The following is a 113515-nucleotide window of genomic DNA, read 5'->3' as shown; positions in this document are numbered from 1 at the left end:
TCCGAGTTGGTCGGCAGCGGTCCGCTGGAACCGCTGCTCGCCGATCCATCCGTGACCGACGTGCTGGTGTCCGCTCCGGACCGGGTCTGGGTGGACCGGGGCGGCGGACTGGAACTGACCTCCGTGGCCTTTCCGGACGCGGCGGCCGTACGTCGGCTCGCGCAGCGCCTGGCCGCGGTGGCCGGACGCCGACTCGACGACGCACGGCCGTGGGTGGACGCGCGGTTGCCCGACGGGACGCGTCTGCACGCGGTGCTGCCGCCGGTGGCCGTCGGCTGCACCTGCCTGGCCCTGCGGGTCGTACGGCCCCGGGCCTTCACGCTCGACGAACTGGTCGAGGCGGGCACGGTGCCGCCGGGCGGGGACCGGGTGTTGCGGGCGCTGCTTGGGGCACGGCTGTCGTTCCTGATCAGCGGGGGCACTGGCACCGGCAAGACAACCCTGCTGAGCGCGCTTTTGGGGCTGGTCGGACCAGGCGAGCGGATCGTGCTCGCGGAGGACTCGGCGGAGTTGAGGCCGAACCATCCGCACGTCGTCCGTCTGGAGGCCAGACCCGCCAACCAGGAGGGCGCGGGCCTCGTCACCCTCCAGGACCTGGTCCGCCAGGCGCTGCGGATGCGGCCCGACCGGCTGGTCGTGGGTGAGGTGCGCGGATCCGAAGTGGTGGATCTCCTGGCCGCGTTGAACACCGGCCACGAGGGCGGGTGCCTGGTCTAAGCGTACATGCAGAGACAGGGCTCAGCCAGAGACAGCCGAAGCGAGCAACGCCCCAGGTCACAGCCCAAGTTGGCGCACGCGACGAAGCCCCGCCCAGTACGCCGGGGGAGACGCATGGACGAGGCCACTCAACCTCTCTGCCGGGGTGCTGTGCCGACAGCGAGGGACCTAGGCGGACACTGCACGGGTCATGCGGATTGCTCGGCGGTCTGTGGTTCCTTCACCCCGTCCTGGTGACCGAATTCGCGGTGTACCTGCATCGCTGAGAGCGTGGCCACAGTCAACAACGGGTCTTCCGTACGGGCGGCTGCCCTGACTTGTCCGCGAAGCGACGCACACACAATGCATGTCTTGGGGTCAACCGGTCCGCGCCGGGGCTCTCTCAGCCAGTGGTCAACATCCCTCAACGCTGCCTCCCTTTGGCACGGCAGGTGGAACACGGGAACGGGCAGGCGGGAAGCTGAGCGGTAGGCGGGAAGTAGACAACCCCGGAAGCCGAGTCGAGTGCTCCCCCGGGTTCCGTCCACCAGCCGTCAGGAGAGTTTGCGTACGGCCCTGACGGGTCACCTATGAGGCTGACTAGCTCCGGCTCCGGTAAGGCGCTCAGGCGGACGCTGGCGCGTTTCGCGGGGGCAGTCATGCCGGGCACTCGTGGTGTTCGTATCGGTCAGCGGAAGATCCCCCGGACGCTCGTTCGTTGGCCACCCGGCGGCATGTCTCCAGCGACTTGAACGGCTTACGGCACTTCCGGCACTTCTCACCAGGGGGCGCGTAGGTCGTGTACTCATGCTGTCGCGCGTCTGTGGCGTTCGTCTTCGTCGTCTGACTGGCCATGTCCGCTGTCCCCTCGCGTGGTCCGAGGCAACCACGCTAGGAACTCCGACACCCCAACTCACAGCCGATTGCACGAGATTGCACGCCAATCACCCAAGCGAGGCGACAGCCGCCCGGATCAGAGCATGGGCCTTCGCGCCGTACACAGCAACGTCGGCCAATGCGGCGAACGTGTCAGCGTACGTGGCCACTTCTCGCGGCTGAGTGATCGTCAGGTACCCGGAGACCAACTCGACATTCACCTGTGCCGTGTCGAATATCCAGAAGCCCTCTACCGGCATTCGTGCCCGGCCAATCTTCGTGCGCACCACCCCCAAACTGACGTTGGGCAGCGCTGAGACCGTGAGCAAATGCTCTAGTTGCTCAACCTGTGTATCCGGCTCACCGAGTGCGTTCCTTAGAACTGACTCTTCTATCAGGAACGCGAAACGGCGCTGACCCTCAAACAGCACCCGCTGACGCTCCATACGTGCGGACACGGCATCGGCCACATCGTCAACCTCAACACGGCGACGCTGTACGGCGCGCAATACGTCTTCGGTGTAGCCGTACGTCTGGATCAATCCGGGAACAAGGCCCGGCGAGTAGCAGCGGAACCAACGCGTTCGTTCGTACAGCGGCAAACGCGCTTCCTGCGCCTGTCGGAGCCCTGCCCGCTCCATCCGTCGCCACTCCACCCACATGCCCTCTACGGCGCGCAGAGAAGCAATCAGGTCCTCTGTCTGGTCTTCTGCGCCGCAAGCGCGACACCATGCGCGGATGTCCTCAGCGGAAGGCGATGTTTTCGCGGACGAGATCCGAGAGACCTTGGCAGGATGCCACCCGCACGCCTCAGCGAGCCGCTTACCGTCCAACCCGGCGTCCTTGCACATTTCCCGAAGGCGATCGGCAAGGACTTTCCGGGCGGCTTGAACACTTGATGATCCTGATGCGGGCATGGCGCGGGGCCGGTCAAACCGGCTTGTACTCCTCATGAGACGTGGCCCGTTCCCAGACCGTTTCGAATGCTGTACTTACCAGCGCCACCACGGCCGGTTCACTGCACCATTCGCGGTCAACTACCTCCCCGATTCCGGAGAAGTAGGTGAACAGAACTGAGGATTTGTCGAACATCCAAAGGTCTGTTCCGGGCAAGGGGATGTCGGCTGCCTTACGCCGGGGCAACCAGCGGATCAGCTCACCTGCCGCAACGTTTGGAAACGTCACGTCGTACTCGTACTTGATGTAGTCCGTCACTGGTTCCGAGACGATCCGGGCACGCCGCATTACGACTCCGCGCGCTGTTGTCTCGGCAACCACGTCGAGAAACGGACGCCACCACGCCGACCGGTCAGCGGCAGGGTCAAGGCGCTTCCCGTTCTGCCACGCGATGAACTCAGGGTCATTCTGCTGGTATGCGTCGCGCATTTCCAAGTGAATGGCTGAGTGACGCGCCTTCGCCAGACCCTCAAGTATGGGGTTCGTCATTGTTGCTACTCGCTGTCGGGGTGGGGAATGTACTGGAGCATGACTTTGGGAAGCCTGATGATCGTCTCGTGATCCGGTACGTCTGTGGAGTGACCCGGAATTGAGCCGATCTCCTGGCACGCCTTCACCTCTTCCTCTGTCGCCTTGTACGACTGGATCAGTAGGTCCCCCGTCCCTTCATCCAGCCAGATGGTTGGGGAGTCTGTGTCAGGCGAGTTCGGGATGATCCCCAGGAACCGTAGCGGCATGTCGTGTCCTTCCGTCGATGCGATTGCGCCCGATTGCACGACCATCACCCGCCTGACGGATCACGTCAAGAGGGCATGCTTACGGGCCACTTGCTGGCAGCAGAGGCAGCCATCTGACGCTCCGTCAGTTTTCTGAACTGAGAGAAGCCCCGTACCGGCCACCAGTACGGCAGCGGGTACGGGGCCATTGGACGCGGAAAGACTAGGTCACACTGCCTTCTGTAACTCGTTTACGTTTTAGCCTCTTGCTGGTAAATCGGCGCATTGTTCCGTCATCGTCTAGTGACGCGCTGGCGGCTGTACTGAATTGATCGGCGCTTTTGATCAATGTTTGTGCGGCTTCGTATAGATGATCTACCGAAGCGCTGTACTTCTCTAGCTCCTCTTCAAGTGTGTCGTCCTCCTCGTCCATGTAACTAACCCGCTCTTGCAAGTGACGAGTAATCGCCATCAATTCAACAACTCCTAGAGCGTCGTCGCGGAGTCCCGAAGCAGCAGAAATGACGGGTTGAGGACCTAATAGGCTCACGTCAATCCAGCTTTCATGCACTGCCTTGATTAACGCTTCTTCCTCGCTGAAAGTTGTATCCTCGTATCCGTCGTAAGCAACTCGCTCCTTGACAAGGAGGACTTTCTGAATGAAGACCCGATAGGTGTCATGGCGTGGCTGCCGCCTTTCCCTTCGGTGATCAGCTCTTGCGGAGATACGCGCGGTTTCGTGCTGCGCAAAGGCTGCCGCAACGCTGCCCATTGAGGCCGCTATAGCTCCGAGTACCGCCGCCAAACCAGCATCCATGCCCCGAGTGTCCGCATCTCTGGGGCGTATGTCTAGTGTCCATGGCCGCGCAAACGCTGACAGTTGCGGCGCTAGCTTTTTCCCTCCCTGCCGCGCTTCTGTAAGGTCCGGAGGGGGTCACCCCCCACGAGGCAGGATCAGAACGGCGGCTCTTCGCTCTCGGCTTCGCGCTTCTCTGTCCAGTGCTGCCATTCACGCTGAGCCTGTGACTGCCTTCGCCTCTCAGCGACTACACCACCAGCCTGGTTACGGCCGGTCTCACCGTTGTGGCAGCGCACACAAAGGGCTCTCAGGTGCTCATGCGCGTTCGGATCAGTAACGCCGCGCTTAAGTAGATTCTTGCGGCTCACCGGAAAGTGATCAGCAACCTTGGAAGGCTGACCACACAACACGCACCACGCATTCATGTAAAGGAATGACTCACGCTTACGCGGCCAATCCTTGCCGTATGCGCTGGTCCCCTTCTCGGCACGTCGTGCAGTCAGCATGTGCACATGATCGGGGCAGGCCCGTTCCCTACCGCTGATGGAGTTAGGGCAGTTGGGTGCGACAGGGCAGGGACGCCGGGGGCGACTTGGCATGGGAGGGGTCCATTCAGGGAGGCCGGGCACCTACGAAATTTCGGAGGTGGGGGTGTCGGTAATGGCGCTGAATAGCTCCGTGTCGCTGAGCCCGTGGATTGCCGCCACGGCATCTATCTCCTCTTGTACGTCGTCCAGTGGGTCTAGTTCATCTTCCGCCGAACACAGCATGTTCCGAATGGCTTGCACCAGGCGTGCAGCTCCTTCCGGGTCAGCGTTGCCGTCAGCGAGCATGAGCCGCAATTCATCGGCGTAGCCGTGTGCATACCTGAGCGATTGGGCCAGCGCCTCAGCGTGTGAGGGTGCGCAGTCATCAGCGAGCATGGGCGTTCTCCTTCACGCCAGCACACACGCCAGCGAAGTTGCAGCGCATCAAAGGCGCAGGTCAGAAAAGGTGGGTATTTCAGCCGGCTTCGGGTGCTTGGTTGCGGCAGCACACCCCGGGGAGGCACCCCCTTGCCGACACAGGAAGGCGCGGCAGGGAGGGAAAACCCTGGCATGGCTAATTGAAGAGTTTGTGCGGAGCTTCTGTGCTCTTGACCCGCCGCAATGTTCGCCGCGAACATGACGCCATGGATGCAGGATTGGCGGCAGTGCTGGGCGCGTTGGCAGGCTCAGTGGCAACGATCGGCGCGGCGTTTGCCACGGGCTGGGCATAAAGGGAAGGGGCGCGCATCACTGCACGTTCCGAACATCGAAGGCAAAGGCGAGAGCCGCGCTACGCGGCTTATCGCGAATTTATCGCTGCCGGATCAGTGATGCGCGGCCACATTGCCCTCCGTGGTTTAGACGAGGCCACCCTATTGAACGAATTGGGCGAGGAATATAGAAGCCGGGTACTGGAAGATGTCCAGGATCTCAAGGAGAAGGCAATCAATGTGGCCTTGGCTGGACCGACAAAGGTTACCGGTGTTGCCATGAATATTGATCGCCTGAGTTGGGAGCTTGCCGTCATCCTTACGGGTGTCCATGAGCTAAATACCCCAGAAAGGCAAGCCTTGCGACAGCAAGTGGAAAGGCATGCCGCGAGAGTGGCGTCGGACCTGGTGGAGCATCTTGACAAGTTCGTGCTATCGGCCCAAGCGGCCCTAGATGACGACGGTAGCCGCCGCAGATAGAAGCTCGGGTGAGCTGCCTTGTGTCCGGCCCACACAAGGCAGCTATCGTCTCCGCCGCTTCCATGCCCGGTAGCAGGCGAGGCACATTGACTTCCGATACCCAGAGGAATCCGGCCGGGAAACGCCCCGGGCAATGAGCTGAGCACGCGTCAGCGGATGGTAGACAACAATGTCCGTCGCTACACCTAGACCGTCTTCCGTGCACAGCTCACAGAACGGGCTTTCAGCCATAGTGGTCCGTCCACATCTGCCGCAGCACGCCTAGCGGAATGGTCGGGGGCACCAGAGGATTGCCCGTAGCGTCATAGTGCGTGAGATCAACCAGGATGCCCCGCTGACGAACCGTGCCCCGGATTACCAGCGCTGCACCAGGCTGAGGGAAGACCACATCAGCGGCAGTGTGCGTGTCGGCAAAGCACGGGGCTCCATTCGCGTCCCGGGGCCAGATCAGGTAAGCACGCTGGCCGTTGTAGTCCGGCCCCGGGTCAAGTAGGTCATGTGCCATTACTCGACAACCCACTCAGCCTGTAGCTTCTCGGCAAGGTCAGCACCGTGCCGCATGGCAGCCTTGTAAATCGCCTCTTCTAGGCGGTCGGCAATGCGCATGTCTCGCTCAGGAAGTGCCCGTGCGAACGTGTCGTCAGGGTGCTGCCCGTGCAGCCGGTAGTAAGCGCTCTGCGCATGGGACCGAATCGCATTCCGCTTCGCACGCTCCACCCAGAAGTGAGCCACAGCGGCAATTGGGTCAGTGCCCTCATAGATGGCATCAGCGGCAGACTTCGAGCCGACTTCCTGTAGCTCAGCGTCAAGCACCTCCCACTGAGCAAGAAACTCAGCGTCCTTCTCTCGCTGCGCTTCAACGCGCTCAGCGGCCTTCTCAGCCTGCCGGGTAGCTTCAGCTGCCTCAGCCTCAGCCAACTTCGCGGTAGCCGCCTCAGCGGCCTTACGCACCTTCTCAATGTCAATGGCGGTCATGGTGTCAGGTGCCCTTTCAGTTGCTGGTGCCGTAGCCGCGTGCAATGCGCTGCTCAGGGGTTAGGTCAGCGTCACCCGCGCTGGTCTGTCGCTGCGGAGCGTCGCCTAGCTGAGCGGCAGCCTTTCGGGCAACCGTGGCGTAGCCCATGGCCATTCGCGTAGAAGGGTCAATCTCAACTCCGCGCGCCTCAGCGGCCTTTAGGTGCGCAACCATGGCGTCACCCTCAGCGCTGGCCGAAGAGGCAATGGACTCAAGGTGCTTGCGCTTGCGCTCAGGGTCGTTGGTGTCGAGTGCACCCGGGTCAACGGTGCGCATGTACCAAGGGGTTTCAGTCATTGGGAAGTTTCCTTTCAGGGGAGGGTTGGCACTTCCGAAATTTCGGAGGTGGTTAGCGCCGGTACCAGACCCGGTCATGCAAAGCCGGGTTCTTGGGGCGAAGTCCTATGTAGCGCTTGCCGTAACGCCGGTCAGTGCGCTTGTAGCCCGTGGCGCGTAGCAGGCGGTCAAAGGTGCCTATCGGAATGAAGCTGGGGCCGCTGACTTCCTTGCACGCATCGAAAAGGAGTTGTGTGCTTGAGTCCGCATTCGGGCACTCTTCGAGAGCTTCACCCACAATGCGCACGAACTTGTCAACGTACAGCCGGTCAGTGTCAGTTAGATTCGTCATGGTCACCACCCAGTGCAACGATGCGAAGCACGGCAAGGGCGGCGAAAAGCTCAGTACGTGCGTGCTCATCTTTCGGCACGATTGCATGTGTTTCGAGAATGTCTACGGCCTGTGATGCGCCGATGGCGTCCATTGGAATTACTCCGAATTTCGTTGGGGTAAGGGGGTCAGCCGGCTCGGATTTCATGGGATTTCCGAGCACGGCTCAAGAAAAGGGAGGGCAGGGGGCTGCCCCATGGCTATTCCAGCCCCCTGCCCTGGTCTCAGATAGCGCCTGCTCTTTGGGGGCTGTGGCGCTCACCAGAAGTCTCGGCAAGAGCGGCGCATTGTTCGGGGCTGATGTTGCCGAGTGCCGTTTCCCGCACGCGCCACCTGTGGAAGGTGGAAGCCTTCACGGCCTCCCTGAGCTCTTCGTCGTAGCGCTGCTGTCCGGCTTCCGTCAGCGCGTCAGCAACAGCGGCAAGGACCGCCTTACCGTGCTGCCGGAATGCGCGGTCATAGGCACGGTGGTCACGCTTGCAGAGTGGCATGTAATAGGCCGTGCTCTCAGACCATAGGTATCCGTCCCGGTAAACCTCAGCCGGGTCCTGGTGGTTGTACGACCACTCAGCGGCGAAGGTCCCGCAGAACTGACAGGGCTTGTGGCTGGCCGGTCCCTTGACCTCAACAACGCGCTTGTGCGCTGCCTTGTACTCATACTCTGCCGTAGGCATGGTGGAAGTCCTTTGGTGTGGTAGCCCGCGTATCAGCGCGCGGAAACGAGAAAAGCCCCCAGACACGGGGAGTGATCCAAGGGGCTACCACGCGCCTTCGATCTCTCAACCCGTGCCCGGGGGCCGGTTTGATGGCTATGGGTATTCCCCCATAGCTGGGATGCTGCGTCACGGGCCTGGTGTGGTAGCCGCCCGCGCTGGGGGTTAACTCCCCCTTCACCCTGGTACTAGGGAGTGGAGTGCCTACCGTCGGACGGCTAATAGCCCGCTGATCTGCGCTTATGCGGAAACGCTCCAATTTAAATGTGGCGCACGTCACGCAAAAATGTGAAATTGATCGATTCTCGGTGTGTAGAAATGTAGGTTCGGGGTGGGGTTGCCGTATTGCTTAGGAACTCCTAGAGCTAAACCTGAGAGATATGCATTTCTACACTTCTACATTCATGCAGGTCAGATAGGGTGTTCTGACGGAGCGTCAGAAGCCTTTCTACATCAGGGCGATTTTCGCTCCGTTTCCCGCTGTCCCCTTCAAGGCGCTGAGCGGACCCCTGAGCCCCCGTCCGCCCGTGTCGCCGGTAGCGGGGCAGTCCAGAGCCCTGAAAGCCCCTCAGCGAGGCTCACAGGGCAGCAGAAAGCCCCGCCGGGCATTGCTGCCTGACGGGGCCTGGTGGTGCTACGCGGCAAGAGCCTCCGGGAAGCCCATGAGCGCTTGTTGCAGCGCCTCAAGCCGCCCTATCCGTTCCCGCGTTCGAGCGCTGACGTCCCCGGCCCTCACAGCGCCGTACAGAGCTTCCAGGGTGCGGGCAATGCGCTTCCACTCCACTTCACGGTAGAACGCTGCCTCTTCGACTTCCTGCGCCGCTTCCCAGTCTTCGCGTGACATTATGGTGCCTTCCCTTTGAGAGGGAAGCCGGTCAGGTCTCTTCCGCCAAGTCGTGGCCTGACCGGCCCCGTTCGTTTCCGTCAGATCAGACGGCAAATTGGTCGGACAACTCCTCTTCCCTGGCAATGTCGACTAGCGCCGCTTCCGCCGGGTTGAGGTCTTGCCACCAGGAGGGGCCTGAATAGGTCAGCGTCGCTCGCTCCGGGTCGAACCTCTTCGGTGCTCCGGGTGTAGCCGGGCGAATTACCAGCCGTGCCCCTAGGTCAGCGAGCAAGCCGCGCCGCCCCTCTTCGTCCCGCTGTTCCCATTCCGTGGCAATCGTGTTGTCGGTGCTCACCCAGCGACCTTCGGCGTGGTCGGCTTCCGCCGCTAGTTCAGCCTGTCGCTTTTCCAGCGATGTGAGCTGACCGATTACCACCCTTGCCGCAGTTCCGTTCGGGTCCAGTTGGGCAAGGTTCCCGGCAAGGCGCTCGATCTGGCCTGTCACTTCGGAGAGTTGCAGTACTGCGCTACCGTCAGGCTCAGCCCAGCGCATAAGCGCGAAGCTGCCAAACCGCTTGAGGTAATCGGCAGTCACCAACTCCTCAAGATGCCGGGCAATGATGACGTTGGGCTTGTGGATTCCTCGCTTGCCCACGCCGTTACGGCATACGTATGTGCTGTAGTCCTTACCGTTCACGGCACGGCGCTGCCGGTACATCGGACCGTTGCATTCTGAACAGAGCGCTACGTGAAGGAGTAGCGCCTTACCGGTTCGCTCGCTGCCACGCCCCTTCGACTTGCCGTCAATGATCGCGCGGACTGCTGACCAGGTTTCGGCGCTGAGGATCTCCGGTCCGCCCGATACGGGCTTTCCCTCAGCATCTAGCACAGGCTGATTTGTGAGTGCGCCGCGCTTCTCTCCGGGGACGGCCTGAACCTGCCAGCCACGAAGGGCGGGGGTGTAGAGCACATCCCGCAGAGTGGTGGAGTGCCAGCGCTGGTTACGCAACTTCCGCCCGTCCCGCTGACGTGCATGGTCCGCCGGGGGTAGAACTCCGCGCTCATTCAGTTCCCGGGCAAGTCCCGTCAGAGAGCCACCGTGGTTGATGAGCTTGTCAGCGCAGTCACGCAACACGCTGGCCGCTGACTCGTCAATGACCCATCGCTTGTTGTTGATCGGTCCGCTGACTGCATAGCCGTACGGAGCCAGTCCGCCAAGGTGATTCCCCCGCGAACGAAAATGCTTCTTGCTGTCTGTGATGCGGGATTTGATCATGTCCCGCTCGTACTCGGCGAACGCGGCAAGGACGTTGATAATGATGCTGGCGTTCTCTGGGCTAACAACTCCGTCAGCCGTGATGATCGTTGTTTTAGTCGATTTGGCCGCGTCAAGGAGCCGCTGAAACTCCAGCACGCTTCGTGCGTACCGGTCGAGCTTCGCGGCAACGACGAAGTCAACACGTGGAAGCCACGAAAGAACTTCCCGCATCCCCGGGCGGTCTTCGAGCTTGCTTGCTCCGCTGACGTTCGTGTCAGTGGCGACGTGCACCACCTTCCATCCGCGCTGTTCGGCATATGCCTTGCAGGCGGCAATGCGGTGGTCGGGGGCTTCCTCAGCGAAGAGGCGCGACAGTCGGTCGTAGATGACGCAGGTTGGTTGGCTCACGGTCGATCCCTAGGGAGTCGAAGGCCATGCAGTGCTAGGCCAGGCACCCGGGCGGCTGCGGCACCGTCCACGCCAACGCGGCCGCGGACGTGCCGGCTCGGTTGGAGGCACTCGGCGCGGCGGCCGGGCTCGATCGGGCGGCCCTGCACAGCCAGTTGGCGGCTGCGCTGGCGGTGGTCCTGCATCTCGTGCGCGATCGGACCGGGCGGCGGCGGATCGCTGAGGTGCATGTGCTGGAGAGGGATCCGTCCGGGTTGGTGCGGACGGTTCCGGCGCTGCGGTGGGGTGAGGCGGCGTTCGTGTACGAGCGGGGGTGGGAGCGGCTGCGGGGGTTGTTGGAGGGCGGGTTTTTCGATGGGGGGCGGGGTGGATGAGGCGGGGTTCGCGTGTGGGCCGGGGAAGCGGCTGCGGCGGGGCTGTTGGGCGGCGGGTCGTCCGATGAGGGACGGGATGCGTGAGGCGGCGTTTGCGTACGGGCCGGGTGAGAGCGGCTGCGGGGCTGCTGGGCGGCGAGTTCTGGGATGAGGGACGGGATGCAGGAGAGGGCGTTCGGTTGCAGGGGGAGGCGGGAGCGGCTGTGGGGGCTGCTGGACAGCGAGTTCGTCGAAGGAGGACGTGATGGGTGAGACGGCGAGGGCGGCAATGGCGGAGGCGGGGATGGGGGAGATCGGTATGGCGGAGATCGGTATGGCGGAGACGGGGTTGGGCGCGGCCGTGGTGTGTGTCGGTGCGGTGGTGTGGCTGCTGGGCGGGCGGCAGTCCGGGGCGCGGCGGGCGCAGTTGCTGCTCGCGGGTGGCGGGGCGGTGGGGAGTGGGCCGCCGTTCTGGCGAGAGGCGGTGGGGGAGTTGCGGCGGGTTCGGGGGCGGCTGCGTGCGGAGTGGTGGGCGCCGGTTGCCGGGCTGGTGTTGGCCGTGCTGGGTGGTTCGGTGTTGCCGGTCGTCGCGGGGGCGGCCGGGGTGCCGTTGCTGCGCCGGGTGCGGTTGGCGGGCGAGGCTCGGCGGGCCAGGGAGCGCCGGGCGGATGCGGTGATCACGCTGTGCGGGTCGGTCGCCGGGGAGGTGCGGGCGGGGCGGCAGCCGGGCGAGGCGTTGTTGCATGCCGCGCGTGACTCCGGCGGGCTCGGGGAGGGGCAGGCCGCGGTGTTGGCGGCGGCGCGGTTCGGGGGTGACGTCCCCGGGGCGCTCGCGGCGGCGGCCCGGCAACCGGGTGCGGAGGGCCTGCTGGGCCTGGCTGCGTGCTGGCGGGTGGCGGTCGGGCAGGGGGCGGGCCTCGCCGCCGGACTCGACCGGCTCGAAGGGGCGTTGCGCGCGGAACGGGACCAACGTGCCGACCTGCGAGCTCAGTTGGCCGGCGCCCGGTCGACGGCTGTGATGCTCGCCGGCCTGCCGGTCTTGGGCCTCCTACTAGGCACGGCCTTGGGCGCCGACCCACTGCATGTCCTGCTGCACACCGGTGCGGGGTTGGGGTGCCTGGTGGCTGGGGGCGTGTTGGAGGGGGCCGGGATGTGGTGGGCAATGCGGATCGTGCGGGGGGCCGAGGCGGTGTGAGGGCGTGGGTGGGATTGGCCGCGGTGGGCCGGGACGGAGAAGGCGGGTGGCGTGGGGCTTGAGGGCGGGCGTGGGTGTGGGCGGGAGGGGATGTCTGGGCGGGCGTGGTCGTGCGGCAGGGAGTGAGCACGGTCGGGTAGCGGGGTGCGTGCGTGAGTGGGTGCCGTCGGGACGAGGCGCGCGAGTGGGAGGCGATGTACGGGCGGACGGTGGCGTGTGGTCGGAGGTGGGGTGCGTGGTCAGGAGCGGGTGTGACCAGGAGTTGGTGTGACGGCAGAGCGAGGCGTGACCAGGAGTTGGCGTGACGGCGGCGCGGGGCGTGAGCGCGAGGTGGTGAGAGGGCGGGCGTGGGCGTGGTCGGGAGGCGGTGGCGTGATGTCGGGCGTGGATCGGGAGTTCGGAAGGGGTTGGGCGGTGTGAGTGCGGAAGTTGTCCACAGGCTGGGGGTGACCTTGGGGGTGTTGTGCGTCCTGGGGTGGCTGCTGCGGTGGGCCGAGGGGGTTCGGCGTGAGCGGCGGGTTCGGCGGCGGGTGGCGGAGTTGCTGGCCGCTGCGGAACTGACGTCCGGGCGTCCGTGGGGCGAGGTGCGGGCGGGTGCGTGGCGGCAACTGCCCTTGGTGGCGGTGGGGTGCGCCGGGTGGGTGCTGGTCGGGGGCGTTGCCGGTGTCGTCGTGGGGCTGGTTGTCGCGGCCGGGCTGTGGTGGTGGCGTGAGCGGCAGTCGGCGGCGGGTGGTGTCCGGGCGTACGACGAGGGCGAGGCGGCACGTCAACTACCTCTCGCATCCGACCTGTTGGCCGCCTGTATCGCCGCGGGCGCCGGTCCGGTGGTTGCTGCGCAGGCGGTGGGCGAGGCCCTGGGCGGCCCGGTCGGGGAGGCGCTCGCGCGGGGTGCCGCGGAGGCGCGGCTCGGCGGAGAACCGGCCGAGGCCTGGCGGAGGTTGGCCGCGCTGCCGGGCGCCGGGGCTCTGGCTCGGCTACTGGAACGCGCCGATGTGTCCGGGCTCCCCGCTGCGGGGCCGGTGGCCCGGCTGGCAGCGGAGGCCCGCGCCGACTGGACGCGCTCGGCGACGGCACGGGCCAGACGGGCGGCGGTGATGGTCACCGTGCCGGTGGGGCTGTGCTTCCTGCCCGCGTTCATCGCGGTCGGCGTACTGCCCGTGGTGATCGGGCTGGCGGGTGGGGTGTTGGGAGGGGGCGGTGGGTGACGGGGCGGGGCGAGTAGCCGTTGCCGGCGGGCGAGATCGGTAGGTAGGAGAGCCGGCACCAAGAGGTGCGGCAGCGACAAACGCGGCAGCGGGATGTGCGGCGCCGAGAAGCGCGGCATGAGAGACGCGGCACCAAGAGCTGCGGCAGTGAGAAATGCGGCGCCAAGTAGCGCGGCATCGAAAACAGATCGTCAACGGGACTGATTCCTTACGGGGGTTGAGATGTACAAGGTGGTGCGGGCGCGGCTGCGTGCCCTGGTGTGCGGGGTGTGGGCGGCGCGACGGGACTCGGGGATGGTGACCTCGGAGTACGCGATGGGGATCGTGGCCGCGGTCGCCTTCGCGGTGGTCCTCTACAAGGTGGTGACGAGCGGGCAGGTCAGCGCGGAACTGCAGGCCATCGTGAAGCGGGCGCTCGATGCGCGGATGTGAGAGCGGACTCGGGAGCGGCTGCCGCAGGGGCGCGGATCGCGGGTTCGTGACGGCGGAGTCGGCCGTGGTGCTGCCCGTGCTGGTGTTGTTCGCGATGGCGTTGGTCTGGGGGCTGTTGGTGGTGGCCGCGCAGATCCAGTGCGTGGACGCGGCGCGGACGGGAGCGCGGGCGGCTGCCCGTCAGGATCCGGCCGACGCGGTCGTCGAGGTGGCCCGCGGGGCGGCACCGAGCGGCGCGAAGGTCACGGTCAGCCGGGAGGGGGACCGGGTCCGTGTGGTCGTGGTGGCCAAGCCGCCGGCACTGAGCGGTCTGCCCTTCGAGGTGCGGGAGGAGGCCGTGGCCGCCGCGGAGGAGACGGTGGGGGCCGGGGGATGAGAAGCGGAACCGGGAGGTCGGGGATCTCTGTGATCTTGGGCACCTCTGGCACCTCTGGCACCTCGGAGACCTCGGAGACCTCGGAGACCGAGGTGTGTGCGGAGACCAAGTTGCCCGAGGCGGACGCCGATCGTGGTTCCGCCACCATCTGGAGCGTCGGTGCCATCGCCGTGCTGTGCGTGGTGTTCGGGATCGTGCTCGCGATGGGGCACGCCGTCGTGACCCGGCATCGCGCGGCCGGCGGGGCCGATCTCGCGGCGCTCGCGGCGGCGGACAACTGGGCGCAGGGTGCTGCGGCCTGCGCCCGGGCGGACCAGGTGGCCCGCGCTCAGGGCACCCGGCTCGTGCGGTGCGCCATCGTCGGCGACACCTCGGACGTGACGGCGGCGTCGGGACAGGGGCCGTTCGCGGCGGAGGTCAGGGCACGGGCGGGGCCTGCGGGTCCGGATCCGGCGTCGGCTCCTCCGCAGGGACGGGGAGGTCTCGCGGGCCTGGTTCCGGCGCCGCCCCCTCTGGGGGCTGCTCCCCCGGCCATTCCCCAGCCGCAGTCCCGCCTTCCTCCCCACTCTTCTCCTCCGGCGCCCCCCGCAACAGCACCGTAAGCAGCCGCAGAGCCCCCCGCTTGTGCAGCGGATCGTTGCCGTTGCCGCACTTGGGGGACTGGATGCAGGACGGGCAGCCGGCGTCGCACTCGCAGGAGGCGATGGCCTGGCGGGTGGCGGTCAGCCAGGCGCGGGCGGTGTGGAAGGCGCGCTCCGCGAAGCCCGCGCCGCCCGGGTGGCCGTCGTAGACGAAGACCGTGGGCAGCAACGTGTCGGGGTGCAGCGGGACGGACACTCCGCCGATGTCCCAACGGTCGCAGGTCGCGAAGAGGGGGAGCATGCCGATCGAGGCGTGTTCGGCGGCGTGGAGGGCGCCGCCGAGGATCTCGGGGTTGATCCGGGCCTCGTCGAGCTGGTCCTCGGTGACGGTCCACCACACGGCGCGGGTGCGCAACGTACGAGGAGGGAGGTCGAGTTTGGTCTCGCCCAGTACCTCACCGGTGATGAGACGTCGGCGGAGGAAGGAGACGACCTGGTTGGTGACCTCGACGGAGCCGTAACAAAGGCGGCCGTCGCCCCAGGGGATCTCGGTGTCCGTGGACAGGACGGAGATGGAGGTGGTGTCGCGGGCGACCGTCGAGTACGAGGGGTTGGCCTGCTCCACCAGGGCCACCGAGTCCTCCAGGTCCAGGGAGCGCACGAGATACGTGAGCCCCTGGTGGAGGTGGACCGCGCCTTCGTGGACGCTCGTGTGCGCGGAGCCCGCGTCGACCGTGCCCATGAGGCGGCCCGTGCCGGCTTCCACTATCTGGACCGGGCGACCGCCCTCGCCACGGATGTCGGCCAGGTCGGCGGCCCGTTCCCGGCGCGTCCAGTGCCAGGCCTTCGTCCGGCGGCGCAGCAGCTTCGCGGCCTCCAGTTGGGGGAGGAGTTCCTCGCAGGCGGGGCCGAAGAGGGGCAAGTCGTCGTCGGTGAGCGGGAGTTCCGCGGCTGCCGCGCACAGGTGCGGGGCGAGGACGTACGGGTTGTCGGGGTCGAGGACCGTGGATTCGACGGGTTGGTCGAAGAGGGCCTCTGGGTGGTGGACGAGGTAGGTGTCCAGGGGGTCGTCGCGGGCGACCAGGATGGCCAGCGCGCCCTGTCCGGAGCGGCCCGCGCGGCCTGCCTGCTGCCACAGGGAGGCGCGGGTGCCCGGGTAGCCGGCGATCACGACGGCGTCCAACCCCGAGACGTCGATGCCGAGTTCGAGGGCGGTGGTGGCGGCGAGGCCGAGGAGTTCGCCGGAGTGGAGGGCCTGTTCGAGGGCGCGGCGTTCCTCGGGGAGGTAGCCGCCGCGGTAGGCCGCGACACGCCGGGCCAGGGAGCGGTCGATCTCGGCGAGGCGTTCCTGGGCGATCACCGCGATCAGTTCGGCGCCGCGTCGGGAGCGCACGAAGGCGACCGAGCGCACGCCCTGCAGGGTGAGGTCGGTCAGCAGGTCGGCCGTCTCGGCGGTGGCCGTACGGCGGACCGGGGCGCCCCTCTCGCCGTGCAGCTCGGTGAGGGGGGGTTCCCACAGGGCGAACACCAGTTCACCGCGTGGTGAGGCGTCGTCGGCGACCTCGACCACCGGGAGGCCGGTCAGGCGGCCGGCGGCGACCGAGGGCTCGGCGGCGGTCGCGGAGGCCAGCAGGAAGACGGGGGAGGAGCCGTAGCGGGCACACAGGCGGCGCAGCCGGCGCAGTATCTGGGCGACGTGCGAGCCGAAGACGCCGCGATAGGTGTGGCACTCGTCGATGACGACGTACTTCAGCGACTTGAGGAAGGAGGCCCAGCGGGGGTGGGACGGGAGGATGCCGCGGTGGAGCATGTCCGGGTTGGTCAGGACATAGTTCGCGTACTGGCGGATCCACTCGCGTTCCTCGAACGGGGTGTCACCGTCGTACACCGCGGGGCGTACCGCATTTCCCAGAGGTTGTGAAAGTTCCTTCACGGATCGCCGCTGGTCTGCCGCGAGCGCCTTGGTGGGGGCCAGGTAGAGGGAGGTGGCGCCGCGGCCGTTCGGGGCCTCGGAGCCGTCCAGGAGGGTCGAAAGAACCGGGACCAGGTACGCCAGTGACTTGCCGGAAGCAGTCCCTGTGGCGACGATCACGGATTCGCCGTCCAGGGCGTGCTCGGCGGCTCGTGCCTGGTGGGCCCAGGGGTGTTCGATACCGGCCGACTGCACGGCGGCGATGACTTCCGAACGAATCCGGTCAGGCCAGACGGCATGACGGCCCTCACGCGGGGGCAAGTGCTCCGTATGAGTGATGCGCGAAGCCCGGCTCGGCCCGGAGGCGAGTCGGCCCAGGACCGTGCCCGGTGCGAGCCGGGAAACGGGGTCCGTCGGGGATCTGTCGGATCGATGATTCTTGGCCATCGGCACCGAGTGTGTCACTGGCGTGACGGACAATGGGACCAAGGCGTCGTGCACGCCTGCCGGTAAGTGATTGAATGCCATCGCGGCTGGCGATCCGTTCCGGGGGCTCTGCCGAGGTGTCCCGAGGGGCGACCGCTCGATAGCAAGGTGCTGGAGGATCCGTGGACCTGTCCCTGTCGACCCGTACCGTCGGCGATCGTACGGTCGTCGAGGTCGGTGGAGAAATCGACGTATATACCGCGCCCAAGCTGCGCGAGCAGTTGGTCGAGCTTGTGAACGACGGGAGTTTCCACCTCGTCGTCGACATGGAGGGAGTCGACTTCCTCGACTCCACCGGGCTCGGCGTACTGGTCGGCGGCCTGAAGCGGGTGCGTGCCCATGAGGGCTCGCTGCGCCTGGTCTGCAACCAGGAGCGCATTCTCAAGATCTTCCGCATCACCGGCCTCACCAAGGTGTTCCCGATCCACACCTCGGTCGAGGAAGCGGTGGCGGCCACCGACTGACCACCGTCCCACCTGAGCGGGAAAGGACCGCTCCTGGGACGGACGTAGTACCAACAGGGGGTCCGGGCTTTCGGCGGCCCGGTCCCCCGACAGCACGCCCGAAGTTCTTAGGGGGATGCATGGCCACCGTTGAACTCCGCTTCAGCGCGCTGCCCGAGCACGTCAGGACCGCCCGACTGGTGGCGGCAGCGGTGGCGCGCAGGGCCGGAGTGGACGAGGCCGTCCTCGACGAGGTCAGACTCGCGGTCGGCGAGGCCTGTACCCGTGCCGTCGGGCTGCACCAGAGCGGTGGCATCACCGCCCCCGTGAAGGTGCTGCTGATCGAGGAGGAGAAGCAGTTCTCCATCGAGGTCGGCGACGAGGCGCCCCATTCGGCGCCCGGCGGGAGTGCTTCGGGGTCGGCGGGCGACGATGTGGACATCGAGGAGGACGAGATGGGTCTCGCGGTCATCAGCGGGCTCGTCGACGATGTCGAGGTGACCGCAGGAGAGCACGGCGGACTGATCCGCATGACCTGGCCGACTACGCCGCCGGCCGCGGTCCTCTCCTGAGCTCACCCCAGTTCAGCCACTGAACTAACTCTCGTACGATCTTCAAGGGCCCTGCTGAGCAGGGCCCTTGGTGTTTTTCAGTCGCACCCCGGGAATTCGTGAATCAATTCACGATCAATGGCCCGATAATTCGATCAAGCGCTGCTGCAGGCGTGAATGCCCTCGGGGCGTTACTCCATTCGGGTTCCGTGGCGTGTTGTCGATCATTTGCTGTAGGGCATGTGAAGGCTAATTCCGTTTACCGCGCTCTGTTTTGATCAGGTGCGGGTACCTAGAATCCGTCCACATCTTGAGCTCAGCACAGGCGTCAAGGAGGACGAATGGCGGGGCTTTCTACCCCTCAGCAGTTGGACCACCCCACAACCCTCGCAGCCGCGGTACTGACCGACGACAACCGGATCATCGTGATCGTGATCGCGGTGGTCGCCCTGGCCGCGCTCGTGGTCGCGGGCGTCCTGGTACGCCAGGTGCTCGCGGCGGGCGAGGGCACCGACAAGATGAAGGAGATCGCGGCGGCGGTCCAGGAAGGCGCCAACGCCTATCTGGCCCGGCAGATGCGCACACTGGGCGTATTCGCCGTCGTGGTCTTCTTCCTGCTCATGCTGCTGCCCGCGGACGACTGGAATCAGCGCGCCGGACGATCGGTGTTCTTCTTGATCGGCGCGGGGTTCTCGGCGGCCACCGGCTATATCGGCATGTGGCTGGCCGTGCGCAGTAATGTGCGGGTCGCCGCGGCGGCCCGGGAAGCGACCCCGGCGGAGGGGGAACCCGAAAAGGATCTCATCACCGTCTCGCACAAAGCCATGAAGATCGCTTTCCGCACGGGCGGCGTCGTCGGCATGTTCACGGTGGGGCTCGGTCTGCTGGGCGCCTCGTGTGTGGTGCTGGTGTACGCGGCCGACGCGCCGAAGGTGCTCGAAGGCTTCGGCCTCGGGGCCGCCCTCATCGCGATGTTCATGCGTGTCGGCGGCGGCATCTTCACCAAGGCCGCCGACGTCGGCGCCGACCTGGTCGGCAAGGTCGAGAAGGGCATTCCGGAGGACGACCCGCGCAATGCCGCGACCATCGCCGACAACGTGGGCGACAACGTCGGCGACTGCGCGGGCATGGCGGCCGACCTCTTCGAGTCGTACGCCGTGACCCTGGTGGCCGCGCTGATCCTCGGCAAGGCCGCCTTCGGCGACTCCGGACTCGCCTTCCCGCTGATCGTGCCCGCGATCGGCGTCCTCACCGCCATGATCGGCATCTTCGCGGTCGCCCCGCGCAGGTCCGACCGCAGCGGCATGTCCGCGATCAACCGCGGCTTCTTCATCTCCGCGGTGATCTCGCTCGTACTGGTCGCGGTGGCCGTCTTCGTCTATCTGCCCGCGAAGTACTCCGACCTGGACGGCGTCACCGACGCGGCCATCAGGGCCAAGGACGGCGATCCGCGGATCCTCGCGGTCATCGCGGTGGCGATCGGCATCCTGCTGGCGGCCGTCATCCAGCAGCTGACCGGCTACTTCACCGAGACCACCCGCCGCCCGGTGCGCGACATCGGCAAGACCTCGCTCACGGGGCCCGCCACCGTCGTCCTCGCCGGTATCTCGCTGGGCCTGGAATCGGCCGTCTACACCGCCTTGTTGATCGGTCTGGGCGTCTACGGCGCCTTCCTGCTCGGCGGTACGTCGATCATGCTCGCGCTGTTCGCGGTCGCGCTGGCCGGCACCGGCCTGCTCACCACGGTCGGCGTGATCGTCGCCATGGACACCTTCGGGCCGGTCTCCGACAACGCGCAGGGCATCGCGGAGATGTCCGGCGACGTCGAGGGCGCGGGCGCGCAGGTGCTCACCAACCTGGACGCGGTCGGCAACACCACCAAGGCCATCACCAAGGGCATCGCCATCGCCACCGCCGTCCTGGCGGCGTCGGCGCTCTTCGGGTCGTACCGGGACGCGATCACCACGAATGTGGCGGACGTGGGCGAGAAGCTGACCGGTGCGGGTGCGCCGCTGACCCTCTCCATGGACATCTCGCAGCCCAACAACCTCGTCGGCCTCATCGCCGGCGCCGCGGTCGTCTTCCTCTTCTCGGGGCTGGCGATCAGCGCGGTGTCGCGGTCGGCGGGCGCGGTGGTCTACGAGGTGCGGCGGCAGTTCCGCGAGCACCCCGGGATCATGGACTACACCGAGAAGCCGGAGTACGGGCGAGTCGTCGACATCTGTACCAAGGATGCTCTGCGGGAGTTGGCCACTCCGGGTCTGCTCGCCGTGATGGCGCCCATCTTCATCGGGTTCACGCTCGGTGTCGGCGCGCTCGGCTCGTACCTCGCGGGCGCGATCGGGGCGGGCACGCTGATGGCGGTGTTCCTCGCCAACTCCGGTGGCGCGTGGGACAACGCCAAGAAACTCGTCGAGGACGGCAACTACGGCGGCAAGGGCAGTGAGGCCCACGCCGCCACCGTGATCGGCGACACGGTCGGTGACCCCTTCAAGGACACCGCGGGGCCCGCGATCAACCCGCTGCTGAAGGTGATGAACCTGGTGTCGCTGCTCATCGCGCCCGCGGTCATCAAGTTCAGCTACGGCGCCGACAAGAACCTCGGCGTCCGGATCACGATCGCGGTCCTGTCGTTCCTGGTCATCGTCGTGTCCGTCTACATCTCCAAGCGGCGCGGGATCACCATGGGCGACGACGAGGAGGACGGAGAGCAGACGGCCAAGTCGCCGGACCCCGCGGTGGTTTCGTAGGCGGTCCCACGACACGGTTCGACCGGGCTCGGCCCAAGGGGCGGGCGGGAGGCGCGCGTTGGCGCGTCGACCGCCCGTCCTCGTGTGTGTGCGCCCTTTTCGTGAGCCTTCTCTCGCCTGGTGCAAATGGCTTCAAAAGTGTTCCTGTCGGACGTTCGGAATGCGGCTGACGTCTGCGCGGCGTGTATGTTCCGGGGCCGAGAGCCATGGAAGGGACCAATCCGGTGAACAAGAAGCTCACGGCCGCGCTGTCCGGCGGTGCGGTACTGGTACTGGCGCTGTCGGGATGCAGCAGCGACGACAGCAACGAGAAGCTGGATGCCTGGGCCAAGCAGGTCTGCGACGCGGTCCAGCCGCAGGCCAAGAAGATCGAGGCCGCCAACGCCGCGATCCAGCAGCAGACCTCGGACAACAGCACTCCGGCGGACGTCCAGAAGACCGACGCGCAGGCTTTCCAGGACATGTCCGACGCCTACAAGGCGATCGGCGACGCCGTGGAGAAGGCCGGGGCGCCGGATGTCGACGACGGTGCGAAGAAGCAGACGGACGCGGTCAAGGAGCTCGACGGGATCGCCACGTCGTACGCCTCTTTGAAGACGCAGGTCGACAAGCTCGACACCAAGGACCAGGCGAAGTTCGCCGACGGCCTCAAGGACATCGCGACCTCGCTGGACAAGCTGGGGCAGAGCGGGAACGACGCGCTGAAGACCCTGGAGGAGGGCGACGTCGGCAAGGCGATGGCCAAGCAGGCCAGCTGCAAGAGCGCGTCCGCTTCTTCGGCGGCGACGGCGAGCTGACGTGTAGCGGGTGCGGGTAGGAGCGCTCGGCGTGGGGGCTGGGCGTGTCGAGCCGGGCCCGGCGGTGCCGGCTGTGCCCACCCTCCCCCAGTCTCGGCTCCGCTCGACCGGGCCCCATCGCCCTGCGGAACGATTGCCCACAGCGGGAGCGGCGGGTGCCCGCAGCGGTGGTGGCGGGTGCCCATAGGGGTAGTCGGAGGCAAGATCTGGGCGGTGCTGCGCGGGGAGTCGGTGGCGCGGACACAATGGGGGTGTGAGTAACTCAGGCCTGCCCGCCCTGCCCGCTTCCGACCGCCATGACGTCGCCGCCCGGCTGCGGGACGCCCTGCTCGCGGCGTCCTTCACCGCCGACGGGCTGCTCGATCTGCTCGGTGCCCCCGCGTACGCGGCGCTGGCCCGTAGTGAGACCGTGCCCGCGCTCAGGGCGACCAGAGGGGACACCCCGCTCGCGGTGCTCGTACGCCTGTTCCTCTTGCAGCAACCCGTGCCGCACGCACGCGTGGAGGGCGTTCTGCCCGTCGCCGCGTGCCTGGAGGCCGGCTGGCTCGCCGCCGTCGGCGCGGACGAGGTCGCCGCGACCGTGGACGTGCGGCCGTACGGCGGGCCCGGCGGCGAGGACTGGTTCATCGTGTCCGACCTGGGCTGCGCCGTCGGTGGGGCCGGCGGGGTCGGCAGCCGCGAGGAAGGCGTCGTCCTGGGCGTCGGCGGCGCGTCCACCACCCTCGCGGGCATCACCGTGCGTACGCCCGTCCCGGCCGCCCTCGACCTCGGCACCGGCTCCGGCATCCAGGCGCTGCACGCCACCCGGCACGCCACGCGCGTGACGGCGACCGACGTCAATCCGCGCGCGTTGCACATCACCGCCCTCACGCTGGCGCTCTCCGGCGCGCAGGCCGCCGAGCTGCGCGAGGGCTCGCTGTTCGAGCCGGTCAAGGACGGCGAGACGTACGACCTGATCGTGTCGAACCCGCCGTTCGTGATCTCGCCGGGCGCGCGGCTGACGTACCGCGACGGCGGGATGGGCGGGGACGATCTGTGCCGCACGCTCGTTCAGCAGGCGGGGGAGCGGCTCGGCGAGGGCGGGTTCGCGCAGTTCCTCGCCAACTGGCAGCACGTGGAGGGGGAGGACTGGCAGGACCGGCTCCGGTCGTGGGTGCCGCGCGGCTGCGACGCCTGGATCGTGCAGCGCGAGGTGCAGGACGTCACGCAGTACGCCGAACTGTGGCTGCGGGACGCCGGCGACCACCGCGAGGATCCGGCCGAGTACCAGGCGCGGTACGACGCGTGGCTGGACGAGTTCGAGGCGCGCAAGGTGAAGGCCGTGGGCTTCGGCTGGATCACCCTGCGCCGGACGGACGCCGCCGAGCCCTCGATCGTCGCGGAGGAGTGGCCGCACCCGGTCGAACAGCCGCTCGGGGACACCGTACGAGCGCACTTCGACCGCATCGACTACCTGCGGGCGCACGACGACGCGGCCCTGCTCGAAGAGCACTTCAGGCTGGCCGTCGAGGTCATCCAGGAGCAGGTCGGGCTGCCCGGCGCCGAGGACCCCGAGCACGTGGTGCTGCGCCAGCACCGCGGGATGCGCCGGGCCACCAAGGTGGACACGGTCGGCGCGGGGTTCGCGGGCGTGTGCGACGGCTCGCTGAGCGCCGGTCGCATCCTGGACGCGATCGCCCAACTGGTCGGCGAGGACCCGGTCCTGCTGCGCGACCGCACACCTGCCCAGATCCGACTCCTGGTGGAGCAGGGCTTCCTCGAACCGGCCTGATCCCGGCCGGAACCGGGCCTGCACGCGACGGGCGCGCGTCACTGGTGGGGCGCGCCCGCACCCCTGATACCCCTGTGCCCGACCTGATGGGATTGGCCCCGAAAAGGGCTGCTGTCAGTGGCGGGTGCGAAGCTATCTTCGAGAGACAGGCCACACGCGTTCTCGGGGGAGGCGCGCTGTCTCGGGGGAGGCGCGATGGCGGGGGAGACGCCGGATCAGGGCGAAGACAGGATCATCAACGGCCGGTACCGGCTGACGCGGACGCTCGGCGCGGGCGGCATGGGCCGCGTCTGGCTCGCGTACGACGAGGAGTTGGCCTGCGAGGTCGCGATCAAGGAGATCGCGCTCGCGGACGTCCCGATGGACCCGAGCGCGCCGTCACAGCGCATCGCGCGCGCCCGCAGCGAGGCCAGGCACGCGGCCCGCCTGCGCGGCCACCCGCACGTGGCCACGGTGCACGACGTGGTGATGCACGAGGGGCTGCCCTGGATCGTCATGGAGTACGTGCCGGACGCGGTCGACCTCCAGGCGGTCGTACGGCGGACGGGGCCGCTGTCGCCCGTCCAGACGGCCCGGATCGGGCTCGCCGTCCTCGACGCGCTGACCGCCGGGCACCGTATCGGCATCCTCCACAGGGACGTGAAACCGGCCAACATCCTTCTGGCGTCGGACGCTTCGGGCGACCTCTACGCACGCGTGCTGCTCACCGACTACGGCATCGCGCTCCAGCCCGAGTCCCGCGAGCCCCGCCTGACCGCCACCGCCGGCATCCTCGGCACGCCCGGCTATCTCGCCCCGGAACGCGCGCGGGGCGAGCCGCCGACCCCTGCCGCCGACCTGTTCTCCCTGGGCGCCACGCTGTACGCGGCCGTGGAGGGCCGCGGCCCCTTCGACGGCCACGGCGACTACGCCACCCTGACGGCCCTCCTCGGCGAGGAACCGACCTCACCGGTCCGGGCCGGTGAACTGACGCCGGTGCTCCAGGGGTTGCTCGTCAAGGATCCCGTCCGCAGGTCGTCGCCCGAGACGGTCGCGCGGGGGCTGGAGCGGGTGCTTCGCGGGGCGCAGGAAGGGGCTCCGCAAGGGGCGGACGGTGGAGGGTTCGGGCCGCCCATCGGGTACGTCCAGAGTGCGCCGCCTGGGTACGTCGGTGGCTCGGCGCAGGGGTACGTCAGCAGGCCGGAGCCTGGGTACGCCGGCAGTCAGCCGCCGGAGTACGCCGGTGGGTGGAGCGGTGGCCCCATGGCGGGGGCTCCGCAGACGCCGGGTGCGCCCCAGGCGCCGAACTCCCCGCAGACACCGCACACTCCGGCGGGCGGTCCTGACACTCCGGGAGGTCGTGGGGGCGGGGTGGGGCACCCTGCGGGTCCGGCCACGCCTGGTGGGATGCCCGGTGCCGCACCAGGGTCGCCACCTGCGGCTTCTGCCTACGACATGTGGACTCCGCCCACCCAACGGCGCGCGGTGGATCCGGCCAACCCGTATGCGCAGCCCTCGCCCGGGGGCGCGGGTGGGACGCCGTACACCGGGAGCAACACCCCGGTGTCCGCTCCGGGGAGCGGGAGTGGCGGAGGTGCCGTTCCGCCGGCGTACCCGCAGAGCGGCGCGACACCGGCCTACGCCAGCGGTGGCCCCGGCAGTTACTGGAGCGCGGCCGCCCCCACGGCTCACGGGACCGGTGGTCCGATCGGGCCCGGTGTCGGCCAGGCGCCGGTGCCGCCTGGCTCGGCCGGGAAGCGGCGGATGGCGGTTGTCGCGCTCGTCGTGGGGGTCGTTCTCGTGATCGTCGGTGGTGCGTGGGGGGTTGCCTCCCTGGCCGGGGGTGACGGTGACGGGGGGAAGAACAGCGCGGCGACGAAGAAGTCCGCGTCGCCGAGCGTGTCGCAGGGTTCGCCGGTGCCGACCGGGCCGGTACTGCCGTACGGCGATGTGGTGGGGCTCAACCGGCCCCTGGAAACCGGGGATTGTGTGAAGGCGGTCTGGTCGGGGACGCCGTTCGAGTCGGCGCCGAACCTGGGGGTGGTGGACTGCGCAGAGGACTGGCCCGACGGCCAGGTCGTGGCGGTCGACACGGCCACCGACTTCGGCGACGCCCGCGACCAGGGCGCGCGGCGCTGCGAGAGCCAGAGCAGGGCGGTCGTGGACGCGCTGCCCGACGCGGCCGGGTACGCCGTCGTACCGACGAAGGAGGGGTTCGGGGCGGCCGACGGCGGTACGGCGTGTCTCGTACTCGGGCGGCATGCGGCGATCGGCGGCGAAGTGGGCCGTTTCCGGGACGCGGGCTCGAATCTGTGGGTCGGTCAGATGAGCGTCGGTGACTGCTGGGAGTACGTGGAGGTGGAGGAGGGCTACAAGGCGCCGCTCACCGACTGCGCCAAGCCGCACACCGACCAGGTCATAGGCGCTGTGCAGGCCCCCGTGAGCATGAGTTTCAAGAAGGGCAGCGAGAACGCGACCAAGCTCTGCGGCAACAAGTTCGAGTCGACCTGGGCGCCGGGATCGGAGCGGGTCGTGTACGGCTGGGTGGCCGATCAGGACGACTGGGACCGGGGCTTCAGCAAGGTGGTGTGCACGGTGAGCCGGTCGGACAACACGAAGTCGACCGGAAAGATACCCGTGCCCGGATCGGTCTGAGCCGGGTGCGGAGCGGGCGCCCCGGTGAGCCCGCAGGCGTGTCGGCCCCGCGTTCACCTGGGGTTCGTCTGTGCGCCGCCCGCCCGTGTCAGCCTCCACGGGCCGGGCACGCACGGACGGGAGAAAAGGGGCAACGGGAACCATGGAGAGCGGACCTGCGATCTTCGCGGGAGTGGTGTTCGCCCTGTTCGGAAGCGGGCTGCTGGTGTGGACGGTGAGCCGGGCGCGGCAGGGGGAACCGGTCGCGCAGGGTGTGAGTCCGGTCGCATCGGTGACGATCGCGAGTCTCGCGTCGGTGATCGCGCTGGTTCTCGGGGTCTGGTGCCTCACAAGGGTCTGAAAGCGGGCCCGGAGCTGGGACTCCGACAACTGGGAGGTGATCCTCCGGTCAGACGCGAAAGAGCCGGTGGGTACTCCGGGCGGCAGGAATGGCGGTAGTCGGGTTACCGTTCGAGTGGCCGTTGCGGGCTTTTCCCGTTTGACACGGGGGCGGGATGTACCGTCACACTCCGCAGCGTCACCATGACCCGACCCCGGGACGAACGCCTGGGGAGGCCCCAGCGTCGACCGGAGAGAAGAGCGAAGTTGTCCCCGACCAGCGAGACCGCACACGGCGGCCGCCGACTCGTCATTGTCGAGTCGCCCGCCAAGGCGAAGACGATCAAGGGCTACCTTGGCCCCGGATATGTCGTCGAGGCGAGCGTCGGGCACATCCGCGACCTTCCCAACGGCGCCGCGGAGGTGCCCGAGAAGTACACGGGCGAGGTCCGTCGGCTCGGCGTGGACGTCGAGCACGACTTCGAGCCGATCTATGTGGTCAACGCCGACAAGCGGGCCCAGGTCAAGAAGCTCAAGGATCTGCTCAAGGACTCCGACGAACTCTTCCTGGCCACCGATGAGGACCGCGAGGGCGAGGCCATCGCGTGGCACCTTCTCGAGGTCCTGAAGCCCAAGGTCCCGGTCAAGCGCATGGTGTTCCACGAGATCACCAAGGACGCGATCCGGGCCGCCGTGGCCAACCCGCGCGACCTCAACCAGCCCCTGGTCGACGCCCAGGAGACCCGCCGCATCCTCGACCGCCTCTACGGCTACGAGGTCTCGCCGGTCCTGTGGAAGAAGGTCATGCCGCGCCTGTCGGCCGGCCGTGTCCAGTCCGTCGCCACCCGGCTCGTGGTGGAGCGGGAACGCGAGCGCATCGCGTTTCGTTCCGCCGAGTACTGGGACCTGACGGGCACCTTCGGGACCGGCCGCGCCGGTGACGCGAGCGACCCGTCGTCCCTCGTCGCCCGCCTCCAGGCCGTCGACGGCAAGCGGGTCGCACAGGGCCGCGACTTCGACTCCCTGGGCCAGATCAAGGGCGCGAACACCCTCCACCTCGACGAGGCCAACGCCCGCGCCCTGGCCGCCGCCCTGGCGGACACGCGGTTCGCCGTCCGCTCCGTCGAGTCGAAGCCGTACCGCCGCTCGCCGTACGCCCCGTTCCGTACGACGACGCTCCAGCAGGAGGCCAGCCGCAAGCTCGGCTTCGGCGCGAAGGCCACCATGCAGGTCGCGCAGAAGCTGTACGAGAACGGCTACATCACCTACATGCGTACGGACTCCACGACCCTGAGCGAGACGGCGATCACCGCCGCCCGCGCCCAGGTGACGCAGCTGTACGGCGCCGACTACCTGCCGGCCCAGCCGCGGGTGTACGCCGGGAAGGTCAAGAACGCGCAGGAGGCGCACGAGGCGATCCGCCCCTCGGGTGATCGTTTCCGCACGCCCGCCGAGACCGGCCTGACCGGTGACCAGTTCCGGCTCTACGAGCTGATCTGGAAGCGGACCGTCGCCTCCCAGATGAAGGACGCGGTCGGCAACTCCGTCACCGTGAAGATCGCGGGCACCTCGTCCGACGGCCGGGACGTCGAGTTCAGCGCCTCCGGCAAGACGATCACCTTCCACGGCTTCCTCAAGGCCTACGTCGAGGGCGCCGACGACCCGAACGCCGAGCTGGACGACCGCGAGCGGCGGCTGCCCCAGGTCGCCGAGGGCGACGCGCTCAGCGCCGAGGAACTCACGGTCGACGGGCACGCCACCAAGCCCCCGGCCCGCTACACCGAGGCCAGCCTCGTCAAGGAGCTCGAAGAGCGCGAGATCGGCCGCCCGTCGACGTACGCGTCGATCATCGGCACGATCCTCGACCGCGGCTACGTCTTCAAGAAGGGCACGGCCCTGGTGCCGTCCTTCCTGTCCTTCGCCGTGGTCAACCTCCTGGAGAAGCACTTCGGGCGGCTCGTCGACTACAGCTTCACCGCCAAGATGGAGGACGACCTCGACCGCATCGCCAGCGGTGAGGCGCAGGCCGTGCCGTGGCTGCGGCGCTTCTACTTCGGCGAGGGCGAGGCGACGGGCGCCGCCGAGGCCGGCAACGGCGACGGCGACCACCTGGGCGGCCTCAAGGAGCTCGTCACCGACCTGGGCGCCATCGACGCCCGCGAGGTGTCGTCCTTCCCGGTCGGCAACGACATCGTGCTCCGCGTCGGCCGCTACGGCCCGTACGTCGAGCGCGGCGAGAAGGACTCCGAGAACCACCAGCGCGCCGACGTGCAGGAGGACCTGGCGCCGGACGAGCTGACGGTCGAACTCGCGGAGGAGTTGCTCGCCAAGCCGAGCGGTGACTTCGAGCTGGGCGCGGACCCGGAGTCCGGCCACCAGATCATCGCCAGGGACGGCCGCTACGGCCCGTACGTCACCGAGGTGCTCCCCGAGGGCACCCCGAAGACCGGGAAGAACGCCGTCAAGCCGCGTACGGCCTCGCTGTTCAAGTCGATGACCCTCGACACGGTGACGCTGGCCGACGCCCTCAAGCTGATGTCGCTGCCGCGCGTCGTCGGCAAGGACGCGGACGGCGTGGAGATCACCGCGCAGAACGGCCGCTACGGCCCGTACCTGAAGAAGGGCACGGACTCGCGGTCGCTCACGGCCGAGGACCAGCTCTTCACGATCACGCTGGAAGAGGCGCAGGCGATCTACGCCCAGCCCAAGCAGCGGGGCCGCGCGGCCGCCAAGCCGCCGCTGAAGGAACTGGGCGTTGACCCCATCAGCGAGAAGCCGGTCGTGGTGAAGGACGGCCGCTTCGGGCCGTACGTCACCGACGGGGAGACCAACGCGACCCTGCGCTCCGGCGACAGCGTCGAGGAGATCACCCCGGAGCGCGGCTTCGAGCTGCTCGCCGAGAAGCGTGCGAAGTCGCCCGCCAAGAAGACCGCGAAGAAGGCGCCCGCCAAGAAGGCCGCACCGGCCAAGAAGGCGACGGCGGCCAAGAAGACCGCGGCGAAGAAGACGACGACGGCCGCGAAGAAGACGACCACGAAGAAGGCCGCCACGAAGACGGTCGCCAAGAAGGCGGCGGCTTCGAACTCGGCGGACGACTGAGAGACGTTCAGGGCGGGGCCTGTAATGGGTCCCGACCTTCACGTTCCGTTCGCGAAACGAACGCCTCGGCATCAGTTTGGTGTCGGGGCGTGCGCACGTTCGGGTGGGCGCCGCGTGCTGTCAGTCCGTCCCGATAGGCTGAAAGCATGACGCGAGCCGAGCAGCCAACGGCCCACCAACCGGCCCCCGACGACGCGCTTGTCGCGGACTCCCGCGAGCGCGCCGTCCGCGCCCTGTTGCGCCAACCTCAGTTGAAGCGATTGTGGAGCGCACAGTTCGTGGGGTCGGTCGGCGACACCCTCGCCCTGCTGGCGCTGGTGCTCCTGGCCCTGCAGGCGGCGATCGCCGAGGGCTCGTTCGGTGGCGGCTACCGGGGCGTGGCGTTCGCAGTGGCGACCGTTTTCGCGGTGCGCGTCCTCGCGACGCTGCTCTTCGGCGCCGTGCTCCTGGGCCCGCTCACCTCGCTGACCTCGCACGAGGGCCCGCTGGATCGCCGCTGGACCATGGTCGGTGCCGACGGACTGCGCGCTCTGGTGCTCATCGTCGCGCCCTTGTGGATCGACTGGACGCCGGACAACGCACTGGCCGTCCTCCTGGTCACCGCCTTCGTCACCGGCGTCGCCGAGCGCTTCTGGACGGTGTGCCGCGAGAGCGCGGCGCCCGCGCTGCTGCCGGGCCCGCCGCTGGAGGGCGCGACGGTACGACCGCTGCCGGACCACATGGACGCGCTGCGCCGCCTCTCGCTGCGCACGACCTTCGTGGCGATCCCCGCCGCCGCCGTCGTGCTCGTCGTGGCGGGGCTCCTCAACAACCTGCTGGGCACCGGGATCGACTGGTTCGCGCAGCACCAGGCGGCCCTCGCGTCGTACGTCGCGGCCGGACTGTTCGCCGCGTCCCTGTCGGTGGTGACCTTCCTGGAGCTGCCCGACGCGCGTACACCGCGCGCGCGTTCGCCGCTGGAGGGCCTGCGCCGCCCCAAGACGGGCACCGGCGTCGACAAGGGCCGTACGGGTGCCATCCCGCTGCTGGTGCCGGCCACCGCCGCGATCGCCGGCGCGATCGCCGCGGCCGTCTCCGTGTCCGTGCTGCACGCCAAGGACCTGGGCGGCGGCCCGGTGACGTACGGGCTGCTGGTGTTCGGGCTGACCGGCGGTGTCGTCGTCGGCATCCGTACGGCGCCGAGGATCCTGGTGTCGCTGTCGCGGCGCCGGCTGCTCGCGCTGGCGATCGCCTTCACCGGCGTCGCCCTGCTGGCCGCCGGTCTCGTCCCGGACGTCACCACGGTGCTGCTGATCGTCGCGCTGGCCGGCGTCGGCGCGGGCGTGGCCGCCAACACCGGGCACACCCTGCTCGACCAGGAGGCCGAGGACTACCGGCGCGCGCGCACCACCGAGCATCTGCACGCGGTGGTACGGGTCTTCGTGGCGCTCGGCGCGGTGATCGCCCCGCTGGTCGCCGCCGGGATCGGGCCGCACCGGCTGGAGAACGGCAAGTTCGTGTTCGCGCACGGCGGCGCGGCCTTCACCCTGATGCTGGTGGGCGCGCTGCTGCTGCCGCTGGCCGCGATGGTGCTGGCCAAGGCCGATGACCGCGCCGGAGTGCCGCTGCGGCATGACCTGCGCGACGCGCTGCTCGGTGGCGACGACCCGGTGACGGTCCCCGCGTCGAGCGGTTTCTTCATCGCTCTTGAGGGTGGCGACGGCGCCGGGAAGTCCACGCAGGCCGAGGCGCTCGCCGAGTGGATAAGGGCCAAGGGCCACGAGGTCGTGGTGACGCGCGAGCCCGGGGCGACGCCGGTGGGCAAGCGCCTGAGGTCGATCCTGCTGGACGTGTCGAGCGCGGGGCTCTCGCACCGGGCGGAGGCACTGCTGTACGCGGCCGACCGCGCGGAGCACGTGGACACCGTGGTCAGGCCCGCGCTGGAGCGCGGCGCGGTGGTCGTCTCGGACCGCTACATCGACTCCTCGGTGGCCTACCAGGGCGCGGGCCGCGACCTGTCCCCGACGGAGATCGCCCGCATCAACCGCTGGGCGACGGACGGCCTCGTACCGCATCTGACCGTCCTGCTGGACGTGTCCCCGGAGATCGCCCGCGAGCGGTTCACGGAGGCGCCAGACCGGCTGGAGTCGGAGCCGGCCGAGTTCCACGCGCGTGTGCGCTCCGGTTTTCTCACGCTGGCCGCGGCCGACCCGGGGCGCTACCTCGTCGTGGACGCGGGCCAGGAGCCCGAGGCCGTCACGACCGTCGTACGCCACCGGCTCGACCAGATGCTGCCCCTGTCCGAGGCCGAGGTGAAGGCCCAGGAGGAGGCGCGCAAGAAGGCCGAGGAGGACGCCCGGCGCAGGGCGGAGGAAGAGGCCGCGCGCAAGGCGGAGGAAGAGCGGCTGGAGCGCGAGCGCCAGGAGCAGTTGGAGCGGCTGCGCGCCGAAGAGGAGGAGCGCAAGCGGCGCGAGCTGGAGGAGGCGCAGCGGCGCGAGGCCGAGCGGCAGGCGGAGGAGGCCCGGCAGCGCGCCGAGGAGGCCCGCCGTCGCGCCGAGGAGGAGCGCGTCCGGCTCCTCGCGGAGGAGAAGACACGCGCCGAGGAGGAGGCCCGCCGCAAGGTCGAGGAGGACCGACGCCGCAGGCAGGCCGAGGAAGAGGCCCGGTTGCAGGCCGAGGCCGAGGCCCGACGCCTGGAGAAGCAGCGCAAGGCGGAAGAGTCGCTGCTCCGGGCGGAGGAGGCACGGCGGCTGGCGGAGCGGGCTGCGGCCGCTGCGGAGGCGGGGCCCAAGTCGGGGGCGCCGGGTGCCGCGGGTTCGACGGCATCGGGGGCGGCTGGAGCGGCTTCGGGTACGCGGCCGGAGGCGACGACTGTGCCGACGCCGGTTGTGTCGTCGGCCGATGCGCCGAAGGAGTCCGGTGGGGCGAAGGACTCTGGCGGGTCCGCCAAGTCTGGTGGGTCGGTGGAGGATACGGCCGTGCTGCGGCCGGTGCGGGAGGACGCGCGGGGCGATGAGCGTGGCGCCGAGTCCCGTGGCGCGGGCGGTTCTGCCGGCGAGCGAGCCGGCGGGGAGTCCGCGTCCGAGGTGACGGCGCAGTTGCCGCAGCCGCCGGCTCCCGCGGGGGCCGCCGATGAGACGGCGGTGTTGCCGCCTGTGCCGGCGGGTGCGGCTGATGAGACGGCTGTGCTGCCTCCCGTTCGGGACGACGAGCCTGTGGACCGGGTTCCGCCGGGGTACTTCCGGGAGGGCCAGGCGGAGGCGCCTTCCGAGCGGGGCGAGGACCGTACGCGGGAGATGCCCCAGGTCGACGCCGAGGGTGCGCCCAAGCGGCGGCCGCGGTCGGACTGGGCCGAGGAGACGCCGTTGGACGATCTGCCGTCGCTGGCGGACGAGTTGCTCGGTCCGCGGGACGACGACGAGATCGATGAGGGCCGTGGGCGGCGTGGCTGGGGACGGCGGGGCTGAGGACGGTGCCTTCGGCGGCCGGCGGTGAAGCCGGTCGTCCGGTCGGTCCGTAGTCGGGCCGGCGGCCTGACTCGGGCGCCGGCCCAGAGCCCCGTTCGGAGGCGGCGCAGCGTCCCGCTCGGACCCCGTTGTCAGTGGTGGCCCGCACAATGGAAGCCGCATCGCGAAACGTGACGAAAGGGCGGGGTGAAGCATGACCGTCTGGGACGACCTCGTCGGCCAGGAGAAGGTGACCGAGCAGCTCGCCGCCGCTGCCCGGGACGCCGACGCGCTGGTCACGGCGGCCGGCACGAACACCCCGCCGCCCGAGGCGTCGAAGATGACGCACGCGTGGCTCTTCACCGGCCCGCCGGGTGCCGGGCGTACGCAGACGGCACGGGCGTTCGCCGCAGCCCTGCAGTGCGTGTCCCCGGACCGGGCGCTCGGCGGTTCCCCGGGCTGCGGGTTCTGCGACGGCTGTCATACGGCGCTCATCGGCACGCACGCCGACGTCACCACCGTCGCCGCCGTGGGCACGCAGATCCTCGCCGACGACATGCGGGACACCGTCCGCAAGTCGTTCACGTCACCGGCGACCGGCCGCTGGCAGATCATCCTCGTCGCGGACGCCGAGCGACTGAACGAGAAGTCGGCCAACGCCGTCCTCAAGGCCGTCGAGGAGCCCGCCCCCCGCACGGTCTGGCTGCTCTGCGCGCCCTCGCTGGAGGACGTGCTGCCCACCATCCGATCCCGCTGCCGCCACCTCAACCTGCTGACGCCCTCGGTGGACGCCGTGGCCGACATGCTCGTACGGCGGGAAGGGATCGAACCGGCCGTCGCCGCCGCGGCGGCCCGCGCCACCCAGGGGCACGTCGACCGGGCCCGCCGCCTCGCCAGCGACCCGGCCGCCCGGGAGCGGCGAACCACGGTGCTGAAGCTGCCGCTGCGGGTCGAGGAGGTCGGCAGCGCGCTCAAGGCCGCCCAGGAGCTCGTCGACGCGGCTGCCGAGGACGCCAAGCAGCTCGCCGAGGAGGTGGACGGCAAGGAGACCGAGGAGTTGAAGACGGCGATGGGCGGCGGCCAGGGCAGCCGGATGCCGCGTGGCACGGCGGGGGTGATGAAGGATCTGGAGGACATGCAGAAGCGGCGCCGCACGCGCACGCAGCGCGACAGCCTCGACCTCGCCCTCACCGATCTCACGTCCTTCTACCGCGACGTCCTCGCCCTCCAGTTCGGCTCCCGGGTCGCCATCGCCAACGCGGACGCCGGCGACACCCTGGACCGCCTCGCCCGCGCCGGGTCCCCGGAGTCCACTCTTCGCCGCATCGAGGCGATCGCCGCGTGCCGGGATGCCCTCGACCGGAACGTGGCCCCGCTGTTGGCGGTGGAGGCGATGACGATGGCGCTCAGAGCGGGCTGAGAAGGCGCTCCGGAGGGGCCGGCCGAAGGTCTCTGAGGAGCCTCTGGATGGGCTGAGGGACTCCCGTGGGGCGCCGTTCCACTCGACGATCAAGGGAGGTTGACCGGGTAACTCGTACGAGGCTCATCGCATACGGAGAGCATCCGTCGGATCGCGCAGCGTTACGCTCGCTCGATGTACTACAGGCGCAGCTCCCGCCCCGGTCGGTCCCGAACCACCGCCGTTCTCCTCGCCACCGCCGCCCTGCTCGTGTCCGCCTGCTCCGCCTCGGGTTCGGCGAACTCCGTCGACGGTGCCGCGTCGGTGGCACTGGCCGCGCTGCCGCGGGCCACGCCGGCGACGCTCGCGCCGTACTACGCGCAGAAGTTGAGCTGGCGCAGCTGCGGGGTCCCCGGCTTCGAGTGCGCCACGATGAAGGCACCGCTCGACTACGCCGAGCCCGACGCCGGTGACGTGAGGCTGGCCGTCGCGCGGAAGAAGGCCACGGGCAAGGGCAAGCCGCTCGGGTCGCTGCTGGTGAACCCGGGTGGTCCGGGCGGCTCGGCGATCGGCTACCTGCAGCAGTACGCCGGCATCGGCTACCCGGCCGAGGTCCGGGCCCGTTATGACATGGTCGCCGTCGACCCGCGCGGTGTCGCCCGCAGCGAGCCCGTGGAGTGTCTCGACGGGCGGGACATGGACACGTACACGCAGACGGACACCACACCGGACGACAAGAAGGAGACCGGTGAACTCGTCGACGCGTACAAGGAGTTCGCGGAGGGGTGCGGGGAGCGCTCGCCGGAGCTGCTGAGGCACGTCTCCACCGTCGAAGCGGCGCGGGACATGGACATCCTGCGGGCGGCGCTGGGGGACGGGAAGCTGACGTATGTGGGGGCGTCGTACGGGACGTTCCTCGGGGCGACGTACGCCGGGCTCTTTCCGGACCGGGTGGGGCGGCTGGTTCTGGACGGGGCGATGGATCCGTCGCTGCCCGCGCGGCGGTTGAACCTCGACCAGACGGCGGGGTTCGAGACGGCGTTCCAGTCCTTCGCGAAGGACTGCGTGCAGCAGCCGGACTGCCCGCTCGGCCGCAAGGACACCAAGCCCGCTCAGGTCGGCAAGAACCTGAAGGCCTTCTTCCGCAAGCTGGACCAGCACCCGATCCCGGCCGGTGACGCCGACGGCCGCAAGGTCGGCGAGGCGCTCGCCACCACCGGAGTGATCGCGGCGATGTACGACGAGGGCGCGTGGGCGCAGTTGCGCGAGGCGCTGACGTCGGCGATGAAGGAGAAGGACGGGGCGGGGCTGCTGGTGCTGTCCGACAGTTACTACGAGCGTGACGCCAAGGGCGGTTACTCGAACCTGATGTTCGCCAACGCCGCCGTCAACTGCCTTGACCTGCCTGCGGCGTTCTCCACTCCCGACCAGGTGGAGGAGTCGCTCCCCGCCTTCGAGAAGGCCTCGCCGGTCTTCGGCGAGGGCCTCGCCTGGGCCTCCCTCAGCTGCGCGTACTGGCCGGTCAAGCCCACGGGCGAACCCCACCGGATCGTGGCCAAGGGCGCGGCCCCCATCGTCGTGGTCGGCACCACGCGGGACCCGGCGACGCCGTACGGCTGGGCCCGTTCCCTGTCCCGCCAGCTCTCCTCGGCCCGCCTCCTCACCTACGAGGGGGACGGTCACACCGCGTACGGCCGCGGCAGCGACTGCATCGACTCCGCGATCGACACGTATCTGCTCCGCGGGAGGCCTCCGGTGGAGGGAAAGCGCTGCTCGTAGGGGGTGCGGTTGGCTCCGTCCGGCCTCGGGGTACGGTGCTCCGGGGCCGGTACGAAGCACCCCTCGAAACTGTGTAGACTTGCCGACGTTGCTGACCGCACCATGGTGTGGACGGCGCGCCGCCTTAGCTCAGATGGCCAGAGCAACGCACTCGTAATGCGTAGGTCTCGGGTTCGAATCCCGAAGGCGGCTCTGTGGAAGCCTCAGGACTCACTCGCCGTGACCTGGGGCTTTTGCTTTTACCGGATGCGGCGGCGGGCGCGGGAGCGAGCCGCGCGGCGGTCCCCAGTCTCAGTTCTAGTCTCAGTTGCGGGTTCCGGGGCAGGTTCCGGGGCGGGCAGAAACGTGTCGCCCATGCGGCGCATGGCGTCCTTCGAGAGGTGCGAGCGGCCCTTGACGTAGCGCCGGGTCTGACTGATCTGCGTGTGCCGGAGGATCTCCATGATCGTGGGCATGTCGACCCCGAGTTCGTTGAGGATCGTGCCGGCGGTGTGGCGGCTCCCGTCGTAGAGGCGACGGTCTGTGATGCCTGCCTCTTCGAGCAGTTCCTTGAATTCCTCCCAGTCGGCACGGGGGTCGATGGGGCGGCCATCGGGTCGGGTGAACACGGCCTGGTGTTCCTGCCAGAGTTCGCCGGCTGCCTCGCGTAGTTCGTCCTGCTGTGCCTTGTGTGCGATCAGGTAGGGGACGAAGGCGGGCGGGATCGGCACGGGGTTCGTGCTCTTCCTGGTCTTGGGGCGCGTGAAGGCCAGTCCTCCGCCCTTGCGGTCGGGGCAGATGCTCGCGTGCTTGACGCAGGACCTGGTGCACGGCTTTGGGCAGCCTCGCTTGTAGTTCTTGTGCGTGGCGCAGTCGGGCGGGCAGGGCTCGAAGTGGTGCAGCCGCCCCCCGCAGGCGTGCGCGTTACCGCAGCCGTGCCGCCAAGTGAGGCGTTGTAGCTGCCACTTGGGGTGGAACAGTTCGGCTTCGAGGTCGACGTAGGGCCACCGCAGTCCCAGGGTCTCGCCCTGTCGGAATCCCATGCCGACGCCGACGATCCACCGCATGAACGTGGGCCGCTTGGCCGCCGCTTTCAGGAACGCTTTCGCTTCTTCCTGGGTGAACGGGTTCGCCTCGGTCTCGTCGATCGAGGGTGGATCGACCAGGGTGGCGACGTTCTCGCCGATCATCCGGCGGCGGTGGGCAATCTTCAGGGCCCGCGACAGGATCCGGTGCACCTTGACGATGTGGGACGGGGCGTGACCTGCGTCGAGCATGACCCGGTACATCTGTTCAAGGTGCTCGGGGGCGAGCTTGTCGATCCGGTGCTTCCCGACGCCGGGGACGATGTCGTTACGGGTCTTGGACCAGTAGTCGTCCAGGGAACGCGGCTTGAGCTTCAGGCTCGCGATGTCGGTCAGGTAGGTGGTCATCCACTGTTCGACGGTTGGCTTGCGGCCGGCCTTCGGGGCGCGTCCCTTGTCCCTGAGGTTCTCCAACTCGCGGACCTTGCGGCGCACGGCCGGTTCGGTGCGGGCCATGCGGTGGCGGCGGTCGGGGCTTCCGTCGGGCAGCACGCCCATGGTCACGCGGCCGTGCCACCAGCCGTCATCGCCGAAGTAGACGGTCGATTCCAGGTTCGACTTCCGGGGGCTCATGTGTGTGTTCCTCCACGCGGGAGGCGCCCCGAGCGGAGTGCTCGGGGCGCCTCAGGGTGTGCGTTGGTCAGTTGGGTAGCAGGGCGAGGGCGGCGACGAAGGCTTCGAGCTCAGCGCGCCGAATCCGGCGCGCGCGCCCCAACTTGATGTACTTCAGGGCGCCTTCGGCCATCAGCTCGTAGACCGTGGACCGGCCCAGGGCGAGTGCTTCGGCGGCTTCCTCGGGCTTGTACAGGAGCCGGTCGACGGGGGCGGCTATCGCGGTGCTCATCCGGGGTGCCTCCAGGGCGGTTCGGCCTTACCTGGCAGGGACTTGGAGCGCGGATCTGTCCGAGGGGCGGATCTCTGCGTCACCCGCGCCATCAGCGTCACTGATGGGTCTGACCTGCGGTTTTGGGTGACGCGGCGGATCGGCGCTGCGTCACCCGTGCGTCATCGGCTGCGTCATCGGGTGACGCAGGTGACGCAGGATGACGCAGAGTTGGCCGTCTGCGTCACCGCTGTTCGTGCAGGTCAGCGGCCGTTTTCCGGCTGCGGTGACGTGGGTGACGCAGCGTCTTCCTACTTAGGACAAAGAAGGGGCTGCCTGTAGTACTTGGGTGCGCCTTACAGAGCGAAAAAGGAGCCGCTTCGCGGCGCGCCCTTGGGGCGGCTGCGCCGAACAGCAAGAGGAGCACACCGCGGCCGGTGCTCTTCTTGCTGTTCGAGTGAACGTGCAGGTCACGGTCAGAACGCCCGGGCCTGCTCGTGTGGTGCTGGGGGGAGAGCGCGGGTCATTTCGAGGTAGCGGCCCGCTTTGGTGCGGCCGGCGTCGACCAGCACGCCCCGGGCGGCCAGGGTGGGTTGGAGGCGCTTGAGCCGGTCGGAGAGGACTTTGCCGGTGGTCGGCCACCCCTTGGGCAGGGGACGGCAATCGTCGCCGCTGTAGAGGCGGCTGAGGCACGCAAGCCACTCCGTGGACGTCATCTGCTGCGAGGCGCCCGGCTCGATGGTCTCGGCATGCAGGAGAACGGTCTGCGCCAACAAGTCGCCCTCGATCACGTCGTCGTTCAAGTCGTCCAGACTGGCCCGATAGGCGGGCAGCGCTCCGAGTCCGGTCGCGGCGTCGAACTGCGCGCACAGGTGCGCGAAGTCCGCCATCCGCAGGTCGGTCGGCGTCTCCGCCTCCATGGCGCGCACCCTGACCGTCAGGTCCAGGAGCGAGCCGAGAACGACGGGAAGCACTTCCGCGTAGTCTGCCCACAGTTCGGCCTCAGTGCGCCGAACCTTGGGCCGCTCCAACCGCAGCGGCAGGAGCCGGTCCGCCAGGTCGGGGCGGATGACGCCGACGTCGATACCGGTCAGGAGCAGGGGCCGGCGGTAGCCGACGCGGAAGACGTCCCCGTCGGTGAACAGGGCCCGCTTGACGCTCTCCGCACCGGTCACGATGCAGCACATAGCGTCGGACAGATCCGGCGTCACGTGCGAGAGGTTGTCCAGCGCGGTGACCCATCCCGCAGCCACGGCCGCGATCAGACTCTCCTCATCCTTGGGCGCCCTGCGCAGGTCGCCGCTCATCCCCTCGATGATCCTGGTGAGCATCCGCCCCCCGGTGGACTTGCCCGCGCCTTGCGGTCCGGTGAGGAACGGCGCGGGCACCGGCACGGACGGACCGAGGCAGCCGATCAGCCACACGATGGCCAGACATTCGGTCTCCGCGTTCGCGAAGTTGCACAGCCGCATCAACAGGTCGATGCCCTTGCCGTCGGTGTTCTTGGCGGGCAGGGGGAGTTCCCCGGTGAGCTGGGTACGGCGCCAGCACACCTCGCGCGGGTCGGGAACGGTGATGTCCCAGCTTGAGGGGTGGATGCGGACGGACTGTCCGTCATCGCGTCCCAGGTCCAGCCAGGTGGCCCCGTCGAAGCCGGGCGCGACGCGGATGTGTACGGGCTGCACGTTCTCGGTCAGGGCGAGTGCTTCGATCAGGTCCAACGCCTCTTTGATTGCCGACCCGTTGAATGCGCCGCGTCCGTCCCGGTACAGGCCGACCATGAGTTCTTGCCTGTGGCTGCCGGTGGTGCCCTGGGAGCGGATCGGGCGGGCTACGGGGTGGCCGTTCTTCTGGGCGTAGACGGTTCCGTCGGCGGTGCGGAAGTATCGGAAGTGGGATTGCGCGTAGTCCGCGATGACTTCGCGGGCGGGAGTCTTGTCGTCGTCGGACATGTCACAGTCCCAACGTGGTCAGGGCGTTGGTCCACGCGTCGGTGCAGTGCCGGACGCTTTCGCCCTTGGCCTGCGCGGCGGTGAACAGTCGCGCGGTGTGGGCGTCGGTGAGGCAGCCGCACCGGCCGTGCGTGGAGAGCACCGCGAGGAACGTCCGGTAGACGGTGGCGTGCACCGCCTCCCGGGCGCCGGTGATGCGCTGCTCCGCCATGGCGATGCCGCGATCCAGATACGTGGGCGTGCGGTGCGGGCATGGGCCGCTTTGCCCCGTTAGGGGTGCTGTGTGCGTCTCTGGCGCCCTGCGGGGGGTGGACGGCTTTTACTGTCAGGGCGCGTACAGCGTCCGGGAGAGCGGCCGTGGCGCCGATACCCGGACCGAGCCAACGGGCGTATGCCATAAGAGACTTGATGTCGACGCCGGGCCGGACCGCGTTCCAGGACGCCATGGTTCCCCGGTAGATCCAGTGCTCACCGCGCGTGGTGGTCACGGTCCGCGTGGCGGGCAGGCTCACGCGCGCCCACGCGATCGCTTCCGCGCTGTCGAGGTCAACGACAGTGAGGCCTGCACCGCCGGGGTGGTAGGCCACCGCCGCTGCCTTCCGCCACGCCCGCTCCCGCGCCGGCGAGTTGACGACGTCGGGGTCGGTGGTGGCGGCGGCCCACCCGTGGCACGGGTGCTGACAAGCGCACGGGCCGGGGGCCTTCATGTTCGGCCGGCCCCCGCACGCGTTCCCCGCGCAGGCTGGGCAGTTGCCGAACGGCACCTTCCCCGCCCTCAGCGGCAACGGCGGAACCCCGCGTGCTGCGAGGGCGAGCGCGGTGTGCAGCGGGGCTACTCCCCGAATGTCGGTGGGTTGGGTCATGCTGGAGACCTCCAACAGGTCTGTTGAGGGCAGGTTGGGCAAGAGCGGCCCCGAGTTCTTTGGCGAGAGGTGGGGGCCGCTCTTGGCGTAGCTAGAAGGGCGGTTCGTTGCTGTAGCCGCCGGGCGGGGTGCGCCACAGCCGGCGCGGCAGGGGGATCAGGGGCAGGGCCCATGCGGTCCAGCAGGGGCAGAACTCCCAGTCGGTTCCCTCGTATTCACCGGTCTCGGGGTGGCCGTAGTCGCGGGCGATGCCGCCCGCTCCCTGGCAGTCGAGGCAGTTGGGACGGGGTGTGTCGGTCAGGGCGAGTGCCCGGCGGGGGCAGCCGATGACCTGAAGTCGGAGTCGGAGCACGGTTGTTGGCCTCCTTGGGTGGTGTGGTCAGCGCTTGGAACCGAAGACCTTGAGAGAGATCCCGCCGATGCTGATGGGGCCGGTTGCGGCGGCGATGGACACGGCGGTGTGCACGGCGAAGTCGAGCAGCGCCAACAGGGCGGCGATGGTGGTGAAGATGCCGATGGCGCCGGCGCCGGCGACCGCGAGCGGGTACAGGTAGTCGCGCAGGGGCCGGCCGGTGTGGTCGGTGGTGTGGACGACGATGACCACAGGTTGGCCGGTGGCTTCCGCGCGGCGGTAGGCGTCGGCGGGGATGTGCGGGGCGATGATTCCCGGCGGGTCACGGTGGGACATCCGGAATCCCTTCGAAGGCGGGTTCAGGGAGGCAGACATACCCCCTGTCGGGGGCGCTGTGAGGGGGGTTTCAGGGGGCTGACCTGGGGTGCCTCCCTACCTCCCTGATGGACTATTCATGCAGGTCAAGGCCAGGGATGCGGGTCAGGGAGGCGGTCAGGGAGTTCTCCCTGCCTCCCTGACCCGTGCGGGGGTGGCTCCCTGTCATCCGTCGGCGGAAGCGGAACCGTCCGTGTCGCGGTTGGCGAGCGCGCGGAGGACGCGGTCGCGGGCCACGACCATCACGCCGTCGGACTTGTACGGCTCGGCGCCGGCGTCGTCGAGGACGCGCTTGAGGTCGATGAACGACCAGCCGCCGTAGGCATCCGCGTTCAGCGTCGCGAGCCGCGAGAGGACGTCCTTGGTCCGCACGCGGGGTGCATTGCCGACCACCTGCGCGATGTCCGCGAGCGGGTCCCGCTCCTCATCCCGCTCGATCACGGTCAGGGTGGTGACGCCGTCGCGCAGGGCCTTGGCGCGCTCGATGATGGCGACGGCCGCGTCGTCGTCGACGTAGTGCGTGCGCACGGTGATCGAGGACTGGCCCTTGGGGATGTCGATGCCGGACGAGGCGACCACGAGGGTGCCCTGATCCAGCCCCGGACGCAGCAAGTTCGGGGCGGCGCCCCCGTCAACTGCCTTGTCTCCGAGCGCCATGCGGGCCTGCGACTCCGTGCCCAGCGCGAGCGAGGCACGCGTGTGGGCGCCCTCGCGGACCAGCTTGGGAAGGTTCTGGTCGGTGGGGTCCTGGGTGCCCTGCCACATCAGCACGTTTACGGCACGGCCCTGGTTGTGGATCTTCCGCACGGCCATGAAGTACCGGGAGGTGGCTTTGGAGCCGCCGTAGAAGCGTCCGTCCTCGTCCTTGACGGGGCACATGAACGCCACCTGCGCCTCGTCGACCAGCACGATCAGCGCGGGGAACTGCGTTCCGGGCGGGGACATCAGGCGGCGGTTCATCTCGGCGACCGCGCCCTCGACCATCTCGGTCACCTGGATCACGTGCTCATCCGTCGGCCCCTGGATCAGGGTCGTGGCCAGGCCATCGAACATGGCCCAGTCGCCGGCGCCCTTGAGGTCGCCCATGCGGAACTGCACCGACTTGTCCAGCGCCAGCCACAGTGCGAGGGAGCGCAGGGCCACGGTCTTGCCCTGGTTGGACAGGCCCGTGATGAGCAGGTGGCGCTGGTACAGGCTCAGTGCGGCGGCGTCGCCGCGCAGGTCCTGGCCCCAGGGGGCGCGGCCCTTGGCGTAGTCGGCGGTCATGGTCTCGTCGGTGACCAGCGGCGACGGACCGATCGGCTCGTCAAGCGCCCCGGAGTCCGCGATCCACAGGCGGACCGTGCGGGCGGCTTCGGGGATGGTGATGAACACTTCGTGCTCGTGCCGGGTCAGGTTCTCCGCCAGCTTCCGGCGGCGCTGCTGGACCTCGATCGTCGACACCCCGGACGGCAGGGTCACGTCGACTTCGACGCCGCATCCGGCGATCCGGATCGGACCGAGCATGCTCGCGCCCGCGTCCCCCATGTCCTTGATGGCGTTGCGCAGCGCGGATACGCCGAGGTCGCGCAGGGCCTTGACGACGATGGACGGGGTGATCGGCTCGCCCTCGCTGGATCGAAGGTTGTCGGGCATCGACCAGGCCGGCGCGGCCTTCTGGTGGGCGCCGACCGACCACAGGGCGAGCAGGACCAGGAACGGGCCGACGGTGATGGCAGGTCCCCACACCACACGCACGATGGTGATCATCAGGTTGATGAACTTGATGACCGCCATGAGCGGGGTGACGACGTCGGTGGCGTCCTTGGTGGCTACGGCCATGGCGATGCCGAGCAGGACCAGGCCGCCGATGCCCACTCCGGTCCCGACGGCGGCGCCCTTGGCGATGTCGATGGGGGAGGTGAGCAGGTCCATGCGGCGGCGGTGGCGTGCCTCGCGGAAGCGCTGCCCTCGCTCCTCCCACTCGCGTGCCTCTTCCAGGTTCCCCGCGGCCTCGGCGGCGCGCATGAGCCGCTCGTACCGGGCGGGAGTGCGGGCCTCCCAGGTGCGGCGGGCGAGGATCCGTCCGCCGCCGTAGACGTAGAGGGCGTGGCGGGCGGTGGTGCGGGCGGTTGCCTTGGTGACGTCGTGCGTCACGGCCGTACGCACCGCGCGCCCCGAACGGATCCACAGCGGGACCGGACGCGCCGGCGCGGGGTCGGGGACCACGGTGAGCAGGGTCGGGGCGTTGGCGTCGGTGGGCGGGTCGGTGGGCTTGTGGAGGCTGATGACGTTCTCGGACATGCTGAGAGAGCTCCTGACTGCCCCTTCGGGGGCTGGAGTTGAGGGAGACCGGCCGGGGGTGGCGTGGATCCGTGGCAGGGGAAGTGCCACCCCGGGCCGGGACGTGCTGAGTTCAGTGGCAGGCACCGGGGACGAGGTGGTCTGCGAGGTGCTCACACCCGTACGCTTCGGCCTCCTCCTGGCGGAGCAGGCGGTCGTGTTCGCGGGCGTTGCGCCAGGACTGCCGCTCGATCCGCAGCCGGTCGCGGACGTTGCGCACCGCGCGTTCGATCACGCCCTTGCGGCTGAACTGCATGACGTGCGTGAGTTCGTGCACGAGCGTGACCGCGAACTCCCCTTCACCGGGGTGGCGGTCGACGTTCACCACGACCAGCGCACTCCCGTCCGGGCGCGGGATCGCGCAGGCCTGCGCGTCACGGGCGGTGGTCCGGGCGGCCCGTTCGGCGCGACGCAGGACGCTGCGGTCCACGGTGCCGGCGAGCAACACATCGGCGCTCGCCATGAGTTCGGCCATGCCTCGCTCGTTGGTCAGGACCACTTCCAGGTCGGTCATGCGGCCGGGCACCCGTCGGTCGACCAGCTTGACGGCCTGCTCGGTCAGCCGGGTCGCGGTGCGCAGTGTCGCGGAGTAGCCGGAGAGTTTGTGCGTGCGGACGGACGTCTTCACGGTGTCTCGCCTTCACGGGCAGGAGCAGGAGAGGGAGGGAACGCGCACAGGACGCACATGCCGAGCGAGCGCGGCATGCAGTAGCCGTAGACGACCTGGCACTTGGGGCACGTGCGACGGGCCAGCATCGCCAGCGCGAGGGCGCCCCACTTCCGCGAGGTCATCGGCCGCACCGGAAGCGCGAGGTCGATGCGGTAGAGGTAGGCCACCCGCACCGTGCCCGCGCGCCGGTTGACGCGCATGACCTGCGCGGCTATCGGCTGACCCCCCGGACGCAGACCACGGGCCCGTAACTGCCGGCGAGTGGCCAACTCGTCATCGCCGGGGGCGTACTTCCACGGGTAGGTGGGGATGCCGTAGCGGGCGCCGGTGGGGTCGAAGCACTTGCCGAACGCGGCGGACATCAGGCCGCCACCACACGCTTCCAGGCCGCGCGCAGGCGGACCTCGGATGCGGAGTGGCCGGCCGCGCGAAAGCGCACGGCCATCTCCCGATACGACAGAGCGGGCGTTTCGCTGTTGCGGATCTCATCGACCAACGCGTCAAGCTTCGCGTCGGTGAGCGCGGGCGCCAGTGTGAACGCGGACACGGACTGGGTGGGCCCCCAGACGGGCAGTTGCCAGCGGGGTGCGACGTCGGGCGTGACGCGACTCGTCACGCTGGTCAGGGCCCGTCCGGTGTCCTCTCCCTCCCGTGCCGTTTCCAGCGTCGACCAGGCACGGGAGAGGGTCTGTGCGGTTTTGGCCTGGACGCGTGCGACGCGGGCGCCGGCCTGTGTCACGGCCGTCAGCCGGGTCTCCTCCGTGGCGGCTTCCGCCCGGAGCCGGGCACGGGCCACGGCGGCTTCGTCGCGTGCTTCTTGCTGGATCCCGGTGATCGCGCTCAGCGCGTTGGGGGTGAGCGCGGTCCGCTCCCACAACCCGTGGACCAGCCACAGGGCCTTCGCGGCCAGCGGCAGCCACGACACGGCCAGCCACGCGCCCGTGTCCGCCTCCACGGTCAGTGCGTGCGCGACCAAGACTGCGGTGGCGACCAGGCCGAACGACCAGCCGACCACGGTCACCGCAGTGGAGTGGTCGCCCTGCACGGCAAGGCGACGTTCGTAGGCGAGGGTGGCCAGCCAACCCCCGTCGATGCCTAGACCGACCACGAGCGCGACCGGCCACGGCATCGCCGTGCCCAGCCACATCACGACCACGGCCAGGGTAAGAACCAGGGACACCGCCGTCACCGCGACGGCCGGCAGAGCGGTCGGGCGCGCCATCACGCCACACCGCCCGTCGTGCTCGCGTCCGCCCGGTTGAGGAGGGCGACGCGAGCGGCCAGCGCCTTGCGGCGGGCCCGCCGGATACGGCGGTTGTCCAGCTCCGTCGGGATGCGGTCGAGGGTCATGATGTGCGCGTCGAGCAGGTCAACGTCCGCCAGGATGATGGGCATCTCCTGCTCGATGGCGTCCAGTTCCGCGTCCGTGGGCTCCATCCAAGGCTGGAACGCGGTAACAGCGTCTTGAACAGTAACGATGTGGTTCATGGGTCGTGTTCTCCCTGCAAGGTGGCAACGGCCCAAACCGCGCCCCCGGTGTTACAGCACCGGGGGCGCTTGCCGTTGGGGTCGGGATGTCCGGCTCCCCTCAACCCCTGCCGTGCGGACTCCGCGAGTACGAGCCCGAACGGAAGAGGGAGGCAACCGGCGCAGCGTGAGCCGCTGCGAGGGCTGGATGAGCGGGGACCGAGTTACTGCACAGGCGAGGCCGGTCGGTCCATCACGGCGACGCCCAAAGCTGTCGTTGGTGCATCGGGACTCCTCGGTCGAAGGGGTACGGAACATCACTGCAAGGGGGATCAAGTCCCCACACGCCGGCCGTTGCTCGCGGTCGCCGGGCCACCTCGCCAGTACGGGCCGAAACCCTGTTCCACCTGGCCTTTAGCGGGATTGCAGCGTCCCCGCCCTCTGCGTTGGAGCAGCCCCAAGAGGGCCACTTCCGCTCGCTGTCCTAGGACTGCGAGCGGCCTGAGAAGAGAATGCATCGCAGTCCCGGGACTGTCAACAGTCCTGGGACTGTGCTTCACTGGGACCCGTCGAAAGGAGGTCTGCGTGGCACCGAAGTGGCGCGAACTGGCGGACAGGTTCGCGGAGCAGATCAGAAGCGGCCAGATCAAGCCGGGTGCCCAGTTGCCCCAGATCAGAGACCTGGTCGCGGCCGGCGAGGGGTCGAAGGACACCGTTCACAAGGCGTACAAGGAACTGGAAGCCCAGGGGCTGGTGACTTCCTCGCGTGGTCACGGCACCGTGGTGCGCCAGCACCAGCCGCTCAAGCGGCTCGGCATCGCGCGGTACGACAAGGCGAAGTGGCGGGACGGTGATGAGGTCGCGTTCATCGCGGACCGCGTGGCATCCGGTCGCTCGTACCGCCGGAACGAACAGACCCAGACGGTCAGCCGAGTCAAAGCGTCGGCGACCGTGGCCGCAGCCCACGGCTTGCCCGAGGGGGCCGACGTGTATGCGCGGGCACGCGTGGTGAAAGAGGGCACGCAGCCGACTCACACCCTGACCAGCTACTACCGACCCGAACACGTCGAAGGAACCCGCATCGTCGACCCGACGCCGGGCCCTGCTGGACGCGGCGGTGGGTTCCGTGTCCTGTACGACGCTGGATACGAGATCGACCACATGACCGAGGAACTCTTCGCGCGCGTGCCCACGGCGGAAGAGGCTCAGCTACTCCAACTCGCGCCGGGCGAATGGGTGGTGGAACTGCACCGCACCACGTACACGGCGGATGGAACCGTTGTTGAGTTCGCCATCGGGGTACATGCAGCAACGCGGTTCGCATGGTCGTACGACTTCAACGTGCCCGACTCAGTGAAGAAAGAGGGTGAGAGCAAGTGATCCCTGCACAGGCATGGGCGGATGCCCGACTTCTGTGGGACTACCACCGCATGCACCACACTCCGCGGCCCTGCTCCGTGGCTGTCGGGTTGGGCAGTCACGACCTAGGTGTGGCTGACGTGACTGCGGAGCTGTATCACCAGGGCATGGCGCCGGTGATCGTGTTCACAGGGGCTACCAGCCCAACGACCCGAGCGCGCATGCCGCGCGGGGAAGCTGTCCATTACCGAGAGCGGGCGTTGCAGCTCGGGGTGCCGGAGTCCGCCGTACTCCTAGAGCCGCGTGCCACGAACACGGGCGAGAACATCGAGTTCAGCAAGGCGGTGCTGGCAGAGGCCGGCGTCCCGGTCTCGTCTGTCCTGCTCGTGAGCAAGCCATATGAAGAACGGCGCTCGTACGCCATGATGCGGAAGCTCTGGCCCGAGGTCGCAGTGGTGTGCGCGTCCACACGGAGGGGCTTGGCAGAGTACGCCGACTCCATCGGAGACGCTCGCATGGTGATCGACATGATTGTGGGCGCCCTACAGCGGGTGCTCGTCTTCCCGCGGTTGGGTCTGGCCATTGAGCAGGCCGTACCAGATACCGTTGTAGCCGCCTTCGAGCGGTTGTGTGTCGACGGCTTCACCAGCCGTCTCATGCCAGCGGATGTTGCCCCGCGTCCGGCCGGCCGCAGGCTCCCAGACAAAGCCTCAGATCCAGGGTCTGTTGTCTGACTTTGGTGCGACCGCCGGATCGATCCAGCGACGTACCCAACTGCTCATTACCTCGGCTATCACTTCCCGTCGGCAAGCTGTTCGAGGACGAGCGGTTAAGCGTTGCGCGGCTTGCATGTTATTCGACGATCGCGCGATGTACGGGTAATCAAGGCAAAGATGAAGGCGATAACGGCGCCGTGGCAGGTACTGTGTGCGCCGACTAGCGGTTCCCGGCAGGCGAAATTAACCGCGCATAAAGAAGAGGTCGATGTCAGATAGGTCGTGTACTGGGCAAGTATCTAGGTCGAGTGGACGCTGTGGAAGCTCCGATATGAGCTCCCGTGCCTCTTCGCGACTCGCATTAAGTTGTCGGCCGAATGCAATCCCGACAACGCTTGTTGCGCCGGCCTCATGCAAGGCGTAGGCGGCGCTGGCCATACTGCCACCAGACGTGAAAGTGTCATCCAGGAGGAGAACTCGCTTGCCGTTAACACTCTGATCAGCGGTGAAAAGATCGGTGACTATTCGCTGACGTCTCTCAGCGGCGGGCTCGTTGCGATTTTTGACCAGTACCCCTTGCTTCCAATTAATAGGCCACTTCTCTATGCGTGACAGAAGTGCGTCCAGGTGATTTACGCCGTTCCGCTCCTTAGATGAGGGTACAGTGACACCTATATCGAATTTTCCGCCATATGCATTCTCAATGCACTCAAGGTGGTTGTTTAGAAAGGTCCATAGCAGAGAAGCCAGAGGTAACTGAAGCCAACCGTTTAGATCGTCATTCTTGGCCCGCCATATAGCTCCTTCGAGCCCCTCGTTGACTGAGTAGCAGATGGGGACAAAGCCATCGAGGACTGTAGAGTATCTTCCGTTGTTGCATGCAAAGCATCGCGCATAGTGCGTGCCTTGCGGACCTATAGGTGTGGGACCTAGGCACATCGAACAGACTCCAACCTCCGCTGGAGTGACGGAGGGGGTGCAGTTCTGGCTCTTCAGCCACGCTACCCACTGACCTATAGTGCGTGTCGCGCGACTTGGACGCATGAAGCGGCGATATGACACAGATGAACCCCTTGGACCCCGAGATAACTACAGGGAGAGCACTCTGGATCACTCTACGTCGAGGTGCAACTGCTCCGTAAGGGGTTCGCGGCGAGGCGCAACAGGGCCGCGCAGGTGTTCGATTATCTGGGTGCTGCTGTCAACTGCGGTTGCCCGTCCAGACTCCACCATCTTTAGTGCCCAGTCTTGTGTGTCCACTAGTGAACGCAGCAGTAGAACGTGCCGTCCTTGCTCAGCAGCGACTCGTGCTTGCATCTTTGCCCCAGATGTTCGTGAGGCTTCGATAACTACGCTTCCCAAGCTAATGCCAGACGTGACGTGATTCCTCCTGGGGAATGTGTCCCTTCCGGGGGAGCGAGACGGCCAGAACTGAGAGAGTACGGCCCCTGATTGTGCAATTTCCTCTAGCAGCCCGGCATTCTCCTTGGGATAGCATTGGGTGATTCCCGTCCCCAGGACGGCAAGAGTTCGCCGCCCGAAATGAAGAGCCGTCTCATGGGCAGCCGTGTCGATGCCCCGCGCTAGGCCAGATGAGATGATGAAACCTGCCTCGCCCAACTCTCGTGCCACCCTTTTGGCTCGCGCTAGTCCGATATCTGAGGCATCCCGAGTGCCGACTACTGCCACAGAGTTCCTATCGGCCTCGTCATTCAGGTTTCCTCGGAAGAACAAGAACGGTGGCAGGTCTTGGACGTGCCGAAGATTCTCTGGGTATTCATCGTCTAGCACGGTGGTTAGCCGGGCGCCGGATTTCTCTGCCAAGCGAAGCTCATCGTCGATACGCGAGGTGTGATCGCTAAGGGGGGAACGGAGGCCGTGACGCAGGATGGGTAGAGACTTCCTTGCCGATGGGGTCTCCTCGGGGATGATCCCTTCGCAGAGGGAATCGAGGTGCCCCCTGAGGGCGCATCGGGCGATGAGGGACCAGTCGACGCTTTTGCCATCCACTCGAATCGAGCAAAGCGCCAATAGTCGCATCTGGGCTTCGGTGATCACTTGTTGCTCCTTCTACTCAAAGATCACTGTTCGAAGGATCTGTTCCGTTGACACGAAGTACTATCCCAGAGTAAGGGGTTCAGCGATGTCTTCTCCACCGTCTGGAAGGCAAAAGGCGCGAAGGACCTGGTGACCCGTCTGACACATGTCGCACAGCTCGCGGCCAGAGGCTTGCCATGCCGTCCCGCTAGTCATGAGCCTCTGAGTGCAGGCGGCAGACGGTCACTGCGAGCAGGTGTCGAATGCTTTTAACTGTGGGTCATGTGTGGGCCAGGCCACGTATTCGAGAGACCTAGTCTGACGTTCGCGCAGGTCAGAGGCGAGGTGAGGCCGACTTTAGTACCGGTCTTGAAAGCCGTTCCTGCCGATCTGCGACCAAGGAGTAGGCGCCAGGCCGCGGGAGTCAGTAGGTCATCTGCTCATGGAGGCGGCGAGCGGTAGTTGCCAGGAGGCGTCGAAGCTTCTCTCTGTGCTCGCCGTAGGTCTTGAGGGCGTGGCAGTTCGGGCACAGGGCGATCATGTTCCAAGGGACGTCTGGTCCGCCCTTGGCCAGATCTCGAACGTGGTCGACCTGCAAGATGGGCAGGCCGGCTGTCGTTCGCTCGGTGGGATGGCCGGAGCACTCAGGACTCTCGCACTTGCCCTTGCTGCGCTTGAGAACTGCTGCTCTCGCGCTGGGGTCGCGGACGTAGATGTCAGCAAGAGTCGGCTTCTTGAGTTGACCCCGCTTCTTGGCATTCGCCTCCGCTTTCTGGGCCAGGCGCCGGTATGCATCTTCGTCACTCTCCCCAGAGTCGTGTGCCCCGGGTTCGAGGTCGTCCGGCAGGTAGTCGCCCGTGTCATCGTGCAGTTCACCCGTATCGGCGTCCAGCGCCTCCAGAACCTCCAGCGACCACGTGCCACGCTCGGGGGAAGGGACAGGGGCCAGTACCCAGACGAACTCCCGGCGAGGCTGCTTGTCGGCTCCAATGCCCCAACGCAGCCGACGTTGCACGATCACAACCCACGCTTCAAAGCTGAACTGCCCCTGAAATGGCTTGTGCCAGTAGCGCAGTGGACGGCCTGCGACTTGGTGCTCGGCCATGAGTTCGTTGCCATCGGTGAGCTTCTGGTCGCCAGAGAGGCCATCGCCGACGTAGGCGATCCAGTCTGTGTCCGGGATGCGTCCGTCGGCGTAGGGGCCCTTGTCGTCTGAGAAGGCGCTCAGAATGCCGTCGGCGAGGCAGCCGATGCCTGCCATCTTCTGGCCGCCGTAGGTGCGCCAGATGGCGTCTCGGTCTTTGAAGGTCTCACCGAGTAGAGGGCGCAGAGCGTCTGGCCACCTGCCGGCGAGCAAGTTGTGAAGGCCGAAGTCTTCCAACAAGTCCGAGGGCAAGGGGTGGAAGTAGCGAAGGATCAGGCTGGCTGCCACGGAAGCCGCGGCTTCCGGGTGCGAGCGGATCAGGTCGTAGTCGTCCTCACGGAGGCCACCTGATGGGTCGATCGTGTTCAGGGACTCCAAGGTGGGGCGGCGTCCTCGGCTAGTGAGGCTCAGTTCCTGTTCGCGTTCAACGATCCAGAGCTCATCGCGCATCAGAGCCCAGAACGGGTACCGGATGCCGTCCGCTGCGTCTTCGACGTGACTGTACTTCGCCATGAGCGGCGTAACGGCATCACGGGTGGTTGACCACGGCTGCATGCGAGGAGCTCCAGCGATGGCCTGCCCGATTGCCCACAGGAGAAGAATGGGGCGGTGCATCGCTGGGCCCGTCTCACGACGGGCAGGCCGCACGTCTCCTACCCGACGACGGAAGGTCTTGGGGGGCTCAACGATGGTGAAGCCCTCCCGTCTCAACCAAGCCACCGCGTGCTTGAGGCCGCCACTAAACCCTGGGGATGAGGGCTTGAGGGCTACACCGAAGTCGTACAGGTGAGCCACTCCAGCTATGGCCTTCGAGTCGTACAAGTTGCCATCGTGCTCAAGGAAGTAGGCCGCCGCGGCGTGGAAGCCGTACGTAGCCCGGAACGCTTCTGGGCCGAGTCGGTCGTGCTCCGCAATCGCCTGCAAGATGCCTGCACGAGTGATCTCCGAAGGTGCCATGGACGACACCGTAAAGCAGGGCACTGACAGCGGAGATGGCGCTGCCGTGCGCCGCGGGAAGTTGACGAGCGGGAGTTCGCCAGCATTCGCCACCCTTGAACCGGCACGTGCGCCACTGGCGCGCCAGTTACCTTCTTGAGGGTTCGATGCCTCTCTCCTCGATCGCCTGCCTGAACCGGGCGGGCCCCAACTCTGTTGGGATCACTGAGAGATGGGAGATCGGATCAGATGGAGCGATCGACAAAGCGGGCATGGTGCCGCAGGCGCAGCCAGTTACCGGACTGGATTCAGCTTGTGGCCTTGTTCCTGACTGCGGTCACTGCCATCGCGGGGTGCATCGAGCACTTTGCGTGATGCATCAGAGGCGTTCCGGACGGTTGGTTGGGTGGCAGGCGAGCCCGACCGCTGTGTAGTCGGCCGGACCCGCCCGTAACCCGCATGTGAGCCTGGCTCCGGGGAGCTGCCCGGAGCCAGGCGTCCATGCGTCGTAGGTGCCTTTCGGCTCCATGAAGAGGAAACCCCAAGTCATCAACAGCTTCAAGCATCGGAATCACCTTCATGATCCAAAACCGTGGCGAAACCCCATAGTGAAGGGCATGGCGCGAGAGGTGGCGTTCGCTTCAGTACCTGGTCAGAGCCGCGCAGGGGTGGCGAAAGGTGGCGAATCGTGGTGGTCGACAGAACGCGTTGGGGGCCGCGTGATGCGCGTTCCCTCGGGTGTCCCCCAGGGGCGCTCCGCTCCTCTTCATGGCAGGTCAGGTCGGCTGGGAGCGGCCCGCTGCAAATCTGCCGCCTGCGCTTCTGGTCGGAGGGGCGCTGTACGGGTGGAGCCAGTCTCAGTTCTAGTCTCGATTGCTGGTCAATCCAGTGCGGTACGCGTTCGTCCGTGGACGTCCGACATGGTGCCTGACCTGCACCGCGGACCCATCGGCGGACTTCCGTGGACCACTGCGGACCAACATCGGACAGCTCGTAATGCGTAGGTCTCGGGTTCGAATCCCGAAGGCGGCTCTGCCGAAGCCCCAGGATTCTCACTCGCCGTGACCTGGGGCTTTTGCTTTTTCCGGATGGGACGCGTTCGACGACCCGGAGAGGTTCGACCCGGATCGCTGGCTTCCGGGCCGGACGCCTGCCGTGCCGCGTGGCTCGTTCGCCTCGTTCGGCGGCGGTGCCCGTAAGTGCGTAGGCGACAACTTCGCCATGGCTGAGATGGTGATAGCCCTGGCGACGATGGTTCGGAGGTGGCGCTTCGACCGCGTCCCCGGTTCGGACCTCCGGGCGGCGTCCTTGGCGACCATCTACTACCCGCGTCGGCTCCTTCTGAAGATCGGGAGGCGGGCTCCGAAGGCGGCCGGGCGACAGTCCGGGTGACCCGCACCCACCCGCAACAGTCGAGGTATTTACCGTCTGCTCACCCTTGTGTCACGCTCGGATGGCACGGGCCGGGGGGAGTGCGGATGGGCCAGGGGTTTGTGGAGGTCGGTGCGCTCTTTCGGTCGGTGGGGATGGCTGTGGGGTTGCCGTCGACCGTCGTGGGTGCGTATCGGTCGCTGGACGGGCTCGGTGGGGCGTACGAGCAGGTCGTCCGCCCGCTTGTGGTCGAGAGCCTTGCCGAACCGGGCGAGCGGGAGCGGGCCGAGCGGTCGTTGCGGGCGATGAGTGTGAAGTTCGGGCTGGCCATGCTCGGTTATGGCCGGCTGACCGGGCGTGCCTTGCCGTTGGATGTCGCTGTGCTGGCCGGTGCGGTGACCCGGCTCTACGACGACCTCATCGACGGGGAGACCGATCCGTCCGCCGATGCACGGCTCGCCGACTTGATGGGCAACCGGCCGTTCACGGCGGGTACGGACGCCGAGTTGCTTCTCGGGCGGCTGGTGCGCGAGCTGGAGCGCAGGCTCGGATACACCCCCGGCGAGGACGTGTTCGCGGCGATCGCCTCGTTGCACGAGTTCCAGGTTCTGTCGCGACGGCAGCGTGAGGTGGATGTTCCCGTCGATGTGCTGGAGAAGATCACCCGGGGCAAGGGCAGTTCGGCCCATCTGATTCTGTGCAGCATCGTCAAACCCGGACTTGAGCCCGCCGAACGCGAACTCGCCCTGGATCTGGGGGAGGCTCTCCAGTCCCTCGACGACTACATGGACGTCGGCCCCGACCGGGCGCACGGTGTCGCCACCCTCGCCACCCTCGGCGTGGTCAACCTGACGCATATCGCGGAGCGGTTGCGGGGCATGCGACCGCGGTTGGTGGCCTGTTACGGCAGACGGCCCGCCCGGACGTACTGCGGGATGCTCTACTTCCTGCTCCTCAAGGCGTGGGTCGGCCGCCATCTCCCCGTCCTCGGCCCGCTGACGCGCCGCGCCGCCGGGAGGTCCGCCGTGCTGACCGTCTTCGCCCGCAGCGCGGACGCCCTTCCGCCGGCCGTCGGCAGATCGGAGGCCGGGTCGTGAGGACCCGCCGCGTGCTCAGGGTCGCCCTCGCCTCCGTCCTCGGCGCGGTCCTGGTGGCCACCGTCGTCGTCGCCGTACAGGGGCTGAGGAGCGGTGACCTCAAGCCCCTCGACCTCTGGGCCTCCCTCATCCCCGTCGTGCTCGCCGTCGCCGCCATCGTGACGACCGTGCTGTACAGCGGGCTGCGGCCGTCCGGCACCTTGGACGAGGCGGTGGCGGCGCAGGTGCCGGCGTTGGCGCGGAGCGTGGTCAAGGCGTGGGCGGCCGAGAGTCGGAGCCGGGGGCTTTTCGAGGACCGGCGGATGGCGGTGCGGTGGCGGCGGCGGGCCGGGGCGGAGCGGTTCTCGCGGCTGGCAGGCGAGCTGCCTGAGGAGGGCGTGCTGAATCAGTTGACCGGGACCTTTGCGCGGCGCGTTCGTGCGGGCGGGCTGTCCCGGCTGGTGGTGACGGGGAATCCGGGGGCCGGGAAGACGACCGTCTGTGTGTTGACCACTCTCGAACTCGCCGAGCCGGCCGGGCACTTGGTGCCGGTGATCTTCCAGGTCTCGTCCTGGGATCCGGCCCGTCCGCTCATGGAGTGGATGACGGACGAACTCACCGCCATCTACACGGCCAGTACCGACAAGGCACGCAACCGGCTGATCTGCGCCGAGCTCGTCCGGCACCATGTGCTGCCCGTGCTCGACGGACTGGACCAGGCCGCCGACCGGGCCGCCGTACTGCGTGGTGTCGCCGCGGGGTTGGAGGGGCGGTCCTTCGTACTGGCCTGCCGTACCGAGGAGTTCGACGAGCTGGACGCCGACGGCATGCTGCGCGAGACGCTCGTCGTACGGCTGCAGCCGCTGCGTGCGGACGAGGCGCGCGGGGTGCTGGAGACCGCCCGTCCCGGGCCGGTCCTGGAACCGTTGCTCGCCGCCCTGGAGGAACGGCCGGACGGGCCGTTGGCGCGGGTGCTGGAGACGCCGTTCATGCTGTCCCTGGCCGTGTCGTTGGACGGTTCGCTGCCTCGCGAGATCCTCTCGGCCGGCGGACCCGAGCCAGACGCGAGCGCGGAGGCCGAGGCAGAGGAACGGATCGGGCAGCGGCTCCTCGGCGCCTTCATCACCCAGGCCTATCTGCGGCCTCGCGACAAGGCCCCGCACTACAGCGTCGAGGACGCCCGCCGTCATCTGGCCTTCCTGGCCCGCAATGTCGACCCCGGCACCGGGCGGCTGGCCTGGTGGCAACTGCATCGGGCGGTACCGCAGTGGGTGCATCTGACGCTGGCCGTGGTCAACGCGGCGATCGGCTGCTCGATTCCGGCGGTCGCGCTGTTCGCCCTCTTCGGCCGCCCGCTGCTGGGCCTGTGGATCGGGCTGGGCGCCGCGCTGGTGGGCGCGTTGGTGGTGGAGCTGGTGCCCGGGGACGATCCGCGCCGGGCCAAGCCGCGGCTGAGATCCGTACGACCGCCCTCCTCGCACGCGCTGCAACGGGTGCTCGGCTTCGGGGTGGTGGGCGGTGCCGCCTGTGCGGTGATCGTCGCGTTCCTGTACGAGAGACCTCAATACGTGGTGATCGGCGGGGTGTTGAGCGGCATCACGTTCGCCGCCGCCCGCTACTTCAGCGAACCCAGCGACCTCATGGAGGCCATCACCCCCACCACGCTGCTCCGTTCCGACCGCTCCACGGTGCTCTACGCCTGGCTGGCCGGCGGTGTCGCCGGGGCGCTCACCGGTGCCTATCTCGGTGGCTCCATCAAGGCCGGCAGGCGCACCCCGCAGCTCGACGACGTCACCTTGATCGACAAACTGCCCACCGCCGTCGAGGCGTTGATGGGGGCGGCCGGCGGGGCGCTGCTCAGCGCCACCGGGCTGGGGCTGATGGCGCTCGGGTCCAGTTCGTGGGGCCGGTTCGTGGCCACCCGTGGCTGGCTGGCGGTGCGCGGGCACACTCCGCGGCGGCTGATGGCGTTCATGGAGGATGCCCAACGGCGGGAGGTACTACGGCAGATGAACGGGCACTACGAGTTCCGCCACCAGCTGCTCCAGCGTCATCTGGCCGAGCCGGCCCGGGCCGTCGCCTCCACCGCCGACACCAACACCGGTCCGGACAGCACCCAGTAGGCCCGTCGGGCGGGCCTGCGTCCGGTGTCGGGCAGTGCCAGATAGCTGGCGCCGGGGAAGCGGACCCAGGCCTGGGGAGCGCCGGGCCGCACCGGCTGGAAGTCCAACTCGGCCAGTTCCCGGCGGACTTCGGCGAGCACGGCGAGTTCGTCGCGGCCGACGGCGCAGACGAACTGCAGGGTGGCCTGGGAGAAGGTGCCGACGGTTCGCTCCCGTTCCCGCCGTCTGAGCAACTCGCCGACCTGGTTGCCCCTGGTCAGGTCGTAGACCTGGGGCGGGCCCGGCACCTCGTCCGAGCGGACGGCACAGCGCAGGAGGGGGAAGTGGTGCGTACGCAGATCGGCGGTGCGGTCCGCCAGCCAGCGGGGTTCGTAGGCGTGCTGACGTCGCTCGAAGACGACCAGGAGAAGCGAACGGGCCAGGACAGCCGCCCCGAGCACCACCGCACACACCAACGCGGCGGTCCGTACGGACGGCACCAGTAGCCCCACCAGCGCCACGACGAGCGGCACCGCCGCCCAGCCGGCTCCGAGGAGCTGCGCCTCGGCGAACTCCGGCCCGCTGAGCCCGGTGCCGTAACGACGTGCCGCGCCCTTCAGCCCCCGCAACGGCGCCAGCGGAATCGCCGCTTCGGGTCGCAGCAGCTCAGGCCCGGACTCAGGCTCGTAGCTCATCGCCCACTCACCGGCCCGCCCGCCTTCCGCCGACGCCACTTCCGGTCCCCGTATGCCTGCGTCTCTACGTCTCTACCCTGTGTCGACGCTACTACGGGAGCGCACACGCGAAAGTCGCCGTGGCGCCCGTGGGATCCGGACGACCGCCGCCGCTGGGCGGCGGCGGCCGTGGCCGCGAGGATGTGAGGCCCCCCTCTACCGTTTCCTCGCGCGTTGTCCTCCGCGGCGGCGGGGCCGGTGGGAATGCCCCGATCGGTAACTGCCGGGAGAACGAAGGCTGGAGCCGCGCACTCCGGCGATGCGGCTCCGGCCGGCCTCGAATCCGACTCGGGGGCTGGGAGCCTGGAAGGGGAGACAGGGTGGTCTCTGACGTGGTCGGAGTGGTCCCCGACACGGTCACGATCCCGTCTTCCCTGTGAAGAGCGTAGAGCAGATACAGGAGAAGCGGAACAGGGCCTGACGTAGCCGCACTCGTCCCGTGTCGACGCGGTACGGGGGTCACGAGGCCCTTCTTCGGTCGGGGGCGTCGGCCGTCACCTGGGCGTGGAGGCGGGCGCAGGTGCGGGTGATCAGGCGGGAGACGTGCATCTGGGAGATGCCGAGCTGCAGTCCGATGCGGGCCTGCGTCATCTCGCCGAAGAACCGCATGTACAGGATCTGGCGTTCGCACTCGGGCAGCGCCCGCAGCAGGGGGCGTAACGACTCGCGGTCGACGACCCGGTCGAAGCCGGGCTCCAGCGCGCCGAGGGTGTCGGCCAACGGGTGACTGTCCTCGGAGCTCCCGGGCAGGGCGTCCAGGGACTGGGCGATGAAGCTCTCCAACGCCCCCTGGCCCAGCCGTACTTCGGCCTCGGTCAGTCCGGTGTGCGCGGCGATCTCGGCGGCGGAGGGTGTGCGGCCGCCCGCCGAGGAGCTCAGCTCGTGGCCGGCGGAGCGGACCCGGCCGCGCAGTTCCTGTACGCGCCGGGGCACGTGCACGACCCAGAGGTCGTCGCGGAAGTGCCGCTTCACCTCGCCGAGGATCGTCGGGATGGCGAAGCTCGGGAAGGGGGTGCCGAGCGCGGGATCGAAGCGCAACACCGCCTTGACCAGGCCCAGTTGGGCGACCTGCTTGAGGTCCTCGAAGGTCTCCCCGCGATGCCGGAAGCGCCGGGCGAGCCGTGCGGCCATCGGCATCCAGGCGCACACCACCTCCTGGCGCAGCGTGGACCGCTCCGGGCCGTCCGGCAGGGCGGCGATACGGCGGAACGTCGCGTCGGTGTCCGGCGCGTCGTCGTAGGCGTTGGGGGGTGCGCTGCGTGAGCTCTGCGTGCGTGCGGCCGGCTTGGGCACGTGTCTCCCCGATCGGTGGCGTCCCTCACCGTGGGAGCGGGCGGACCGCGACACGCAGGGGAGCAGCGGCGGCTGCTCGCACGGGGGTGCCTCCGGGTCGAAGCACACCGCTCGATTTCCCGAACCGCCCCCGTTCAAACGGGATTTACGCCGTCCGACCGCCGCCGTCCCTGGACGGTTCCGGCGGCCGTCCGCCCCATTCGGCGACCTGCGTCCCAGCGGTCTCAGCGGCCTCCACGTCCCCCGACGGTCCCCGCCGCGGCGCCGATCCGCGGGCTATGCTGCGAAGCAGACGTCCCGGACCCAGGCGCCGCCCGCTCATCGCCCTCTCATCGGCCACGATGGCAGTCCCGCACATCTGCCGGTCTCCTGAACCGAGGCGCCTCATGCGCACCCCGCAGCAACCGTACGATTCCGAACGCCCGGAGCCGGCCGCCCTGGAAACTCCCACCCCGTGGACCTCCGCCCCGGAAACCTCGGCCCCGGACACCTCCCCTCTGGACACGGTGCGGCTGCGCCGGCTGAACCGCTGGCAGGCCGAGGGTCTGCGGGAGGACCTGGCGGACCTGTACGTGGAGTCCTCCGACACCGAGTCCGGCGAGGAGTTCAACGACCGGCAGGAGTTCCTGGTCCGGCTGGCGGACGCCGTCCAACTGCCGGGATTCGACATGCTGGTCGCCGAGGCGCGGTCCCTGACCGGCTGTGTCTTCGGGTTCCCGGTACCGCGTGACGGCTCCTGGTGGGAGGGGTTCGACGGACCGTTGCCGCAGAACCTGGAGCAACTGACCGCGTCCGGGCATGTGTTCGCGATCCTGGAAACCCTCGTCCATCCGCACCGGCACGCCGAAGGGCTCGCCCGCCGGATGCAGGAGCATCTTCTCGGCGACCACCAGGCCTCGCTCGGCGTCACCCTGGTGGATCGCTCCGACCGCGCGATCGGCGCCGTCTTCCAGGGCTGGGGCTGGCGGGAAGTGGGGCGGATCCAGCGCGGGCCCGACGCGACGACCGTACGTGTCATGGTCCTTCCGCTCGGCGAGCGCACGGCGGAGCATCCGGACGGCCTCGCGCACAATGCCCGGACCCAACGGCCCGAATAGCCTCAGCCTCGGGCGCCTCGGGGTTTAGGTCCCATGAGGTGGGCTACCCGGCAAGGGCGTCCGACGGCCGTCCTGGACGAAGGCACCGGGGGGTTGAACCCACAGCACCCGGTGCCGTCCGCCGGGCGGACCCGCCGTCAGTCCCCGGCTCCCCGTCGCCGTCATCCTCGCTCCGCCGCGTGCAGGCGCCGCAGCGCCCGGCGCAGTTCCTGGCGTATCGGCTCCGGGAGCGTCTCGTCGGTCGTCGTGGCGACCAGGGCCGCGGCGACGTCCCGGAGCTTGAGGTTGCAGTGCTGCGAGACGTCCACCAGCACGTCCCAGGCCCGCTCACTGGAACACGGCGCCAGTGCCATCACCATGCCTCGCGCCTGGTCGATCGCCGGCCGGGTCGCCATCGCCCGCTCCAACTCCTCGTTCCTGGCGCGGAGTTCGACGACCTCGGCGAGGAGGGCGGGATCGACCGCCGACGCCGCAGCCGTCAACAGAGGCCGCGCTTCGGGGGCGTTGGTCACGTGCCGCATGACGCGCACCTCGCGGCGGGACGCAGGGGGCGCAGCGGACGTACGAGACTCATGAGAAGTACGACGGACACGGCGGGCCTCCTCGGAGCGGCACGAAGCGACACTGCCGGGGGCCGGGGCCTGTTCGAACAGCGTAGCTCTGCCCGGAGAGCGCTGGTAGCGCCGCATGCAACGGTCTCGTCGGCCGGCCGGATGGCCACTTGCCGTCTGTTCAGGCAGTGCGGCGGAGGTTAGCGTTCGGGGTACACGGCCCGAGCCCCCGGCAGCGTCGATCACTTCTCGCGCACCTTCGGGGGCGCACCTCGCGCATCGGTGCCGGTACCTGCCTCGCGACCAACGGGCCGCTCCCGCACTCGCCGTCGCCACCCGGTCCGGCGAAGCGTCGATGCGCCTCAAGCGGGCCGGCCCGATCTGCGGCCCGCGGCGTCGCACGCATCCATCGCAGGCGGTACGCATGTACGCCCTGATCGTCCCGGCCTCCACCCCCTTCGTCCTGCTCGCCACGGTGATGGCCCTGTCGTGGTGGGAGGACCGCGTCCTGCCGTCGCCACCGCCATTGCCCTCTACGTCGTCGCTGTCGGCCGAGCCGGCCGAGGCCTCCGTCGAGGTTCCGCTCATCACCCGGTGAACCGACAGGAATTGACGTCCATGAAGCAGATCGACGCACGAACCGAGCGTCAGAGAAGGCAGCAGCCATGTTCACCGTCGTAGTCATTGTCGTGATCGTCGTCAGCCTGTCGGTGCTCCTCTACACCGGCCGTGGTCCGTCACGGCGGTGAGCGGTCCGATGCAGCCGTAGCGGAGTCCTGTCGGAGGGCGGCCGAAGGCTCGGGGGGCCCTTCTCCGCGACCGCGGCCGCAAGGCGGTCGGTGGAGGAGGCGGTCAGATGGTCGGAGAGCTCGCACGGACCGCGTCCCGGGGAGGGACCGCCGGATCTGTCATCTCCTCGCCGTCTCGGGCCGAGGAGTAGGCTCAAGTTACCGAGAGTATTTCGCGCACGTAGCAGGCAGAGCCTCCGTAGCGGACAGAGCTTCCACAGCGGCCCGGGACCCCGGTCGATGCCAGCCTATGCCGGCTGTGCCAGTGGCGCCATCGACGTAAGGAATGTGAGAACCATGGGTGTTCTGATCACTGTGCTGGCGGTGTGCGCGGTGGCCGGGGTGATTCTGCTCGCCATGAGCGTGCGCAATGTCCAGCAGTACGAGAAGGGTGTGGTGTTCCGCTTCGGGCGGTTGCTGCCGGACATCCGCGGGCCCGGCCTGCGCGTGATCCGGCCGATCGGGGACCGGATGCAGAAGGTGTCCGTGCAGACGGAGGTGCTCGGCATCCCGCCGCAGGGGTCCATCACCGCCGACAACGTGACGCTCACCGTCGACGCGGTCGTCTACTTCCGGGTGATCGACCCGGTCAAGGCCCTGGTGAACGTCCGCAACTACCCCGGCGCCGTCTCCCAGATCGCCCAGACCTCGCTGCGTGCGGTGATCGGCAGGGCGGACCTGGACACGCTGCTCTCCGACCGCGACCACATCAACGCGGAGCTCAAGAAGGTGATGGACGCCCCCACCGAGGAACCCTGGGGACTGCGCATCGAGCGGGTCGAGATCAAGGACATCGCCCTTCCGGAGTCGATGATGCGCTCCATGTCCAAGCAGGCCGAGGCCGAACGGGAACGCCGGGCCCGGGTCATCGCCGCCGACGGCGAGTTCCAGGCGTCCCAGCGGTTGAGTGACGCGGCGGCGACCATGGCCGACACCCCTGGCGCGCTCCAACTGCGCCTGCTGCAGACCGTGGTGGACGTCTCCGCGGAGAAGAACAGCACGCTGGTCATGCCGTTCCCGGTGGAGCTGCTGCGCTTCTTCGAGCATCAGACGAGGGACACGGGGGACGAGTCCGAGGAGCGGGTCGTACGGCGGAATGGTGCGCGGTCGGCGCTTCCCGAACGTCAGGAACCCTCCGATGTCCCCGAGGTGACCATGCCTGCCCGGCCGCGGTCCGGCGGCCGTGCCGCGGTGGCTCAGGAACGGCGGGACAACTGGCCGGCGCGGACGGACACCGACTCCGACGCGTCGCATGCCAGCGGCTGAGCCCCACCTGCTCCCGGGCAATCGAAGGGTGGGCGCGCAACTCCATGGCGGAGGGTCGTCCACCCTGCTCGCGGCGCGGTTGCGTCGGGCGAACCGTTGGCTGGCGCTGGATCTGGCAGGGGAACTGGCGGATCTGTACATGGACTCGCGTGAGACGCCGCTCCACGAGACGTCACCCCAGGAGGCGTCGTTCCGTGAGGCATACCCGCATCCCAGCCGCCGGCGCTTCCTGAACCGGCTGGCCTCCGACATCCGCCGGCCGGGTTTCGCCATGGTGATCGCGGAGACGGACGGCCTGGTGGGATGCGCCTTCGGATTCCCGCTCCGCAGCGGCGGTGCCTGGTGGCCCGGATGCGACGGAACGCTGCCGAGCAGCATCGAGCAACTCGCCGAGTTCGGCAGCGTCTTCGCGATCACCGACATCCTGGTCCGCTCGCATCCGCGGGATCACGAGATCGTCGCCCGGCTACAGGCACGGTTGCTGACGGACCATCAGGCATCCCTCGGTGTCATCCTGGTGGATCACGCCGATCGTGCCGCTCTCGCCGCGCTCCGTTCCTGGGGGTGGCTGGACGTCGGAGAGATCTGGCGGCCACGCAGCGCCACGGTGTTACGGGTGCTGGTCCTTTCCGCCGGGGGACGAACTGCGGGGCGGCTGGCGGAACTTGTCCATGACGCCCGGATGCGGTGGCCGGGGTGAGGTCTGATGGGTCCGACGGGACCGACGGTATGGACCTGGGTGATGTGGGCGCCGGTGGAGTGGCCGAGGAGCGGTGAACGGGACCCGCTTCTAGATTCGGCAGCCTCGGTACTCATGATCGTGGGGGCCTTGCTGAGCCTGTTGGCGTACGCGAACAGAACGAGCTGCGTCAGGCCGAACACCGTGTCTACGACCTGAAGTTGGCGCCCGACGAGGAGGCGCGGGCGCGGGCGACGAGACCCTGCCGCTGCTCCCTCATGAACAACGCGCCCTCCCTGGCTCACTGCCCGGTGATCACCAAACGAGTGGGCTGACCAAACGAGTCGGCTGACCAAGGGACGTCCACCGCGCCAGAGACTCAGACCTTGATCACGCGAATGCCGGCGCCACACAGGACCAGAAGTTCTTCAGGGTCCGACGTAAGGACAGTCGCAGGGGCCGGTGAAGCCAGGGCCGTGGCGGCGACGATGGCGTCCAAGGCGTACTTGTGGCCGTGCAGTCCCGCTGCGGCGGGGAGTTCGCCGGCGTGGCGGGCGATGGCCTCGGTGGGCGGGACGATGTTCACGCGGGAGACGGCGTAGTCGAAGCGCGCTTGGTCGGTCCTGGGGTCGCGGGCTTCGACGAGGGTGACGGAGCTGGTGACGACGCGGATGTCCTCGGCTTCGGCCGCGGCCAGCCATTCGGTGAGTTCAGGTACGCGTCGTACGAGCTTGGACAGCCCCTCGCAGTCCAGGACGAGCGTGCCACTCACGCGGCATCCACCGAGCCGGCCGCGTCACCCCGGAGCCGCGCCCGCTTGGCCTCGACCGCGGCCTGGTCGACCGGGCCGTGTTGGGTCTCCGCGTCCTCGATGAGTTCACGCAGCCGGTCCCGCTCCAACTGGCGCTGGATGAGGGCTTCGACGTAGGCGGACATCCCTCCTGGGCGATTCCGTCCACGCCGAATCACCCGGCAGGCTTGGATGGTGTTCAACCGATTCACCGATTCGCCGCCTCGCCCGAGCCGGAACCTATCGATCGAGAAGCCTGCGACACCTGAGACGCCAGAGGAACCGGGACATGGCCGAACACAGTGACAGTGCGACGAACAGCGGCTACTCCGGCACCCCGCTGGCCAAGAAGATCGGCGTCAAGCCCGGCCACCGGGTACGGCTGCTGCACGCCCCGGACTCCTTCGACATCCCCGGTCTCCCCGACGACGTAGACCTCACCCCAGCCGCCCCGGCCTCCGCCCCCGACATCACCCTCGCCTTCTACCGCACCCACGCCACCCTCACCGCCGAAGCGACAACCCTCGTCGCCGAACTCACCGACAGCGCCATGCTCTGGATCGCCTGGCCCCGCAAAGCCGCAGGTCACGTCAGTGACATCGCCGAGAACGACCTGCGGGACCTCTTCCTCCCGCTGGGCATCGTCGACGTGAAGGTCGCCGCGCTGGGGGAGGACTGGTCGGGGCTGAAGTTCGTACGGCGCAAGGAAAACCGTGGAGCCGCCACGGCGAATCGGCGGGACACCACGGCGAACCGTCGCGGCACCAACACGAGTCCCCGGGGCACCGGCACGAACCGTCGGGGTACCGAGCGAAATCCGGGGTACTGAAGGAAATCACCGGGGTGCTTAGGAAGTCCTTACCGTGAACGGCTAGCATCGCGCGTCATGCTGCCGGTCGGGATGGGGTGAGGGCATGGATGACCTGGCTGGCCCGGAGTCGTCGTCGAGGATCGCCGTCGCCGTGGTGACCATGGGCAACCGCCCCACCGAGGTCGACGCACTGCTGGAGTCGGTCGCCAAGCAGGACCTCGCCCCCGCGCGGATCGTGATCGTGGGCAACGGCTGCCCGCTCCCCGACTACGCCGCCCGCCTGGCGCTCCCCGGCGAAGTAACCCAACTCGAACTGGACGAGAACCTCGGCTGCCCCGGCGGACGCAACATCGCGCTCCGCAAGCTACGCGAATTCGATGACATCGACTACGTCGTCGAGCTGGACGACGACGGCCTGCTCGTCGAGGTGGACGTACTGCGACGGGTGCGGGCCCTGTTCGAGACCGAACCGCGGCTCGGGATCGTCGGGTTCCGCATCGCCGACGAACACGGCGTGACCCAACAGCGCCACGTGCCCAGGATCGGCAACGCCGATCCGATGCGCGGCGGACACGTCACCAGTTTCCTCGGCGGCGGCCACGCCCTCCGCACGGCCATGCTGGACGAGATCGGCGACTGGCCCGCCGCGTTCTTCTTCGCGCACGAGGAGACCGACCTGGCCTGGCGCGCCGCCGACGCGGGCTGGCGCATCCGCTACGCCCCCGAACTCCTGCTCCGCCACCCGAAGACCTCGCCCGCCCGCCACGCCATCTACTACCGCGTCACCGCCCGCAACCGCGTCTGGCTCGTCCGCCGCCGGCTGCCCCTGCTCCTCATACCCGTTCACCTGGGCATATGGACCCTGCTCACCCTCGTACGAACCCGCTCGGGACCCGGCCTACGGGCCTGGTTCGGCGGTTTCATGGAAGGGATACGGGAGCCGGCGGGCGAACGCCGGCCGATGCGCTGGCGGACGGTCTGGCAGCTCTCACGACTCGGGCGCCCGCCCGTCATCTGAACCAGCCCGTCATCTGATCTCAGACCCGTCGCCCGGGGCGGGGGGAGAAAGGGACGAGGGCCCCAGCCGTTCACCTCTGCCGGCCAGGACCCTCACACGTCCCCGGATCCGGCCGCGGCGGCGTCACTCCCCCGAGCAACGCGTCGTACGCGCGCACCCCCGGGCCAGATCCGATGTAGTGATCACATCAGGCCGCGCCAACAGATCGCTAACATATGGCCAAGGACGTTCCACACCGCCGCTTGAGGGAAACCGACAGGCAGAGGCGAATTTCCGCCAAGGACGAGGACGAGAGCGGGAGTGCTGGAGCACGGGAAGGGCAGTGAACGGCGTGATGCGGCAAGGCCTGCGCTTCGGACTGCTGGGCACGCCGATCCTGTACATCCCCCAGGCTGACGACCTCGACGCCCCCGGCCCCCGAGCCGCCGATGACCTCAACACCCCCGCCATCAAGCCCATCGGCAGCCCCAAAATCCGCGCCCTACTGGCCACCCTGCTGATCGAGAACGGCCGAGTCGTCTCCGCCCAGTCCCTCAAGGACGCCCTGTGGGGCGGCGCACCACCCCCCTCCGCACAGGCCTCACTGCACAACCACGTGGCACGCCTACGACGACTGCTCCACGACCCCGACCGGCTACGAGCCGTCCCGCCCGGCTACGTACTACGCGTCGAACAGGGCGAGTTGGACGTCCACGTCTTCGAACAACACCTCGCCGCGGCCCGTGACGCGCACGCCACCGGCAACTGGGCACGGGCGGTACGCGAATCCGCAGCGGCACTCGCACTCTGGCGCGGCGCCCCGCTCAGCGGCCTCCCCGCCGAGACCGGCGGATACGCCTTCGTCCGACGGCTCCGCGAGGCCCGACTGCTGCTCCTGGAGTGGCGCTACGACGCCGAACTCGCCGTCGGCGGCGCCCGACTCGGCGCCCTCGTACCGGAGTTGGCGGCACTGGCCACCGAGCATCCGCTACGGGAGGCGTACCACCGCCAGTTCATGCTCGCCCTCCACCGCACCGGCCGCCAGGCCGAGGCCCTGGCCGTCCACCGCGACCTACGCACCCACCTCATCGAGGAACTCGGCGTCGAACCGGGCCCGGCGGTGCGCGAGGCCCATGTGGAGGTACTCCGGGGAGTCGCGGCCGGGACGGCGGGAGCCGCGCCCGCCCCCACGACCCCGCCGACCTTCGTGACCACCCGCGCCTCCACCACCTCTGCCTCTACGCGCGAAGACCGCCCCCAACCTGCCCAACTGCCCCCACCCCCGGCCCACTTCACCGGCCGAGCAACCACCCTCGCCGCCCTGCGCAACGCCCTTGAAGAGGCCACCACCCCCGACCTCGGCCCTGCCCCTGCCCCCACCATCACCGTCATCAACGGCATGGCCGGCATAGGCAAAAGCGCCCTCGCCCTCCACCTCGCTCACGCCCTGAAGGAACGTTTCCTCGACGGCCAGCTCTACATCAACCTGCACGGCGCCACCCCCGGCATGACCCCCCTCACCCCCGCCCAAGCCCTCACCACCCTGCTCCACGACCTCGGCACCGACCCCCGCCGCATCCCCGAACACCCGGACGCGGCAGCCGCGTTGCTGCGCTCGCTCCTCGCACCCACCCGCACCCTGCTGGTGCTGGACGACGCGGCGAACGCGGCGCAGGTACGGCCATTACTCCCCGGCGGAGCCGACTGCGCGGTGATCGTCACCAGCCGTTCCCCGCTGACCGCGCTGGACGGCGCCCACCGCTTCCCGCTCGCACCGCTGTCGGACGAGGAGAGCGCCGCACTGCTGCGCGCGGTGAGCGGACGCGACGGTCTCGACGCGGCCCACCCCCTCGTCGCACTCACCGGCCGGCTCCCGCTCGCCCTGCGCGTGGTCGCCGCCCGACTGGCCGCCCGCAGCGCCCTCACCCCGGACGTCCTGGCCGGCCAACTGACCGCCAAGCAAGGCCGGTTGAATCACCTGGAGTACGACGACCTGAGCGTCCGCCGATCCCTGGCCGTAGCCCACGACGCACTCGCCGCCTCGCCCCGCCAGGCCGACCAGGACGCGGCCCTCGTGCTACGCGGCATCGGCACTCTCGACCTCCCCGCCTACGGTGCCCCTCTCCTCGCCCGCCTGGCCGGCACCGATGCCCGCCGAGCCGAGGCCGCCCTCGACCGCCTCGTGGACGTGGCCCTCCTGGAGGAGACGGCATACGGCTGTTACGCCCCCCACGACCTGGTCCGCGACTTCGCCCACGAACTGGCCGACACCCCGCGCGCCGAGACCGCGGACGCCGCCGCATACGACCCCGAACGCGACCCGGAAACCGGACCGTGAACGAGACCGTCGTACCCCGCTCCCCGTCGTTCCCCGTCACTCACGCCGATCACGTCACTCACTTCGCGTCGGCATAGCACTCCACCACCGCCGTCGTGAACGGAAACCGCACCGGCGTCTCCCCGAACGTCAGCCGCCCCGCCAGGTCGGACGCCTCCCGGATCGCCGCCACGATCGTCTCCGCCTCCTCCGCGGGACAGTGCACGATCACCTCGTCGTGCTGGAAGAAGACCAGCTCGGCGGCCATCTCCGCACAGGTCCGCCGGAGCGCGGCGAGCAGCAGCAGGGCCCAGTCGGCGGCGCTGCCCTGGACGACGAAGTTGCGGGCGAAGCGGCCCCGGGCGCGGGCGTCCGTGGAGGCGTAGCCCGGCGTCCACTGGCGGCCCTCGGAGTCGTCGTCCCCGACGGGGATGCCCGCCTCCTCCGCGTCCTCGTCGGCCCCCGCCGCCGGTGGACAGGTCCGCCCGAGCCAGGTCCGCACCAGCCGGCCCTCCTCACCGGCCCGCGCGGCGTCGTCGACGTACGCGACCGCCTTGGGGAAGCGGCGTCTGAGTGCGGCGAGGTTCTTGAGGCCGTCGCCGGAGGTCTGGCCGTAGACCGCGCCGAGCACGGCGAGCTTGGCCTGGGCGCGGTCGCCGGAGAAGGCGCGGTCGGAGACGGACTGGTAGAGGTCGGTCTCCCGGCCGGCCACCTCCATGAGGCCGGGGTCGCGCGAGATGGCCGCCAGCACGCGCGGTTCCATCTGGTCGGCGTCGGCGACGACGAGCCGCCAGCCGGGGTCGGCGACCACCGCGCGCCGGATCACCTTGGGGATCTGCAATGCGCCCCCGCCGTTGGTGACCCACCGGCCGGTGACCGTGCCGCCCGCGTGGAACTCGGGCCGGAACCGGCCGTCGCGCACCCAGTCATGCAGCCAGGACCAGCCGTGGGCGACCCAGATCCGGTACAGCTTCTTGTACTCGACCAGCGGTTTCACGGCCGGGTGGTCGACGGACTCGATCTCCCAGCGGCGGGTGGACTTGACCTTGACGCCGGCCTGGGCGAACGCCTTTATGACGTCGGCGGGCAGGTCCGGCCGCACCCGGCGCCCGAAGGCGGCGGACACCTCGTCCGCGAGTTCGGCGAGGCGCCGGGGCTCGCCGCCGCCCACGTACCGCTCGCCCAGCAGTTCGTGCAGCATCTGCCGGTGCACCTCGGCGCTCCACGGCAGCCCCGAGCGGTTCATCTCGGCGGCCACCAGCATCCCCGCCGACTCGGCCGCCGTCAGCAGCCGCATGCGGTCCGGGTGCGCGGTCGTGGCGTGCCGGCGCTGCTGCTCGGCGTACACCGCGGCGAGGTCGGTCAGCGGCAGGTGGATGGACTGCGGCTCGAAGAGAGGGGACTGGGCGTTGGGTTCGGCCGAGCGCTGGGGTGGGTCGGCGGGGACCGGGCCGCCGCGCAGGCGGGCCAGGGCCGCGGCGGCCGAGCGGGGTTCCCCGTACCGCCCCTCGTGGCCGAGCAGGAGGGTCTCGGCGTCCTCGACGTCGTAACACCGCTCGACCCGTACGCCGGCGGCGAGCAGCCGTGGATACATCTCCGGCGTGGACCGCCACACCCACCGCGTGACCTCCGGCAGCCCCCGCACGATCGCGCCGGGTTCCGCCGCCCGCCGCGCCGGCCCTGCGAGCAGCCCGTCGGGACCGAGGGGCGCGGCCTCCACACCACCACCCTCGGCCGGAGCGAGCGCCCAGCGATCGGTCATGGTTGCGAGTGTCGCAGGCACCTCTGACAACGCCCTCGCGACCGACCGGCCGGCCTCCGCTCAGCCCCCTGACTCTCCCCTCAGCCCCCTTCAGTCCTGCTCGCTCGCGTCGCCCACTCCACCCGGCGCCTTCAGGTAACCCGCCAGCGCCTTGCTGAGCGCGGCCTCCACGGGGGTCTTCTCGATGCCGAGGTCCGCCAGGATGCCCGTGCCGTGCTCGAACTCCAGCAGGGCCAGCAGGATGTGCTCGGTGCCGATGTAGTTGTGGCCGAGCCGGAGGGCCTCGCGGAAGGTGAGTTCCAGGACCTTCTTGGCGTCGGAGGCGTACGGGACGAGTTCCGGGGCCTCCTCGGTGCCCGCCGGCAGCGCCGCGGTCGCGGCCTCGCCGAGCGCTTCGAGGGTGACGTCCTGGGCCACGACCGCCTTGGCCGCCAGGCCGTCCGGTTCGGCGGTGAGGCCGAGGATCAGGTGGGCCGGGAGGACTTCGGAGTTGCCCGCGGTCTTGGCCGCGTTGTGCGAGGCCATCACGACGTTGCGCGCACGCAGGGTGTACCGGCCGAACCCCTGGTTCGGGTCGAGGTCGGTCGACTCCTTGGGCACGAACCGCTTCTGCGCGGCCTGCCGCGTGACCCCCATGCTCCGGCCGATGTCGCTCCAGGACGCGCCCGAACGCCGGGCCTGGTCCACGAAGTGGCCGATCAGGTGGTCGGCCACCTCGCCGAGGTGGTCCGCGGCGATGACCGCGTCCTGGAGCTGGTCGAGGGGTTCGACGTGCACCTTCTTGATCGCGTCGATGATGTCGTCGAGACGTACGGAAGAGGTGATGGTCGGTTTCGTCGTCATGTGTCAACCTTAGGTTGACAGCTGAGGGGTGTCAACCTCGGGTTGACATAAAGGGGTCTTCTCTTTGTCGGCGTACATCGGGGAGGGGGACGAGTCCAAGGAAACGCCGTGTGAGGTCCGGGCCAACGGTGGTTGACTCGGCTGCCATGACCACGCTGACGACGAACGCCGCATCGGCCCCCGCTCCCGTCACCGACGCTCCCGGGATCGTCGACGAGACGGCCCGGCTGCTCACCGAGCACTACGTGTTCCCGGACGTCGCCGAGAAGGTGGCCGCGCTGCTGCGCCGGCGTCTGGCGGAGGGTGCGTACGACGTCGCGAGCGCGGCGGAACTCGGCGCCCTGGTCACCGCCGACCTGCAGTCGGTCAACGGCGATCCGCACCTGAATCTCAAGTACCACCCCGAGCGGGTGCCGCAGGGCCAGGGCGAGGCCGCGCTGGCCGACATGCGCCGCCGGTTCGACGCGTCCCTGGGCGGCGTCCCGCGCGTGGAGCTCCTGGCCGGCAACACCGCCCTCCTCGAACTGGGCCCCTCCCTCTTCCCGTTGTCCTGGGCCGCCGAACCGCTCTCCGCCGCGCTCACCCTGGTCGCCCGGGCCGACGCGCTGATCCTGGACCTGCGGGACAACGTCGGCGGCGACCCGGACACCGTCGCCTTCGTCTGCAGCTACCTCCTTGAGGAGCGCACCCACCTCAACACCATGTACTCGCGCGTGGGCGACCGTTACGACCAGTCCTGGTCCCTCCCGCACGTCCCCGGCACCCGCTTCGGCGCCACCAAGCCGGTCTACGTCCTCACCGGCCCCCGCACCTTCTCCGCCGCCGAGGAACTCGCCTACGACCTCCAGCAACTGGGCCGCGCGGTCGTCGTGGGAGAGGCCACCCGAGGCGGCGCCCACCCCCGCGAGGGCTGGACACTCCACCCCAACCTGGAAGCCACCGTCGCGGTAGCCCGAGCGATCAACCCGATCTCCGGCACCAACTGGGAATCCACCGGAGTCACCCCGGACATCCCCTGCCCGTCCCCGGAGGCCCTGTCCCAGACCCTGACCCTGCTCCACACCTGACCCACCGAACCCCGGCCGGCTTCCGGCCCCGCTCCGCCCCCTCGCCCGTTGCCGATCTGTCAGTGCCTCGTGTCACGATCGAAGCGTGACCAGTACGACGACCAGCACCGTCGAGCGCGCCTTCGAGGCCGCTCTCTACGCCGCCGATGCCGACTCCGCCCTCGACACGGGCGCGTCCGTGCTGGCCGCGGACCCGGCGGCCGACGCCGAACTCGCCCGTCGGGGGCGGGAGTTCGTGGCTGCGGCCTGGCGGCGCGGCTGGCAGCCCGCCGACGTCGTGCGGATCGTGCGCCGGGAGCTGGACGACGTACATGTGCACCTCGTGTCCGCGCTGATCCGTGAGCAGGTTCCGGACGACCGGCCGCGCGGGCCGCGCTGGACCGCGCAGTTGGAGTCGCTGCCTGGCTCCGGCGAGGCACCGCCTCGCACCGACCGCTTCTCGCACGCCACCGCGGTTCTGGAGTTGTACCGGCTGCTGCTGCGGCTGCCGAGCCTCGAACCCCTCGACGACCTGTCCGATCACGGGTCCGGCGGCCGGTCCACGGGCAAGGCCCGGCCCGAGTCCCGCATGCTCACGCGGATCCGGGCGCTGCTGGCCAAGGCCGAGGCGACCGGGTTTCCCGAGGAGGCGGAGGCGCTCACCGCCAAGGCGCAGGAGCTGACGGCCCGGCACAGCATCGACGAGGCGCTGCTCGGCGCGCGGGCGACCGCGAAGGACGCGCCCGGCGCCTGCCGGATCGGGGTCGAGCCGCCGTACGAGCAGGCCAAGGCGGTGCTGCTGGACGCGGTCGCCGACGCCAACCACTGCCGGTCCGTGTGGAACGAACCGCTCGCCTTCTCCACGGTCGTCGGCTTCGAGGCCGATCTGGAGGTGGTCGAGCTGCTCTACGCGTCGCTGCTGGTCCAGGCCCAGACGGCCATGACGAAGGCGGAGGCGGCGCAGCGCGCGGGCGGCCGACGGCGTACCAAGAGCTTCCGGCAGTCGTTCCTCGCGGCCTACGCCCACCGGATAGGCATCCGCCTCGCGGCCGCCGCCGAGACCCAGGTGACCGACGACCTGCTCCCGGTGCTGGCCACCCGCGAGGTCGCGGTCACGGCCGAGGCGGACCGCATGTTCCCCGAGACGACCACGACCCGGCTGCGCGGCGTGACCGATGCGGCGGGCTGGACCGAGGGCGCCGAGGCGGCCGACCGGGCCCAGGTCGGTGCCAGGCCCCGGCTGCCCCGACCGTCGTAACGTCTCAGTCGCCCGCCTGCGTGAACGCCGTCACCGAGGCGTACGGCGTGCCTGCGTCGCCCTTGAGCGCGACCTCGCCGTACGACCACGCGAAACTGTGGTCGGCGGTGGCGCCGAGCAGGCTGAACCTGCCCGTCTTCACCGCGAGACTCTTCGTGCCACCCGCCTCGCCACGCACGTAACTGATGGTGAAGGAGGCCGTCGCCTCCTTGGCCAGCGTCAGCTTCGCCGCCTTGGACGCCTTGTCGACCGGGACCTTGGCGGAGGTGCTGCCGGCGGCCAGGTCGACGCCCGGATAGCCGTTCAGGGTGCACTGCGAGCCGCGGTTGGTGATCGTCACTGTGACATTGCCGCTGTCCCCGGCGGCCGGGGCCGGGCTCGCGTCGACCCGCACCCCGACGGCGTCGAGCGTGCAGCCGCCGCCGGCGGCCTTGCTCGCGCCGCTGCCGCTCCCGCCGTCACCGCCGCCGTCGTCGCAGGCGGTCAGCAGGAGGGCCGCGGCGAAGGCGGCGACGGTGATCCGGGTGGCGCGCATGAGGGTCCTCGGGTGCTTCGGGGGAGTGACGCCGGTGAGAGGCGTGCATGGATCATCACGCACGAATCCGCGGGCCGGTTGCCCGCCCCCGCCTGGACCGCGGCCGACCGCCGGACTGCCGCGCCGACGCCTACTGCCCCAGACTCGCGGTAGGCAGCCCCGACGGCAGCTGCCCGCCCTCCGCCTTGGTGTACGTCTCCTTGCCGAGGCTGCCCGACCAGGTGACCGAGAGGCCGGACTTGTTCACGGAGTCGACCATCCCGGTCGCCCGCTGCTTGCTGCCGTCGGTGCAGGTGAGGTGGATCATCTGCATGCCCGCCTCCTCGCCCGCGGTCCCGCTGCACACGGTCCCGCCGGTCGAGAAGAGCCCCGCCTGCTTGCCGTTGACCACCAGCGCCACGGCCTTGCCGTCGGTGGTGGCGAGCCAACTGCCCTGCAGACCGTCGGACGCGGTCGTCCCGTCGGAGCCACCGGAGGCACTGGAATCGCCGGAGCCGCCGCCCGTGTCCGCGGTCGCCGTGGAGGTCGCGGACGCGCTGGCGCTCGACGAGGCACCGTCGCCGGAACCGCCGTCGTCGCTGCATCCGGTGAGCGCGAGCGCGCCCGCCAGACCGGCGGCCGCCGCCACGATCCGCACCTTCGTAGTCGCCGAAGTCACTGGTAGCTCCCAAGCTCTAGGGCCCGTCATTCGGATCAGGTCGGCGTCACCGGCCCTGGCGCGCACATCCGCCGCACCGGAGCATCGGCCCCGGCGCGCGCAGCAACGGCACCAGACCCCGCTCGGCTCGGCCCGAACGCGCCCCGCGACGCAGCCGGCCAGGCCCGGAGGGGCCCGAAAGCGCAGGCCCCAGCAAGCCGTGGCCGGTTGGCCGCAACGCCCGCAGCAAGCTACCAGCCCCCGCCCTCCCTGCCATGGGGAGCAGCTGTGAGGCTTACCAGGAGGACTTGCGCACCCCCGGCAGATACCCGGCATGCGCCTGCCCACGCAGTGACACCCGGGACAGCCCGAAGGCGCGGAAGTAACCGCGGGGGCGCCCGTCGACCTGGTCGCGGTTGCGTACCCGCGTCGCGCTGGCGTCGCGCGGTTGCCTGCGCAACTCCCGCAGGGCGGCGAGCCGTTCGGCCTCCGTCGAGGACGGCCGGCGGGTGATCTCCTTCAGCTCGGCGCGGCGCCCGGCGTACCGGGCGACGATCTCCTGGCGTCGCTCGTTCTTCGCGATCTTGCTCTTCTTCGCCATCAGACCCGCACCCCCCGCGCCCTGATCCGGGCCACGGCCGCCTCGACGCCGATCACGTCGACGGCCTTGATCCCGCGCGCGCTCAGCCGCAGCCGTACGTGCCGGCTCTCGCCCGGCAGCCAGTAGCGCTTGGTCTGGATGTTGGGGTCGAAGCGGCGGGGGGTGCGCCGGTGGGAGTGGGAGATGCGGTTGCCGAAGCCGGGCCGGGCGCCGGTCAGCATGCAGTGGGCGGACATGGGTGACGTACCTCTCCTCGATCGCTGCCACGATGGGGTTGCGTTAATGGAATTCATTTTCAGTAAGGTAGCACCATGGCACGCAACGAACTCCGCCCGGTCATCAAGCTGCGGTCCACCGCGGGGACCGGCTTCACCTATGTGACCCGCAAGAACCGGCGCAACGACCCCGACCGCATGACCCTGCGCAAGTACGACCCGGTCGCCGGCCGGCACGTCGACTTCCGAGAGGAGCGCTGAACCCCCGCCATGCGCAACGGAATTCACCCTTCATACGGCCCCGTCGTCTTCCGCGACCGAGCCGCCGGCCACGCCTTCCTCACCCGCTCGACGCTGGCCGGCGAGGCGAGGACCGGCGGGAAGACCGTCGAGTGGGAGGACGGCCGCACCTACCCGGTCGTGGACGTCGAGATCTCGAACGTCAGCCACCCCTTCTACACCGGCACCGCGCGCGTGCTGGACACCGCCGGGCGCGTGGAGCGCTTCGAGCGACGGTTCGGGAAGCGGGGTCGGGCGTGAGTCTGTCCGTCGTCATCGTCGGCGGGCTGCACGCCGAGGCCCGCAGGGCGACCGTCGCGCGGCTGCTGGCCGACGTGCCCGGCAGCGTCGTACTCCACCACGACCTCGGAACGGCCGCGGCGGGCACGGTCGTTCGCACACTCAGCGACGCCACCGGCCTGCTCTCCGCGGGCGAGGCGCCCCTGGTCAACGACTGCGCGTGCTGCGCCCTGCGCGAGGACCTCGTCCCCGAGCTGCGCCGCCTCGCGGCCACGGGGCTGACCCGGCTCGCCGTCGTCGAGCTGTGGGACTCCGTCGAACCCAAGGCCATGGTCGAGGTGGTGGCGGCCGGCGGGCTGACCGTCACCGGCGTGATCACCGCCGTGGATCCGGCGCTGCTGCTGCCGTATCTCGGCAACGGCGACGACCTCGCCGAACGCGGCCTCGCCGCGGCCGCCACCGACCGGCGCACGGTCGCCGAGACCTTCGCCCGCCAGCTGGAGTACGCCCCCGTCCTCGCCGTCCTCGACTCCCCGGAGGCCGACGACGGGGACCGCGAACTGCTCGCCCAGCTGCACCCGACAGCCCGTCAAGTCCCCGTCCAGGGGGGCCACTCCGGGGATCTGACGGGCGTTTTCCAGCCATCCGCCGATCTCGCGGTCCGGCCCTCCGGTGCACCTGCACCTGCACCGGAAGGCGCACGCCCCTCTCCGCTCGCCCGTGCCGCCCTGGCCGGCTTCGACGTGGAGGCCGCGGCCGCCGCCCAGCACCCCGCCTGCGCCCTGCTGCCCGCCGAGGCCGACGCGCACGGGGTGTCGACCCTGGTGTGGCACCGGCGCCGCCCCTTCCACCCGGAGCGGCTCTTCGCGGCCCTGGAGGATCTGACCTGCGCGGCCGCCCGCAGCCGGGGCCGGTTCTGGCTGGCCGACAAGCCCGACGTGCTGCTGCACTGGGATGCCGCCGGCGGTGCGCTGTGCGTGGAGAGCGCGGGACCGTGGCTGGCCTCCCTGCCCGACGCGGCCTGGGACCTGGTCCCGCCGGTGCGCCGCGCCGCCGCCGCGCTGGACTGGCACGCCGAACACGGCGACTGCTGCCAGCACTTGGTCTTCACATCCCCCGGCCTCGACCGCGACGGCCTCGAACGGCTGCTGGAGTCCTGCCTGTTGACCGACACCGAGTACGCGGCCGGGCGCATCGCCTGGCAGCGGTTCCCGCCCGTCTTCGACGCCTTCCTGGAGGTCTGATGCCTCGCAACACCGACCGCAGGACCGACCGCAAGAACGCGGGCAGCCGCCCCAATCCGCTGGGCCGGGCCAAGGTCACGTACATCGACTACAAGGACACCGACCTGTTGCGGAAGTTCATCTCCGACCGCGGCAGGATTCGCAGTCGCCGCGTCACCCGGGTCACGGCGCAGCAGCAGCGGCTGCTGGCACGGGCGATCAAGAACGCGCGGGAGATGGCACTATTGCCCTATTCCAGCAGGTAGTTCGAACTTTTCCGGCGTTGTGGACGTGGAGGTTCTTGAGTACGACGTCGGGCGGACGGCGTCCGTCCGCCGGTGGGACGCCTGTCCGTTCCGGCCTGCGCACCGGATCGATTCACGGACCCTGGAACAGGAAGGGCGCCGTCTGCGTCTCTCCTTAGTGCACGAGGGATTCGATCCGATGATCCGCATCGCATGGTCTGGGAACCCCGGGGCACACGCTGGATCAACTCCGGCAAAGGGGTCGTCAAAGCTGTAACCGAGAGAACACCCCGCGTGCACGTGCATCTGCTCATGCATTTGCACGTGAACAGGGTTATGATCCGGATCAGTTGACCACTGCATCAATGGCCCCAGGGGCCACCGCACCACCGGGGAGCGACCTGTGGACCGGGACGTGTACAACGGCATGGCAGCCACGGAGCTGAACGGGGTGGCCTGGCAGAAGAGCATGCACAGCAACTCGCAGGGTTCCTGCGTGGAGTTCGCCCGGCTGCCCGGCGGGGAGGTCGCGGTGCGCAACTCGCGCTTCCCTGACGGGCCCGCCCTCGTCTACACCCGCGCCGAGATCGAGGCCATGCTTGCGGGCGTCAAGGACGGGGAGTTCGACCACCTGGTCGTGGGCTGACGTACGGCCGGCCCCGGGAGAATCCGGGCGATCGGGAACTCCCGACGCCTCGACGCGCGTAGAACCGCGGCGCGAAAAAGCGCCGCGGTGCCTCACTCGGCCGCGGCCGCGGGCGTGACCGGCAGCTGGAACAGCGCCCAGACCACCTTGCCGCCGAGCGTGCCCGCCAGCGGGTGCCAGCCCCAGCTGTCGCTGAAGGAGTCGACGAGGAACAGGCCACGGCCCGACTCGGCCGAGAAGTCGTCCGTCTCACGTGCCACGGGGCTGTCCTGGCTGGGGTCGCGCACCGCGCACACCAGCCGCTCGGTCCAGCGCATCAGATGCAGCCGCACGGGCGCCGCGTGGTCCACCTGGACGCAGGTGGCCGGCAGGGCGTGCCGCAGGGCGTTGGTGACGAGCTCGGAGACCACCAGACAGACGTCGTCGAACCGCTCGCCGGTGTCCCACTGGTCCAGTGTCCGGCGCGTGAAGCGTCTCGCATCGCCCACCGCTTCGTAGCGGGCGGGCAGCGAACACGACGCGGCGTCGGACACGGCCGCGGGATCAAGCGGCGGAAGGCCCTGCCGTAACGGCTCGAGCATGGTCGATCCATTCGTCCCCATGCGAGGCACTCCCGGGAATTCGCGGTCGTTGCGATGCAGCGGTGGCGCGAGACCATGGTTTCGGATGCGTAGGGCAGATGCAAGGGCAGATGCACGTGCACGCGACCGAATTGGACCCTCCCGTACCGCTTGTTGGCCATTTTTTCCGCCATCTTCCGGCGCCCTACTTGCCAACACCTCCCCCTTACCTGTGCAGAATCTTTGACTTATTGCCGTATCTGTAATCGGACGAGTACTGCTCGGAGTGTTTTAGTGGCAGACTGCGGCCCCTGGAGACGGTTGGGGAGGCTGGCGAACGTGAGCGCGGGAGAGCCAGGATCGGTGGTGCGGCGCATGCTGCTCGGCTCGCAACTCAGGCGACTGCGTGAGGCGAAGGGCATCACGCGAGAGCAGGCGGGGTACTCGATCCGCGCCTCGGAGTCGAAGATCAGCCGGATGGAGCTGGGCCGGGTGAGCTTCAAGACACGCGATGTCGAGGACCTGTTGACGCTGTACGGGATCACGGACGAGGCCGAGCGCATCTCGCTGCTCTCCCTGGCCCGCGAGGCCAACGTCGCGGGCTGGTGGCACAGTTACTCGGACGTCCTGCCGAGTTGGTTCCCCACCTATGTGGGCCTGGAGGGCGCCGCGTCGCTGATCCGGGCGTACGAGGTGCAGTTCGTGCACGGTCTGCTGCAGACCGAGGCGTACGCGCGCGCGGTCGTGCGGCGCGGGATGAAGGGCGCGAGCGCGGCCGACATCGAGAAGCGCGTGACGCTGCGCATGGAGCGCCAGAAGTACCTGTTCGCGGAGAACGCCCCCGAGTTCCACATCGTCCTGGACGAGGCCGCCCTGCGCCGCCCGTACGGCGACCGCGAGGTGATGCGCGGCCAGCTCCAGCACCTGATCGAGATCTCCGCGCGGCCCAACGTGCGGTTGCAGATCATGCCGTTCGGCTTCGGCGGGCACTCGGGCGAGAGTGGCGCGTTCACGATCCTGTCGTTCCCCGAGTCCGACCTGTCGGACGTCGTGTACCTGGAGCAGCTCACCAGCGCCCTGTACCTGGACAAGCAGGAGGACGTGGCCCAGTACGAGAAGGCCCTCAAGGAGCTGCAGCAGGACAGCCCCGGGCCGGACGAGAGCCGGGACCTTCTACGAGGTCTCCTCCAGCTCTCCTAGAGTTCTCCCCAGAAGATTGCTCTCCGTCCCCAACTCGCTTAGCGCGCAAGTACGATGACACGTGATCAGACCGTGACGTGGTGCAGGTGTCTGCTAGCGATTGAGGGATCACATGTCGTCCTACTTCACCGACCTGGCTCAGCAGTACATCGACGGTGAGTGGCGCCCGGGTACAGGTTCCTGGGACATCATCGACTTCAACCCGTACGACGGAGAGAAGCTCGCGTCGATCACCATAGCCACGGTCGACGAGGTCGACGAGGCGTACAAGGTGGCGGCCGCGGCCCAGAAGCAGTGGGCACGGACCAACCCCTACGCCCGCCGTGCCGTCTTCGAGCAGGCGCTGCGCGTCATCGAGGAGCGCGAGCAGGAGATCACCGAGGTGATCATCGCCGAGCTCGGCGGCACGTACCTCAAGGCCGGCTTCGAACTGCACCTCGTCAAGGAGTTCCTGCGCGAGTCGGTCCACCTCGCACTGCGCCCCGAGGGCCGGATCCTCCCGTCGCCGATCGACGGCAAGGAGAACCGCGTCTACCGCGAGCCGGTCGGCGTGGTCGGTGTGATCAGCCCCTTCAACTTCCCCTTCCTGCTGTCGATCAAGTCGGTCGCCCCCGCCCTCGCGCTCGGCAACGCCGTGGTCCTCAAGCCGCACCAGAACACCCCGATCGCCGGCGGCACCCTGGTCGGCAAGATCTTCGAGGAAGCGGGCCTGCCCGGCGGCCTGTTGAACGTCGTCGTCACGGACATCGCGGAGATCGGCGACGCCTTCATCGAGAACCCGATCCCGAAGGTCATCTCCTTCACCGGCTCCGACAAGGTCGGCCGCCACGTGGCCACGGTCTGCGCCGCGCAGTTCAAGCGCTCGGTCCTCGAACTCGGCGGCAACAGCGCGATCGTGGTCCTCGACGACGCCGACATCGACTACGCGGTCGACGCGGCGGTCTTCAGCCGGTACGTCCACCAGGGCCAGGTCTGCATGGCCGCGAACCGCGTACTGGTGGACCGCTCGATCGCCGCGGAGTTCACCGAGAAGTTCGTCGCCAAGGTGAAGAACCTCAAGGTCGGCGACCCCCGCGACCCGCAGACCATCATCGGCCCGGTCATCAACTCCTCGCAGGCGGAGGCCATTTCGAGCGTCGTCGAGCAGGCGATCGCCGAGGGCGCGACGGCGCTGGTGCACGGCACGACCACCGACAACCTGGTCGCGCCGTCCGTCCTGGCCGACGTCCCGGCCGACTCGGCGCTGCTGCGCCAGGAGGTCTTCGGCCCGGTCGCCTTCCTCATCACCTTCGACGGCGAGGAGGAGGCGGTCCGCCTCGTCAACGACACCCCGTACGGCCTGAGCGGCGCCGTCCACACCGGTGACATCGAGCGGGGCGTCTCCTTCGCCAAGCAGATCGACACCGGCATGTTCCACGTCAACGACGGCACCGTCCACGACGAGCCCCTCGTCCCCTTCGGCGGCGAGAAGAGCTCGGGCCTCGGCCGCCTGAACGGCGAGACGACCCTGGACGCCTTCACCACCCTGAAGTGGATCTCCGTGCAGCACGGCCGCAGCGGCTTCCCGTTCTAGGGCCTGCGCGTACGCCGAGAATCTTTGAGTACGTCGCCGTAGGCGGGCCATTGAGGACAGAAACTGACCTCAATGGCCCGTAGCTTCGTCGGTGTCGGGCAGGGGGACGGGCTCCCTGGCCAGCGGCGAAAGGCGACGGTCATGGTCACTCACGTAGCGGCAGAGGCGCGGGGCGACGAGCGCGGGGCGCTGCTCGCGTTCATCGAGGAGCAGCGGGGCGGCGTCCGCAGGGCGCTGCTCGGGTTGACCGACGAGCAGGCCGCGAGCAAGCCCAGCGCCGGCGAACTCTCCCTCTCCGGTCTGCTCAAGCACGTCGCCGAGGTCGAGCAGGGCTGGATCGCGCGGGCCAAGCAGGAGCCGCCGGCCGTGCGGCGGGACGAGACCAACTGGCACGAGACGTTCCTGCTGGTCGACGGCGAGACCGTCGAGTCCCAGCTCGCCTACTGGGAGAAGGTCGCCGCCGAGACCGAGGCGTACATCCGCTCGGTGCCGAGCCTGGACGACACCTTCCCGCTCCCGAACGACCCCTGGTTCCCGCCGGAGGGCCGCGTCTCCCTGCGCTGGCTCTGCCTGCACCTGATCCGCGAGACCGCCCGGCACGCCGGCCACGCCGACATCGTCCGCGAGTCCCTCGACGGCAAGACCGCCTTCGAACTGGTCGCACAGGAGCAGGGCGCCTCCTGGGGGTAGAGGGCCCGCGCCCTAGGCTTGGGCGCATGTCAGCGATCCGTCTCCTCGTGCTCGGCGCCGTTCGTCAGCACGGGCGGGCCCACGGCTATCAGGTGCGCAACGACCTGGAGTACTGGGGCGCGCACGAGTGGTCCAACGCCAAGCCCGGCTCGATCTACCACGCCCTGAAGCAGATGGCGAAGCAGGGACTGCTGCACGCGCACGAGATCGCGCCGTCCACGGCCGGCGGCCCGCCGCGCACGGAGTACGAGATCACCGACTGGGGCACCGACGAGTTCTTCCGGCTGCTGCGGGAGTCCCTGGTCTCCTACGACCAGAAGATGGACATCCAGTCGGCGGCCATCGGCTTCCTGGTCGAGCTGACCCGGGACGAGGCGGTGACCCTCCTCAAGGAGCGCATCAGCCGGATCGGGGCCTGGCGGGGCGCCGTCACCGAGCACTACATCCCCGAGGACGGCCCCGAACAGCTCGGCCACATCGGCGAGATCATGAACCTCTGGGTCCACACGGCCGACTCCGACTCGGCCTGGACCCAGGGGCTCATCGACCGCATCGAGGGCGGCGCCTACACCTTCGCCGGCGAGGGCGAGCCCTTCGTCGGCGTCCTCACCGAGGGCCGGGAGAACCCGTACGCGACGGGGGACCGGCACCCGGGGGACGACCGCTAATCAAGTTTGACCAATCGACTCGGTCGCGTTACCTTCGATGAAGTAGTCAAGTTTGATTAGCTGGATTTGATCAGCTGGACGAGTGTGAAGGAGTGCAGTGGCCGACACCGCGATCACGGTTGACGGAGCACGCAAGGCGTACGGCGGTAAACCCGCGCTGGACGGGCTCGACCTCACGGTCGCCCGGGGCGCGGTGCACGGAGTCCTGGGCCCCAACGGCGCGGGCAAGACGACCCTGGTCCGGATCCTGTCCACCCTGCTGCGGCCCGACGCCGGCCGCGTCGAGGTGGCGGGGCACGATGTCGTGACGGAGGCCCGCGCGGTCCGCTCCCGCATCGGCCTGCTCGGCCAGCACGCGGCCCTCGACGAGGAGTTGGGCGGTCAGCAGAACCTGGAGATGTTCGGCCGCCTGCACCACCTGGGCGCCCGCCACGCGCGTGTGCGTGCCGACGAGCTCCTGGAGCGCTTCGGCCTCACCGACACCGGCCGCAAGCAGGTCCGCGCCTACAGCGGCGGCATGCGGCGCCGCCTGGACCTGGCCGCCTCCCTGATCACCGACCCGGAGGTGCTGTTCCTGGACGAGCCGACGACCGGCCTCGACCCGCGCGGCCGGGCCGAGGTGTGGGCGTCGGTCCGCTCCCTGGTCGGCGGCGGTACGACGGTCCTGCTCACCACCCAGTACCTGGAGGAGGCCGATCAGCTCGCCGACCGCATCTGTGTCGTCGACGGCGGCCGGGTGATCGCCGACGGCACGCCGGACGAGCTGAAGGCGGCCACCGGCGGCGACCGCATCGACGTGGTCCTGCGCGACGCCGGTCAACTGGGCGCCGCGGTAGCCCTGTTGCCGATCCCCAAGGGCGACGTCTCCGTCGACCCCGACCGCCGCCTGCTCAGCGCCCGGGTCACCGACCGCATGGCCGCGCTCTCCGGAGTCGTACGCGCCCTGGAGGAGGCCGGCATCGAGGCGGAGGACGTGGCCCTGCGCCGGCCCACCCTGGACGAGGTGTTCCTGCGGCTGACGGCACGGGACGACGACCGTACGGAGTCCGCCGCGAAGACGGAGTCCGTCACGAAGGGGGCCGCCGCATGACCGCGTACGCGCTGACCGACTGCTGGACCATGACCCGCCGTGAACTCGCCCACTGGGCACGGCAGCCCGTGCAGGTGCTGGTCGGCCTGGTCTTCCCCGTGATGCTGCTGCTGATGTTCGGCTACCTGGTCGGCGGAGGACGCGGGATCGAGGGCGACTACCTGGACTTCCTCGTCCCCGGCATGCTCGCGCTCACCATGGCCTTCGGCCTGGAGGGCACCATGCTCAGCGTCACCCAGGACCTCGACCGGGGCGTGATCGACCGCTTCCGCTCGATGCCGGTGGTCAACGGCGCGGTCCTGGTGGGCCGTTCGGCCGCCGACATGCTCCAGTCGGCGCTGGGGCTCGCGATCCTCGTAGGCGTCGGGTTCGCGCTGGGCTGGCGCGTGCACTGCTCCCCGGCCGAATTCCTGGGCGCCATGGGCCTGTTGCTGTTCTTCCGGTTCGCCATGCTCTGGATCGGCATCCAACTGGCCCTGGTCGCGGGCAAACCGGAGATGGTCCAGGCCGTGCAGATCCTGGTCTGGCCGGTCGGCTTCCTGTCCAACGCGTTCGCCGACCCCGCCTCCATGCCCGGCTGGCTCGGCACGGTCGTCGAGTGGAACCCGATGTCCCAGACCGCGACGGCCGTACGGGACCTGCTGGGCGGCCCCGGCGGGGAACCGGGGCACATCTGGGCCGCCGTCGTCTGGCCGCTGGGCCTGCTCGTGGTGTTCTTCCCGCTGGCGGTACGGAGGTTCGCGCGCCTCAGCCGTTAGGCGCAGGGCGCGGCGGACGGGCCGACAGTGCCCGCCGCAGGGCCCGGGTGACGATCGGCGGCAGCAGGTCCACCGCGAGCCGGCGGGAGCGCGACCGGGGGCGGCGGGCCGGGGGAGTGGAGGTCAGGGTGGCGGTCGGCTGCTGCTGAGGTCCGGGCGCCGTGTAGTGCCGGGAGTACGGGAAGGGCGGCGGCTTGATGTCCTTGTGGGCGCGCGTGCGGATCAGCCGGTGGCCCGCGGCCGGCTGGACGCTCAGCCCGCAGTCCGCCCGCTCCCTGAGCATCGCCAGCAGCTCCTCCTGGACCGGCTCCGGATCACCCCAAGTGCCGTACAGCTTCTGGGTGCTGAGGCATATCGGGCGCAGCCCGCGGTTGAGCACCGCCTCCCAGGTGGCGACCGAGACACCCGGGGTGTGCTCGGAGCGGAAGTCGTCCAGGACGACGATCCCGTCGGGCAGCAGGAGGTCGTGCGCCGCGCCGATGTCGTCGCGGACGTGCTCGTACAGGTGCGAGGCGTCGATGTGGACGAAGCGGCAGGTCCCGGGGTCCACCTCCTTCGAGATCACGGAGGAGGGGGCCTCGATCACCCGGGGCAGGCTGTCATGGAAGGAGAGGTAGTTCCGCTCGAAGGCCTGCCGGGTGAGCGAGGAGTACGACTTCCTCGTCTCCGCCCGGTTGGCCCCGTCCGGCGCCTCGCCGCCGAAGAGGTCGCAGACCGTGAACTCCTCGCCGACCCGCCGGTGGTGCCCGAGCAGGATCGCGCTCTTGCCCAGGTAGGCGCCGAGCTCCAGCAGCCCGCCCCGGACGCCCCGCGCCTCCTGCCGCTCCAGGAGCCAGGTGAACAGAACCTGGTCCAACGGCGGAAACCAGCCGGGTACGTCGTCGAGCTCACCCGGATTGCTGTCGCTTGCTTGTGCGGTGGCCATGAGAGGCGTCTGCTCACTGGCGGCCGGACGAACTGTCCACCGCTTGAACGTCCGGTGAACACCCGACGGGCCCCGGTTCGCCGGGCCTAGTGATGGAAACCGGTCGCCGCGGTCCTGTCGCGCGTCAGCGGGTGCGACTGGCGGCGCAGCTCCGGCAGCAGCCGGGTCAGGTCCTCCACGAACATGTCGGCGAGGTCGACCGAGAAGCCGTTGCGGCACACCACCCGCAGCACGGAGAGGTCCTCCCGGTTGGGCGGGAAGGTGTACGCGGGCACCAGCCAGCCGCTCTCGCGCAGCCGCCGGGACACGTCGAAGACGTCGTACGCCGTCACGTCCGGGCCCGTCGTGAAGGCGAAGACGGGCAGCTCGTCGCCCTGGGTGAGCAACCGGAAGTCGCCCAGCGCCGCCACCCGGTCGGCCAGCCCCCGGGCCACGTCCCGGGTGGTCTGCTGCACCGCCCGGAAGCCGTCCCGGCCAAGGCGCAGGAACGTGTAGTACTGCGCGACGACCTGGGCGCCCGGCCGGGAGAAGTTGAGCGCGAAGGTGGGCATGTCGCCGCCCAGATAGTTGACGCGGAAGACCAGCTCCTCGGGGAGCGCCTCCTTGTCGCGCCACAGCGCCCAGCCGACGCCCGGGTAGACCAGCCCGTACTTGTGCCCCGAGGTGTTGATCGACGTCACGCGCGGGAGGCGGAAGTCCCAGACCAGGTCCTCGTCCAGGAAGGGCGCGACCATGCCGCCGGACGCGCCGTCGACGTGCACCGGGATGTCGAGTCCGGTGCGCTCCTGGAGCGCGTCCAGGGCCGCGCACAGCTCCGCGATCGGCTCGTAGGACCCGTCGAAGGTGGAGCCGAGGATGCCGACGACCCCGATGGTGTTCTCGTCGCACAGCTCGGCGGCGGCCTGCGGATCGAGGTGGTAGCGGTCGCCCTCCATGGGCACCTGGCGGGCCTCCACCTCCCAGAAGTTGCAGAACTTCTCCCAGCAGACCTGCACGTTGACACCCATGACCAGGTTGGGGCGGGCGTCCCGGGACGGGTAGCGGTCGGCGTTGCGCTGCGTCCAGCGGCGCTTCAGGGCCAGCCCTGCGAGCATGCACGCCTCGCTGGAACCGGTGGTCGAACAGCCCACGGCGGCGGCCGGATCCGGCGCGTTCCACAGCGCCGCCAGCATCGCCACGCAGCGCTTCTCCAGCTCGGCGGTGCGCGGGTACTCGTCCTTGTCGATCATGTTCTTGTCCCGGCACTCCGCCATCAGGACCCCCGCCTGGGGCTCCATCCAGGTGGTGACGAAGGTGGCCAGATTCAGCCGGGAGTTGCCGTCCAGCATCAGCTCGTCGTGCACGAGCTGGTACGCCGTCGACGGGGACATCGGGGCGTCCGGCAGCCGGTGCTTCGGTGGTGCCTCGGTCATGCCGCCGACCGGATTCGCCTCTCCGAAGAAGGGGTTGACGGACAGCGGGCGCTCGTCGGGCTGCTCGGGACCTTTGTGCAACGGCATGGGCCTGCCTCCTGAGACGATCAACGGATGTCAAACGGCTGTCAGCGCACCGGAGTTCCGTCCTCGCGCAACTGCATCTGCGGGCGCCCGGTCACCAGCAGCCAGGCCGGCAGCGAGGCGATGCACAGCAGGGCGAGCATCGCCGCCGAGGACGCCAGCACGGCGGCCGTGAACAGGCTGATCCAGCCCTGCCGGGTGACGGCCAGGAGCATGCCCAGCACGCCGGCGCAGACGCCGACGGCCGGATGGACACCGGAGACCAGGGCGTGCGCGCACAGCCCGAAGGCGGTGCCGACGAACACGGCCGGGAAGATCCGCCCGCCCCGGAACCCGCTGGACGCGGCGACCAGCAGCGCCGCCAGCTTCACCACCGTCATCACCGCGAACTCGCCCGCCGACCAGCCGTCGGGATCGCGCGCCAGCTCCCCGACCTCGGCCAGCCCCTTGAAGAGCGTCAGATGCCCGCCCAGGGCCGCCAGCAGGCCCAGCACGAGCCCGCCCGCCGGAATGACCAGCATGGGGTGCCCCAGACGCTGGAAGGCGCCGCGGACGTACGGGAAGGCGCGGACCGCGCACATGCCGAGCAGCGCGGCCAGCGAGGCGATCACGAGGGCGGACAGCAGGTCGCCCCAGCCGGGCCGGCCGAGCACGGGCAGATGCAGGTCGAAGGTCGGATGGGCCACCAGGGTGGTCGTCAGGGCGCCGGCCGCCGCCGCGGCCAGGGGCGGGAAGACGTTGTCCCACAGCGGCCCCTTGAGCCGCCGCCCGGCCAGCGCCTCGGAGATCACCAGCGCCGCCGCGACCGGCGTACCGAACAGCGCGCCGATCGTCGCCGCCTCCGCGAGCGCCGGCCACATCGCGCCCGGCATCCGGGGCACGAACCGGCTGCCCAGCCAGAACGCGAGCCCCACGTTGACGGCGATGATCGGGTTCTCGGGACCCAGACTCGGGCCGCCCGCGAGCATCAGCGCGGTCGCCAGCAGCAGCCCCGGCAGGACCACGGGCGGCAGCACGCGCGCGTCGAGGCCGGTGGTCGCCGGGTCGGGGCCCGCGTGGCCGGGCACCTTCCACACCACCAGACCGACCGCAAGGCCGGTCGCGGTGAGCATGACCAGCATCCACAGCACGGAGTACCGGCCCACGCCCAGCGCGTCCGGCAGGTTCCGCCACAGGACGTGCTGGAACTGCTCGGCCAGCGCGCTCACCCCGAGGAACAGCAGGCTCGCGACCACCCCCACGACCAGGGCGGGCAGGATCGACGGCAGCAGCACGCGCGCGGGGGTCGCCGGTCTCGCCTGGTCGGCGGGCGCCTTGAGCGCGGGGTCCTGGGCCACGCGCTCACGATAAGCGGACATATCGGGCGCGACACCCGGAGGGACGGGTACTGCACCCGGAGGGAAACGGGCTTGCACCTCACGCGGCGTGAGGACCCATCGTGGAGTGCGTACCGAGAAGGGAGCGGACGAGGTGAGCTACTCCGTAGGACAGGTGGCGGGCTTCGGCGGCGTCACGGTGCGCACCCTGCACCACTACGACGCCATCGGCCTGCTCGCCCCGAGCGAGCGCAGCCACGCGGGCCACCGGCGCTACAGCGACGCCGACCTCGACCGGCTGCAGCGGATCCTGTTCTACCGGGAGCTCGGCTTCCCGCTCGACGAGGTCGCGGCCCTGCTCGACGACCCGGACGCGGACCCGCGCGCGCACTTGCGCCGGCAGCACGAGCTGCTGACCGCCCGGATCGAGAAGCTGCAGAAGATGGCCGAGGCCGTGGAGCACGCCATGGAGGCACGCAGAATGGGCATCAACCTCACGCCCGAGGAACGGTTCGAGGTCTTCGGGGACAAGGACCCCGACCAGTACGCCGAGGAGGCGGAAGCACGCTGGGGCGGCACCGAGGCCTACGCGGAGTCGCAGCGCCGGGCCGCCCGCTACACCAAGGACGACTGGAAACGCATGCAGGCCGAGGTCGACGCCTGGGGCGAGCGCTACGCCGCCCTGGTGACCGCCGGCGAACCCGCCACCGGTGAGGCCGCCATGGACCTCGCCGAGGAACACCGGCGGCACATCACCACATGGTTCTACGACTGCCCGTACGAGATGCACGTCTCCCTCGCCGGGATGTACGTCTCCGACGAGCGCTTCAAGGCGTTCTACGACTCCATGGGGCCGGGTCTGGCCGAGCACCTCAGGGACGCGATCACGGCGAACGCGGCCCGGCACACCTCCTAGTGACCTGGCCCGGGCGGGCAGCTCCCGGCTACTCCCGGGCCAGGATCACCGCCGTCCCGTACGCGCACACCTCCGTACCGAGGTCCGCCGCCTCGGTCACGTCGAAGCGGAACGCCAGCACTCCGTTGGCGCCACGCGCGCGTGCCTGTTCCATGAGCCGCTCCATGGACTGGTTGCGGGTCTGCACGAGCGTCTTGGTAAGCCCTTTGAGCTCGCCGCCGATCATCGACTTCAGCCCGGCCCCGATCTGGCTGCCGAGATGCCGTGAGCGCACGGTCAGCCCGAAGACCTCGCCGAGGACTTCCTGGACCCGGTAGCCGGGTACGTCGTTCGTCGTCACGACCAGCACGTCGGGCTCGGAGCCCTGACCGCCGCCGTATTCATCGATGCCCATAACCTCACAGCTTTGCCCCAGTGGGCGCACAGTGCATCCTGGAATCACCGGTGGAACCTGGGGCGGACACATTGCGTTGATAGCTTTGGGCGCCCGCAGCAGGACGCCGTATCTCCCTCCACCCCTCAGGAGCACCGGAACCGTGACGACGATCGCCCTCGGCCCGAGCTGGCTCGATCCGAACCAACTGCTCGACACGTTCGGCATCTGGGGCCTGCTCCTGATCGTCTTCGCGGAGTCGGGCCTGCTCATCGGGTTCTTCCTGCCGGGCGACTCGCTGCTCTTCACGGCCGGCCTGCTGATCACGTCGAACCAGCTGGACTTCCCCCTGTGGGCGGCCATCGCCCTGATCTGCGTCGCCGCGATCCTCGGCGACCAGGCGGGCTACATGTTCGGCAAGAAGGTCGGCCCCTCGCTCTTCAGCCGCCCCGACTCCCGTCTCTTCAAGCAGGAGAACGTGGTCAAGGCGCACGAGTTCTTCGAGAAGTACGGCCCCAAGTCGCTGGTCCTGGCCCGCTTCGTGCCCATCGTGCGCACCTTCACGCCGATCATCGCCGGCGTCAGCGGCATGAAGTACCGCTCGTTCGTGACCTTCAACGTGATCGGCGGCGTGCTGTGGGGCGCCGGCGTCACCCTGCTCGGCTCCTGGCTCGGCAAGATCGACGTCGTCAAGAACAACATCGAGGCGATGCTCATCCTGATCGTCCTCATCTCGGTGGTCCCGATCGTCATCGAGTTCATGCGGGCCCGGTCCAAGGCGAGGAAGAACCCCGCGCAGGCCGTCCCGGCGGAGCAGCAGCCCTACGTGCCGGACGACGCGACGACCCAGCTGCGCCGCATCCCCTCGGCCGACCAGCCCTACCAGCAGCCCCAGCCCCAGCAGCAGCCGCACACCCCGCCCCAGGACTACGGCTACGCACCGCAGCACCCGCAGCAGCAGTACCCCCAGCAGACGTATCCGCAGCAGCCCTACCCGCCCCAGCAGCAGTACGGCGGTCGGCCCAACGAGCAGTACCCGTACGGCAATCAGGACCAGGGCCAGGGACAGAACCAGGGCTACTAGGGCCGGACGGGCGAGAGGGGCTAGAAGCCCCTCGTGCGCTTGGCGGCCCGGCGCTTCTCGGGGGACCCGATCCGCAGGAACATCCGGGAGATCTCCGAGCCGAGGTTGACCCCGATGGCGATGGCCATGGCCAGTGACGCGGCCGTGGCCAGGGACACCAGCCCCTTGTCCACGTGGTTCTGGGCGATGGACAGCAGCCCGAAGTAGGTGGCCGAGCCGGGCAGCAGGGGCCCGATCGCCGCCGTCGTGTACGGCAGCGCCGAGGCGAACCGGTAGCGCGCCAGCAGCTGCCCGAACAGGCCCACCAGGCCCGCCGCCACCGCCGTGGACGCGACCGGCGACAGCTCGCCGGGGTAGCGCAGCGCGCCGTACACCGACCACGCGACCCCGCCGTTGAGGGTCACCCACAGCACGGTGGACCGTTCCTGCTGGAGCAGCACCGCGAAGGTCAGCGACAGCAGCATCGACGCGGCGATCTGCCAGTAGGGCCGTTCGGCGATCTCCAGGGCCGCGTCCGGGTTGAGCTTGGCGCCCAGGTTGACGCCGAAGTACAGGACGACCAGCACCCCGGCGACGATCCCCACGAAGAGGTACATCACTTCAAGAAGCCGCGCCGAGGCGGTGATGTAGAAGCCGGTCAGCCCGTCCTGCACGCCCGCCACCAGCGCCCGTCCCGGCAGCAGCGCGAACAGCCCACCGGTGATGACGGCGGACGCCTTCACGTCCACTTGGGCCACCGTCAGCGCGACGCCTATGGCCGCCGGAGGCATCGCGGCGACCGTGAACTGGTAGAACTCCGGCAGCCCGCGCCCCGCGCACAGCCACGCCAGCCGGTCGCCGAGCATCGCGCCCAGCGCCGCCGCCACGAACACGAGCACGTCACCGCCGACCAGCACCGAGGCGGCCCCGGCGAGCAGGCCGCTGGCCGCGGTCAGCGTCCAGGTGGTGTACGGGTGCCGGTTGCGGCGCATCTCCGCCAGGCGCCGGTAGGCGTCCTCCAGGGAGATCTCGGTCTCCGGGTCGCTGAGGTCGTCCACCAGCCGGAACACGGCCGCGAGCCGGGTGTAGTCGGTGACCCGGCGGCGTACCGTGCGCGAGGCCGTCACCGGGTCGTCCACCAGGGACGGCTGGTACGAGATCGACAGCAGCGTGAAGGTGACGTTCGGCTCGCAGCGGTCGAGGCCGTAGGACCGGCAGACCGCGAACATCGCGGCCTCCACGTCCTCGGCGCCCTCACCGCCCGCGAGCAGCAACTCGCCGATACGCAGGGTCAGGTCGAGCACGCGCGGGACGGCCGGGCCGCTGTCGTCCGCCTTCTGGGCCGGCTCCGGCGCGGGCCGCTCGGTCACCGGCAGCCGCAGGATCGTGCGCATGCGGTCCTGCCAGGGCGCGTCCTTGGTCAGGCTGACCACGGGGATGCCGGTGGCCGGGGTGAACGCGGGCGGGGCGTCCTTGGCGCTGTAGGTGCGCGGGTTGTTGAACGCCGAGCCCTCCGCCTCGGGCGCGGGCGCGTGCGTCACGTCGAGCCCGGCCGGTACGGAGAACTCCGACGTGGTCTCCGACTCGCCGTCCGCCACCTCGACACCGGCCGGCGGCGTGAACGCCATCCTGGCCTCGTCCGACTGCGGCTTGCGGTCCTCCGCGTGCGTCACGTGCGTAACACTCCCTGTACGACACCTCCTGTGGCCCTCAGTATGCGCACAGGCACACGAAAGGGCCGCACGCGCACGCGTACGGCCCGATCACGGGACTTGCCGGGGGTCAGTGACCGCCGGAGTCCTTGAAGCGCTTGTAGGACCGCTCGATCTCGATCTCGGCGTCCACGCGGCCCACCCAGTCGGCGCCCTCGACGGACTTGCCGGGCTCCAGGTCCTTGTAGACCTCGAAGAAGTGCTGGATCTCCAGGCGGTCGAACTCGGAGACGTGGTGGATGTCCCGCAGGTGCTCCACGCGCGGGTCCGTCGCCGGTACGCACAGCAGCTTGTCGTCGCCGCCGGCCTCGTCGGTCATCCGGAACATGCCGATCGCGCGGCACTTGATGAGGCAGCCCGGGAAGGTCGGCTCGTCCAGGATGACGAGCGCGTCCAACGGGTCGCCGTCCTCGCCGAGGGTGTTCTCGACGAATCCGTAGTCGGTCGGGTAGGCGGTCGAGGTGAAGAGTCGACGGTCCAGGCGGATCCGACCGGTCTCGTGGTCCACCTCGTACTTGTTCCGCGAACCCTTCGGGATCTCGATCGTGACGTCGAACTCCACCGGTGACTCCTCCATGATCAACACATAGTTCTGGTGGTTAAGTGTCCCTCACGCACGAGTGTGATCGCGAAAGGGGCTGGTGTTCGTGCCTGAGCTGAGGCCGTGGCGGGCCGCGAGACCGCATGTGGTGCGGGCCGCGAACGCCGTACGACCAGGTCTGGCACGGGCCGTGGGCGCCGTACAACCACATCTCCAGCGAGCCGCGGGCGCCGTGCGACCGCAGCTCGCGCGAGCCGTGGCCGCTGCGAAACCGCAGCTCGCGCGGATCACGAGGCCGAAGCCCGGCGGGCTGCGGCGCTACACCGCCGGCGCCGCCGGCGCCGGTGTGGCACTGGCCGTCCTGGTGGTCGTCACCGCAGGTCCCTGGGACTCCACCGGTCAGCGTACGGCCGAGCGGGACCGGGCAGCCGCCCTGAACGGCACGGGTGGCGCAGATCACGGTGGTCATTCCGGTGCATCAGGTACGGCCGGTCAGGCGCCGGAGCCCGCCCCGAGCGCCGAGTCCGTCCTGGCCGGACTCGGCGGCGCCGCGAACACCGTGAAGTCGGACCCGACCGGGAAGGCGCTCGCCGACGTCCTGGGGCCCCTGCTGGACGATCCTGCGCTCGGTGCCCGGCGCACCGCCGCGGTCGTCGACCTGACCGACGGCAAGCGCCTGTACGGGACCGGCGCCGACGACGCCCTCACGCCCGCGTCCACCACCAAGATCGCCACCGCGGTCGCCGCGCTCTCGGCCATGGGCGCCGACCACCGCCTCACCACCCGCACCGCCCTGGAGCCCGACACCGGCGAACTCGTCCTGGTCGGCGGCGGCGACCCCACGCTGACCGCCCACAAGGACGCCGAGGGCTGGGCGAGCCTGCGCACCCTGGCCGACCGGACGGCGACCGCCCTGAAGAAGCGCGGCATCCACGAGGTCACGCTCTCCTACGACACCACCCTGTTCGCCGGTTCCGAACTTCACCCCATCGGGGTCGACGGCAACCTCGCCCTCGTCACCTCCCTGATGGCCGACGAGGCCCGCCCGGACGACTCGACGAGCGGTCCCGTCACCCGGGACACGGACCCGGCGGCGGACGCGGCCCGCACGTTCGGCGCCCTCCTGGCGGACCAGGGCATCAGGACGACATCTCCCGGTCCCTCCAAGGCGACGTCCCGCGCGAAGGCCCTCGCCGCCGTCTCCTCGCCGCCGCTGTCGTCGATCGTCGAGCGGATGCTGACCAACAGCGACAACGACATCGCGGAGGCCCTGGCCCGCCAGACGGCCGTGGCGAGCGGCAAGCGCGCCGACTTCGACGGCGGCGCCGCGGCGATCGCGAGCGTCCTGAAGAAGCTCGGACTCCCGCTCAAGGGCGCCCGGTTCAACGACGGCAGCGGCCTCGACCGCGACGACCGCCTCACCGCCGACCTCCTGACCGCCCTCCTCGTCAAGGCCGGCGACCCCGCCCACCCCGAACTCCGCGCCGTCCTCACCGGCCTCCCCGTGGCCGGCTTCACCGGCACCCTCACCACCCGGTACACCGACGGCGCCGCAGGAGTCGTACGAGCCAAAACAGGCACCCTCACAGGCGTCAACACCCTGGCAGGCACGGTCGTCGACCAGGACGGCCACCTCTTGGCTTTCGCCTTCCTCGCCTCCAACACCACCAGCGCCATTGCGGCCCAATCAGCCCTGGACCGCACGGCAACGGCACTGGCGGCATGCGGTTGCCATTGACGTCGTGATCGCTCTTGCCGCGGCTGTGCCCAGACCGACCTGAAGCTCACCAACCCCCACGGCCTGCCCCAAGTGGGAACGCTCACGTACCGTTGACGCATGACGAGCATCGGTGGTGCAGAGATGGTCGACTGGAATCTCGCGGTGGCGACCGCGACGCGGCTCGCGCGACCGGGCCCAGAGGTGAGCCGCGACGAGGCCCGGGATGTCGTCTCGGAGTTGCGCCGGCACGCGAAGGCCTCCGAGGAACACGTCCGCGGCTTCACCCGGATGGGCACGGAGGACATCCACGACACCCCCATCCTCGTCGTCGACCGCCCGGGCTGGGTCCGGGCGAACGTCGCCGGCTTCCGGGAGATCCTCAAGCCCCTCCTCGACAAGATGCAGGAACGGCGCGGCAACACCCCCGGCGGCGCGGTCCTCGGCGCCGTCGGCGGCAAGGTCACCGGCGTCGAACTGGGCATGCTGCTGTCCTTCATGTCCTCCCGCGTGCTGGGCCAGTACGAGACCTTCGCCCCGGCCACCCGCGAACTCCCGGCCGGCGAGCACGGCGGCGGCCGACTGCTCCTGGTCGCCCCGAACATCGTCCACGTGGAGCGCGAACTCGACGTACAGCCCCACGACTTCCGCCTCTGGGTCTGCCTGCACGAGGAGACGCACCGCACGCAGTTCAGCGCGGTGCCCTGGCTGCGCGACCACCTGGAGGGCGAGATCCAGTCGTTCCTGGGGGAGACCGACGTCGACCCCATGACGGTCCTGGAGCGCATCCGGGAAGCCGCCCAGTCGCTCGCGGGCGGACGCCCCGAGGCCGAGGAGGACGACGGCGGTCGGTCCTTCGTGGAGATCGTGCAGACCCCGGCCCAGCGGGAGATCCTCGCCCGCCTCACCGCCGTGATGTCCCTCCTGGAGGGCCACGCCGACTTCGTGATGGACGGCGTCGGACCGGCCGTTGTGCCGTCGGTCGCCGAGATCCGCGAGAAGTTCCAGCAGCGCCGCGCCAAGGGCGCCTCCCGACTGGACATGGCCCTGCGCAAACTGCTCGGCCTGGACGCCAAGCTCAGGCAGTACCGGGACGGCGAGCGCTTCGTACGGGCCGTCGTCGAGGAGGTCGGCATGGACGGCTTCAACCGCGTGTGGACCTCCCCGAACACCCTGCCGACGAAGACGGAGATCGCCAAACCGGCGGACTGGGTCGCGCGGGTGCACCGCAAGAACGAGTCGTGAACGTCGTAGAAGGGTCGTGAGACCAATCCGGCCGGCGGCAGGCGAACGCCCCTTCAATCACCCGTCCGAGGGACCGTGAGCAGTGGGTAGGCGTGCAATGCTCGGGGAACGGCCCGGTTCTGTCACCATCTACACACTCTGAGTGACCGAACACGGGCTCACTCCCCCGAAAACTTCATGAAGGGAACCGGACATGGGTCCCCATCCTGCGGTCGCGGCGATACGCCTGGCGGTCCGCCGCGCCCTCCACGACATCCTCAACGACCACCAGGCCTCCGGGCCCACCTCGCACGAGCGCCCGCCGTCCCCGCTCGTGCTCGTCGCATGCTCCGGCGGCGCCGACTCCATGGCCCTCGCCTCCGCCCTCGCCTTCGAGGCCCCCAAGCTCGGCATCCGCGCCGGCGGGGTCACCGTCGACCACGGCCTGCAGGACGGATCCGATCTGCGCGCCGACGAAGTCGTCCTGCGCCTGCGCGAACTGGGCCTCGACCCGGCCGAGTCCGTCGCCGTCACCGTCGGACGCGAGGGCGGCCCGGAAGCCGCCGCCCGCGACGCCCGCTACGCCGCCCTGGACGCCTGCGCCGCCCGCCACGGCGCCACCGCCGTCCTCCTCGGCCACACCCGCGACGACCAGGCCGAAACCGTCCTGCTCGGCCTCGCCCGCGGCTCCGGCACCCGCTCCCTGTCCGGAATGGCCGCGGTCTCGGGGGCCGACGGCCGTTACCGGCGCCCCTTCCTCCAGCTCGACCGGCAGACCGCCCGCAAGGCCTGCATGGTCCAGTCCCTGCCCGTCTGGGACGACCCGCACAACGCCGACCCGGCGTACACGAGGTCCCGGCTGCGCCACGAGGGCCTGCCCGCCCTGGAGAAGGCCCTGGGCAAAGGAGTCGTCGAGGCGCTCGCCCGTACGGCCCAGCTCTCCCGCGACGACGCCGACGCCCTCGACGCCTGGGCAAGCCAGGCCGAGAACGTCGTACGCGACGCCACGGGCCTCCTGGAGTGCGCCAAGCTCTACGCCCTGCCGCCCGCCGTACGCCGCCGCATCCTGCGCCGGGCCGCCATCGAGGCCGGCGCGCCCGCCGGTTCGCTGTTCGCCCGTCACATCGAGGAACTCGACCGGCTGATCACCGGCTGGCGCGGCCAGGGAGCCATCAATCTCCCGGGCAAGGTCGTCGCCCAGCGCCAGGGTGGCAGACTGGTGATTCGGCAAGGCTGAATCTCACCTCCCCCGGGGGCTCCCCGAACTCGCAGAGTTCGCCGGGTTCTCCCCGGGGAGGCATCGAGCGGCCGGTAGGACGACCGAAAGTGATGCGGTGGACGCGAACGACATGGGTGCCGACCTCGAGAAGGTACTCATCACCAAAGAAGAGATCGACGCCAAACTGGTCGAACTGGCCGCGAAGATCGACGCGGAGTACGCGGGCAAGGATCTGCTCATCGTCGGCGTCCTCAAGGGCGCGGTGATGGTCATGGCCGATCTCGCCCGGGCGCTGTCCACCCCCGTCACCATGGACTGGATGGCCGTGTCGTCGTACGGCGCGGGCACCCAGTCCTCCGGTGTGGTGCGGATCCTCAAGGACCTCGACACCGACATCAAGGGCAAGCACGTCCTGATCGTCGAGGACATCATCGACTCCGGCCTGACCCTGTCCTGGCTGCTGTCGAACCTCGGCTCGCGCGAGCCGGAGTCCCTCAAGGTGTGCACCCTGCTGCGCAAGCCCGACGCCGCCAAGGTCGCCATCGAGGTCGAATGGGTCGGCTTCGACATCCCGAACGAGTTCGTCGTCGGCTACGGCCTCGACTACGCCGAGAAGTACCGCAATCTCCCGTTCGTCGGTACGCTCGCGCCCCACGTCTACGGCGGCTGACACAGCGCCCGACGCGGCGGCTGAGCCGTACGGGCCAGTCCTGTAGGACGATCGGGAACCCCGGCGGGTTTCGCGCCGTTGGAGCATGCAGACGGGTTCGTCAGACCTCCCGTGCAGTTGCGGGCGGCAATGCTGGGGTACCGTCAGAAGAACTGTCTTATCAAACTCACTATGGCAGGAGGGACGGGGCGACACCGCTCCGTATGGATGGACGTGAAGCGATACTTCCGTGGGCCGGTCATGTGGATCGTGCTGGCCGTCCTTGCCGTGGTCGTGTTGATGCAGGTCGTCGGCTCGTCCGGCGGCTACAAGACGGTGGACACCGGCCAGGTCGTCCAGGCGATCAATGACAACAAGGTCGAACAAGCCAAGCTGACCACCGGCGACGAGCAGATCATCAAGGTCCAGCTCAAGGACGGCGAAAAGGTCGACGGCAGCTCGAAGATCCAGGCGAGCTACATCGGCGACCAGGGCGTGAACCTCGCCAACACACTGCAGACCAAGTACCAGGACAAGCAGATTCCGGACGGCTACACCGTTTCGCCGTCCAAGCAGAACCCCTTCCTCGGGATCCTGCTCTCCCTGCTCCCCTTCGTCCTCATCGTGGTCGTCTTCCTGTTCCTGATGAATCAGATGCAGGGTGGCGGCTCCAGGGTCATGAACTTCGGCAAGTCCAAGGCGAAGCTCATCACCAAGGACACCCCGAAGACGACCTTCTCGGACGTCGCGGGCTGTGACGAGGCCGTCGAGGAGCTCCAGGAGATCAAGGAGTTCCTGCAGGAGCCGGCGAAGTTCCAGGCCGTCGGCGCCAAGATTCCCAAGGGCGTACTCCTCTACGGTCGTCCCGGCACCGGCAAGACGCTGCTCGCGCGTGCCGTCGCCGGCGAGGCCGGAGTGCCCTTCTACTCGATCTCGGGTTCCGACTTCGTCGAGATGTTCGTCGGCGTCGGTGCCTCCCGGGTCCGTGACCTCTTCGAGCAGGCCAAGGCGAACGCTCCGGCGATCGTCTTCGTCGACGAGATCGACGCGGTCGGCCGCCATCGCGGCGCCGGCCTCGGCGGTGGTCACGACGAGCGCGAGCAGACGCTGAACCAGCTGCTCGTGGAGATGGACGGCTTCGACGTCAAGGGCGGTGTGATTCTCATCGCCGCGACGAACCGGCCCGACATCCTCGACCCGGCGCTGCTGCGCCCCGGTCGCTTCGACCGCCAGATCGCGGTCGACCCGCCGGACATGCTGGGCCGTCTGGAGATCCTCAAGGTCCACCAGAAGGGCAAGCCGGTCGCCCCGGACGTCGACCTCTCGGCCGTCGCCCGTCGTACGCCCGGCTTCACCGGCGCGGACCTGAGCAACGTCCTCAACGAGGCCGCGCTGCTCACCGCCCGCGGCGACAAGAAGCTGATCGACAACGGCGCACTGGACGAGGCGATCGACCGTGTGGTGGCGGGCCCGCAGAAGCGGACCCGGATCATGTCGGACAAGGAGAAGAAGATCACCGCGTACCACGAGGGCGGACACGCCCTGGTCGCGGCGGCTTCCCCCAACTCCGACCCGGTCCACAAGATCACGATCCTGTCGCGCGGACGGGCCCTCGGTTACACGATGGTCCTGCCGGACGAGGACAAGTACTCCACGACCCGCAACGAGATGCTGGACCAGCTTGCTTACATGCTGGGCGGCCGTGCGGCCGAGGAGCTCGTCTTCCACGACCCGACCACCGGCGCCGCGAACGACATCGAGAAGGCCACGGCCACCGCCCGCGCGATGGTCACCCAGTACGGCATGACCGAGCGACTGGGTGCCATCAAGTTCGGCGGCGACAACACCGAGCCCTTCCTCGGACGTGAGATGGGTCACCAGCGCGACTACTCGGAAGAGGTCGCCGCCCTGGTGGACGAGGAGGTCAAGAAGCTCATCGAGAACGCGCACAACGAGGCCTGGGAGATCCTGGTCGAGAACCGCGACGTCCTCGACAACCTCGTCCTGCAGCTGCTTGAGCGGGAGACGCTGGGCAAGGAGGAGATCGCAGAGGTCTTCGCCACCATCGTCAAGCGTCCGCCGCGGGCCGCCTGGACGGGCTCCTCCCGCCGTACGCCGTCCACCCGTCCGCCGGTGCTCTCCCCCAAGGAGCTCGCACTGACGAACGGCGCCAACGGCTCGACGCCGGCGATCACCACCGCCAAGGCGACGGCCACGGAGCACGCCCCGGTCACCGAGACGGCCCCGGAGGATCGCCCCGAGAGCTGACCAGGCTCCCGGCGGCCCCACCGGCCCGGAATGGATGCCGTGCCCCCCAGGTTCTAGCCTGGGGGGCACGGCATTTTTCGCATGTCCGTACAGAGGCGCGTAACCCACACGCGTGACCCGCACAGGAACGAGGCACAGGATGACCGACCCCGTGACGCTGGACGGCGAGGGCACGATCGGCGAGTTCGACGAGAAGCGCGCCGCAGACGCCGTCCGCGAACTCCTGATCGCGGTCGGCGAGGACCCGGACCGGGAGGGGCTCAAGGAGACGCCGGGGCGGGTGGCGCGGGCCTACCGGGAGATCTTCGCGGGGCTGTGGCAGCGGCCGGAGGACGTGCTGACGACGACGTTCGACCTGGGGCACGACGAGATGGTCCTGGTGAAGGACATCGAGGTGCTGAGCAGCTGCGAGCACCATCTGGTGCCGTTCGTCGGGGTCGCCCACGTGGGGTACATCCCGTCCGTCGACGGGAAGATCACGGGTCTGTCGAAGCTGGCCCGGCTGGTGGACGTCTTCGCTCGCCGGCCGCAGGTGCAGGAACGACTCACCACGCAGGTCGCCGACTCGCTGATGAAGATCCTGGAACCGCGCGGGGTGATCGTCGTCGTCGAGTGCGAGCACATGTGCATGTCGATGCGGGGGGTCCGCAAGCCCGGGGCCAAGACCATAACGTCGGCGGTGCGCGGGCAGCTGCGTGACCCCGCGACCCGCAACGAGGCCATGAGCCTGATCATGGCGAAGTAGGCGTACGAAGGCACGCGGTGGACGGCAGGCCGTCCGTCAGGCCGTCGACGTGGCCCCGTTGTTGTGTTCGTCGTCCTCCGGGAGCTTGCAGATGCGTTCCAGGAAGATGGCTGCCGCTATGACCGCGATGCCGGCGAGGACCGAGAAGCCGGCGTAGAAGGCCTGGTCGCGGCGGGCGGGGGTGTCGAGGAGCTCCAGCAGGAAGGCGCCCGTGCCGCCGTACATGCCGGAGACCAGGGCGGCCACGAGGGCGCTGGCCTGGCCGAAGACGACCGCGCGGGCCGCCATCAGGGGGTCGACGCCCTTGGCCTCGGGGCGGCGCTCGCGCTGGGCCTTGAGGCGGCCGCGGATCGAGAGCGCCGTCGCCATCAGGACGACGGCGATCAGGGCCAGGACGATGGGGGCGGCCAGGGGGACGCTGGGCAGGGTCCCGATCGAGTTCCAGAGGCGGGCGCCCGCCCAGGACAGGATGCCTGCGACAACGAACACGCCGACCAGCAACCTGATGCGCAGCTCTCTCACTGTGTCCCTTCAGCTCCCCCGGACCGATCCCGGACTGTGGTCGTCTTGACCTTAACGACTACTCGGGCAGGTGAAGTTCCAGGTCCTTGCGGGCAGCTACGCCGTCGAGGGTGACGGCGTCGAGCAGGCCGGCGACCGTGCCGCGGCCGGGCAGCCGGGCGTCGGGGTCGACGTCGTGCCAGGGGGCCAGGACGAAGGCCCGCTCGTGGGCGCGCGGGTGAGGGAGCGTGAGCTGCGGGTCGTCGTCCACGACATCGGCGTAGGCGACGATGTCGACGTCGAGGGTGCGGGCGCCCCAGTGCTCGTCCCGGACGCGGTGGAAGGCCTCCTCGACGGCGTGGGCGCGCTCCAGGAGCGAGGACGGCGGCAGGGTCGTCTTCAGCAGGACGACCGCGTTGAAGTACGAGGGCTGGCTGCCGGGCTCGACGCCCCAGGGCTCCGTCTCGTAGACGGGGGAGACGACCTTGATGCGGACGCCAGGAGTGTCCTCCAGGGCGTCGATGGCGCCCTGGAGGGTCTCCAGGCGGTTGCCGAGGTTGGCGCCGAGGGAGATCACGGCCCGTTTGGGGTTGCTGAGGGTGATGTCGGCGGCGTCCACCTGCTGGACCACGGAGGCGGGCACCGGCTGAACGGTCGGGTCGCTGTGCCCTTGGGTGAACGCGGTCATACTCGGCTCCGGATGATGGTGACGGTCACATCGTCGAAGGGGACCGTGATCGGCGCGTCCGGCTTGTGGACGCAGACTTCGACCTCCTGGACCCCGTCGTGCTTGAGACAGGTCTGGGCGATGCGTTCGGCGAGTGTCTCGACGAGGTTGACGGGCTCGCCCCGGACGTCGGCCACGACCTCCTCCGCCACGATGCCGTAGTGCACGGTCTTCGCCAGGTCGTCGTCGGCCGCGGCCGGTCGGGTGTCCAGGCCGAGGACGAGGTCCACGATGAAGGTCTGGCCCTCCTCGCGCTCCTTGGGGAACACCCCGTGGTGCCCGCGGGCCTTGAGGCCGCGCAGCGCGACACGATCCACGCGAATCACTCCTGCAATCGTCGGTGACGGCCGGTCGGTGCCGTGTGCGGGCGGCACACCGGCCTCGAACGAATCTACCCGCGGGCACTGACAGCGCCGGTCCGCCGGGGTGCGGGCCGGTGCCGGGACCAGGAGGTTTCATCGCTCGTTTCCCCTGGGGAACCCGGCGGCTCACGGGTTGGTAGCCGCCCCTACCCATGGGTTCGTGATTCCAACCACTTGTTGGTCCCTGTGGGGCGCCTACCCACTCAGGAGGGTGTCTCCTCTTCCTCTTCCTCGTCGTTTTCGGTCAGAACCGGAGAGGCGTGGTGGGACCACATCTTCCAGCCCTCATTGGTGCGCCGGAACACGTTCGTGGCGACCACGAGCTGGCCGACGAGCGGGCCGAGTTCCTCGCTGCCCTCGGGGGCGGGGCCGCCGCTGAGGATGTTCTCGGTGCAGGTGACCAGGGCGGTGTCGCCGGTGACGGAGACGTGCACGTCGGTGAGGAAGAACTGGATGTAGTCGGTGTTCGCCATGATCAGCGCGTACGACCGCAGGACCTCGCCGCGGCCGGTGAGCACGGGCCAGCCGGGGTGCACGCAGGCGACCACGCCGACGTCGGCCGGGTCGTGGTAACTCTCGTCGACGCCCAGGTCGGACGGGGTGAGCCAGAGCGCGGACAGGGCCTCGAAGTCGCCGCGCTCCAGGGCCTCGTAGAAGGCGGTGTTGGCGGCTTCCACCTGCTCCACGTCGGTGTGGGGGGCGCTCACAGGGCTCCTTCCACGCCGTTTCGCGCGGCGCGCGCCCCTTCCACGGCGCGTGCCACCCGCACCGCGTCCGCCGTCGCGCGCACCTCGTGCACACGCACCGCCCATGCGCCGGAGTGCGCCGCGATCGCGGAGACGGCGGCCGTGGCGGCGTCGCGCTCGCGCGCGGGTGGCGGCGCTCCCTCAGGCCCGGCCAGGACGCGTCCCAGGAACCGTTTGCGGGAGGCGGCGACCAGTACGGGGTGGCCGAGACCGAGCAGGCGGTCGAGGTGGGCCAGGAGCACGAGGTCGTGTTCGGCGTCCTTGGAGAAGCCGAGACCGGGGTCGACGACGATGCGGTCGGGGGCGACACCGCCGGCCAGAACGGCCTCCACGCGTGCGTGCAGTTCGTCGACGACCTCGGTGACGACGTCGTCGTAGACGCCCTTGACGTTCTCGCCCGCCAGGAAGCCGCGCCAGTGCATGACGACGAAGGGGGCGCCGGCGGCGGCGACCACGGGGATCATCGCGGGGTCGGCGAGGCCGCCGCTGACGTCGTTGACCAGGACGGCGCCGGCGGCGAGGGCCTGCTCGGCGACGGAGGCGCGCATGGTGTCGACGGAGATGGTGACGCCCTCGGAGGCCAGGCCGTGCACGACGGGGATGATGCGCTTGAGTTCCTCGGCCTCGTCGACCCGGGCGGCGTGCGGGCGGGTGGACTCGCCGCCCACGTCGACCAGGTCGGCGCCCTCCGAGACGAGGTCGAGGCCGTGCTTGACGGCGGCCGTGGTGTCGAAGAAGCGGCCGCCGTCGGAGAAGGAGTCGGGGGTCACGTTCACGACTCCCATGACCGCGCAGCGGTCCCATTCCGGTAGGCCCGCGACGCGCCCGCGTCCGCTCTGCTTGCTCATGCGTTCAGCGTAGGCCCAGGACAGGGCACGGAAGACGCCGCGGCCCGAGCGGGAGCCCTCTGGGCCGGAGGGGGGCTTCCGCCCGGGTCTGTCCCGGGGTGTCACGTGGGGTCCTCAGGCCGCTCTGACGTCTCTTTCGGCCACCGCGTGGGCACACACGCGTGCGGGCGTCCGGCGGCGGCGCAGGAAGCGCGGCAGCGGCAGCGCGAGGTTGACGAAGCCCTCCGCCTGCATGGCGGCGAAGCCGATCCGGGGCAGGTCCGAGGAGGTGCGGTAGACGACGAAGCGCGGCTCCCAGCGGGGCCGGAACTTCGCGTTGAACTTGTACAGGGACTCGATCTGGAACCAGCGCGAGAGGAAGACCAGCAGTCCGCGCCAGGCGCGCAGCACCGGGCCGGCGCCGATCTTCTCGCCGCGTGCGAGGGCCGCGCGGAACATCGCGAAGTTGAGCGACACGCGCGTGATGCCGAGTTTCGGTGCCGCCTGCAGGGACGCGACGATGAGGAGTTCGTTCATGCCGGGGTCGGCCGTGCGGTCGCGGCGCATCAGGTCCAGGGAGGCGCCGTCGGTGCCCCAGGGGACGAAGTGCAGGATCGCCTTCAGGTCGCCGTAGGGGCCCGGCTGTTCGTCGGTCTTGTGGGCGGTGGCGATCAGGCAGTCGCCGTCGGAGGGGTCGCCGACACGGCCCAGCGCCATGGAGAAGCCGCGCTCGGTGTCGGTGCCGCGCCAGTCCTCGGCGGCCTGCCGGATCCGCTCCAGCTCGGCCTCGCCGACGTCACGGACACGTCGTACCCGGGTCTCGTAACCGGCGCGCTCGATGCGTTTGACCATCTGGCGCACGTTGCGCATCGCGCGGCCGGCCAGGGAGAAATCCGCGACGTCCACCACCGCCTCGTCGCCCAGTTCGAGGGCGTCCAGGCCGGTCTCGCGGGTCCACACCTCGCCGCCGGTCTCCGAGCAGCCCATCACGGCCGGGGTCCAGGAGTGCGCCCTGGCCTCGTCCATGAAGCGCTCGATGGCGCCGGGCCAGGCCTCGACGTCGCCGATGGGGTCGCCGCTGGCGAGCATCACGCCGGACACCACGCGGTAGGTCACCGCGGCCTTGCCGCTGGGCGAGAAGACGACGGCCTTGTCGCGGCGGAGCGCGAAGTGGCCCAGGGAGTCCCGGCAGCCGTGCTTGTCCAGCAGCGCGCGCAGGTGTGCCTCGTCCGCCTCGGTCAGCCGGGCGGCCGGGTGTTCGGGCCGGAAGGCGAGGTAGATGGTGGTCACCGCGGTGAGCAGGCCGAGCGCGCCCAGCGAGAAGGCGACGGTCCAGGTGGTGCTGCCCTCGTAGTCGACCGGGCCCTCGAAGCCGAACAGGCCGTACAGCACGTGCGTAAGGCGATCGGCCAGGCTCGGGTCGCCGACCATGCGGTTGGGGTGGACGCTGACGATGACCAGTCCGAGGACGAGGGAACCGGCGCCCATGAGGACGAAGTTGGCCAGCGCGCGCCAGCGGCTGCGCGGGTCTGGCAGGGCCGCGAACTGGTCGCGGTGGCGCAGCAGCGGCGCGAGCAGCGCGAGCGAGATGACCATGCCGATGAGGGAGTGGCGGTAGGTGAACTGTGCCACCGCGCCCGCCGGGAGCAGGGCCACCGCGGCCCGCCAGGCCCGGCGCTTGCCGCGCCTGAGGCCGTGCGCGAGCAGCAGCAACAGCACGCCGGTGCTGAGCGAGAGCGCCGCCGCGAACGGTCCGAGCGCCCCCGGCAGCACTTCGGCGAGGGTGTGCATACGGCTGTGCCTGAAGCGTGGGAAGACGCCCGCGGCGATGTCCAGAAGTCCTACGAGAGCACAGGCTCTGGCGACCAGGACGGGGACGGCCTCGGGGCGCGGACCGTTCAGTACGCGCCGCGCGCCGCGTGTTCGGGTCGGAACCCCGCCCGACATTTCCTCATCTGTCCTGACAGACATCGCATCCCGTAGTTCTGCGAGAGCTTGGATCCGGGCCCGATTCGGGCATCCGGCGACATTGCGCCCTCTAGGACGGTGTCTCGGGGAGAGAGGTTCACTCTGCTCCTCAAAGCCGGTTCAAAGGCCCGGGAAAGTCCCGGACAAGCCCTCGCGAATGAGTGGGGGACCAGGGAGAAAGCGCAGGCGGGAAGCGTCCAATGGGACTGACGAGCAATCAGGTGCTGGTATGGGCGATCCTGTTCGCCGTACTGCTGTTCGGTGGCACGGTGTGGCTGTGGCCGCGGCTGGCACGGCGGAACTGGCGGGCCGTCAGCGGGCGCGTCGGGCTGCTCCTCGCCACCCAGCTGGCCCTCTTCGTGTGCGTCGCCCTCGCCGCCAACCAGGCCTTCGGGTTCTACGCCAGCTGGGCGGACCTGATGGGCCGTGAGAAGGGCCAGGGCGTGGTCGTCGACCACACGGCGCTCGGCGGCTCGGGCGGCCCCCTCGAAGTGGTCGACACGGCACGCGTGCGTGGCGCGGGCGGTTCGCGGCCGGAGGTGGCGGGTCAGATTCAGCAGGTCGACATCGTCGGGCGTACGACACATATCGCCACTCCGGCGTACGTGTATCTCCCGCCGGAGTACTTCCAGGCCCGCTATCGCGCGCGTACTTTTCCCGCGGCCGTCGTCCTCACCGGATATCCGGGTACCGCGAAGGCGCTCGTGGACAAGCTGCACTACCCGCGCGCGGCCCAGAAACTCGCGAAGGACGGCCGTATGCAGCCGATGATCCTGGTGATGATGCGGCCGACGGTGGCACCGCCCCGGGACACCGAGTGCGTGGATGTCCCCGGCGGGCCGCAGACCGAGACGTTCTTCGCGAAAGACCTGCCCGAGGCCGTGCTCGCGCACTACCGGGTGGGCGCGAAACCGGGCTCCTGGGGAATCATCGGCGACTCCACGGGCGGCTACTGCGCACTCAAGCTCGCCATGCACCACCCCGGGTCGTACGCGGCGGGGGCGGGTCTGTCGCCGTACTACAAGGCGCCGATCGACCCCACCACGGGCGATCTCTTCCAGGGAGACAAGAGGCTGCGTGACCGCGCCGACCTGTGGTGGTTCCTCAAGCACGCGCCCGCGCCCGACACTTCACTACTTGTCACCAGCAGCCGGATCGGGGAATCCAACTACCGGGACACACTGAAGTTCATAGAGCGCGTACGGAAGACCAAGCTGACCCGGATCTCGTCGATCATCCTCGAAAGCGGCGGGCACAACTTCAACACCTGGCGACGGGAGATTCCGGCGACGCTCCAGTGGATCAGCGGGCGGCTGAGCGACCGCTGACAAGGGGCTGGAGAGGGGCTGGAGAGGGGTTCGAGAGGCGGCTCGGCAAGGGCGTCGGGCATTGTCGATCTTGCCGAATTCGGGCGACCGTAATTCCTGATGCCCTGTGAACGTTTCGGTATGGCTGTGTTTTTACGGGGCGGGGCACCAACGTTCGCCTACGCGCGGTAAGTTTCTGGCCATGCCACGTGGACGTCATCGCCATTCACCGCCCTTGCACAGGCTGCTGCCCCCGTCGGCGATAGCGGGCGTCTCGCTAGTCTGCGCCTTCGGCCCGTGGGTGTTCACACAATCGTCCGTGCTACGCGTCATAGCCGCGTTCGCCGCGGCCACGGCGGTCGTCGGCGCGGCCGTCATGCGGCGCTGGGACGCCCAGGCGGGCAAACAGGTCGCGGACCTCACGCGCGCGCGGGCGAGCGACGACTGGCGGCACGAGGAGCGGATCGCCGAGCTGGAGACCGACCTCGACGAGTCGCGCGAGCTGCGCACCAAGCTGGAGCAGCGGCTCCGGGGCAAGCGCGCGGAACTGGCGGGCCTGCGCAACGAGCACGCGGCTCTGCTGCGCCGGTACGCGACGGCCGAGACCGAGCGCGCGAGCGCCCTGGAGGGCCGCCGCCTGCTGGAGATAGAGGCCGCGGATCCGGCGCCCGAACTGGCGGACGCGGACGACGAGACCGCGGAGAACGCCGGCTCCGAGGCGGAGACCGAGGCTGTGGCTGCCTCGGTGGACGCGGACGAGCTGGAGGACGCGGAGCTCGCCGAGGGTGTCGAGAACACCGAGAACACCGAGAACACCGACGACAGCGACACCGATGACGATGACGACGAGAAGCCGGCGGCCACAGCGGTGTTCTCGCCGGAGGGCTCGCACCTGTTCCTGCGGGCGAAGGCGGCGCTGAAGAAGTTCGACGGGGACGCCGACGGTTCTCCGAAGGACGACGACGCGGCGACGGCCGAGGACGACGAGGACGAGGCCGAAGACGAGCTCGAAGAGGCTGCCGAGGCCGAGGCGGACGCAGAGGTCGTGGAGGCCGAGGACGGCTCCCAGGACGACGCCGCTCCCCAGGGCGACGCGGTGGCCGACGAGGACGACGACGAGTTCCCCGAGGACGACGACTCCCCGAAGGGCGACGGTCCCACGAAGGGGCGGCGCCCCGCGAAGCGCGAGCCGGTGAAGGCGAAGGCCGGTGCCGCCACCGCGGCGGCCGGGCCGGTCGCCGCCGCGCCCGAGGCCGCCGCCGGTTCCGGTACGGAGGCCGCTGCGCAGGAGGACGAGGCGCAGGGGAAGCCCGAGGCGGTCGACGGGCATGAGCGCGCGACCGCCGGCACTTCGGTCAGGCCCGCCCAGTCCGCGCCTGTGCAGCAGCCCTCGGGTCACTTCGTCGCACCGACCGCGGTGGCCGTGGTGCCGGCGACGCCCGTGCGGCGCCCGTCCGTCGAGGGCGGGTTCGACTTCTTCGGTACGAAGAGCGAGATCGCGCACGGCGCCCTGGACGTCGTGCAGAACGAGGACCTCGCCGACGTGGTCGGCCACGAGGCGCTCGCCCTGCACAAGGCCGAGGCGGAGGCGGAGTTCAAGCCGGCCGACGAGCAGTCGCGCGGCATCGGCCAGGTGATCGACCTGACGGCCCACGACGAGACGGAACAGATCGACCTGCAGGGCCTGCGGACCGTACGCAGCGCGGTCTCCTGACGGATTCCGGCAGAGTCTCCGGCACGCGGGCGGTGCCGGGGACGGTCGGCCTACGACACCATCCAGCGGTCCGGCAGGGCGTCGCGGCGTCCCGTGCGTGACCTCTCCGCCTGCCCCCGCAGCAGCTCCGCGGCCTCCTCGGCGTCCCGCAGACGCGCCGTGACGGTCTTGTTGGCCCCCGTGTCCACATGGACGTCGGCGAGGCCCCACAGCCGCTTCCAGGGCCCCTGAGCCAGCCGTACGCTCTGCACCTTGGCGTGCGGAACCAGCGCCAGACTGCGCCTGAGCAGGCCGTGCCGGGTGGCGAACACGGTGTCGGTGACGGCGATTCCGTATCCGCGCCACCACAGCGGCATGCAGCGCCCGGCCCGGCGCGGCGGGCGGGACAGCGACGCGGCCTCCGACACGCGCACGCCGGGCAGCACGCGCGCGATGACCGACTCGGCGATCTCGCGCGGGGCCACCGGCACGAGCACGGAGTTGGACGAGCCGGCCACGTCCAGCTCCACCCGCACCCAGCCGCGCCGCCGCCACAGCAGCGGCTCCACGATCCGCACGGTCTGCACGCGCCCGGGCGGCACGGTCTCGTGCGTACGGTCCAGGAGGCCGTGGTCGATGCGCAGCCCGTCCGGCGACTCGCCCACCGTCCAGTCGTACTCCCCGACGAAGCGCCCCACACTGCTCGCGCCCGCCGCGCCCAGCAGCGGCAGGCCGGTCGCGAGGACCGTCCACACGCTGTGGGTGGCGAACCACAGCAGGGGCGGTACGACGAGGGCGGCGGCGAGGGAGCCCCAGGTGGCGCCCGTCAGCAGGACGGAGATCGCGAGGTCGAGCGGGGGCGTGCGCATCAGCTGGCGCGCCGGCGCCTCGCCGACCTCGTGCGCGGTCTCGGGGGCGAAACCGGCGGCGCGCGCCAGCAGTTCCGCGCGCAGCGCACGCGCCTGGTCCGCTCCCAGGAAGGCCAGCTCGTCCTTCTTGTCGGTCCCTATGACGTCGAGCTTCAGCTTGGCGACGCCCGCCACGCGCGCGAGGAGCGGCTGGGTGATGTCGACGGCCTGGATGCGTTCGAGGCGGATGTGCGCGGTGCGCCGGAACAACAGGCCGGTCCGTATGCGCAGTTCGGAGTCCGTGACCGCGAAGTGCGTGAACCACCAGGTGAGGAAGCCGTACAGGGCGGCGGCCGGGACGAGCACGGCGAGCGCGATCACCAAGGTGGTGGACGTCAGCCTGGTCAACTGGCGCTGCGCCTGGTCCGGGTCGTGCACGGCCCACCCGATCAGCACGGCCACCGGCGCCCACGCCCGCCGCAGCGGCGTCACGGGGTGCAGCCTGTGCTCGGCGAGCGGCGGCTTCTCCCGTACGGCGCCGTCGACGCCCGGCGTCGTCACAGCCCCGCCGATCGGGCCTCGCCGAGCTCGGTGAGCCGGTCGCGCAGCCGTTCCGCCTCGGCCGGGTCGAGCCCCGGGATGGTCGCGTCGGTCGCCGCGGCGGCCGTGTGCAGCTGCACGCTGGCCAGCCCGAAGTGCCGCTCCACGGGCCCGGAGGTCACCTCGACCAGTTGCATCCGCCCGTACGGCACGACCGTCTCCTCGCGCCACAGCACGCCCCGGCTGAGCAGCAGGTCGTCGGCGCGCTCGGCGTACCGCCAGGAGCGCCAGTTGCGGCCAAGGAGCACCCAGCCCCAGGCCATGAGGGCCAGCGGCAGCAGCGCGAACCCGGCCCAGACGGGGCCGGCGAGCAGCCCGAGCAGCAGTCCGATGGCCACGGCGATCAGCCCCAGCCACACCACCAGCAACAGCCGTCGCATCCGCAGCAGTCCCGGCGGCAGTCCGCTCCACACGGGCCCCGCCGTCTCGTCCCCCGCCGTGCCCGCGTCGCGCGCGCTCCCCGTCTCCATACGGCCAGCGTACGTAGGACAGACTGTGTCCATGACTCCTACGACGGGGACGACGGAGACCACGGTCGGTGTCGGCGGTGCCGCGGAGAGCACGGACATGGTGCTCAACATCGGCCCTCAGCACCCGTCCACGCACGGTGTGCTCAGGCTGCGGCTGGTCCTCGACGGCGAGCGCATCATGCGCGCGGAGCCGGTGATCGGCTATATGCACCGGGGCGCCGAGAAGCTCTTCGAGGCGCGCGACTACCGCCAGATCATCATGCTCGCCAACCGGCACGACTGGCTGTCGGCCTTCTCGAACGAGCTCGGTGTGGTCCTCGCCGTGGAGCGCATGCTCGGCATGGAGGTCCCCCCACGCGCGGTGTGGACGCGCACGCTGCTCGCCGAGCTGAACCGGGTGCTCAACCACCTGATGTTCCTCGGCTCGTACCCGCTGGAGCTGGGCGGCATCACCCCGGTCTTCTACGCGTTCCGGGAGCGCGAGGTGCTCCAGAACGTCATGGAGGAGGTCTCCGGCGGGCGCATGCACTACATGTTCAACCGGGTCGGAGGGCTCAAGGAGGACCTGCCGGCGGGCTGGGCGGCACGCGCGCGTGAGGCCGTGGCCGCCGTGCGCTCCCGTATGGACCGGTTCGACGACCTGGTGCTCGGCAACGAGATCTTCCGGGGGCGCACGCGGGGCGTGGGCGTGCTGTCGCCGCGGGCCGTGCACGCGTACGGCGTGAGCGGGCCCGTCGCCCGCGCCTCGGGCGTCGACTTCGACCTGCGCCGCGACGAGCCGTACCTCGCGTACGGCGAGCTGCAGGACACCCTGAAGGTCGTCACGCGTCAGGAGGGCGACTGTCTCGCCCGCTTCGAGGTGCTCCTGGAGCAGACCCACAACGCCCTCGACCTCGCCGACGCCTGCCTCGACCGGCTCGCCGAGCTGGAGCCCGGGCCGATCAACCAGCGGCTCCCGAAGGTCCTGAAGGCGCCCGAGGGGCACACGTACGCGTGGACCGAGAACCCCCTCGGCATCAACGGCTACTACCTCGTCAGCAAGGGCGAGAAGACCCCGTACCGGCTGAAGCTGCGCTCGGCCTCGTACAACAACATCCAGGCCCTCGCGGAACTGCTGCCGGGCACGCTGGTCGCGGACATGGTGGCGATCCTGGGGTCGCTGTTCTTCGTGGTCGGGGACATCGACAAGTAGTCAGGGACGGGTTCGGGGTTTCGAACGTCAGTCGGAGCGTGCGTCCTCGAAGAGCGCGTTGTCGAGGAGGGCGTCCGGGAGGCCGACCGGTTGCAGGAGCCAGCCGAAGTCGCCCAGGCCGCCCGGTGCCGTGAGTTCCGCGGCTTCGCCGGCGCTCGCGAGGGCGCGTACGTAGGCCGCGGGGTGGGTGGACGCCATGGTGAGTGGGGGGCGTGCGCTGGCGATGCCCAGGGCGCGCAGGGCGGCGCGTTGGGTGAGGAGGCGTGCCGGGGGGAGTGCGCGCGCTGTCTCGTGCGCCGCGCAGGCGTCCAGTGCGACATGCGCCGTGATGTCGCACGAGCCGTCCGGCACGGGGGTCGTCGCGCGCCCCTCGCGGAAACCGGTGAGCGTCCCGAACGGGGGGCGCGTGTCCACGGTGTGCGCGTAGTCGACGGCGACCGCGAGACCCCGGTCGAGCGCCGCGACCGCGTCGGCCCACGCCTCGTCCCGGGGCAGGCCTATCTCGGCGCGCACACCCTCCTCGGCCGGCAGCGGCCACCATCGCGAGAGCCAGCGCGCCTCCGCGCCCCACACCGGTTCCCCGAGGCGTTCGGCGCCGTCCCGCCGTACGAGGACCCGGCGGGGGGTGCCGGCGGCGTCCACCTCGGCGACCTCCGCCGGGACGTTGTCCAGCCACTCGTTGGCGAACAGCAGGCCGGTGATCCGGCGCGGCGGCTCGGGCAGCCACTCGATCCGGGTGCCGAGGCCGGCGGGGCGGTCGGCGAGTTCGACGGCGTAGACACGCGTGCGTGCGGCGACATCGGGGGGCAGCGCGGCCAGTACGCCCACGGCCAGCTCACCGCGCCCCGCCGCCATGTCCACGAAGTCCAGCGGGTCGGGCCGCTCCAGTGCCCGGTCGACCCAGCACAGCAGCCGCGCCACGGCCTCCGCGTACAGCGGCGAGGCGTGCACCGACGTACGGAAGTGCTTTCCTGGCCCCTCGGGCCGCCGGTAGAAACCCCCCGGCCCGTAGAGGGCGTCATGCGTCGCCGTACGCCAGCCGTGCCACTCGCCGGTCTCGTCCGCAATGTCTTCCGTCACCGGGTCAGGCTATGGCCTGCCTTTCGGATCAGGTCGGCTATGCCGGAGTGCGCCTCCTGGTGGACGCCGACCCGGTCCCGAAACCCGGGTCCTGCCCGAACGGGAGAGCGGAGCCTCCACCTTGGGGAGTATGCGCGGCGGATACGGATCGGTCCTCCGGTTGACCCCTGCACGCATCGCGCATCCCTACGCTGGGTTACGTGCAGCGCCTCTATGACTTCCTCCGCAGAAACCCGACCGGGGTCGACACCTTCTGGGCCGTCTTCCTGTTCGGGATCTCTGTGGTGAGCGCGACGGCTCGTACGGAGGATTCGGGCACCGACGCGCAGCTCGCGATCGTGCCCATCGCGTTCCTGCTGAGCCTGGTGATCGCGCTGCGCCGGCGGATGCCGGAGAAGATGCTGCTGCTGACCCTGGGGCTGGGCATCGCGCAGCTGGTGCTGGACGTCGCGGTGACACCGGCCGACTTCGCGATGCTGGTGATCGTCTACACGGTGGCCGCCACGGGCGCCCGCTGGGCCTCCCGGCTGGCGCTGGTCGCCAGCCTGGGCGCGGCCACGGTGGCGCACCTGCGCTGGCCCAACGACAACACGAGCGTCCTGGGCAATCTGGCGGTCGTCGTCTTCCAGACGGTGCCGTTCGCGCTCGCCTGGGTGCTGGGCGATTCGATGCGCACGCGGCGTGCCTACTTCGAGCAGCTGGAGGAGCGCAACGCCCGCCTGGAGAAGGAGCGCGAGGCGCAGGCGAAGGTCGCGGTGGCCGCCGAGCGTGCCCGGATCGCGCGCGAGCTGCACGACGTGGTCGCGCACAACGTGTCGGTGATGGTGGTGCAGGCCGACGGCGCCGCCTACGTCC

The 113515-nt window shown here is 69.5% G+C and carries 104 protein-coding genes, 1 tRNA gene and 6 pseudogenes (2 of these 111 cut by a window edge); 57 read left to right on the top strand and 54 right to left on the bottom strand.

Translation table 11 applies throughout. The features are described from left to right. Positions 1 to 708 (top strand): annotated as a pseudogene (locus M2283_RS09720) (TadA family conjugal transfer-associated ATPase); its annotated part reaches 147 nt to the left of the window's first position; the annotation flags it as partial. Between the two features lie 932 nt (positions 709 to 1640). Here M2283_RS09720 and M2283_RS09715 read toward each other — a convergent pair. The 6 genes from M2283_RS09715 to M2283_RS09690 form a co-directional block, all read right to left on the bottom strand. Further along, positions 1641 to 2489, bottom strand: a complete 849-nt coding sequence (locus tag M2283_RS09715) for a helix-turn-helix domain-containing protein (RefSeq protein WP_280875724.1) — start codon at positions 2487 to 2489, stop codon at positions 1641 to 1643. A 13-nt stretch (positions 2490 to 2502) separates the two neighbouring features. After that, positions 2503 to 3018: a DUF6879 family protein gene (locus M2283_RS09710; protein WP_280875723.1), complete on the bottom strand. Its 516-nt coding sequence runs from the start codon at positions 3016 to 3018 to the stop codon at positions 2503 to 2505. Positions 3019 to 3023: 5 nt separating this feature from the next. Then, complete coding sequence (locus M2283_RS09705; protein WP_280875722.1) at positions 3024 to 3266, bottom strand: hypothetical protein; 243 nt, start codon at positions 3264 to 3266, stop codon at positions 3024 to 3026. A 202-nt stretch (positions 3267 to 3468) separates the two neighbouring features. After that, the gene (locus tag M2283_RS09700; RefSeq protein WP_280875721.1) at positions 3469 to 4062 is read right to left on the bottom strand and encodes a hypothetical protein; all 594 of its coding nucleotides are present in this window, start codon (positions 4060 to 4062) and stop codon (positions 3469 to 3471) included. 137 nt (positions 4063 to 4199) lie between these two features. Next, positions 4200 to 4550, bottom strand: coding sequence for an HNH endonuclease (locus M2283_RS09695; RefSeq protein WP_280875720.1), 351 nt, complete (start codon positions 4548 to 4550; stop codon positions 4200 to 4202). Between the two features lie 123 nt (positions 4551 to 4673). After that, positions 4674 to 4967 (bottom strand): hypothetical protein, encoded by a 294-nt coding sequence (locus M2283_RS09690; protein ID WP_280875719.1) that lies wholly within the window; start codon positions 4965 to 4967, stop codon positions 4674 to 4676. A 434-nt stretch (positions 4968 to 5401) separates the two neighbouring features. On the opposite strand from M2283_RS09690, the gene M2283_RS09685 reads away from it, so the two are divergent. Then, a complete protein-coding gene (locus tag M2283_RS09685; RefSeq protein ID WP_280875718.1) occupies positions 5402 to 5761 on the top strand; it encodes a hypothetical protein in 360 nt (119 codons plus the stop codon). Between the two features lie 504 nt (positions 5762 to 6265). Here M2283_RS09685 and M2283_RS09680 read toward each other — a convergent pair. The 6 genes from M2283_RS09680 to M2283_RS09655 all read right to left on the bottom strand — a co-directional run bounded on the left by M2283_RS09680 (position 6266) and on the right by M2283_RS09655 (position 10648). Then, a complete protein-coding gene (locus tag M2283_RS09680; protein WP_280875717.1) occupies positions 6266 to 6736 on the bottom strand; it encodes a hypothetical protein in 471 nt (156 codons plus the stop codon). Between the two features lie 16 nt (positions 6737 to 6752). Continuing rightward, the gene (locus tag M2283_RS09675) at positions 6753 to 7073 is read right to left on the bottom strand and encodes a hypothetical protein (RefSeq protein WP_280875716.1); all 321 of its coding nucleotides are present in this window, start codon (positions 7071 to 7073) and stop codon (positions 6753 to 6755) included. Positions 7074 to 7387: 314 nt separating this feature from the next. Continuing rightward, the gene (locus tag M2283_RS09670; RefSeq protein WP_280875715.1) at positions 7388 to 7537 is read right to left on the bottom strand and encodes a hypothetical protein; all 150 of its coding nucleotides are present in this window, start codon (positions 7535 to 7537) and stop codon (positions 7388 to 7390) included. Positions 7538 to 7667: 130 nt separating this feature from the next. Continuing rightward, entirely contained in the window at positions 7668 to 8117 is a 450-nt protein-coding gene (locus M2283_RS09665) for a hypothetical protein (RefSeq protein ID WP_280875714.1), read from the bottom strand. Positions 8118 to 8790: 673 nt separating this feature from the next. Beyond that, positions 8791 to 9000 carry a hypothetical protein gene (locus M2283_RS09660; protein ID WP_280875713.1) on the bottom strand — a complete coding sequence of 70 codons (210 nt, stop codon included), beginning with the start codon at positions 8998 to 9000 and terminating at the stop codon, positions 8791 to 8793. Between the two features lie 85 nt (positions 9001 to 9085). Beyond that, positions 9086 to 10648, bottom strand: a complete 1563-nt coding sequence (locus tag M2283_RS09655; RefSeq protein ID WP_280875712.1) for a recombinase family protein — start codon at positions 10646 to 10648, stop codon at positions 9086 to 9088. 44 nt (positions 10649 to 10692) lie between these two features. Here M2283_RS09655 and M2283_RS09650 point away from each other — a divergent pair. From M2283_RS09650 to M2283_RS09625, 6 genes and pseudogenes are all read left to right on the top strand, one after another. Continuing rightward, positions 10693 to 11022, top strand: a pseudogene (locus M2283_RS09650) (ATPase, T2SS/T4P/T4SS family); the annotation flags it as partial. Between the two features lie 313 nt (positions 11023 to 11335). Beyond that, a complete protein-coding gene (locus M2283_RS09645; RefSeq protein WP_280876244.1) occupies positions 11336 to 12196 on the top strand; it encodes a type II secretion system F family protein in 861 nt (286 codons plus the stop codon). Between the two features lie 416 nt (positions 12197 to 12612). Continuing rightward, entirely contained in the window at positions 12613 to 13401 is a 789-nt protein-coding gene (locus M2283_RS09640; protein WP_280875711.1) for a type II secretion system F family protein, read from the top strand. Between the two features lie 222 nt (positions 13402 to 13623). Continuing rightward, complete coding sequence (locus tag M2283_RS09635) at positions 13624 to 13833, top strand: DUF4244 domain-containing protein (protein ID WP_280875710.1); 210 nt, start codon at positions 13624 to 13626, stop codon at positions 13831 to 13833. Continuing rightward, entirely contained in the window at positions 13820 to 14209 is a 390-nt protein-coding gene (locus M2283_RS09630; RefSeq protein ID WP_280875709.1) for a TadE family type IV pilus minor pilin, read from the top strand. Before M2283_RS09635 ends, M2283_RS09630 begins: the two co-directional genes overlap by 14 nt. Further along, positions 14206 to 14586: pseudogene (locus M2283_RS09625) on the top strand (Rv3654c family TadE-like protein); the annotation flags it as partial. The gene M2283_RS09630 and the pseudogene M2283_RS09625, both read left to right, overlap by 4 nt. Positions 14587 to 14626: 40 nt before the next feature. Here M2283_RS09625 and M2283_RS09620 read toward each other — a convergent pair. Continuing rightward, positions 14627 to 17230 carry a DEAD/DEAH box helicase gene (locus tag M2283_RS09620; protein WP_280875708.1) on the bottom strand — a complete coding sequence of 868 codons (2604 nt, stop codon included), beginning with the start codon at positions 17228 to 17230 and terminating at the stop codon, positions 14627 to 14629. Between the two features lie 80 nt (positions 17231 to 17310). On the opposite strand from M2283_RS09620, the gene bldG reads away from it, so the two are divergent. From bldG to M2283_RS09560, 12 genes are all read left to right on the top strand, one after another. Next, the gene (gene bldG / locus M2283_RS09615; protein WP_003975386.1) at positions 17311 to 17652 is read left to right on the top strand and encodes an anti-sigma factor antagonist BldG; all 342 of its coding nucleotides are present in this window, start codon (positions 17311 to 17313) and stop codon (positions 17650 to 17652) included. Between the two features lie 119 nt (positions 17653 to 17771). Further along, positions 17772 to 18203, top strand: coding sequence for an ATP-binding protein (locus tag M2283_RS09610; protein WP_280875707.1), 432 nt, complete (start codon positions 17772 to 17774; stop codon positions 18201 to 18203). Positions 18204 to 18523: 320 nt separating this feature from the next. Next, complete coding sequence (locus M2283_RS09605) at positions 18524 to 20932, top strand: sodium-translocating pyrophosphatase (RefSeq protein WP_280875706.1); 2409 nt, start codon at positions 18524 to 18526, stop codon at positions 20930 to 20932. A 206-nt stretch (positions 20933 to 21138) separates the two neighbouring features. Continuing rightward, on the top strand, positions 21139 to 21729 hold the full coding sequence (locus M2283_RS09600) for a small secreted protein (protein ID WP_280875705.1): 591 nt from the start codon (positions 21139 to 21141) through the stop codon (positions 21727 to 21729). A 253-nt stretch (positions 21730 to 21982) separates the two neighbouring features. Next, positions 21983 to 23500, top strand: coding sequence for a class I SAM-dependent methyltransferase (locus tag M2283_RS09595; RefSeq protein WP_280875704.1), 1518 nt, complete (start codon positions 21983 to 21985; stop codon positions 23498 to 23500). Between the two features lie 195 nt (positions 23501 to 23695). Further along, a complete protein-coding gene (locus M2283_RS09590) occupies positions 23696 to 26134 on the top strand; it encodes a serine/threonine-protein kinase (RefSeq protein WP_280875703.1) in 2439 nt (812 codons plus the stop codon). Between the two features lie 142 nt (positions 26135 to 26276). Beyond that, entirely contained in the window at positions 26277 to 26474 is a 198-nt protein-coding gene (locus M2283_RS09585; RefSeq protein ID WP_280875702.1) for a hypothetical protein, read from the top strand. Positions 26475 to 26719: 245 nt separating this feature from the next. After that, positions 26720 to 29551, top strand: coding sequence for a type I DNA topoisomerase (gene topA / locus M2283_RS09580; protein WP_280875701.1), 2832 nt, complete (start codon positions 26720 to 26722; stop codon positions 29549 to 29551). 146 nt (positions 29552 to 29697) lie between these two features. After that, entirely contained in the window at positions 29698 to 32997 is a 3300-nt protein-coding gene (tmk, locus tag M2283_RS09575) for a dTMP kinase (RefSeq protein WP_280875700.1), read from the top strand. 193 nt (positions 32998 to 33190) lie between these two features. Then, on the top strand, positions 33191 to 34396 hold the full coding sequence (locus M2283_RS09570; RefSeq protein WP_280875699.1) for a DNA polymerase III subunit delta': 1206 nt from the start codon (positions 33191 to 33193) through the stop codon (positions 34394 to 34396). 174 nt (positions 34397 to 34570) lie between these two features. Beyond that, positions 34571 to 36154 carry an alpha/beta hydrolase gene (locus M2283_RS09565; RefSeq protein WP_280875698.1) on the top strand — a complete coding sequence of 528 codons (1584 nt, stop codon included), beginning with the start codon at positions 34571 to 34573 and terminating at the stop codon, positions 36152 to 36154. A 118-nt stretch (positions 36155 to 36272) separates the two neighbouring features. Next, positions 36273 to 36346 (top strand) — tRNA-Thr (locus tag M2283_RS09560). Between the two features lie 47 nt (positions 36347 to 36393). Here the strand turns inward: M2283_RS09560 and M2283_RS09555 are convergent. The 11 genes and pseudogenes from M2283_RS09555 to M2283_RS09505 form a co-directional block, all read right to left on the bottom strand. Further along, the gene (locus M2283_RS09555) at positions 36394 to 37791 is read right to left on the bottom strand and encodes a tyrosine-type recombinase/integrase (RefSeq protein ID WP_280875697.1); all 1398 of its coding nucleotides are present in this window, start codon (positions 37789 to 37791) and stop codon (positions 36394 to 36396) included. A gap of 67 nt (positions 37792 to 37858) precedes the next feature. Beyond that, the gene (locus M2283_RS09550; RefSeq protein ID WP_280875696.1) at positions 37859 to 38062 is read right to left on the bottom strand and encodes a helix-turn-helix domain-containing protein; all 204 of its coding nucleotides are present in this window, start codon (positions 38060 to 38062) and stop codon (positions 37859 to 37861) included. A 455-nt stretch (positions 38063 to 38517) separates the two neighbouring features. After that, positions 38518 to 39993 carry an ATP-binding protein gene (locus M2283_RS09545; RefSeq protein WP_280875695.1) on the bottom strand — a complete coding sequence of 492 codons (1476 nt, stop codon included), beginning with the start codon at positions 39991 to 39993 and terminating at the stop codon, positions 38518 to 38520. Position 39994: 1 nt separating this feature from the next. After that, positions 39995 to 40856 (bottom strand): annotated as a pseudogene (locus M2283_RS09540) (DNA primase). A gap of 91 nt (positions 40857 to 40947) precedes the next feature. Next, positions 40948 to 41208: a hypothetical protein gene (locus M2283_RS09535; RefSeq protein ID WP_280875694.1), complete on the bottom strand. Its 261-nt coding sequence runs from the start codon at positions 41206 to 41208 to the stop codon at positions 40948 to 40950. Positions 41209 to 41235: 27 nt separating this feature from the next. Then, the gene (locus tag M2283_RS09530) at positions 41236 to 41544 is read right to left on the bottom strand and encodes a hypothetical protein (RefSeq protein ID WP_280875693.1); all 309 of its coding nucleotides are present in this window, start codon (positions 41542 to 41544) and stop codon (positions 41236 to 41238) included. Between the two features lie 204 nt (positions 41545 to 41748). Then, positions 41749 to 43866, bottom strand: coding sequence for an ATP-binding protein (locus M2283_RS09525; RefSeq protein ID WP_280875692.1), 2118 nt, complete (start codon positions 43864 to 43866; stop codon positions 41749 to 41751). 112 nt (positions 43867 to 43978) lie between these two features. Then, on the bottom strand, positions 43979 to 44533 hold the full coding sequence (locus M2283_RS09520; RefSeq protein WP_280875691.1) for a hypothetical protein: 555 nt from the start codon (positions 44531 to 44533) through the stop codon (positions 43979 to 43981). Further along, entirely contained in the window at positions 44530 to 44937 is a 408-nt protein-coding gene (locus M2283_RS09515; RefSeq protein WP_280875690.1) for an RRQRL motif-containing zinc-binding protein, read from the bottom strand. The genes M2283_RS09520 and M2283_RS09515 overlap by 4 nt, the downstream gene beginning before the upstream one ends. Then, positions 44937 to 45797, bottom strand: coding sequence for a protein spdB (locus M2283_RS09510; protein ID WP_280875689.1), 861 nt, complete (start codon positions 45795 to 45797; stop codon positions 44937 to 44939). Before M2283_RS09510 ends, M2283_RS09515 begins: the two co-directional genes overlap by 1 nt. Then, complete coding sequence (locus M2283_RS09505; protein ID WP_280875688.1) at positions 45797 to 46063, bottom strand: DUF6284 family protein; 267 nt, start codon at positions 46061 to 46063, stop codon at positions 45797 to 45799. Before M2283_RS09505 ends, M2283_RS09510 begins: the two co-directional genes overlap by 1 nt. Before the next feature lie 564 nt (positions 46064 to 46627). On the opposite strand from M2283_RS09505, the gene M2283_RS09500 reads away from it, so the two are divergent. Together M2283_RS09500 and M2283_RS09495 are read left to right on the top strand one after the other, a co-directional pair. Then, positions 46628 to 47422, top strand: a complete 795-nt coding sequence (locus M2283_RS09500; RefSeq protein WP_280875687.1) for a GntR family transcriptional regulator — start codon at positions 46628 to 46630, stop codon at positions 47420 to 47422. Continuing rightward, positions 47419 to 48135: a YdcF family protein gene (locus M2283_RS09495; RefSeq protein WP_280875686.1), complete on the top strand. Its 717-nt coding sequence runs from the start codon at positions 47419 to 47421 to the stop codon at positions 48133 to 48135. Before M2283_RS09500 ends, M2283_RS09495 begins: the two co-directional genes overlap by 4 nt. A gap of 225 nt (positions 48136 to 48360) precedes the next feature. Here the strand turns inward: M2283_RS09495 and M2283_RS51905 are convergent, their stop codons facing one another. From M2283_RS51905 to M2283_RS09485, 3 genes are all read right to left on the bottom strand, one after another. Further along, positions 48361 to 49056 (bottom strand): ComF family protein, encoded by a 696-nt coding sequence (locus M2283_RS51905; protein ID WP_432423043.1) that lies wholly within the window; start codon positions 49054 to 49056, stop codon positions 48361 to 48363. A gap of 171 nt (positions 49057 to 49227) precedes the next feature. Next, positions 49228 to 50157: a DNA-processing protein DprA gene (locus M2283_RS09490; protein WP_280876243.1), complete on the bottom strand. Its 930-nt coding sequence runs from the start codon at positions 50155 to 50157 to the stop codon at positions 49228 to 49230. 421 nt (positions 50158 to 50578) lie between these two features. Further along, positions 50579 to 52255 (bottom strand): HNH endonuclease signature motif containing protein, encoded by a 1677-nt coding sequence (locus tag M2283_RS09485; RefSeq protein WP_280875685.1) that lies wholly within the window; start codon positions 52253 to 52255, stop codon positions 50579 to 50581. A 1086-nt stretch (positions 52256 to 53341) separates the two neighbouring features. Between M2283_RS09485 and M2283_RS09480 the strand changes: the two are divergent. From M2283_RS09480 to M2283_RS09470, 3 genes and pseudogenes are all read left to right on the top strand, one after another. Next, positions 53342 to 53626 (top strand): annotated as a pseudogene (locus M2283_RS09480) (cytochrome P450); the annotation flags it as partial. Positions 53627 to 53787: 161 nt separating this feature from the next. Further along, positions 53788 to 54702, top strand: coding sequence for a hypothetical protein (locus M2283_RS09475; protein ID WP_280875684.1), 915 nt, complete (start codon positions 53788 to 53790; stop codon positions 54700 to 54702). After that, positions 54699 to 56804 carry an NACHT domain-containing protein gene (locus M2283_RS09470; protein ID WP_280875683.1) on the top strand — a complete coding sequence of 702 codons (2106 nt, stop codon included), beginning with the start codon at positions 54699 to 54701 and terminating at the stop codon, positions 56802 to 56804. Before M2283_RS09475 ends, M2283_RS09470 begins: the two co-directional genes overlap by 4 nt. On the opposite strand, the gene M2283_RS09465 is transcribed toward M2283_RS09470, so the two are convergent. Both M2283_RS09465 and M2283_RS09460 read right to left on the bottom strand, forming a co-directional pair. Continuing rightward, positions 56732 to 57478 (bottom strand): hypothetical protein, encoded by a 747-nt coding sequence (locus tag M2283_RS09465; protein ID WP_280875682.1) that lies wholly within the window; start codon positions 57476 to 57478, stop codon positions 56732 to 56734. The genes M2283_RS09470 and M2283_RS09465 overlap by 73 nt on opposite strands. A 498-nt stretch (positions 57479 to 57976) precedes the next feature. Continuing rightward, positions 57977 to 58810, bottom strand: coding sequence for a SigB/SigF/SigG family RNA polymerase sigma factor (locus tag M2283_RS09460; RefSeq protein ID WP_280875681.1), 834 nt, complete (start codon positions 58808 to 58810; stop codon positions 57977 to 57979). A 386-nt stretch (positions 58811 to 59196) separates the two neighbouring features. On the opposite strand from M2283_RS09460, the gene M2283_RS09455 reads away from it, so the two are divergent. Further along, on the top strand, positions 59197 to 59907 hold the full coding sequence (locus M2283_RS09455) for a hypothetical protein (RefSeq protein ID WP_280875680.1): 711 nt from the start codon (positions 59197 to 59199) through the stop codon (positions 59905 to 59907). A 161-nt stretch (positions 59908 to 60068) separates the two neighbouring features. On the opposite strand, the gene M2283_RS09450 is transcribed toward M2283_RS09455, so the two are convergent. Beyond that, positions 60069 to 60428, bottom strand: coding sequence for an ANTAR domain-containing protein (locus M2283_RS09450; protein WP_280875679.1), 360 nt, complete (start codon positions 60426 to 60428; stop codon positions 60069 to 60071). 454 nt (positions 60429 to 60882) lie between these two features. On the opposite strand from M2283_RS09450, the gene M2283_RS09445 reads away from it, so the two are divergent. The 3 genes from M2283_RS09445 (at position 60883) to M2283_RS09435 (ending at position 63212) form a co-directional block, all read left to right on the top strand. Continuing rightward, the gene (locus M2283_RS09445; RefSeq protein ID WP_280875678.1) at positions 60883 to 61056 is read left to right on the top strand and encodes a hypothetical protein; all 174 of its coding nucleotides are present in this window, start codon (positions 60883 to 60885) and stop codon (positions 61054 to 61056) included. 487 nt (positions 61057 to 61543) lie between these two features. Continuing rightward, positions 61544 to 62512: an SPFH domain-containing protein gene (locus M2283_RS09440; protein WP_280875677.1), complete on the top strand. Its 969-nt coding sequence runs from the start codon at positions 61544 to 61546 to the stop codon at positions 62510 to 62512. 28 nt (positions 62513 to 62540) lie between these two features. Then, positions 62541 to 63212 (top strand): hypothetical protein, encoded by a 672-nt coding sequence (locus M2283_RS09435; protein WP_280875676.1) that lies wholly within the window; start codon positions 62541 to 62543, stop codon positions 63210 to 63212. Between the two features lie 358 nt (positions 63213 to 63570). On the opposite strand, the gene M2283_RS09430 is transcribed toward M2283_RS09435, so the two are convergent. Continuing rightward, positions 63571 to 63963 (bottom strand): type II toxin-antitoxin system VapC family toxin, encoded by a 393-nt coding sequence (locus M2283_RS09430; RefSeq protein ID WP_280875675.1) that lies wholly within the window; start codon positions 63961 to 63963, stop codon positions 63571 to 63573. Beyond that, positions 63960 to 64127, bottom strand: coding sequence for a hypothetical protein (locus M2283_RS09425; protein WP_280875674.1), 168 nt, complete (start codon positions 64125 to 64127; stop codon positions 63960 to 63962). Before M2283_RS09425 ends, M2283_RS09430 begins: the two co-directional genes overlap by 4 nt. A 143-nt stretch (positions 64128 to 64270) precedes the next feature. On the opposite strand from M2283_RS09425, the gene M2283_RS09420 reads away from it, so the two are divergent. The 3 genes and pseudogenes from M2283_RS09420 to M2283_RS09410 all read left to right on the top strand — a co-directional run. Beyond that, positions 64271 to 64810, top strand: coding sequence for a DUF3052 domain-containing protein (locus M2283_RS09420; RefSeq protein ID WP_280875673.1), 540 nt, complete (start codon positions 64271 to 64273; stop codon positions 64808 to 64810). Positions 64811 to 64895: 85 nt separating this feature from the next. Further along, a complete protein-coding gene (locus M2283_RS09415; RefSeq protein WP_280875672.1) occupies positions 64896 to 65810 on the top strand; it encodes a glycosyltransferase family 2 protein in 915 nt (304 codons plus the stop codon). A gap of 334 nt (positions 65811 to 66144) precedes the next feature. Next, positions 66145 to 68085, top strand: a pseudogene (locus M2283_RS09410) (BTAD domain-containing putative transcriptional regulator); the annotation flags it as partial. Between the two features lie 100 nt (positions 68086 to 68185). Here the strand turns inward: M2283_RS09410 and M2283_RS09405 are convergent. Both M2283_RS09405 and M2283_RS09400 read right to left on the bottom strand, forming a co-directional pair. Continuing rightward, positions 68186 to 69868 (bottom strand): bifunctional 3'-5' exonuclease/DNA polymerase, encoded by a 1683-nt coding sequence (locus M2283_RS09405; protein WP_280875671.1) that lies wholly within the window; start codon positions 69866 to 69868, stop codon positions 68186 to 68188. Positions 69869 to 69958: 90 nt separating this feature from the next. Beyond that, the gene (locus M2283_RS09400; protein WP_280875670.1) at positions 69959 to 70711 is read right to left on the bottom strand and encodes a Clp protease N-terminal domain-containing protein; all 753 of its coding nucleotides are present in this window, start codon (positions 70709 to 70711) and stop codon (positions 69959 to 69961) included. A 146-nt stretch (positions 70712 to 70857) separates the two neighbouring features. Between M2283_RS09400 and M2283_RS09395 the strand changes: the two genes are divergently transcribed. Further along, entirely contained in the window at positions 70858 to 71778 is a 921-nt protein-coding gene (locus M2283_RS09395; protein WP_280875669.1) for a S41 family peptidase, read from the top strand. An 85-nt stretch (positions 71779 to 71863) separates the two neighbouring features. Further along, complete coding sequence (locus M2283_RS09390) at positions 71864 to 73015, top strand: DUF2786 domain-containing protein (RefSeq protein WP_280875668.1); 1152 nt, start codon at positions 71864 to 71866, stop codon at positions 73013 to 73015. A gap of 4 nt (positions 73016 to 73019) precedes the next feature. Here M2283_RS09390 and M2283_RS09385 read toward each other — a convergent pair whose 3' ends face one another. From M2283_RS09385 to rpmB, 4 genes are all read right to left on the bottom strand, one after another. Continuing rightward, positions 73020 to 73550, bottom strand: a complete 531-nt coding sequence (locus M2283_RS09385; RefSeq protein WP_280875667.1) for a DUF4232 domain-containing protein — start codon at positions 73548 to 73550, stop codon at positions 73020 to 73022. A 130-nt stretch (positions 73551 to 73680) separates the two neighbouring features. After that, complete coding sequence (locus M2283_RS09380; protein WP_432423042.1) at positions 73681 to 74238, bottom strand: hypothetical protein; 558 nt, start codon at positions 74236 to 74238, stop codon at positions 73681 to 73683. A 244-nt stretch (positions 74239 to 74482) separates the two neighbouring features. Then, the gene (gene rpsN / locus M2283_RS09375) at positions 74483 to 74788 is read right to left on the bottom strand and encodes a 30S ribosomal protein S14 (RefSeq protein ID WP_280875665.1); all 306 of its coding nucleotides are present in this window, start codon (positions 74786 to 74788) and stop codon (positions 74483 to 74485) included. After that, positions 74788 to 75024: a 50S ribosomal protein L28 gene (gene rpmB / locus M2283_RS09370; protein WP_280875664.1), complete on the bottom strand. Its 237-nt coding sequence runs from the start codon at positions 75022 to 75024 to the stop codon at positions 74788 to 74790. Before rpmB ends, rpsN begins: the two co-directional genes overlap by 1 nt. A gap of 75 nt (positions 75025 to 75099) precedes the next feature. Here rpmB and rpmG point away from each other — a divergent pair, with 75 nt between their 5' ends. The 5 genes from rpmG to M2283_RS09345 all read left to right on the top strand — a co-directional run bounded on the left by rpmG (position 75100) and on the right by M2283_RS09345 (position 77636). Then, positions 75100 to 75264, top strand: a complete 165-nt coding sequence (rpmG, locus tag M2283_RS09365; protein ID WP_015658813.1) for a 50S ribosomal protein L33 — start codon at positions 75100 to 75102, stop codon at positions 75262 to 75264. Positions 75265 to 75273: 9 nt separating this feature from the next. Next, a complete protein-coding gene (locus M2283_RS09360; protein WP_280875663.1) occupies positions 75274 to 75543 on the top strand; it encodes a type B 50S ribosomal protein L31 in 270 nt (89 codons plus the stop codon). Continuing rightward, positions 75540 to 76766 (top strand): CobW family GTP-binding protein, encoded by a 1227-nt coding sequence (locus M2283_RS09355; protein WP_280875662.1) that lies wholly within the window; start codon positions 75540 to 75542, stop codon positions 76764 to 76766. Before M2283_RS09360 ends, M2283_RS09355 begins: the two co-directional genes overlap by 4 nt. Beyond that, positions 76766 to 77011 (top strand): 30S ribosomal protein S18, encoded by a 246-nt coding sequence (gene rpsR / locus M2283_RS09350; RefSeq protein WP_280875661.1) that lies wholly within the window; start codon positions 76766 to 76768, stop codon positions 77009 to 77011. Before M2283_RS09355 ends, rpsR begins: the two co-directional genes overlap by 1 nt. Before the next feature lie 406 nt (positions 77012 to 77417). After that, the gene (locus M2283_RS09345) at positions 77418 to 77636 is read left to right on the top strand and encodes a DUF397 domain-containing protein (protein ID WP_280876242.1); all 219 of its coding nucleotides are present in this window, start codon (positions 77418 to 77420) and stop codon (positions 77634 to 77636) included. 92 nt (positions 77637 to 77728) lie between these two features. Here M2283_RS09345 and M2283_RS09340 read toward each other — a convergent pair whose 3' ends face one another. Further along, on the bottom strand, positions 77729 to 78217 hold the full coding sequence (locus tag M2283_RS09340) for an ATP-binding protein (RefSeq protein ID WP_280875660.1): 489 nt from the start codon (positions 78215 to 78217) through the stop codon (positions 77729 to 77731). A gap of 354 nt (positions 78218 to 78571) precedes the next feature. On the opposite strand from M2283_RS09340, the gene M2283_RS09335 reads away from it, so the two are divergent. The 6 genes from M2283_RS09335 (at position 78572) to M2283_RS09310 (ending at position 84175) form a co-directional block, all read left to right on the top strand. After that, entirely contained in the window at positions 78572 to 79396 is an 825-nt protein-coding gene (locus M2283_RS09335; RefSeq protein ID WP_280876241.1) for a helix-turn-helix domain-containing protein, read from the top strand. 112 nt (positions 79397 to 79508) lie between these two features. Further along, positions 79509 to 80969 (top strand): aldehyde dehydrogenase family protein, encoded by a 1461-nt coding sequence (locus M2283_RS09330; protein ID WP_280875659.1) that lies wholly within the window; start codon positions 79509 to 79511, stop codon positions 80967 to 80969. Positions 80970 to 81110: 141 nt separating this feature from the next. After that, positions 81111 to 81659 (top strand): DinB family protein, encoded by a 549-nt coding sequence (locus M2283_RS09325; RefSeq protein ID WP_280875658.1) that lies wholly within the window; start codon positions 81111 to 81113, stop codon positions 81657 to 81659. A gap of 26 nt (positions 81660 to 81685) precedes the next feature. Continuing rightward, complete coding sequence (locus tag M2283_RS09320) at positions 81686 to 82327, top strand: PadR family transcriptional regulator (RefSeq protein ID WP_280875657.1); 642 nt, start codon at positions 81686 to 81688, stop codon at positions 82325 to 82327. Positions 82328 to 82424: 97 nt separating this feature from the next. Next, on the top strand, positions 82425 to 83417 hold the full coding sequence (locus M2283_RS09315) for an ATP-binding cassette domain-containing protein (protein ID WP_280875656.1): 993 nt from the start codon (positions 82425 to 82427) through the stop codon (positions 83415 to 83417). Next, complete coding sequence (locus M2283_RS09310) at positions 83414 to 84175, top strand: ABC transporter permease (protein WP_280875655.1); 762 nt, start codon at positions 83414 to 83416, stop codon at positions 84173 to 84175. The genes M2283_RS09315 and M2283_RS09310 overlap by 4 nt, the downstream gene beginning before the upstream one ends. On the opposite strand, the gene M2283_RS09305 is transcribed toward M2283_RS09310, so the two are convergent. The 3 genes from M2283_RS09305 to M2283_RS09295 form a co-directional block, all read right to left on the bottom strand. After that, positions 84165 to 85100: a class I SAM-dependent methyltransferase gene (locus tag M2283_RS09305; protein WP_280875654.1), complete on the bottom strand. Its 936-nt coding sequence runs from the start codon at positions 85098 to 85100 to the stop codon at positions 84165 to 84167. The two genes, M2283_RS09310 and M2283_RS09305, sit on opposite strands and share 11 nt — an antisense overlap. An 86-nt stretch (positions 85101 to 85186) precedes the next feature. Beyond that, complete coding sequence (locus tag M2283_RS09300) at positions 85187 to 86599, bottom strand: glutamate decarboxylase (RefSeq protein WP_280875653.1); 1413 nt, start codon at positions 86597 to 86599, stop codon at positions 85187 to 85189. Between the two features lie 41 nt (positions 86600 to 86640). Further along, entirely contained in the window at positions 86641 to 87933 is a 1293-nt protein-coding gene (locus tag M2283_RS09295; protein ID WP_280875652.1) for an ion channel protein, read from the bottom strand. Positions 87934 to 88066: 133 nt separating this feature from the next. Here M2283_RS09295 and M2283_RS09290 point away from each other — a divergent pair, with 133 nt between their 5' ends. Next, on the top strand, positions 88067 to 88828 hold the full coding sequence (locus M2283_RS09290; protein ID WP_280876240.1) for a MerR family transcriptional regulator: 762 nt from the start codon (positions 88067 to 88069) through the stop codon (positions 88826 to 88828). A 28-nt stretch (positions 88829 to 88856) separates the two neighbouring features. On the opposite strand, the gene M2283_RS09285 is transcribed toward M2283_RS09290, so the two are convergent. After that, entirely contained in the window at positions 88857 to 89222 is a 366-nt protein-coding gene (locus M2283_RS09285) for a YbjQ family protein (protein WP_280875651.1), read from the bottom strand. Between the two features lie 142 nt (positions 89223 to 89364). On the opposite strand from M2283_RS09285, the gene M2283_RS09280 reads away from it, so the two are divergent. Next, positions 89365 to 90285 (top strand): DedA family protein, encoded by a 921-nt coding sequence (locus tag M2283_RS09280; protein WP_280875650.1) that lies wholly within the window; start codon positions 89365 to 89367, stop codon positions 90283 to 90285. Between the two features lie 20 nt (positions 90286 to 90305). Here the strand turns inward: M2283_RS09280 and M2283_RS09275 are convergent, their stop codons facing one another. Beyond that, positions 90306 to 91937, bottom strand: a complete 1632-nt coding sequence (locus M2283_RS09275) for a threonine/serine ThrE exporter family protein (protein WP_280875649.1) — start codon at positions 91935 to 91937, stop codon at positions 90306 to 90308. A 109-nt stretch (positions 91938 to 92046) separates the two neighbouring features. Next, entirely contained in the window at positions 92047 to 92538 is a 492-nt protein-coding gene (locus M2283_RS09270) for an inorganic diphosphatase (RefSeq protein ID WP_280875648.1), read from the bottom strand. A gap of 79 nt (positions 92539 to 92617) precedes the next feature. On the opposite strand from M2283_RS09270, the gene dacB reads away from it, so the two are divergent. From dacB to folE, 6 genes are all read left to right on the top strand, one after another. Further along, positions 92618 to 94255, top strand: coding sequence for a D-alanyl-D-alanine carboxypeptidase/D-alanyl-D-alanine endopeptidase (gene dacB, locus M2283_RS09265; protein WP_280875647.1), 1638 nt, complete (start codon positions 92618 to 92620; stop codon positions 94253 to 94255). A gap of 99 nt (positions 94256 to 94354) precedes the next feature. Beyond that, the gene (locus M2283_RS09260; protein WP_280875646.1) at positions 94355 to 95479 is read left to right on the top strand and encodes a zinc-dependent metalloprotease; all 1125 of its coding nucleotides are present in this window, start codon (positions 94355 to 94357) and stop codon (positions 95477 to 95479) included. A gap of 193 nt (positions 95480 to 95672) precedes the next feature. After that, positions 95673 to 96695: a tRNA lysidine(34) synthetase TilS gene (tilS, locus tag M2283_RS09255; protein ID WP_280875645.1), complete on the top strand. Its 1023-nt coding sequence runs from the start codon at positions 95673 to 95675 to the stop codon at positions 96693 to 96695. Positions 96696 to 96807: 112 nt separating this feature from the next. After that, positions 96808 to 97347 (top strand): hypoxanthine phosphoribosyltransferase, encoded by a 540-nt coding sequence (gene hpt / locus M2283_RS09250; protein ID WP_280876239.1) that lies wholly within the window; start codon positions 96808 to 96810, stop codon positions 97345 to 97347. Between the two features lie 207 nt (positions 97348 to 97554). Continuing rightward, the gene (gene ftsH, locus M2283_RS09245) at positions 97555 to 99594 is read left to right on the top strand and encodes an ATP-dependent zinc metalloprotease FtsH (protein ID WP_280875644.1); all 2040 of its coding nucleotides are present in this window, start codon (positions 97555 to 97557) and stop codon (positions 99592 to 99594) included. A gap of 139 nt (positions 99595 to 99733) precedes the next feature. Beyond that, positions 99734 to 100339, top strand: coding sequence for a GTP cyclohydrolase I FolE (gene folE / locus M2283_RS09240; RefSeq protein ID WP_280875643.1), 606 nt, complete (start codon positions 99734 to 99736; stop codon positions 100337 to 100339). Positions 100340 to 100375: 36 nt separating this feature from the next. On the opposite strand, the gene M2283_RS09235 is transcribed toward folE, so the two are convergent. The 6 genes from M2283_RS09235 to M2283_RS09210 form a co-directional block, all read right to left on the bottom strand. Further along, a complete protein-coding gene (locus M2283_RS09235) occupies positions 100376 to 100861 on the bottom strand; it encodes a DUF3180 domain-containing protein (RefSeq protein WP_280875642.1) in 486 nt (161 codons plus the stop codon). Between the two features lie 58 nt (positions 100862 to 100919). Beyond that, entirely contained in the window at positions 100920 to 101528 is a 609-nt protein-coding gene (gene folK / locus M2283_RS09230) for a 2-amino-4-hydroxy-6-hydroxymethyldihydropteridine diphosphokinase (protein ID WP_280875641.1), read from the bottom strand. After that, complete coding sequence (gene folB, locus M2283_RS09225; protein ID WP_280875640.1) at positions 101525 to 101884, bottom strand: dihydroneopterin aldolase; 360 nt, start codon at positions 101882 to 101884, stop codon at positions 101525 to 101527. Before folB ends, folK begins: the two co-directional genes overlap by 4 nt. A gap of 248 nt (positions 101885 to 102132) precedes the next feature. Next, a complete protein-coding gene (locus M2283_RS09220) occupies positions 102133 to 102636 on the bottom strand; it encodes a nuclear transport factor 2 family protein (protein ID WP_280875639.1) in 504 nt (167 codons plus the stop codon). Then, positions 102633 to 103523 carry a dihydropteroate synthase gene (gene folP, locus M2283_RS09215; protein WP_280875638.1) on the bottom strand — a complete coding sequence of 297 codons (891 nt, stop codon included), beginning with the start codon at positions 103521 to 103523 and terminating at the stop codon, positions 102633 to 102635. The genes M2283_RS09220 and folP overlap by 4 nt, the downstream gene beginning before the upstream one ends. Positions 103524 to 103637: 114 nt before the next feature. After that, entirely contained in the window at positions 103638 to 105449 is a 1812-nt protein-coding gene (locus M2283_RS09210; RefSeq protein ID WP_280875637.1) for a phosphatidylglycerol lysyltransferase domain-containing protein, read from the bottom strand. 221 nt (positions 105450 to 105670) lie between these two features. On the opposite strand from M2283_RS09210, the gene M2283_RS09205 reads away from it, so the two are divergent. After that, a complete protein-coding gene (locus M2283_RS09205; protein WP_280875636.1) occupies positions 105671 to 106798 on the top strand; it encodes an alpha/beta hydrolase in 1128 nt (375 codons plus the stop codon). 181 nt (positions 106799 to 106979) lie between these two features. Further along, on the top strand, positions 106980 to 108491 hold the full coding sequence (locus M2283_RS09200; RefSeq protein WP_280875635.1) for a hypothetical protein: 1512 nt from the start codon (positions 106980 to 106982) through the stop codon (positions 108489 to 108491). A gap of 50 nt (positions 108492 to 108541) precedes the next feature. Here the strand turns inward: M2283_RS09200 and M2283_RS09195 are convergent, their stop codons facing one another. Then, complete coding sequence (locus M2283_RS09195; RefSeq protein WP_280875634.1) at positions 108542 to 109879, bottom strand: PH domain-containing protein; 1338 nt, start codon at positions 109877 to 109879, stop codon at positions 108542 to 108544. Further along, positions 109876 to 110388, bottom strand: coding sequence for a PH domain-containing protein (locus tag M2283_RS09190; RefSeq protein WP_280875633.1), 513 nt, complete (start codon positions 110386 to 110388; stop codon positions 109876 to 109878). The genes M2283_RS09195 and M2283_RS09190 overlap by 4 nt, the downstream gene beginning before the upstream one ends. Positions 110389 to 110419: 31 nt before the next feature. Here M2283_RS09190 and M2283_RS09185 point away from each other — a divergent pair, with 31 nt between their 5' ends. After that, complete coding sequence (locus tag M2283_RS09185; RefSeq protein ID WP_280875632.1) at positions 110420 to 111580, top strand: NADH-quinone oxidoreductase subunit D; 1161 nt, start codon at positions 110420 to 110422, stop codon at positions 111578 to 111580. Positions 111581 to 111607: 27 nt separating this feature from the next. Here the strand turns inward: M2283_RS09185 and M2283_RS09180 are convergent, their stop codons facing one another. Next, on the bottom strand, positions 111608 to 112660 hold the full coding sequence (locus tag M2283_RS09180; RefSeq protein ID WP_280875631.1) for an SAM-dependent methyltransferase: 1053 nt from the start codon (positions 112658 to 112660) through the stop codon (positions 111608 to 111610). A gap of 200 nt (positions 112661 to 112860) precedes the next feature. On the opposite strand from M2283_RS09180, the gene M2283_RS09175 reads away from it, so the two are divergent. Beyond that, a protein-coding gene (locus M2283_RS09175; protein ID WP_280875630.1) for a sensor histidine kinase crosses the window boundary here: on the top strand, positions 112861 to 113515 show its 5' portion. It continues 548 nt past the right edge of the window; 655 of the gene's 1203 nt are visible here — the first part of the coding sequence; it begins with the start codon at positions 112861 to 112863; the stop codon falls past the right edge of the window.

Source organism: Streptomyces pseudovenezuelae, assembly GCF_029892565.1.
In the GTDB taxonomy this organism is placed as follows: Bacteria; Actinomycetota; Actinomycetes; order Streptomycetales; family Streptomycetaceae; genus Streptomyces; species Streptomyces pseudovenezuelae_A.
The sequence above is the reverse complement of the archived record's forward strand: the minus strand, read 5'-3'. Positions and strand labels throughout refer to the sequence as shown.

Bases quoted from the DNA above. Each gene is read 5' to 3' on its own strand.
- M2283_RS09715 (WP_280875724.1), bottom strand. From the start codon at position 2,489: ATGCCCGCATCAGGATCATCAAGTGTTCAAGCCGCCCGGAAAGTCCTT.
- M2283_RS09710 (WP_280875723.1), bottom strand. From the start codon at position 3,018: ATGACGAACCCCATACTTGAGGGTCTGGCGAAGGCGCGTCACTCAGCC.
- M2283_RS09705 (WP_280875722.1), bottom strand. From the start codon at position 3,266: ATGCCGCTACGGTTCCTGGGGATCATCCCGAACTCGCCTGACACAGAC.
- M2283_RS09700 (WP_280875721.1), bottom strand. From the start codon at position 4,062: ATGGATGCTGGTTTGGCGGCGGTACTCGGAGCTATAGCGGCCTCAATG.
- M2283_RS09695 (WP_280875720.1), bottom strand. From the start codon at position 4,550: ATGCTGACTGCACGACGTGCCGAGAAGGGGACCAGCGCATACGGCAAG.
- M2283_RS09690 (WP_280875719.1), bottom strand. From the start codon at position 4,967: ATGCTCGCTGATGACTGCGCACCCTCACACGCTGAGGCGCTGGCCCAA.
- M2283_RS09685 (WP_280875718.1), top strand. From the start codon at position 5,402: ATGCGCGGCCACATTGCCCTCCGTGGTTTAGACGAGGCCACCCTATTG.
- M2283_RS09680 (WP_280875717.1), bottom strand. From the start codon at position 6,736: ATGACCGCCATTGACATTGAGAAGGTGCGTAAGGCCGCTGAGGCGGCT.
- M2283_RS09675 (WP_280875716.1), bottom strand. From the start codon at position 7,073: ATGACTGAAACCCCTTGGTACATGCGCACCGTTGACCCGGGTGCACTC.
- M2283_RS09670 (WP_280875715.1), bottom strand. From the start codon at position 7,537: ATGGACGCCATCGGCGCATCACAGGCCGTAGACATTCTCGAAACACAT.
- M2283_RS09665 (WP_280875714.1), bottom strand. From the start codon at position 8,117: ATGCCTACGGCAGAGTATGAGTACAAGGCAGCGCACAAGCGCGTTGTT.
- M2283_RS09660 (WP_280875713.1), bottom strand. From the start codon at position 9,000: ATGTCACGCGAAGACTGGGAAGCGGCGCAGGAAGTCGAAGAGGCAGCG.
- M2283_RS09645 (WP_280876244.1), top strand. From the start codon at position 11,336: ATGGCGGAGACGGGGTTGGGCGCGGCCGTGGTGTGTGTCGGTGCGGTG.
- M2283_RS09635 (WP_280875710.1), top strand. From the start codon at position 13,624: ATGTACAAGGTGGTGCGGGCGCGGCTGCGTGCCCTGGTGTGCGGGGTG.
- M2283_RS09630 (WP_280875709.1), top strand. From the start codon at position 13,820: ATGCGCGGATGTGAGAGCGGACTCGGGAGCGGCTGCCGCAGGGGCGCG.
- M2283_RS09620 (WP_280875708.1), bottom strand. From the start codon at position 17,230: ATGGCATTCAATCACTTACCGGCAGGCGTGCACGACGCCTTGGTCCCA.
- M2283_RS09610 (WP_280875707.1), top strand. From the start codon at position 17,772: ATGGCCACCGTTGAACTCCGCTTCAGCGCGCTGCCCGAGCACGTCAGG.
- M2283_RS09605 (WP_280875706.1), top strand. From the start codon at position 18,524: ATGGCGGGGCTTTCTACCCCTCAGCAGTTGGACCACCCCACAACCCTC.
- M2283_RS09600 (WP_280875705.1), top strand. From the start codon at position 21,139: ATGGAAGGGACCAATCCGGTGAACAAGAAGCTCACGGCCGCGCTGTCC.
- M2283_RS09590 (WP_280875703.1), top strand. From the start codon at position 23,696: ATGGCGGGGGAGACGCCGGATCAGGGCGAAGACAGGATCATCAACGGC.
- M2283_RS09585 (WP_280875702.1), top strand. From the start codon at position 26,277: ATGGAGAGCGGACCTGCGATCTTCGCGGGAGTGGTGTTCGCCCTGTTC.
- tmk (WP_280875700.1), top strand. From the start codon at position 29,698: ATGACGCGAGCCGAGCAGCCAACGGCCCACCAACCGGCCCCCGACGAC.
- M2283_RS09570 (WP_280875699.1), top strand. From the start codon at position 33,191: ATGACCGTCTGGGACGACCTCGTCGGCCAGGAGAAGGTGACCGAGCAG.
- M2283_RS09565 (WP_280875698.1), top strand. From the start codon at position 34,571: ATGTACTACAGGCGCAGCTCCCGCCCCGGTCGGTCCCGAACCACCGCC.
- M2283_RS09555 (WP_280875697.1), bottom strand. From the start codon at position 37,791: ATGAGCCCCCGGAAGTCGAACCTGGAATCGACCGTCTACTTCGGCGAT.
- M2283_RS09550 (WP_280875696.1), bottom strand. From the start codon at position 38,062: ATGAGCACCGCGATAGCCGCCCCCGTCGACCGGCTCCTGTACAAGCCC.
- M2283_RS09545 (WP_280875695.1), bottom strand. From the start codon at position 39,993: ATGTCCGACGACGACAAGACTCCCGCCCGCGAAGTCATCGCGGACTAC.
- M2283_RS09530 (WP_280875693.1), bottom strand. From the start codon at position 41,544: ATGTCCCACCGTGACCCGCCGGGAATCATCGCCCCGCACATCCCCGCC.
- M2283_RS09525 (WP_280875692.1), bottom strand. From the start codon at position 43,866: ATGTCCGAGAACGTCATCAGCCTCCACAAGCCCACCGACCCGCCCACC.
- M2283_RS09515 (WP_280875690.1), bottom strand. From the start codon at position 44,937: ATGTCCGCCGCGTTCGGCAAGTGCTTCGACCCCACCGGCGCCCGCTAC.
- M2283_RS09510 (WP_280875689.1), bottom strand. From the start codon at position 45,797: ATGGCGCGCCCGACCGCTCTGCCGGCCGTCGCGGTGACGGCGGTGTCC.
- M2283_RS09505 (WP_280875688.1), bottom strand. From the start codon at position 46,063: ATGAACCACATCGTTACTGTTCAAGACGCTGTTACCGCGTTCCAGCCT.
- M2283_RS51905 (WP_432423043.1), bottom strand. From the start codon at position 49,056: ATGTGCCTAGGTCCCACACCTATAGGTCCGCAAGGCACGCACTATGCG.
- M2283_RS09490 (WP_280876243.1), bottom strand. From the start codon at position 50,157: ATGCGACTATTGGCGCTTTGCTCGATTCGAGTGGATGGCAAAAGCGTC.
- M2283_RS09485 (WP_280875685.1), bottom strand. From the start codon at position 52,255: ATGGCACCTTCGGAGATCACTCGTGCAGGCATCTTGCAGGCGATTGCG.
- M2283_RS09465 (WP_280875682.1), bottom strand. From the start codon at position 57,478: ATGAGCTACGAGCCTGAGTCCGGGCCTGAGCTGCTGCGACCCGAAGCG.
- M2283_RS09455 (WP_280875680.1), top strand. From the start codon at position 59,197: ATGCGCACCCCGCAGCAACCGTACGATTCCGAACGCCCGGAGCCGGCC.
- M2283_RS09450 (WP_280875679.1), bottom strand. From the start codon at position 60,428: ATGCGGCACGTGACCAACGCCCCCGAAGCGCGGCCTCTGTTGACGGCT.
- M2283_RS09445 (WP_280875678.1), top strand. From the start codon at position 60,883: ATGTACGCCCTGATCGTCCCGGCCTCCACCCCCTTCGTCCTGCTCGCC.
- M2283_RS09440 (WP_280875677.1), top strand. From the start codon at position 61,544: ATGGGTGTTCTGATCACTGTGCTGGCGGTGTGCGCGGTGGCCGGGGTG.
- M2283_RS09425 (WP_280875674.1), bottom strand. From the start codon at position 64,127: ATGTCCGCCTACGTCGAAGCCCTCATCCAGCGCCAGTTGGAGCGGGAC.
- M2283_RS09420 (WP_280875673.1), top strand. From the start codon at position 64,271: ATGGCCGAACACAGTGACAGTGCGACGAACAGCGGCTACTCCGGCACC.
- M2283_RS09415 (WP_280875672.1), top strand. From the start codon at position 64,896: ATGGATGACCTGGCTGGCCCGGAGTCGTCGTCGAGGATCGCCGTCGCC.
- M2283_RS09405 (WP_280875671.1), bottom strand. From the start codon at position 69,868: ATGACCGATCGCTGGGCGCTCGCTCCGGCCGAGGGTGGTGGTGTGGAG.
- M2283_RS09400 (WP_280875670.1), bottom strand. From the start codon at position 70,711: ATGACGACGAAACCGACCATCACCTCTTCCGTACGTCTCGACGACATC.
- M2283_RS09395 (WP_280875669.1), top strand. From the start codon at position 70,858: ATGACCACGCTGACGACGAACGCCGCATCGGCCCCCGCTCCCGTCACC.
- M2283_RS09385 (WP_280875667.1), bottom strand. From the start codon at position 73,550: ATGCGCGCCACCCGGATCACCGTCGCCGCCTTCGCCGCGGCCCTCCTG.
- M2283_RS09380 (WP_432423042.1), bottom strand. From the start codon at position 74,238: ATGACGGGCCCTAGAGCTTGGGAGCTACCAGTGACTTCGGCGACTACG.
- rpsN (WP_280875665.1), bottom strand. From the start codon at position 74,788: ATGGCGAAGAAGAGCAAGATCGCGAAGAACGAGCGACGCCAGGAGATC.
- rpmB (WP_280875664.1), bottom strand. From the start codon at position 75,024: ATGTCCGCCCACTGCATGCTGACCGGCGCCCGGCCCGGCTTCGGCAAC.
- rpmG (WP_015658813.1), top strand. From the start codon at position 75,100: ATGGCACGCAACGAACTCCGCCCGGTCATCAAGCTGCGGTCCACCGCG.
- M2283_RS09360 (WP_280875663.1), top strand. From the start codon at position 75,274: ATGCGCAACGGAATTCACCCTTCATACGGCCCCGTCGTCTTCCGCGAC.
- rpsR (WP_280875661.1), top strand. From the start codon at position 76,766: ATGCCTCGCAACACCGACCGCAGGACCGACCGCAAGAACGCGGGCAGC.
- M2283_RS09345 (WP_280876242.1), top strand. From the start codon at position 77,418: ATGGCAGCCACGGAGCTGAACGGGGTGGCCTGGCAGAAGAGCATGCAC.
- M2283_RS09340 (WP_280875660.1), bottom strand. From the start codon at position 78,217: ATGCTCGAGCCGTTACGGCAGGGCCTTCCGCCGCTTGATCCCGCGGCC.
- M2283_RS09335 (WP_280876241.1), top strand. From the start codon at position 78,572: ATGCTGCTCGGCTCGCAACTCAGGCGACTGCGTGAGGCGAAGGGCATC.
- M2283_RS09330 (WP_280875659.1), top strand. From the start codon at position 79,509: ATGTCGTCCTACTTCACCGACCTGGCTCAGCAGTACATCGACGGTGAG.
- M2283_RS09325 (WP_280875658.1), top strand. From the start codon at position 81,111: ATGGTCACTCACGTAGCGGCAGAGGCGCGGGGCGACGAGCGCGGGGCG.
- M2283_RS09320 (WP_280875657.1), top strand. From the start codon at position 81,686: ATGTCAGCGATCCGTCTCCTCGTGCTCGGCGCCGTTCGTCAGCACGGG.
- M2283_RS09310 (WP_280875655.1), top strand. From the start codon at position 83,414: ATGACCGCGTACGCGCTGACCGACTGCTGGACCATGACCCGCCGTGAA.
- M2283_RS09305 (WP_280875654.1), bottom strand. From the start codon at position 85,100: ATGGCCACCGCACAAGCAAGCGACAGCAATCCGGGTGAGCTCGACGAC.
- M2283_RS09300 (WP_280875653.1), bottom strand. From the start codon at position 86,599: ATGCCGTTGCACAAAGGTCCCGAGCAGCCCGACGAGCGCCCGCTGTCC.
- M2283_RS09285 (WP_280875651.1), bottom strand. From the start codon at position 89,222: ATGGGCATCGATGAATACGGCGGCGGTCAGGGCTCCGAGCCCGACGTG.
- M2283_RS09260 (WP_280875646.1), top strand. From the start codon at position 94,355: ATGACGAGCATCGGTGGTGCAGAGATGGTCGACTGGAATCTCGCGGTG.
- tilS (WP_280875645.1), top strand. From the start codon at position 95,673: ATGGGTCCCCATCCTGCGGTCGCGGCGATACGCCTGGCGGTCCGCCGC.
- hpt (WP_280876239.1), top strand. From the start codon at position 96,808: ATGGGTGCCGACCTCGAGAAGGTACTCATCACCAAAGAAGAGATCGAC.
- ftsH (WP_280875644.1), top strand. From the start codon at position 97,555: ATGGACGTGAAGCGATACTTCCGTGGGCCGGTCATGTGGATCGTGCTG.
- folE (WP_280875643.1), top strand. From the start codon at position 99,734: ATGACCGACCCCGTGACGCTGGACGGCGAGGGCACGATCGGCGAGTTC.
- folK (WP_280875641.1), bottom strand. From the start codon at position 101,528: ATGACCGCGTTCACCCAAGGGCACAGCGACCCGACCGTTCAGCCGGTG.
- folP (WP_280875638.1), bottom strand. From the start codon at position 103,523: ATGAGCAAGCAGAGCGGACGCGGGCGCGTCGCGGGCCTACCGGAATGG.
- M2283_RS09210 (WP_280875637.1), bottom strand. From the start codon at position 105,449: ATGTCGGGCGGGGTTCCGACCCGAACACGCGGCGCGCGGCGCGTACTG.
- M2283_RS09205 (WP_280875636.1), top strand. From the start codon at position 105,671: ATGGGACTGACGAGCAATCAGGTGCTGGTATGGGCGATCCTGTTCGCC.
- M2283_RS09200 (WP_280875635.1), top strand. From the start codon at position 106,980: ATGCCACGTGGACGTCATCGCCATTCACCGCCCTTGCACAGGCTGCTG.
- M2283_RS09190 (WP_280875633.1), bottom strand. From the start codon at position 110,388: ATGGAGACGGGGAGCGCGCGCGACGCGGGCACGGCGGGGGACGAGACG.
- M2283_RS09185 (WP_280875632.1), top strand. From the start codon at position 110,420: ATGACTCCTACGACGGGGACGACGGAGACCACGGTCGGTGTCGGCGGT.